At 50.8% G+C, this 115,343-nt stretch carries 97 protein-coding genes, 1 pseudogene, 1 riboswitch and 1 other annotated feature (1 of these 100 running past the window's edge); of the genes and pseudogenes, 96 read left to right on the top strand and 2 right to left on the bottom strand.

Going from position 1 to position 115,343, the window contains the following annotated elements; all coding sequences use genetic code 11:
• Positions 1 to 443: 443 nt before the first annotated feature.
• From EYB31_RS41510 to EYB31_RS11930, 15 genes and pseudogenes are all read left to right on the top strand, one after another.
• Complete coding sequence (locus EYB31_RS41510) at positions 444 to 620, top strand: DUF1877 family protein (RefSeq protein ID WP_131013551.1); 177 nt, start codon at positions 444 to 446, stop codon at positions 618 to 620.
• A gap of 187 nt (positions 621 to 807) precedes the next feature.
• Positions 808 to 1,488, top strand: coding sequence for a class I SAM-dependent methyltransferase (locus EYB31_RS11865; RefSeq protein WP_131013552.1), 681 nt, complete (start codon positions 808 to 810; stop codon positions 1,486 to 1,488).
• 167 nt (positions 1,489 to 1,655) lie between these two features.
• Complete coding sequence (locus EYB31_RS11870; RefSeq protein ID WP_131013553.1) at positions 1,656 to 2,210, top strand: histidine phosphatase family protein; 555 nt, start codon at positions 1,656 to 1,658, stop codon at positions 2,208 to 2,210.
• A gap of 84 nt (positions 2,211 to 2,294) precedes the next feature.
• Positions 2,295 to 2,489: pseudogene (locus EYB31_RS11875) on the top strand (histidine phosphatase family protein); the annotation flags it as partial.
• A 50-nt stretch (positions 2,490 to 2,539) separates the two neighbouring features.
• A complete protein-coding gene (locus tag EYB31_RS11880) occupies positions 2,540 to 3,052 on the top strand; it encodes a GNAT family N-acetyltransferase (protein WP_131013555.1) in 513 nt (170 codons plus the stop codon).
• Positions 3,049 to 3,288, top strand: coding sequence for a DUF3977 family protein (locus tag EYB31_RS11885; RefSeq protein ID WP_131013556.1), 240 nt, complete (start codon positions 3,049 to 3,051; stop codon positions 3,286 to 3,288). Before EYB31_RS11880 ends, EYB31_RS11885 begins: the two co-directional genes overlap by 4 nt.
• A gap of 43 nt (positions 3,289 to 3,331) precedes the next feature.
• Positions 3,332 to 3,958 carry an ATP-binding protein gene (locus tag EYB31_RS11890; protein ID WP_131013557.1) on the top strand — a complete coding sequence of 209 codons (627 nt, stop codon included), beginning with the start codon at positions 3,332 to 3,334 and terminating at the stop codon, positions 3,956 to 3,958.
• The gene (locus tag EYB31_RS11895) at positions 3,936 to 4,376 is read left to right on the top strand and encodes a GNAT family N-acetyltransferase (protein WP_131013558.1); all 441 of its coding nucleotides are present in this window, start codon (positions 3,936 to 3,938) and stop codon (positions 4,374 to 4,376) included. Before EYB31_RS11890 ends, EYB31_RS11895 begins: the two co-directional genes overlap by 23 nt.
• A gap of 13 nt (positions 4,377 to 4,389) precedes the next feature.
• Positions 4,390 to 4,797 carry an NUDIX hydrolase gene (locus EYB31_RS11900; protein ID WP_131013559.1) on the top strand — a complete coding sequence of 136 codons (408 nt, stop codon included), beginning with the start codon at positions 4,390 to 4,392 and terminating at the stop codon, positions 4,795 to 4,797.
• Between the two features lie 42 nt (positions 4,798 to 4,839).
• On the top strand, positions 4,840 to 5,445 hold the full coding sequence (locus EYB31_RS11905; RefSeq protein WP_338119934.1) for a GNAT family N-acetyltransferase: 606 nt from the start codon (positions 4,840 to 4,842) through the stop codon (positions 5,443 to 5,445).
• 89 nt (positions 5,446 to 5,534) lie between these two features.
• Positions 5,535 to 5,800 (top strand) — a binding site (T-box leader).
• 88 nt (positions 5,801 to 5,888) lie between these two features.
• Positions 5,889 to 6,962 (top strand): aspartate-semialdehyde dehydrogenase, encoded by a 1,074-nt coding sequence (gene asd, locus EYB31_RS11910; protein ID WP_131013560.1) that lies wholly within the window; start codon positions 5,889 to 5,891, stop codon positions 6,960 to 6,962.
• 442 nt (positions 6,963 to 7,404) lie between these two features.
• The gene (locus EYB31_RS11915; RefSeq protein WP_131013561.1) at positions 7,405 to 8,883 is read left to right on the top strand and encodes an Lsa family ABC-F type ribosomal protection protein; all 1,479 of its coding nucleotides are present in this window, start codon (positions 7,405 to 7,407) and stop codon (positions 8,881 to 8,883) included.
• 22 nt (positions 8,884 to 8,905) lie between these two features.
• Entirely contained in the window at positions 8,906 to 9,412 is a 507-nt protein-coding gene (locus tag EYB31_RS11920; RefSeq protein WP_131013562.1) for a GNAT family N-acetyltransferase, read from the top strand.
• 97 nt (positions 9,413 to 9,509) lie between these two features.
• Positions 9,510 to 9,809, top strand: a complete 300-nt coding sequence (locus EYB31_RS11925; protein WP_131013563.1) for a phasin family protein — start codon at positions 9,510 to 9,512, stop codon at positions 9,807 to 9,809.
• A gap of 30 nt (positions 9,810 to 9,839) precedes the next feature.
• Entirely contained in the window at positions 9,840 to 11,513 is a 1,674-nt protein-coding gene (locus EYB31_RS11930) for an ABC1 kinase family protein (RefSeq protein ID WP_131013564.1), read from the top strand.
• On the opposite strand, the gene EYB31_RS11935 is transcribed toward EYB31_RS11930, so the two are convergent.
• Complete coding sequence (locus EYB31_RS11935; protein ID WP_131013565.1) at positions 11,510 to 12,904, bottom strand: MFS transporter; 1,395 nt, start codon at positions 12,902 to 12,904, stop codon at positions 11,510 to 11,512. The two genes, EYB31_RS11930 and EYB31_RS11935, sit on opposite strands and share 4 nt — an antisense overlap.
• Before the next feature lie 117 nt (positions 12,905 to 13,021).
• Between EYB31_RS11935 and EYB31_RS11940 the strand changes: the two genes are divergently transcribed.
• The 7 genes from EYB31_RS11940 to EYB31_RS11970 all read left to right on the top strand — a co-directional run bounded on the left by EYB31_RS11940 (position 13,022) and on the right by EYB31_RS11970 (position 18,629).
• Complete coding sequence (locus EYB31_RS11940; protein ID WP_131013566.1) at positions 13,022 to 13,918, top strand: LysR family transcriptional regulator; 897 nt, start codon at positions 13,022 to 13,024, stop codon at positions 13,916 to 13,918.
• Between the two features lie 79 nt (positions 13,919 to 13,997).
• Positions 13,998 to 14,834 (top strand): nucleotidyltransferase domain-containing protein, encoded by an 837-nt coding sequence (locus tag EYB31_RS11945; RefSeq protein WP_131013567.1) that lies wholly within the window; start codon positions 13,998 to 14,000, stop codon positions 14,832 to 14,834.
• A 30-nt stretch (positions 14,835 to 14,864) separates the two neighbouring features.
• Positions 14,865 to 15,389 carry a GrpB family protein gene (locus EYB31_RS11950; RefSeq protein WP_131013568.1) on the top strand — a complete coding sequence of 175 codons (525 nt, stop codon included), beginning with the start codon at positions 14,865 to 14,867 and terminating at the stop codon, positions 15,387 to 15,389.
• Positions 15,390 to 15,444: 55 nt separating this feature from the next.
• A complete protein-coding gene (locus EYB31_RS11955) occupies positions 15,445 to 16,455 on the top strand; it encodes a helix-turn-helix transcriptional regulator (protein WP_131013569.1) in 1,011 nt (336 codons plus the stop codon).
• Positions 16,456 to 16,685: 230 nt separating this feature from the next.
• The gene (locus tag EYB31_RS11960) at positions 16,686 to 17,477 is read left to right on the top strand and encodes an SDR family NAD(P)-dependent oxidoreductase (protein ID WP_131013570.1); all 792 of its coding nucleotides are present in this window, start codon (positions 16,686 to 16,688) and stop codon (positions 17,475 to 17,477) included.
• A 249-nt stretch (positions 17,478 to 17,726) separates the two neighbouring features.
• Positions 17,727 to 18,110 (top strand): MarR family winged helix-turn-helix transcriptional regulator, encoded by a 384-nt coding sequence (locus EYB31_RS11965; RefSeq protein ID WP_131013571.1) that lies wholly within the window; start codon positions 17,727 to 17,729, stop codon positions 18,108 to 18,110.
• Between the two features lie 150 nt (positions 18,111 to 18,260).
• Positions 18,261 to 18,629 (top strand): VOC family protein, encoded by a 369-nt coding sequence (locus EYB31_RS11970; RefSeq protein ID WP_131013572.1) that lies wholly within the window; start codon positions 18,261 to 18,263, stop codon positions 18,627 to 18,629.
• 158 nt (positions 18,630 to 18,787) lie between these two features.
• Here the strand turns inward: EYB31_RS11970 and EYB31_RS11975 are convergent, their stop codons facing one another.
• Entirely contained in the window at positions 18,788 to 20,608 is a 1,821-nt protein-coding gene (locus EYB31_RS11975; RefSeq protein WP_165452365.1) for a cache domain-containing sensor histidine kinase, read from the bottom strand.
• A gap of 156 nt (positions 20,609 to 20,764) precedes the next feature.
• On the opposite strand from EYB31_RS11975, the gene EYB31_RS11980 reads away from it, so the two are divergent.
• The 74 genes from EYB31_RS11980 to EYB31_RS12345 form a co-directional block, all read left to right on the top strand.
• A complete protein-coding gene (locus EYB31_RS11980; RefSeq protein ID WP_131013574.1) occupies positions 20,765 to 22,150 on the top strand; it encodes a response regulator transcription factor in 1,386 nt (461 codons plus the stop codon).
• Between the two features lie 103 nt (positions 22,151 to 22,253).
• Complete coding sequence (locus EYB31_RS11985) at positions 22,254 to 23,762, top strand: ABC transporter substrate-binding protein (protein WP_131013575.1); 1,509 nt, start codon at positions 22,254 to 22,256, stop codon at positions 23,760 to 23,762.
• Positions 23,763 to 23,796: 34 nt separating this feature from the next.
• Positions 23,797 to 24,789 carry a carbohydrate ABC transporter permease gene (locus EYB31_RS11990; protein ID WP_131013576.1) on the top strand — a complete coding sequence of 331 codons (993 nt, stop codon included), beginning with the start codon at positions 23,797 to 23,799 and terminating at the stop codon, positions 24,787 to 24,789.
• Entirely contained in the window at positions 24,786 to 25,616 is an 831-nt protein-coding gene (locus EYB31_RS11995; RefSeq protein WP_131013577.1) for a carbohydrate ABC transporter permease, read from the top strand. Before EYB31_RS11990 ends, EYB31_RS11995 begins: the two co-directional genes overlap by 4 nt.
• Positions 25,617 to 25,658: 42 nt before the next feature.
• Complete coding sequence (locus tag EYB31_RS12000) at positions 25,659 to 27,137, top strand: sulfatase family protein (protein ID WP_131013578.1); 1,479 nt, start codon at positions 25,659 to 25,661, stop codon at positions 27,135 to 27,137.
• Positions 27,138 to 27,449: 312 nt separating this feature from the next.
• Positions 27,450 to 29,186 carry an alpha-helical endospore appendage domain-containing protein gene (locus tag EYB31_RS12005; protein ID WP_131013579.1) on the top strand — a complete coding sequence of 579 codons (1,737 nt, stop codon included), beginning with the start codon at positions 27,450 to 27,452 and terminating at the stop codon, positions 29,184 to 29,186.
• 277 nt (positions 29,187 to 29,463) lie between these two features.
• Positions 29,464 to 30,552: a hypothetical protein gene (locus tag EYB31_RS12010; RefSeq protein ID WP_131013580.1), complete on the top strand. Its 1,089-nt coding sequence runs from the start codon at positions 29,464 to 29,466 to the stop codon at positions 30,550 to 30,552.
• A gap of 110 nt (positions 30,553 to 30,662) precedes the next feature.
• A complete protein-coding gene (locus EYB31_RS12015) occupies positions 30,663 to 33,020 on the top strand; it encodes a helix-turn-helix domain-containing protein (protein WP_131013581.1) in 2,358 nt (785 codons plus the stop codon).
• Positions 33,021 to 33,132: 112 nt separating this feature from the next.
• Positions 33,133 to 33,855 (top strand): glycerophosphodiester phosphodiesterase, encoded by a 723-nt coding sequence (locus tag EYB31_RS12020; protein ID WP_131013582.1) that lies wholly within the window; start codon positions 33,133 to 33,135, stop codon positions 33,853 to 33,855.
• A 156-nt stretch (positions 33,856 to 34,011) separates the two neighbouring features.
• Positions 34,012 to 35,565, top strand: a complete 1,554-nt coding sequence (locus EYB31_RS12025) for a type 2 periplasmic-binding domain-containing protein (protein ID WP_131013583.1) — start codon at positions 34,012 to 34,014, stop codon at positions 35,563 to 35,565.
• A gap of 77 nt (positions 35,566 to 35,642) precedes the next feature.
• Entirely contained in the window at positions 35,643 to 36,554 is a 912-nt protein-coding gene (locus EYB31_RS12030) for an ABC transporter permease (RefSeq protein WP_240762354.1), read from the top strand.
• 13 nt (positions 36,555 to 36,567) lie between these two features.
• Positions 36,568 to 37,437 carry a carbohydrate ABC transporter permease gene (locus EYB31_RS12035; protein ID WP_131013584.1) on the top strand — a complete coding sequence of 290 codons (870 nt, stop codon included), beginning with the start codon at positions 36,568 to 36,570 and terminating at the stop codon, positions 37,435 to 37,437.
• A 16-nt stretch (positions 37,438 to 37,453) separates the two neighbouring features.
• Positions 37,454 to 38,260 carry a histidinol-phosphatase gene (locus tag EYB31_RS12040; protein WP_131013585.1) on the top strand — a complete coding sequence of 269 codons (807 nt, stop codon included), beginning with the start codon at positions 37,454 to 37,456 and terminating at the stop codon, positions 38,258 to 38,260.
• Between the two features lie 13 nt (positions 38,261 to 38,273).
• The gene (locus EYB31_RS12045; RefSeq protein WP_131013586.1) at positions 38,274 to 39,224 is read left to right on the top strand and encodes a ComEC/Rec2 family competence protein; all 951 of its coding nucleotides are present in this window, start codon (positions 38,274 to 38,276) and stop codon (positions 39,222 to 39,224) included.
• Positions 39,225 to 39,478: 254 nt separating this feature from the next.
• Positions 39,479 to 40,489 carry a zinc-dependent alcohol dehydrogenase family protein gene (locus tag EYB31_RS12050; protein ID WP_131013587.1) on the top strand — a complete coding sequence of 337 codons (1,011 nt, stop codon included), beginning with the start codon at positions 39,479 to 39,481 and terminating at the stop codon, positions 40,487 to 40,489.
• 491 nt (positions 40,490 to 40,980) lie between these two features.
• Positions 40,981 to 42,726 carry a sensor histidine kinase gene (locus EYB31_RS12055; RefSeq protein ID WP_165452366.1) on the top strand — a complete coding sequence of 582 codons (1,746 nt, stop codon included), beginning with the start codon at positions 40,981 to 40,983 and terminating at the stop codon, positions 42,724 to 42,726.
• Positions 42,727 to 42,744: 18 nt separating this feature from the next.
• Entirely contained in the window at positions 42,745 to 43,488 is a 744-nt protein-coding gene (locus EYB31_RS12060; protein ID WP_131013589.1) for a response regulator transcription factor, read from the top strand.
• 124 nt (positions 43,489 to 43,612) lie between these two features.
• Positions 43,613 to 44,740 carry an amidohydrolase family protein gene (locus EYB31_RS12065; RefSeq protein WP_165452367.1) on the top strand — a complete coding sequence of 376 codons (1,128 nt, stop codon included), beginning with the start codon at positions 43,613 to 43,615 and terminating at the stop codon, positions 44,738 to 44,740.
• Between the two features lie 3 nt (positions 44,741 to 44,743).
• Positions 44,744 to 45,118 carry a Rieske (2Fe-2S) protein gene (locus EYB31_RS12070; RefSeq protein ID WP_131013591.1) on the top strand — a complete coding sequence of 125 codons (375 nt, stop codon included), beginning with the start codon at positions 44,744 to 44,746 and terminating at the stop codon, positions 45,116 to 45,118.
• A gap of 44 nt (positions 45,119 to 45,162) precedes the next feature.
• Positions 45,163 to 46,473, top strand: a complete 1,311-nt coding sequence (locus EYB31_RS12075; RefSeq protein WP_131013592.1) for an ABC transporter substrate-binding protein — start codon at positions 45,163 to 45,165, stop codon at positions 46,471 to 46,473.
• A gap of 97 nt (positions 46,474 to 46,570) precedes the next feature.
• A complete protein-coding gene (locus tag EYB31_RS12080; RefSeq protein WP_131013593.1) occupies positions 46,571 to 47,515 on the top strand; it encodes a carbohydrate ABC transporter permease in 945 nt (314 codons plus the stop codon).
• Positions 47,505 to 48,347 carry a carbohydrate ABC transporter permease gene (locus tag EYB31_RS12085; RefSeq protein ID WP_131013594.1) on the top strand — a complete coding sequence of 281 codons (843 nt, stop codon included), beginning with the start codon at positions 47,505 to 47,507 and terminating at the stop codon, positions 48,345 to 48,347. The genes EYB31_RS12080 and EYB31_RS12085 overlap by 11 nt, the downstream gene beginning before the upstream one ends.
• 595 nt (positions 48,348 to 48,942) lie before the next feature.
• The gene (locus EYB31_RS12090; protein WP_131013595.1) at positions 48,943 to 50,712 is read left to right on the top strand and encodes a sensor histidine kinase; all 1,770 of its coding nucleotides are present in this window, start codon (positions 48,943 to 48,945) and stop codon (positions 50,710 to 50,712) included.
• On the top strand, positions 50,684 to 52,291 hold the full coding sequence (locus EYB31_RS12095; RefSeq protein ID WP_131013596.1) for a response regulator transcription factor: 1,608 nt from the start codon (positions 50,684 to 50,686) through the stop codon (positions 52,289 to 52,291). The genes EYB31_RS12090 and EYB31_RS12095 overlap by 29 nt, the downstream gene beginning before the upstream one ends.
• Positions 52,292 to 52,472: 181 nt before the next feature.
• Positions 52,473 to 54,062, top strand: a complete 1,590-nt coding sequence (locus EYB31_RS12100) for an extracellular solute-binding protein (protein ID WP_165452368.1) — start codon at positions 52,473 to 52,475, stop codon at positions 54,060 to 54,062.
• Between the two features lie 94 nt (positions 54,063 to 54,156).
• Positions 54,157 to 55,107: an ABC transporter permease gene (locus EYB31_RS12105; protein WP_131013598.1), complete on the top strand. Its 951-nt coding sequence runs from the start codon at positions 54,157 to 54,159 to the stop codon at positions 55,105 to 55,107.
• A gap of 12 nt (positions 55,108 to 55,119) precedes the next feature.
• The gene (locus EYB31_RS12110; RefSeq protein WP_131013599.1) at positions 55,120 to 56,019 is read left to right on the top strand and encodes a carbohydrate ABC transporter permease; all 900 of its coding nucleotides are present in this window, start codon (positions 55,120 to 55,122) and stop codon (positions 56,017 to 56,019) included.
• A gap of 53 nt (positions 56,020 to 56,072) precedes the next feature.
• Entirely contained in the window at positions 56,073 to 57,608 is a 1,536-nt protein-coding gene (locus EYB31_RS12115; protein ID WP_165452369.1) for a sulfatase family protein, read from the top strand.
• 252 nt (positions 57,609 to 57,860) lie between these two features.
• Entirely contained in the window at positions 57,861 to 58,766 is a 906-nt protein-coding gene (locus EYB31_RS12120; protein WP_240762356.1) for a carbohydrate ABC transporter permease, read from the top strand.
• 17 nt (positions 58,767 to 58,783) lie between these two features.
• A complete protein-coding gene (locus tag EYB31_RS12125; protein ID WP_165452370.1) occupies positions 58,784 to 59,686 on the top strand; it encodes a carbohydrate ABC transporter permease in 903 nt (300 codons plus the stop codon).
• Positions 59,687 to 59,729: 43 nt separating this feature from the next.
• The gene (locus tag EYB31_RS12130) at positions 59,730 to 61,088 is read left to right on the top strand and encodes an ABC transporter substrate-binding protein (protein ID WP_131013602.1); all 1,359 of its coding nucleotides are present in this window, start codon (positions 59,730 to 59,732) and stop codon (positions 61,086 to 61,088) included.
• Between the two features lie 21 nt (positions 61,089 to 61,109).
• The gene (locus EYB31_RS12135; RefSeq protein WP_131013603.1) at positions 61,110 to 61,871 is read left to right on the top strand and encodes a class I SAM-dependent methyltransferase; all 762 of its coding nucleotides are present in this window, start codon (positions 61,110 to 61,112) and stop codon (positions 61,869 to 61,871) included.
• A 14-nt stretch (positions 61,872 to 61,885) separates the two neighbouring features.
• On the top strand, positions 61,886 to 63,244 hold the full coding sequence (locus EYB31_RS12140) for a sulfatase family protein (RefSeq protein ID WP_131013604.1): 1,359 nt from the start codon (positions 61,886 to 61,888) through the stop codon (positions 63,242 to 63,244).
• A gap of 126 nt (positions 63,245 to 63,370) precedes the next feature.
• Positions 63,371 to 64,345 carry a helix-turn-helix domain-containing protein gene (locus EYB31_RS12145; RefSeq protein ID WP_165452371.1) on the top strand — a complete coding sequence of 325 codons (975 nt, stop codon included), beginning with the start codon at positions 63,371 to 63,373 and terminating at the stop codon, positions 64,343 to 64,345.
• A 295-nt stretch (positions 64,346 to 64,640) separates the two neighbouring features.
• Positions 64,641 to 66,506 (top strand): cache domain-containing sensor histidine kinase, encoded by a 1,866-nt coding sequence (locus EYB31_RS12150; protein WP_131013606.1) that lies wholly within the window; start codon positions 64,641 to 64,643, stop codon positions 66,504 to 66,506.
• The gene (locus EYB31_RS12155; protein ID WP_131013607.1) at positions 66,481 to 68,112 is read left to right on the top strand and encodes a response regulator; all 1,632 of its coding nucleotides are present in this window, start codon (positions 66,481 to 66,483) and stop codon (positions 68,110 to 68,112) included. Before EYB31_RS12150 ends, EYB31_RS12155 begins: the two co-directional genes overlap by 26 nt.
• Before the next feature lie 169 nt (positions 68,113 to 68,281).
• Complete coding sequence (locus tag EYB31_RS12160) at positions 68,282 to 69,595, top strand: ABC transporter substrate-binding protein (protein ID WP_131013608.1); 1,314 nt, start codon at positions 68,282 to 68,284, stop codon at positions 69,593 to 69,595.
• Positions 69,596 to 69,667: 72 nt separating this feature from the next.
• Complete coding sequence (locus EYB31_RS12165) at positions 69,668 to 70,579, top strand: carbohydrate ABC transporter permease (protein WP_131013609.1); 912 nt, start codon at positions 69,668 to 69,670, stop codon at positions 70,577 to 70,579.
• 40 nt (positions 70,580 to 70,619) lie between these two features.
• On the top strand, positions 70,620 to 71,426 hold the full coding sequence (locus EYB31_RS12170) for a carbohydrate ABC transporter permease (RefSeq protein WP_131013799.1): 807 nt from the start codon (positions 70,620 to 70,622) through the stop codon (positions 71,424 to 71,426).
• A 36-nt stretch (positions 71,427 to 71,462) separates the two neighbouring features.
• Complete coding sequence (locus tag EYB31_RS12175; protein ID WP_131013610.1) at positions 71,463 to 72,995, top strand: alpha-N-arabinofuranosidase; 1,533 nt, start codon at positions 71,463 to 71,465, stop codon at positions 72,993 to 72,995.
• Between the two features lie 20 nt (positions 72,996 to 73,015).
• Positions 73,016 to 73,279 (top strand): DUF6171 family protein, encoded by a 264-nt coding sequence (locus EYB31_RS12180; RefSeq protein ID WP_131013611.1) that lies wholly within the window; start codon positions 73,016 to 73,018, stop codon positions 73,277 to 73,279.
• 18 nt (positions 73,280 to 73,297) lie between these two features.
• Positions 73,298 to 74,830, top strand: coding sequence for an alpha-N-arabinofuranosidase (locus tag EYB31_RS12185; protein WP_131013612.1), 1,533 nt, complete (start codon positions 73,298 to 73,300; stop codon positions 74,828 to 74,830).
• Positions 74,831 to 74,877: 47 nt separating this feature from the next.
• A riboswitch (Fluoride riboswitch) is annotated at positions 74,878 to 74,936 on the top strand.
• Between the two features lie 46 nt (positions 74,937 to 74,982).
• Complete coding sequence (gene crcB, locus EYB31_RS12190; protein ID WP_131013613.1) at positions 74,983 to 75,369, top strand: fluoride efflux transporter CrcB; 387 nt, start codon at positions 74,983 to 74,985, stop codon at positions 75,367 to 75,369.
• The gene (gene crcB, locus EYB31_RS12195) at positions 75,366 to 75,722 is read left to right on the top strand and encodes a fluoride efflux transporter CrcB (protein WP_131013614.1); all 357 of its coding nucleotides are present in this window, start codon (positions 75,366 to 75,368) and stop codon (positions 75,720 to 75,722) included. Before crcB (EYB31_RS12190) ends, crcB (EYB31_RS12195) begins: the two co-directional genes overlap by 4 nt.
• Positions 75,723 to 76,082: 360 nt before the next feature.
• Positions 76,083 to 77,693 carry a sialidase family protein gene (locus tag EYB31_RS12200; protein ID WP_131013615.1) on the top strand — a complete coding sequence of 537 codons (1,611 nt, stop codon included), beginning with the start codon at positions 76,083 to 76,085 and terminating at the stop codon, positions 77,691 to 77,693.
• Positions 77,694 to 77,973: 280 nt separating this feature from the next.
• Positions 77,974 to 80,346, top strand: coding sequence for a helix-turn-helix domain-containing protein (locus EYB31_RS12205; protein WP_131013616.1), 2,373 nt, complete (start codon positions 77,974 to 77,976; stop codon positions 80,344 to 80,346).
• A gap of 171 nt (positions 80,347 to 80,517) precedes the next feature.
• Positions 80,518 to 82,074, top strand: a complete 1,557-nt coding sequence (locus EYB31_RS12210) for an extracellular solute-binding protein (protein ID WP_131013617.1) — start codon at positions 80,518 to 80,520, stop codon at positions 82,072 to 82,074.
• 120 nt (positions 82,075 to 82,194) lie between these two features.
• Positions 82,195 to 83,157 carry an ABC transporter permease gene (locus EYB31_RS12215; RefSeq protein WP_240762358.1) on the top strand — a complete coding sequence of 321 codons (963 nt, stop codon included), beginning with the start codon at positions 82,195 to 82,197 and terminating at the stop codon, positions 83,155 to 83,157.
• Between the two features lie 16 nt (positions 83,158 to 83,173).
• A complete protein-coding gene (locus tag EYB31_RS12220; RefSeq protein WP_131013618.1) occupies positions 83,174 to 84,055 on the top strand; it encodes a carbohydrate ABC transporter permease in 882 nt (293 codons plus the stop codon).
• A gap of 7 nt (positions 84,056 to 84,062) precedes the next feature.
• Positions 84,063 to 85,553, top strand: coding sequence for a sulfatase family protein (locus tag EYB31_RS12225; protein WP_131013619.1), 1,491 nt, complete (start codon positions 84,063 to 84,065; stop codon positions 85,551 to 85,553).
• A gap of 22 nt (positions 85,554 to 85,575) precedes the next feature.
• A complete protein-coding gene (locus EYB31_RS12230; protein ID WP_131013620.1) occupies positions 85,576 to 86,391 on the top strand; it encodes an HpcH/HpaI aldolase family protein in 816 nt (271 codons plus the stop codon).
• Positions 86,392 to 86,423: 32 nt separating this feature from the next.
• Entirely contained in the window at positions 86,424 to 87,554 is a 1,131-nt protein-coding gene (locus tag EYB31_RS12235) for a sialidase family protein (RefSeq protein ID WP_131013621.1), read from the top strand.
• A 217-nt stretch (positions 87,555 to 87,771) separates the two neighbouring features.
• A complete protein-coding gene (locus EYB31_RS12240; RefSeq protein WP_240762360.1) occupies positions 87,772 to 88,440 on the top strand; it encodes an ArsR/SmtB family transcription factor in 669 nt (222 codons plus the stop codon).
• Positions 88,410 to 89,564 carry a cysteine desulfurase family protein gene (locus EYB31_RS12245; protein WP_131013622.1) on the top strand — a complete coding sequence of 385 codons (1,155 nt, stop codon included), beginning with the start codon at positions 88,410 to 88,412 and terminating at the stop codon, positions 89,562 to 89,564. Before EYB31_RS12240 ends, EYB31_RS12245 begins: the two co-directional genes overlap by 31 nt.
• A gap of 213 nt (positions 89,565 to 89,777) precedes the next feature.
• The gene (locus tag EYB31_RS12250; RefSeq protein WP_131013623.1) at positions 89,778 to 91,064 is read left to right on the top strand and encodes an MFS transporter; all 1,287 of its coding nucleotides are present in this window, start codon (positions 89,778 to 89,780) and stop codon (positions 91,062 to 91,064) included.
• 181 nt (positions 91,065 to 91,245) lie between these two features.
• Positions 91,246 to 91,695 (top strand): GNAT family N-acetyltransferase, encoded by a 450-nt coding sequence (locus EYB31_RS12255; protein ID WP_131013624.1) that lies wholly within the window; start codon positions 91,246 to 91,248, stop codon positions 91,693 to 91,695.
• Positions 91,696 to 92,067: a hypothetical protein gene (locus tag EYB31_RS12260; protein ID WP_131013625.1), complete on the top strand. Its 372-nt coding sequence runs from the start codon at positions 91,696 to 91,698 to the stop codon at positions 92,065 to 92,067. It abuts the gene before it with no gap.
• 36 nt (positions 92,068 to 92,103) lie between these two features.
• The gene (locus EYB31_RS12265) at positions 92,104 to 93,630 is read left to right on the top strand and encodes an ABC transporter substrate-binding protein (protein ID WP_131013626.1); all 1,527 of its coding nucleotides are present in this window, start codon (positions 92,104 to 92,106) and stop codon (positions 93,628 to 93,630) included.
• Positions 93,631 to 93,656: 26 nt separating this feature from the next.
• Positions 93,657 to 95,132, top strand: coding sequence for a sulfatase family protein (locus tag EYB31_RS12270; protein ID WP_131013627.1), 1,476 nt, complete (start codon positions 93,657 to 93,659; stop codon positions 95,130 to 95,132).
• Positions 95,133 to 95,672: 540 nt separating this feature from the next.
• Entirely contained in the window at positions 95,673 to 96,611 is a 939-nt protein-coding gene (locus tag EYB31_RS12275; RefSeq protein WP_240762362.1) for a carbohydrate ABC transporter permease, read from the top strand.
• A gap of 15 nt (positions 96,612 to 96,626) precedes the next feature.
• Entirely contained in the window at positions 96,627 to 97,469 is an 843-nt protein-coding gene (locus EYB31_RS12280; RefSeq protein WP_131013629.1) for a carbohydrate ABC transporter permease, read from the top strand.
• Between the two features lie 16 nt (positions 97,470 to 97,485).
• Positions 97,486 to 99,300, top strand: coding sequence for a cache domain-containing sensor histidine kinase (locus tag EYB31_RS12285; protein WP_131013630.1), 1,815 nt, complete (start codon positions 97,486 to 97,488; stop codon positions 99,298 to 99,300).
• The gene (locus EYB31_RS12290; protein ID WP_131013631.1) at positions 99,293 to 100,072 is read left to right on the top strand and encodes a response regulator transcription factor; all 780 of its coding nucleotides are present in this window, start codon (positions 99,293 to 99,295) and stop codon (positions 100,070 to 100,072) included. Before EYB31_RS12285 ends, EYB31_RS12290 begins: the two co-directional genes overlap by 8 nt.
• The gene (gene hepB / locus EYB31_RS12295; protein ID WP_131013632.1) at positions 100,069 to 102,318 is read left to right on the top strand and encodes a heparin/heparin-sulfate lyase HepB; all 2,250 of its coding nucleotides are present in this window, start codon (positions 100,069 to 100,071) and stop codon (positions 102,316 to 102,318) included. Before EYB31_RS12290 ends, hepB begins: the two co-directional genes overlap by 4 nt.
• A gap of 5 nt (positions 102,319 to 102,323) precedes the next feature.
• Positions 102,324 to 103,793 (top strand): sulfatase family protein, encoded by a 1,470-nt coding sequence (locus EYB31_RS12300; RefSeq protein ID WP_131013633.1) that lies wholly within the window; start codon positions 102,324 to 102,326, stop codon positions 103,791 to 103,793.
• A gap of 50 nt (positions 103,794 to 103,843) precedes the next feature.
• Positions 103,844 to 105,643, top strand: a complete 1,800-nt coding sequence (locus EYB31_RS12305) for an ulvan lysase-like protein (RefSeq protein ID WP_165452372.1) — start codon at positions 103,844 to 103,846, stop codon at positions 105,641 to 105,643.
• 34 nt (positions 105,644 to 105,677) lie between these two features.
• Complete coding sequence (locus tag EYB31_RS12310; protein WP_131013635.1) at positions 105,678 to 106,808, top strand: glycoside hydrolase family 88 protein; 1,131 nt, start codon at positions 105,678 to 105,680, stop codon at positions 106,806 to 106,808.
• A gap of 159 nt (positions 106,809 to 106,967) precedes the next feature.
• Positions 106,968 to 109,304: a helix-turn-helix domain-containing protein gene (locus EYB31_RS12315; protein WP_131013636.1), complete on the top strand. Its 2,337-nt coding sequence runs from the start codon at positions 106,968 to 106,970 to the stop codon at positions 109,302 to 109,304.
• Positions 109,305 to 109,493: 189 nt separating this feature from the next.
• On the top strand, positions 109,494 to 110,405 hold the full coding sequence (locus EYB31_RS12320; RefSeq protein WP_240762365.1) for an ABC transporter permease: 912 nt from the start codon (positions 109,494 to 109,496) through the stop codon (positions 110,403 to 110,405).
• Between the two features lie 15 nt (positions 110,406 to 110,420).
• Positions 110,421 to 111,314: a carbohydrate ABC transporter permease gene (locus EYB31_RS12325; RefSeq protein ID WP_131013638.1), complete on the top strand. Its 894-nt coding sequence runs from the start codon at positions 110,421 to 110,423 to the stop codon at positions 111,312 to 111,314.
• A gap of 55 nt (positions 111,315 to 111,369) precedes the next feature.
• Entirely contained in the window at positions 111,370 to 113,010 is a 1,641-nt protein-coding gene (locus tag EYB31_RS12330; protein WP_131013639.1) for an extracellular solute-binding protein, read from the top strand.
• A 14-nt stretch (positions 113,011 to 113,024) separates the two neighbouring features.
• On the top strand, positions 113,025 to 114,101 hold the full coding sequence (locus EYB31_RS12335) for a Gfo/Idh/MocA family protein (protein ID WP_131013640.1): 1,077 nt from the start codon (positions 113,025 to 113,027) through the stop codon (positions 114,099 to 114,101).
• 14 nt (positions 114,102 to 114,115) lie between these two features.
• The gene (locus tag EYB31_RS12340) at positions 114,116 to 115,132 is read left to right on the top strand and encodes a Gfo/Idh/MocA family protein (protein ID WP_131013641.1); all 1,017 of its coding nucleotides are present in this window, start codon (positions 114,116 to 114,118) and stop codon (positions 115,130 to 115,132) included.
• A protein-coding gene (locus tag EYB31_RS12345; RefSeq protein ID WP_131013642.1) for a Gfo/Idh/MocA family protein crosses the window boundary here: on the top strand, positions 115,129 to 115,343 show its start. The gene runs 775 nt beyond the window's last position; 215 of the gene's 990 nt are visible here — the first part of the coding sequence; the start codon lies at positions 115,129 to 115,131; its stop codon lies off the right edge, out of view. The genes EYB31_RS12340 and EYB31_RS12345 overlap by 4 nt, the downstream gene beginning before the upstream one ends.

Raw genomic sequence — 115,343 nt, forward strand, 5'->3', positions numbered from 1 at the left:
CGCTTCAAGCAGAGCATGCAAGCCTTGCGCTCATGAAAAAATTAACCACATAGCTGTGGTTTTCATTTTGCCCGGGTGGTCAACTTTTTGATTAGCGCAGTGGTCAACTTTTTCATTGACATTCACAGGGATAACCGTATTTCACGAAGAACCAGGGATAATAAGGATTATTATTGCTATTTTAATAATTATTGGATTTATGGCTCTAGTAGTGATAGGCATCTTTATTCAGTAAGTGAACTCAAAGCAGTCAGTAGCACCAGGTAACATCATACTCAACACTTCGGTTCATGAAGGAACTCTGGTCCGCCTGGAGGTAAATCGAGGAAGGGGCGAAGCCACCCGATTGCTAATGCGACCTTATGCCTCTCAGATTCGTGAGTACAAAAGGCGTTATCAGAAATTCATGCAGTACTATAATAACCTGAAGAGAGGGAACATTTTTGGGAGTAGTAGGAGTTTTAAAGCACGTCGAAACAAGTAAATTGGAAGAATTAATTAAAAACGATGAAATTATAAATGACTACATCTACGGAGATACGGAAGAATTGGATTCACTTTATCTCGACAAGTCTTGGCACGCTGTCCATTTTATATTACATGGTGCGGCGTGGGGTTAATAAAGAATTATTGAAAGCTATTCGATGCAAGAGCTTCCAATGACACCTTATTCAAGTTTGCGGGCCCAACGGCTCTTGTCCTGCCCGAGGCCATTTCAGAGTCGCCTTAAGGTTCTCGGATTTGTAGAAGAAGTTAAAGGAAATGGCTGCAATAAAATATTATTAAAGACTTACTTGGAGGTTATTCATGGGAGTAGATTGGTACAACATGATCGCCAGAAGAAATGGCGGTTATAAAAGCAATGCCACATTTACAGTTGAGGGAATCTCGTCCGAGGACATTTTCGAAGAAGAGTTGATTAAATTACTAGCAGAAAACCGTTTTGTATTGGATGCTGGTTGTGGTCACGGTGACTTTACGTTAAAGATGGCAAGATTTGCTGAATCGATAATTGGATTTGATAATTCAATTGAAATGATCAATATTGCTGAAAGTTTACTACAAGAAAGTAAGATAAATAATGTAATGTTCAAATATGCGACTACGAAGGAACAGCTGCCTTTTTCTGACGAACAATTTGATTTAATTTATGACAGAAGAGGACCGACCTCAATTTTAAACCACAGCAGGATTCTGCGGTCGGGTGGAATCGTCTTTGGAATTCACTCAGGTGCATTAGATAAAGTGAAAGAACGTTTACATAATAATGGATTTATAAATATTGAGATTAGTGAGTATAACGAGGCAACGGTATATTTTCCTAACGAGAACGAGTTTGCAAAGTTCATATCTGGAACACCAGGGAATCCGGACTACACATTGGCTGAATATGAAGAAGAATTGAAATTGAAAATAGAAGAAAATCTTATCAACGGAAGATTAGGGATGAAAGAGTACAGATATATTTGGAAGGCTATTAAACCCTAACACGAGATCATTCGAAGAAGGCCAAGAGATGTTAACTCAGCAGACAACACCTTCATTGGCTAAGATCATCGAACCAGCCGTTGCGTAGCTTAAGCCAGTGAGAATTCACGAATTCCTGAGACATTACCTGAAACCATCGCTGCCAAGAAAGAAGTGATAAAAATTAGATGAGGACCTTTGTTTACTTTGTAAGACACGCTGAATCCCCATACATTGAAGGAATGGAAAGAAGCAGAGGCCTATCAGATAGAGGAAAGTCAGACGCGCTAAAGGTAAAATGGATTCTAGATAGCGAACACATAGATGTTTTTATTTCAAGCCCGTATGAGAGGGCTATTCAAACGATTAAGGAGTCTGCTGGTTTAAATGATATTTTGATATTGGAAGATCTGAGAGAAAGAACAATTGGTGATATTCAGAAAGTTGGTTTTAAGGAAGCCAAATTGAAAGTGTACAAAGAAAAGGAATATTCATTTCCCGACGGCGAATCAAGTGCCAAGGCACAAGAAAGAGCAGTAACACAAATAAACAATATGTTAGACGTGCATGCCGGCAAAAAAATTGTCGTTGGCACTCATGGAGATATCATGACGTTGATTATAAATTATTTTGACAATAGGTTTGATTTTGATTTTTGGGAATCAACCTCGATGCCGGACATATATAAATTAGAATTTAAAGGTCGGGAATTAATAAAAGTAGTTAGAATGTGGGCAGAGTAATTCGAAGAAACTGCCATGAGAATTTCGGGTTCGTGAATATATCAACGGTATGGGTTCATAGCAGGCTTGTCTTTGGGAGGAAGTATGCATACAAATATTTACTTTGTTAGGCACGGTGAATCTCCTAAAACAGAAGGAAATGAGCGCACGCGAGGATTGACCGAGAATGGATTTGTAGACGCTCTGCACATAGCTGAATTGTTGAAAAACGAAGGGATAGACTCGATCATTTCAGGTCCTTATCAGAGGACAATGTTTACAATCGAAGGACTGGCAAGACATTAAATAAAGAAGTAGTTGTTGAGGAAATTTTTTAAAGGAGTTTTGTTATGTATGCTCAAAGAAATCTTGAAACTAGAGATCTGGAATCCATTTGTTTAATGCCGCAATCGGAAGAAGAGTTGTTTTATATGAGTCCGAGGTTTGTTCATCCTTTAACACCGGAACAAATTTTAAATATAATAAAAGATAGATTCGAACCTACTGTCATCGTCGTTCAGAAAACGGATGAGGTGGTGGCTTATGCTAATATTTATAAAGATGACTCAGAAGAAAGTAGTTTCTGGCTTGGCAACGTTATTGTTTCTCCCAGTTATAGAGGCAAAGGCGCGGCCCAATATCTACTAGATGTAATGCTCGATAAAGCTAAGCTTAATTTAAAAATCAAGGAAATAAGATTAGCCTGTCATAACACGAATTCCAGAGGATTAGCGTTTTATTCTAAGTATGGCTTTAAACCATTTGATGTGAAAATGACGAGTACAGATGCTAAGAAGTATATAACCATACATATGATTAAAGAACTCCATCTGAGGTATGAAGAAAGTGAGCAGTTCCGTTGAAGAAATATATAGAAATTGGTATAGGCAACACTTGGCTTGTTCGAACGGAAATTGAACATGAAGATGGCACAGAACGGGAAATAAAAGGAATGATAAGACCGTTCCGGCTAAAATCGGTATATTTTAGAGTTTGGATCGGAAAGAAGGTTATGGTAATTGATCTGAGAGAAGGAATCAAACTTCAAGCCAAGAATAGGAATAAATTCAAAATAATCATTGGATTTTACGGATCTTGATGCTGAATGGTTAAGGTTATCCATCATATTGGGAGGGATGTTATTGAAACGGCTTGTCATCCTGACGGTAGGTAAAACCCATAGCGGGAAAACAACATTCGCCAAAACGTTAGAACAGCAGCTAACAAATTGTGTTGTGATTGATCAAGACAATCATGCTGATTTTATAAATGCACACTATATGTCTTTACGCCCCACACACGGGCCAAATACGCTTAAATATGCCGTCACGAATACAATTGTTGATTACGCCGTACAGAAAACGGATTTTCACCTCATACTTTGTAATTCAAATCGTGATGCGAAAAGCCGACTGAAAACGCTTGCTTATTTTCGTGAACATGGCTTCGAGAGTGTTTTGGTACATTTTGATATACCGGATGATGTTCTTCAAGAACGGGTGTCAAAAAGCCAGCGCAGCAAATCTATTTTTCGAACTGCTGCGAATTTTAACGAAGTGCTTCAGCGGCAGACGGAGGAATCTTCAAAAGGAATTATTTCCGATCCTGTGGAAGGTGAAGCGAATTACTTATTTGTAATAAAGGATTCTGGCGAAGTTCAAGCAGTCATCCAAAGTATAGTTGCTTTGAGTATGCGGGGTTATGAGTTTGGTGAGCTTCAATGCGATATGAGTAAGAGGTGCAGGGATGAACAAGCAAATAACGATTAGATGGGCGACACAAGACGATAGCGAGGACCTGATACATCTTAATGATCTGTTTAATGGCGTGCGCATGGAGTTAAATGAGGTAAAAGAAAGCTTGCGCACTTCAAGCGAACTGGTCGCTTTAGCTTTTTTAGACCATCGTGCGGTTGGTTTTGCTTGCGCTCAATATTTTAAGTCTTTTTGCTACCCCGATTTGTATGCGGAAATAACGGAAATGTATGTTAGTGAACATGCAAGAAGAAGGGGCATTGCCAGTTTATTACTGGGATTTATTGAAGAAGAATTACGTGAAAAAGGTGTTAAAAACGTGAAGCTGCTTACTGGACTCAAAAACGAGACGGCTCTGAAAACGTACGCAGCAAACGGCTATATCATACGAGATGATGCGGTCATGAAAAAGAAGTTATCCAATCATTCATAAAGGAGCAGATGACGTGGCCCCTCCCAAACATTTTGTCTCGGCAGCTGCCATTGTTCTCAATGATAAAAACGAGATTTTACTCATTAGAGGTCCCGAAAGAGGCTGGGAAATGCCGGGCGGTCAAGTTGAAGAAGGAGAATCTTTAACTCAAGCGGCGATCCGGGAAACCAAAGAGGAATCCGGAGTCGATATAGAAATCATTCGATTTTGCGGGATTTACCAAAATGTAAAGGACTCGATTTGCAATACGTTGTTTCTTGCGAAGTGGATTGGTGGAGAACCCGTTCCCACAAATGAAAGTTTGGAATCCGGATTTTTTCCAATAGGCCAAGCGCTGGACATGGTGACTTTCATGAATTTCAGAGAGCGGATCGAAACCTGTTTAAAGCCGGATCAAGTTCCGGATTTTGTTGAATTTTAGAATACACCTGCGGATGAAATCTTCTCCGGCTCTTCGATTGCTGTGAGCGATGCGGTAGGGGCACAAAGACAAAGTTACGGAAAATATGTTGAAAGCAGGACTATTAAGATGATTATTTATGATGAATCGGATATTACGATTCGTACCTTGGAAGTGAAAGATCAAGTGACGTTGGTCAAGTGGCTGAACGATCCATTGGTTTTGAGTTATTACGAAGGGCGAGATCGGGCCCATGACATAAAGATGGTTGTTGCACATTTTTATCAAGAAGAGGATCAAGCGGTGAGATGTATCGTTGAATTAAAAAACAAACCCATCGGTTATATTCAGTATTATGAACTGGATGAGCAAGCAAAACAGGAATACGGGTACGGCGACAATAACGATAAGATATATGGAACGGATCAGTTTATTGGAGAAACCCATTATTGGAATCAAGGAATTGGCAAGACGTTAATCAAAACGATGTTGCATTATTTGCGAGATGAATTAAAAGCGAACCGTGTAGTGATGGACCCGCAGCAGTGGAATATTCGGGCGATCACTTGTTATGAACGATGCGGGTTCAAGAAAATCAAGGAATTACCGAAACATGAAAAACATGAAGGTGAATTAAGAGATTGTTGGTTAATGGAATATTCAGGGTAAAATGGGCTCCAACTTTGTATTCGGAAAATGTTAGAACAAAAATATCTTTACTCTAGTTCAATTCTTTAGTATAATTTTCACCAATAATTCGAAATGCGATGAAGAGAAAAGTAAATAAATGCATTCTTCCACAGAGAGCTCCGGCCGCTGAAAAGGAGCGAAGAATGATTTATTGAAGAAAGCCTCTGAGCAGTACATCGGAACCTTCAAGGGGATGGTGTAACAGGAGCTCCTGTTACAGAGCTAGAGTATAACCATCTATTCATCAGATTAGATGACGTACTCGAAGAGGCAGGTATGGCGACATATTTGCGAATCCGGGTGGTACCACGAGCATACAAATCTCGTCCCTGAGACTTCATTGTCTTGGGGGTGAGATTTTTTTATTTGTACAAGATCGGTATTTTGGAATCGATTAGTATACCACACGAGGAGTGAGCAATATGTCAAGATTAAGAGCGGCCGTTGTAGGAGCAACGGGAATGGCCGGACAACAGTTTGTGCAAGCATTATCCAATCATCCGAATTTTGAAGTGGTCATCATGGTGACTTCCCGAACGGTGAAAAACTATAAAGAAGCTTTGTTGGAATCAAACGGATCGTCGAGGTGGACGCAAAACACGCCGGTGCCGGAAGATATGCTGGAAGTGCCGGTTGTATCTTCCAAGGAGTTCCGTCCCGACTCGGTGGATGTGATTTTTACGGCGATCGAATCCGATCTGGCCAAAGAGCTGGAGCCTTGGTTTGCCCAAACGACTCCGACGTTCTCCACGGCATCGGCATTCCGTTACTTTGACGATACTCCGCTGCTCATTACCGGGGTTAACGACGATCATATGGAATTAATCCGCAAGCAGCAGCAAGAGCGCGGCTGGAAAGGTTTTGTTCTGCCGGTTCCGAATTGTACGGTTACAGGACTGGCGATCACTCTAAAACCGCTCCACGAACGATTCGGCATTCAAAATGTACTGATGGTCTCCATGCAGTCGCTCAGCGGTGCGGGAAGAAGCCCCGGCGTCCGTTCCTTGGATATTCTGGACAACATTATTCCTTATATTCCGAATGAAGAGGGCAAGGTCAGAAAAGAGCTGTTAAAAATACTCGGCGAATATTCTCCGCAAGGCATCACCCCGGCGGAGATCAACGTGAACTGCATATGCACAAGAGCAAACGTTTTGGACGGACATACGGAATCCGTGTTTGTCGGTCTGAAGCAGCAAGCCAGTTTAGCCGAAATGAAAGAAGCCATCGAAACCTACACGCCTGCGGACAACTTCTATAAGCTCCATTCGGCTCCCGAACGGATGATTCATATTTTTGACGACCCTTACCGGCCGCAGCCTCGTTTGGACCGCGAGCTCGGAGGCGGCATGACGACAAGCATGGGCAGGCTGGAAGAAGAACCTGTGCTAGGCGGGCTCAAATATGTGCTGGTCTCCCACAACACGAAGATGGGAGCGGGAAAAGGCGCGGTTCTGCTTGCGGAATCCATGTTAGCGCGGGGTCTATTGCAATAAGCAGGTACAATCTAAGAAATTTCGGGAGCAATCAGCGACCAAACGAATGAGTTGCATTTATAAAGGCCACTGAAAAAGCGGCGGAGTGAGCGAAATCATGCTGGAGAAGCGTCAGCTTCACTTTTTTAATAGCCTCGCATTTGTGGCGCAATATCCCAATTGTTGTAATTATGAAGCGGTTATGATAAAATACCTTTACATTGACGATTGGAGCTGAAAACGATAATGTAATTTTTTCTTGCAGATGAGATGAATGAATAAAGCGGCTAAGCGGTAGGTTTCGCTTGTTTTATTCGTTATATGCAAGAAAGTTACTTTATCTTTTCGCTCAAACGGTATATCCTGGTCTGACTCTGATATGGGTTGGATTTGTTATATTTATTTGAGCTACAAGAAAGTAACTTTCTTGTAGCTTTTATATTTATACGGGAGGTTACAAGCCATGTCTTTAATTAATGTGAGCAATCTGACTTTTGCCTATGACGGCAGTTACGATAATGTTTTTGAGGATGTCAATTTTCAAATCGATACCGAATGGAAATTGGGGTTTACGGGGCGCAACGGCAGGGGGAAAACAACGTTTCTTAACTTGCTGCTCGGGAAGTACGATTACCGCGGCACTATTTCCGCCAAGGTGACCTTTGACTATTTCCCTTTTTATGTCGAAAATAAAGCACAAAATACAATCGATGTCATCAGCGACATCGTTCCCGACTACCTTCATTGGGAACTGATGCGTGAGCTCAATATGCTAAAGGTGTCTGATGACGTATTGTACCGGCCTTTCGATTCACTCTCGAATGGAGAGCAGACGAAAGTGCTGCTTGCCGCTTTATTTCTAAAGGAAAACAGCTTTTTGTTAATTGACGAACCGACCAATCACCTTGACATGAACGCCAGAAAACTGGTCGGCAAATATCTTAGCGGCAAATCGGGATTTATACTGGTATCTCACGACAGGGCGTTTCTCGATCAGTGCGTGGACCATATCCTCTCGATCAATAAAACCGATATCGAGATCCAGAAAGGCAATTTCTCCGAGTGGTGGGAAAACAAAAAACGGCAGGATCATTATGAGCTTGCCGAAAATGAAAAGCTGAAAGGCGATATTAAACGCCTGTCGGAAGCGGCCAAACGAACGAACAACTGGTCTCATGAAGTAGAAAAAACCAAAAATGGCACAAGAAATTCCGGCTCCAAGGTAGACAAAGGATATGTCGGCCATAAAGCAGCTAAAATGATGAAGCGTTCCAAATCGATCGAGCAAAGACAACATAACGCCATTGAAGAAACGTCCAAACTTCTGAAAAACATCGAAACCTCGGAAAGCCTTAAAATCGCACAGCTGGCTTATCATAAAAAGCAGCTTGTCGAGCTGGAACATGTATCAATTACGTACGGCGAAAAGAAGGTATGCGAGGATCTCAGCTTTACTATTGAGCAAGGAGACCGAATCGCGCTTGCAGGCAAAAACGGATCCGGCAAATCAAGCATCATCAAGCTGATATGCGGAGAGGATATCGGTTACACCGGGACATTCCGGAGAGGAAGCCAGCTGCAAATTTCTTATGTTTCGCAGGACACTTCGCATCTGCAGGGCAATTTAACCGATTATGCCAGAAACAACGGGATTGATGAAAGCTTGTTTAAAGCGATTTTAAGAAAACTCGATTTTTCCAGAGTTCAATTTGAAAAGGACATTTCCGCTTATAGCGGCGGGCAAAAAAAGAAAGTGCTGATCGCCAAAAGTTTAAGTGAGCAAGCGCATTTGCATGTTTGGGACGAACCGCTTAATTTTATCGATGTCATTTCGCGAATTCAAATCGAAGAGCTGCTGCTTGAATATCAGCCGACGCTGCTTTTTGTGGAGCACGATAGCGAGTTTTGCAAACATATTGCCACACAAGTTGTTGAACTTTAATGTCCATATGAGGTGAAAGAAAATGGAACTGACTTTTCGTGAAGTAAAAACAGAGGCCGACGTGTTGTCCTTGGTGCAGCTGGCATCCGAGATTTGGAACGAATATTTTACCGCCATTATCTCCAAGGAACAAATCGACTATATGCTGGCCAAGTTTCAATCGATTGAGGCTGTTACGGATCAAACCCGTAATCAAGGGTATGAGTATTACTTTATGGCCGTGAATGGCCGGAACGTAGGGTATATGGGGGTCAAACAAGAAGATGGCAAGCTTTTCTTAAGCAAATTTTATATCCAAAAAGAACATCGGGGTTTTGGTTATGCAAGCAAGGCCATGGAATTTTTGGTTCAATTGTGCGAGAAGAGAAAGTTAAGCGCGATCTGGCTTACCGTGAACCGCTACAATGACTCCACCGTCGCGGTATATGAGAAAAAAGGATTTAGGACCGTACGCACACAGGTGGCGGATATAGGAAATGGTTTTGTTATGGACGATTATGTCATGGAAAAAGCGATTGAATTGAACTAATAGATGGATGAAAAAGCATTTTTTTCCGTATCATTATAAAGAGGAGTTTGCGTGTGAAGGCACATCCATTTTGTCCTAAAAAGGAGCTGTGGAAGACATGAAAGAAACAATTGACAAGGTTGTTTCGCTTGGCTTGGGGATTGTTATGGCCGGCAAGGAGCAGATTGAAAAAACAGTCGAAGATTTGGTGACGAAAGGTGAAGTGAACCGTTCCGAATCCAAAGCGCTGACAGATGAGCTGATCAAAAAGGGCGCGGAGACGCGGGAGCAAATCGAAGCGATGGCGAGGGAGCGCGTGCATGCCATCCTAGAAAGCATGCATCTGGCTACCAAGGAGGATATCGAGCGCATCGAGCGACGGTTGGATGCTTTGGAACGCAGCAGGGAACGTGAGTAAACCTATCGAAGACGAGTGAGGAGGCGGCCCATGAGCGCAGGAAAACGAATCCGGCAGCTGCAGCGGTATCGCACGATCGCCGCGGCTTTTGCCCGCAACGGTCTGGGGTATGTTTCCGGAGAAATCGGACTGACCGAAAAACTGCAGTTTTTTCGGAGCGATGAGCGGAGAAGCGATCAGACTAAAAGCATCGGCGAGCGTATCCGTTTGCTGCTGGAGGAGCTTGGTCCGACCTTTGTCAAGCTGGGTCAGCTTGCAAGCACTCGTCCGGATCTGATCCCGGGGGCTATTTTAGCGGAGCTGGAGCGGCTTCAGGATAATGTCCCCGCATTTTCGTACCGGGAAGCGTCCGACATCATTGAGCAGGAGCTGGGCGAAACGATCGAAAGCCTCTTTCTGCAGTTTGATGAAATACCTCTTGCAGCCGCTTCGATCGGGCAAGTTTACCGCGCCGTACTGAAAGACGGCACCCCCGTTGCCGTCAAGGTGCAGCGTCCTCATATTCGCATGGTGATCGAAACCGATCTGGACATTCTGAACGATTGGGCCCGATTGGCGGAAAATGGGCTGGAATGGGCGAGCAATTACCGGCTGCGGGATATCGTGGACGAATTGGGCAAAGCGCTGCGCGCCGAACTGGACTATACGACGGAAGCGCGCAACGCCGAAAAATTCGCAGACCAGTGCAAGACGTGGAGAAATGTCCGTGTGCCCAAGGTACATTGGGATTACTGCACTAGCAAAGTGTTGACGATGGATTTTGTCGAAGGGATCAAATTGTCCGATCATGAGCAGCTTGACCGCACTGGTTTGGACCGCAAACTGCTCGCCGAACAGTTTGCCAAAACCATTTTGAACCAGGTGCTTGTCGAAGGTTTCTTTCATGGCGATCCGCATCCGGGCAATGTGCTGGCGCTTACGGACGGCAGTCTTGTGCTGCTTGATTTCGGCATGGTCGGCCGGTTGACACCGGGAATGAAAAAGCACTTTGCTTCGTTTGTGATCGCTTTGCAAAAGAAAAGCTCCAAAGGCATTATTCGCGCGATTTCCAATATGGGCATTGTACCCGATGAAACGGATATCGAATTGCTGTACGCGGATGTCGAGGAAATGCGCGAAACTTATTATAAGGTGCCGCTCCATCAAGTGAGTATCGGGCAGGCCATCCGAGATTTGTTCGCTTTAGCGCTGCGGCACCGGATTCGAATGCCGTCGGAATTGACTTTATTGGGAAAAACGCTGCTGACGATGGAGGGGGTAGTGTCCGCTCTTGATCCGACATTCAGCGTTTTTGATGTGGCCGAGCCGTTCGGGAGAAAATTGCTTCTGGAACGGTTCAGCCCGCTGGAAATGGTAAAGATGTGGATGGAGGACCTGCCTGACTATGTGGATTTGCTGAAAGAAATTCCCCTTGGCTTAAAGCAGTTGTCATCGGTCATGAGGAAAGGGCAGTTTCGGATAGAAGTTTCCGTGCCTCAGCTGGATGAACTGATGAAAAAAATGGACCGGATCACCAACCGCTTGTCATTGAGCATCGTGCTGCTCTCGCTGAGCATTATGATGGTCGGTCTGATTATCGGCTCGGCAATAAGCCATTCCCAATCCATGCTGTGGCGTATTCCTGTCATTGAGATCGGGTTTATTGCCGCGATACTGATGTTTTTGTGGCTCCTTTATTTGATTGTACGTTCCGGCCGCTTCTAGCTGCGGCCCTGCTCTTGCAACTGCCCCGATTCGCGTCTTCTCCAGCTTATCATCACCAGGCACAATGCGATAACCATGAGAACGATTCCCAGCGTTTGAAACCCCGCGGTGCTGAACTTGTCGCCCATAATGACGCTAAGCAGCAGGGAAGCGAGAATGGTTCCAAAGTATCTCGAGGTCATAAATAAACCGGATGAGACACCGATCATTTCTTTGGGCGAGCTTTTAAATAAAGCGGCCTGCATGCCGACATTATTAAACCCGCTGCCGAAACCAAACACGGCTAATGCCAGGCACAGGCCGATTAACGACGAAGCCGAGTCCATCGTCACAACCCATATCGAACCAAAAGTCAGTAGTACGGCGGATACTAGCAGCACCGGGCGGGGACCCGATTTATCAATCCATCTTCCCGCAATCGGCGACGCGATCAGTGAGCACAGACCTAAGCTTAACATGAGCATGCCGGTATGCAGCTCGCTGATATGGCGCACCATCTGCAGGTAGGAGGGAAGCCCGAAAAAAAGCGAATAAAAAAGCATATTAACAAGTATGAACTCGACATTGACCCACGTTAACGCAGGATATTTGGCAAAGGTGCGCAAAGGGATAAAAGGGGACGCCGCCTTCAGTTCATGCCTGACGAAAGCGATCAGAATGACAAGTCCGAACAGTATGGCTACGGCATGGCTTGACGAGATGTGCCCGGAAGATTTGGCTGAAAGCAGCCCGACAAGCAGGGCAATAAGTCCTGCTGCAAAAAGCAGGATCCCCGGCGCATCGATGAATCGCCACCATGTACGCAAGGACATGCCGTTTGCCGCGGCCGCCGGCGGTTCATCACGGGGAATGGTTCTATAAGCCAATATAAAGCTTGCCACTGCAAATGGAATATTGACGAGAAAGATCGCTTGCCAGTCCCACCAGTGAATCAGTATGCCGCCGACAAACGGGCCAAGAGCCGCCGCTCCCGATAAAAATATGGCCAGAACGGAAAGTGCGGTCGCTTGTTTCTCCGTAACATGGATACGTATGATGGCCATTCCGATCGCAACCATCATGCTGGTGCCGATGGATTGCATGATGCGGAACACGATAAGCCAGCCAAAACTTGGTGATAGCGGCGCCAATAACGATGCGATAAAAGCGACAACAAGTCCGGCAAGAAATATGTTCCTACGTCCGAATAAATCGCCGGCTTTTCCCATGACGGGCTGGGCAATAGCGCTTGCAATGTAAAATGCAAATATAATCCAGGATACGGCGGTATATTCGAGATTGTATACATGCTGCAAATTGGCTATTGCCACGGCAATCATCGAAGAGTTCAGCGGATTAAGCAATATGCCAAGTCCAATGGAAATCATCAGCCACCTGCTGTTAGGTTTCATATGTTTATCCCCCAAAAGTGTATTGATGACATCGTACTTGAAATCTTATATTTATTCCAACGCATTTTATGCTATGATTTTATTGATTTAAAGGAATGAATGGGGGCGCATAAGGAAATGGAACTGCTTCAGCTGCAATATTTTCTCGAAGTAGCCCGACTGGAGCATGTAACCGAAGCGGCACGAAGCTTGCACGTTACTCAATCGTCGCTTAGCAAGACGATACAGCGTCTGGAGGAGGATTTGGGAGTCCCATTGTTCGACCGGGTCGGGAGAAAACTGCGTTTAAACGAGTTCGGAAGCAGATTTCTGCGCCGGGCGGAAAGGGCGCTGTTTGAATTGGAGCAGGGGAAGCAGGAACTTTGCGATTTGTCCAGGCCGGAGCACGTCGCTCTTGAATTGGCGGTCACTACCGCAAGCGCGCTGCCCCATATCCTTCGTGAATTTCGAAAAAAACAGCCCAACATCCATTTTCATGTGCAGATGGTGAGCATGCAAGAAATGGTAACGCTGCTTCATAGGGGAGAGGTCGATTTTTGCTTGTCTTCGCCCCCTGTACAAGGAGATGACATCGAATGCCAAATCGTGTTTGTCGATCCCATCGTTCTCGCCGTTCCGGCAGGACATCGGCTGGCGGCACGAAACCGCGTGTCGCTCTCCGATCTTAAGGACGAATGGTTTGTTGGCGTGAAGTTAGGTTTCGGTGCTCGTGATTTTGTGGATGCCGCATGCCGGGCGGCTGGATTTGAACCGAGATATGTGTATGAGGGAGATGAACCTGCAAGGCTGATTCCCCTTGTCGAAGCAGAGGTAGGCATCGCTTTTGTACCAAGCACCGCAAAGGATTCACGGGAACAGGTCAAATACCTTCAACTCGAAAACCACAAATTGGTGCGTGAAATTGCTCTAATATGGCATCGAAGCCGTTACATTTCACGGGCGGCACATGAATTCCGCGAGGTTGTCATCGAATATTTCGGGGCGAAATCTAGTGAGACAAATCCGATAAAATAGTTTTATCGATGTTTTCACTTCCCGGTGCCATAGACATTGTTTACTATTAAAACAAAAAGATAACGCGAGAGTGAATAAAATGGACGCTAATCCGATTATTGCCGATATAATTAACCATCTAAAACAAATCAGCGGAGTGCGTGCGTTAGTTCTAGGCGGCTCCAGAGCCAGAGGAAACGATACACCCGAATCGGACATTGATATTGGCATTTATTACGACTCCGGCACGGGCTTGGACATATCCGGGCTTCGCCAGGCGGCCGCGGAAATGGATGACGAACATCGGGACGACCTGGTGACCGAACTTGGCGGCTGGGGACCGTGGATTAACGGCGGCGGCTGGTTGAAGGTGAGCGGAAAGCCGGTCGATCTGTTATTTCGTGACCTCGGCAAAGTGTCGAAGGTAATGGATCAATGCACCGCCGGAGAGATCACGATAGACTATCAGCCCGGGCATCCGCATGGATTTGTGAACTCGATTTATTTTGCCGAGATTGCGTTGTGCAAGGTGCTGTGGGATCCTTCGGGCATAATCGGTGAGCTGAAAACCCGAACCGTACCCTATTCGTCAGCGATGCAAAAATCGACTATCCAAACATTTTTCTGGGAGGCGGCATTTTCTCTAGACATCGGCCATAAAGGCGTCTACAAAAAAGATATATCTTATGTTGCCGGGTGCTGCTTTAGGGCGATATCCTGCTTGAATCAGGCATTGTTTGCCCTCAACGAAACGTACTGGATGAACGAAAAAGGCGCTGTCGCCATTGCCGGTTCGTTTCCCTTGGCGCCAAGCGGCTACTCGCAAAAAGTAAATAACATCTTTTCCTTGCTTACGGAAGAGCCGGACGGTTCAAGCCAAGCGCTAATGCTGCTGCGTGAGCTTATAGATGAGACCGGTCGTTTGTCGAAGTTATAGGGGGCTTATTTCGCGGAGGAGGTCGATGGGATGTATATCGTGGTAACAGATCATCGTGATCACTGGAAACAGCTGTTTAGCGAGGAGTCCCGGCGCATAAAACATATTTTCGGGAATGAGTTAATTGACATTCATCACATCGGCAGCACTGCGGTTCCAGGGCTCAAAGCCAAACCGATCATTGATATCATGCCGGTAGTCCGAAATATCGCTAAAGTCGATTCGTTTAACGATCAAATGGCAGGTCTTGGTTATGAATGTATGGGAGAGTTCGGCATGGAAGGAAGAAGGTATTTCCGCAAGGGCGGGGATCATCGTACTCATCAGGTGCACGTGTTTCAAGAGACTAATCGGGAGGATATTACCCGCCATTTGGCCGTAAGAGATTATCTCCGCATGCACCCCGATGAGGCAGATCGTTATGGGGACTTAAAAGCAAACCTCGCCAAACAGTTCCCCGAAAATGTGGAAGCTTATATGGACGGCAAAGACGCGTTTGTGAAAGAGATGGAGAAGAAGGCATTGCAATGGTACCAAACGGACCAAGAAAGTTAAATACAACAAGTGATAGCGGCACGGCTGCCGCGGCAGCTAAAGGAGATCCATCGTAATGAAATCTGACCGAATCAAAGTTCCTCCGGGATTTTGGGCGGGTCTGCAGCAGCTGGGAATTGCCCCTGACGACATAGCCCGTAAAGCGCGGCTGCCGCTCACCCTAATTACAGAATCGGCTGCCGTTACCGCATCCCAATATTTCGATATCTGGCAAGCCTATTCCGATCTCGTTGGTGATACAGCCAGCGCAATCATTAAACTTGTCACCGTTTTTGAGACGACGCAATACCCGCCGTCCGTCTTGGCGACCTATCATGCTCGTGACTATCGCGACGCTCTGAACCGAATGGCCCGGTACAAACAATTGTGTCCCCCGGAGAGCTTGCGTATAACCGAAGAGGGGGAACGCTTTACAATAGAATTGGAGTGGAGGGACTGTGAGCATTCCGGACCACCTGTGCTCGTTGGAACTACGCTGGCTTTTCTTCTTGAGCTTGGCCGCCGGGGCACAGGCCGGCCAATACCTGCACGGTCCGTGGAATTTGCTCATTCGATGGGCGATGTACAAGCTCTTGAAGCGTACTTCGGCTGTCCTATCCGGATTGGCGCAACCGCTAACCGGTTGACGCTGCACCGAAGCGATCTGGACCGCCCCTTTGTATCGTATAATAAAGAGCTGCTGGAGATTCTGACTCCCGTATTGGACCAAACATTAGATGAACATCGCAGCCGTTCAATTCCGGAGGTGGTCAAATGGATCTTGAAGCGCAGCTTATCCCGAGGCCGGCTTGATATCCGGGATGTGGCAAGTGAACTGGGCATGAGCGATCGTACCTTGCAGCGGCGACTTACCGAAGAAGGGGCCACTTTCAAGCAGCTGCTGACGCAAGCCCGGCATGAACAGGCGCGTGAATACTTGGCAAACCCCAAGCTTGAGATCAAAGAAGTGGCATTCTTAATCGGGTATGAAGACCAGAACTCGTTTTACCGCGCCTTCCGTCTTTGGGAAGGAGATACTCCGGCCCATTGGCGTTCCGAACATGTAAAGGCACATCCGCTGTCATAAAACACTGAACTTAGCTCCATCCATCACTTGGTATTCGCACTGCTCATTGTGGCTATCGTCGGTGTATTTACTTACCTTAATCTGCTGCCGGCGATTTCCGGCTTGAGGACTTGGCGGGTTAAACAAGCATTTTGGCGCTGCATGCTAGTTACCTGACGATCCGGACAAAGTAATATAATCTCTATCCGCAACTACAAAGATCTTGCAAGATCACAAAGGAGACATGTGTGATGGATATGGGATTAAGGAACAAAATAGCTTTAGTAACCGGATCGACCAAAGGGATAGGGAAAGCAATTGCCGTTGAACTTGCCAGAGAAGGCGCCAATGTGCTCATTAATGGACGAAATCATGAAGAGGTGGAACGAACCGTCCGTGAGTTGAAGTCCGAATTCCCGTCTACCTCTCCACAAAATGCCGCAGCCGATATCACGGATAAGCAGCAAAGAGAAGCCTTATTGGAGAAATATCCCCATGTCGATATTTTGATTAACAGTATGGGCATATATGAAATTATGTCATATGAGGACGTTAACGATGAAGTATGGGAAACATACTTTCGGACGAATGTGCTTGCCGCCAATGGATTATGTAAATTTTATTTGCCTAAGATGTTGAAAAATAATGACGGACGGATCGTCTTTATCGCAAGTGAAGAAGCGATGATGCCCTCAGGTCAAATGCCCCAGTACGGCATGACCAAATCCATGTTATTGTCGTTGTCCAAAAGCTTATCGAAACTAACGGCAGGAACGGAAGTCACATCGAATACGATTATGCCGGGACCAACGCTTACCGAAAAAGTATACCAAATCATTGACAGCTTGTTTCCCGGTGACATGGAATTTTCGGAAAAAGAGAAAGCATTTATGGCCGCCAACCTGCCGCAGTCCGAAATACGGCGATTTATCAGGCCTTTTGAAATAGGCCGGCTCGCCGCCTTCGTCTGCAGCCCTTATGCATCCGCCTTTAAAGGTTCTCCGATTCGTATGGACGGGGGCATGGTGCCTACGATTTTTTAATACACGCTTGTTCTGCGTATACCTGAGATCAAAGACCACAATTCGACTGTTCGTCGGGTTGTGGTTATTTTTGCTGCGTCGGTAAAATTTGCAAAAATAGTTGCAATAACATCCTATTTCGTGTATCTTGGAATTAGTTGCAATAACATCCTATCGAGAGGGGGAAGTCATCTGAACGAGCAATGGAGTCCTAAGTCCAACGGCACAGCGGAATCGCACGGTCAATACATCTCGGCTATTTATCGTCACATGCAAATACTGATCTCGGCCGAGTTAGCGCCGTATCGGATCGGAAGCGGGCAGTATATTTTCCTGATGGCAATTGCCTTCCAGCAGCCGATAACCCAGAAAGCGTTAAGCGAGAAGCTGCTTATCGACAAAACGACCACCGCCAAAGCGATTGCCAAGCTGGAAACGGAAGGATACGTGCAGCGAGAGGTCAACCCCGCCGATAACCGTTACCAACTGCTGTATTTGACGGATTCGGGACGAGAAGTGGTGCCACAGGTGCAGGAAGCGCTGGCCCGTGTGAAAAACAAAACACGTAAGGGCATAACCGATGAAGAGTATGACTTGTTCATACGCTTGTTAAAAACTGTACTCCACAATTTGACCGAGCAGGAGGAGGCATAGGGATGCACGGGAACGGAGGAGCGCAATTGACGGAACAACTGTAACTTGGGATGGGTATCCGTTTATTTGAATAGCGGGTAAGATGCTGCTAACGCCATTGAAATAGCCCGTTTTAAATATGATCAAATGACACTAAGGAGGAAATAAAAGATGAAAGCCAACCCTTTTATCGCAGTGGACAACTGCAAAGACGAAATCCAATATTATCAAGGCGTGTTTGGCGGGGAGATTACCATTTTACGCAAACAAGGGGATGCGGTGTTTAACGCGGACCTGCATGTAGATGGGGCAATCTTGAAGTTTGCCGACACGCAAGCGGCGAAGCCGGCCGCAAAAGGCGATTACGTGAGAGTGTTCGTAAGTATCGAGAAAGAAGATGAGTTCCGCAGAATTTACGGGGAACTTGCGGCCGGCGGCACGGTTCAAACGGAACCATATGAGGCTCCGTTTAACGGGCTGCTCGCTATCGTTACCGATCGTAACGGCGTATGCTGGGTGCTTTCATATTATCGTGCTTAATGCAGGGAGAGCAGGATCGGTCGCTTTACTCAAAGCTCTTCACGTTATAAGCGGCAGACGGACACGTTATTTACGTGTCCGTATTTGTCGCTTATACAATCCGTTTTCTGTTAATCCGCGAAAATTAATGTGGTTAACTACATCGTTGATGACTACCATTATGCCATATCTTCTTTCTCACGAGGCACCCGGACTTCCACCAGCGTGCCTCGTCCTTCCCGAGCGTTACGGACAATGCTCATCGAAAACCGTTCCCCATAAGCAAGCGAATAACGGCGGTACACGTTCAAAATACCGGTATGCTGCTTGAAGTACGGATCGGACGTTTCCCCGTCGGTTGCCGTAAGTTGTTCCAGGCGCTGCTGTACATCTTCCTGCAGACCGCGGCCATTGTCCGCTATCGTGTACACCCACTCATCCGCTTCCGGGCGAACGGAGATTAGCAGATGAAAATCGTCCTGCCCGGCAAGCGGACTCCAGCCGTATTTCAGCGAATTTTCCACAAAGGGCTGGATGCTCAGCTTCATGACGGGAATCGCAAGCAGCTCGGGGGCGATGTTGAACTCAGCTTGCACGTTTTTCCCATAACGGTAAGAATGGATATGCAGAAAATCCCGCGTGTACTTCAGCTCCTCTTCCAGCCGGGCGACACCCCGGTCTTTGCGCACATTATACCTCATCATACGCGAAACGCACTGCAGCATGTCGCTGACCGCATCGCCGTTGTTATGCAGGGAGTACGATTCGATCGTCTCCAGCGTGTTAAACAGGAAATGCGGATTGATCTGCGCTTGCAGCTGCAGCAGCTCTTTTTCTTTTTCGCTTAGCTTTGTTCTGATAACCTCTTGCCTTAGAATCTCCAAATCGTCCAACATCCGGTTATACGTCCGAATCAAAAATCCGATCTCATCTTGCACGGAGTGCTCAATCGGCACCGATGTTCCTCTTCCCAGCATTTGCATCCCGGTTTTAAGCCGGTATAACGGCTTCAGCACAACGCCCATAAACGGAAAAGCGACGATGAGCGCCGCCAGCAGGCTGATTACTGCAACAATGATCGTCAGCGTCTGCGCTTGTTTTACGCCTTCGTTGACTTCATCGAGATGCGATACGCCAACCAGCGTCCATTGACTGATCGTAATCGGGCTGTACATGACTTGGTATTGAGCCCCTTTGGCGCGCATCAAAAATTGGCCGGAGGCCTCGGTTTGACGTTTCAACTGCTCGCCAAGCTCGCTGAGAAGAGGGGTCGGTTCCCCGAAGTTGATCAGCTCTCCCGTACTTTTGCTGTACAGCAGCATCTGGCCGTGCTTTCCCAGCTTTGTATGATCCATCATTTGCTGCAGCCAAGCAGCGTCGATTTCGATCAGCAGCCAAGCGCTGGCGGATTGCTGACGGAGATCGGTAATCGGTCTGACGAAGGTAATGACCTGCTGCGGAGCCACTTGATAAATCGTATAATTCATCGGATGGGGAGCGATAATCGCTTCCTTATCCATTTGGAATACTTGGCTGAGCACCGGATCCTGCTGAAACGGATATTCGAATTGAACGTGAACTTTTTGCGATTCCGAATACACCTTGCCCAGCTTATCCATATAGAGCACGCCGAGGATTTCTTTCTTCGATTGAATCAGCAGCTGCAGCAAGGGCCTGAAGCTGATCGAATAGTTGGACTGGTCGGGCACGTTGCTTGGCGGAACGGAAAGGAATTTTTGAAATTCGGAATTAATGACTACAGGGGTCAGCGTCTCGTTAATACGGATAAAGTAGCTGTTGATTTCGCTTGATATATATTCGATCAGTTGGGCGGAGATGGCCGCCGTATAGTTGGTGCTGGACCTCACAATTAAATATTGCGAGAGAAAGCTGACCGTCAGCGTAGGCACCAGAGACAGCAGGATCAGCAGCGTCAGCAGCTTGCTGCGCAGAGATAAAGCGCGTAACTTGCGGGTCGCCTGTTGGAATCGTTGGAGCATTGTCGCACCGCCTTGAGGTTTTTGTTCAAAAAATGCCATCGGTCAAAAAATTATGCTCGCCAGCAACCTCACTTCTATGTTTAACTGAAGCTGAAAGAAGCCTTTGATCTTATTCGTCACCATGTAACCGATTTCCTAGCGGGAGGCTGAGACATTTTGAAAATTTGTGTAGTTGACGACGAGTTTGCGGTCAGGTCGGGTGTGATTCATAAGTTAAACGGCTTAAATAAGCCGCTGGAGGTGTTTGACGCCGAATTCGGGCTGGCTGCATTGGAGAAGATACGCGAGATTCGCCCACAGATCGTGTTTGCGGATATTTTGATGCCGGAGCTGACCGGCCTCGAACTGCTGCAGAAGCTCAAAGAAGAGCTGCCATCAATCCGAGTGTTTCTGCTGACCGGCTACAGCGAATTTGAGTATGCCCGCAAAGCGATCGAACTCGGAGCTATGGGGTATTTGCTTAAACCGGCCGACCGCAGCGAGTTGTTGAAGGCGGTTGAAAGCGTCAGGCAAGAAGGGATTATTCGGCTGGAGAGCGACTTCCGCAGATATGCGCAGCAGCTCCGGGAATGGGATGTGCATCTGGAACCGGATGAGCTGCACAAGCCGTTTGATTGGTACGATGACGCGGTTCCTAAGCGAATCCGGCTTGCGGCAGAGCCGCAGTGCTTGTCTATGGAGACGGAACGGATCGTATTATCGTTTACATACAAACTTCATATTTATGGAGCGGTGGTGCAGGCGGATTGGAAAGAGCCCGATTGCTTTATGCGGGGCGAACAATTTATAACGGCATGCCTTCAAGAGACGGAGAGATGGGAAACACGCCAGTTTTTCGGGACGCCGGACGGTGCTGGGCGAAGGGGCGGCGAAGCGCAATTAAAGCAGGCTGCCGCGAAACGGCAGGCAGTGGTGCAAGCGGTTAAGGAGCTTAACGTACCCGCAGTGGAAGCTCAGCTCGCGGATTTCTTGCAGCACATCGGACGGCTTGAGCTTAAACAGCTGCGTAAAGAGAGTGCTTATCTGATGGCGGCCCTCGAAGAAACGCTGACTGCGGGGCACGATATTGCCATTGTCGAAGAGGACAAGCTTGCCTATTGGACGTCTTGGGTGAAAGCGCACCCCAGCTGGCTGGAGCTGCGAAGCCGTATGGAGCGTTTCATAGCGGGCGGTGCGAAAGCGCTATCGGAGCTTGATTCCAGCCAGCAGCCGACCGATCTTGTCGATAAAGCGATGCAGTTCGTGAACCGCTGCAAAGGATCGGACATTAATCTGGAATCGGTGGCGTCCGCTTTGTCGGTACATTCCGTCACGTTAAGCCGGATGTTCAAGCAGCAGACGGGGGAAAATTTTGTTCGTTACGCGGTACGGCACAAAATGATGCAAGCGGAGCGATTGCTCAGAGAAAGCGAAAAAAAGGTGGGAGAAATCGCCGAGGTGACGGGGTATACGGATTACCGCTATTTCAGCCAGCTGTTCAAGCAAGCTTACGGACTGAGCCCGTCGGAATACCGCAAACGCCATGCGCGTACGGAACGTTAAAAAGTTCATACATGCCGCTAATTTATTCTCCTGTTTTCCTTACGGCCTTTTTTCTACACTTGAATTGTAAGCCATTCTATCATAAGAAGAGGGGAATTTAGTAATGAGGAAAGCGTTTTCTACGGGCATGATGACGCTGCTTGCCGCAAGTGCCGTATTATCCGGCTGCAGCGGTTCAGACGGACAGGGAGGCAGCGGTGCGGCGGATAAAACAGATAAAGCCGGCGATAAGAAGCCGGTGACGATTACGTTCTGGCATCGCTGGCCTGAATCGCAGCAGGTGTTTGAGAAGGCGATTAAGGAATTTCAGGAAAAATATCCGTACATCAAGGTGGAGCTGCCGCCGATTGCATCCTCGCAGTATTCGGCCCAGCTTCAGGCAGCCGTTGCCAGCAACGAGTTGCCTGACATCTTCGCCAACCAGAACGCCGTTCCGACCGATCAGCTGTACCAGCTGGGACTCATTCACGATTTGGACGATTTGTTCCCGCAGAAGAAAAAAGACGAGTTTTACGAGGGGACATGGACGGACGGTTTTACCACGATGGGCGGCAAAGTATATGCGCTGCCTCACTTTACTCCGCGCCGGTTTGCGCATGTGATGTACTACAACTTGGATGTGCTGAAGAGCTTCGGATTGTCGGAGAAGGATGTGCCGAAATCGTGGGATGAGCTTGTGAGCGTCGGCAAGAAGATGCGCGAGAAAGGCGGCGACGTGTATCCGCTTATTCTTGGCGTTAAAACCGATTGGCTGATGAGCGGCTTTATGGGCCAAATGGCTTCGGCGATTTATCCGGACGTGCTGCCCAATGACGGCGCTTATGTCGGGTTTAACTATAAAAAAGGCGAATACGAGCATAACTCGCCGGGTTTCGTGCAGACGCTCAAGTTTATCAAGCAGCTGCAGGATGACAAGCTGCTGCATCCCAACAGTCTTGTTATCGATTACCGCGAGGCGTCCGCATTGTTTGCAGGGGGCAAAGCCGCTTTTGTCATCGACGGGACGTTCTTGACATCCGAGCTGCAAAAAAACAATAAATTCGATCATTTTGGCGTTGCTCCGCTGCCGACCAAAGACGGCAAACCGCAATATTACGCCTTCCAAGGGGAAACGAAAGCCTCCGTTCATGTCAGCAAAAATACGAAGCATTACGAAGAAGTGAAGTTGTTCCTGCAGTTCTACATGGACCGCATCTACCAGCTGGAGATGGAAATGGGCGTGGAGGGTTCGCCGATTAAGGCCCATAATGAGAACGTGAAGGTAGACAACCCGCAGTTCATTCAAGCGCAAAAAATCCAGGATCAGATGTTTATCTTGTCGCCCCACCAATACATTCGCAACTTGGCGGCCGTCAAGGTGAATACCGAGCTGAACGGCAAGAAACCGAAGGAAACGCTCGGTAAAATACTCGAAGGTTATATGGCCGGACAAATCAAAGACCTGGAAGGGACATTAAGCAAGTTCAGCGCCGATTACAATAATGCACTTCAAGAGTCGATCAAGAAAGTGGCGGGCACCGGGGCCAAAATCAGCATCAACGATTACAAGTTCCCTAACTGGACGCCTTTCCAGCCATACACCACAAACAAATACAAAGAATTGCCCAATTGACGGGCATCGTTGACTCGCAAAGGAGTTGGAGGCATTGAGCGCTAACACAACCTTGCTGGCGGAGCGCGCGGTGGCGGGACCATCAGTCCGCAGAACCCGCATCCGTTACGCCTGGGCTTACTTGTTTATTTTGCCGCAGCTGTTGTTTTTTATTGTCTTTACGATTTATCCGATTATTATGAGTTATGTGTACGCCTTCTACGATTGGAGCGGGTTCGGCCCGCTCTCGAATTACGTCGGATTGGACAATTTGGCCAAGCTGCTGCGCGACGATCAGTTCTGGAACGCTTTTGGCAACAGCCTCATTTACATCGGCGTCAAAACCGTCATTTTAATGCCGACCACATTATTAATGGCATTAATATTGAACCAGGCGATGTTTAAAGGGAAAGTGTTTTACCGGACGATCTACTTCCTTCCGGTTGTCACGACGACATCGATTGTAGGGATCATCATGAAGTTTATTTTCGGCAACGATAAGGCGCTGGTCAACGAGCTGCTGATCGCGCTTGGCATTATTTCGGAGCCCGTGCCGTGGCTGGGCCAGCCGAATACGGCGATGATCGTGCTTATTCTCGTGGGATCGTGGAAGTTTTTCGGCATCATGATGGTGTATTGGCTTGCCGGGCTGCAGTCGCTGCCGGCCGATGTGTACGAAGCGGCTAAGGTGGACGGGGCCAGCTATTGGCAGACGCTGCGCAGCGTGACGCTGCCGCTTCTGATGCCGGTGGCTACGGTTATTTTGCTGCTGACGGTCGTCAACAGCATGCATGTGTTCGATCTGGTCAAAACGCTGACCAACGGCGGTCCATTCTTCGCCACGGAAACGGTCGATTTGTACATTTACAACTACGCCTTCAGCACAAGCGGCTTCCCGCAAATCGGGTATGCTTCCGCCGCCGGCATCGTGTTTGGCTTGACGATTTTCGTCATTACGCTGGCGCTCGGCTGGCTTGCCAAACTGTCCAAGGACGGCAAAGATGCCCGCCACGCCCAGAAGGCCAAGGGAGGAGCGGATCACGCATGAGCAAACAAACAACTACGAACGGTCTCCTTCACCTGCTGCTGATCGTCATAGGCGTCGTATGGATATATCCGTTTATATGGATGTTGTTCTCGTCGCTGAAAACGAATACGGAGTATATCAATGCAGGGTTTAAGCTGCTGCCCGAAGCGGCGCAGTGGGAAAACTACGCAAGGGCATGGCAGGTAGGACGGTTCTCGACTTATTTCTCCAACTCTGTGATCATCACTTGCTCGACGGTTGTTATTGTCATTCTGATGTGCGCTTTGACCGGATACGCGCTGGGCCGCGTTACGTTCCCCGGACGCAAATTGTTTGTGCTGATGATTACGGCGACGATGTTTATCCCGAAAGGCTATACCATCATTCCGATTTATCAGATCATTAAGGGGCTGGGCTTGCTGAACACGCTGCCGGGTATTATTTTGGCCGAATCCTCGGGAGCGCACGTGTTGTTTATCCTGCTTTATATGACCTATTTTCACAACCTGCCTAAGGAGCTGGAGGAGGCGTCGGAAATGGACGGCTGCGGATTTTTCCGCACCTTCGTGCAGGTCATGCTGCCGCTGGCCAAACCGATCATCGCCACCACGGCGATCATGCAGTTCATCTGGACGTGGAACTCGTTTTTTGTGCCGCTGATCTTCAGCATCAACAAACCCGGTCTGCGCACGCTTGCCGTCGGCATGTATTCGTTTGTGGGCGAGCATACGGTCGACTGGTCGGGGATGGCTGCCGGAGCTTCCATTTCGCTGCTTCCCGTGATCATTGTGTTTATCGTGTTCCAACGTTTTTTTATCGAAGGCATTTCCGGTTCGGTGAAAGGCTGAAGCGGATCATTCAGCATATAATCAAGGAGGAAACATATAGCCATGGCTAAACAACCGCACATTATTATATTTAATCCCGATCAATGGCGCAGCGACGTTATGGGGCATATGGGCAACCCGGCCGCCGTGACGCCGCATCTCGATCGGATGGCCGCTACCGACGGCGTCTCGTTCCGTTACGCTTTCTGCCAAAATACGGTGTGCACGCCAAGCCGTTGCTCGTTTATGAGCGGCTGGTACCCGCACGTTCGGGGTCACCGCACGATGTACCATATGATGCAGCCGGATGAGCCGGTGCTGCTGAAGACGCTGAAGGATGCGGGGTATCACGTATGGTGGGGCGGCAAAAATGACCTCGTTCCCGCGGAAAACGGGTACGAGGCGTACTGTGACGTGAAATACAAGCCGCCGGTGCAGCCGCGCCGGGAGACGAATTTGCATGCCCATGACGTATGGCGGGGCGAACCGGACGGGGATAACTATTTTTCCTTTTATGCCGGGAAGCTGGAGAAAGCGGAAGATGAGGACACGTATTACGACGGGGACTGGGCAAACGTGCTCGGGGCCATTGATCTAATACGAAACCGCCCGGCAGATCAGCCGTTGTGCATCTATTTGCCGCTGCTGTATCCGCATCCGCCTTATGGCGTGGAAGAGCCGTATTTCAGCATGATTGACCGCAGCAAGCTACCGGCGCGGTTTCCGGCTCCGGCCGGCTGGCAAGGCAAGCCAAGCCTGCTTCGCGGCATCAGCGAAAAGCAGAAGCTGCAGGGCTGGACGGAAGAGCGCTGGGACGAGCTGCGCGCTACTTATTACGGAATGTGCGCCCGTGTAGACAAGCAGTTCGGCATGCTGATGGACGCGCTTCGCGAAGCGGGAATCTACGACGATACGGCAGTATTCTTCTTCTCCGACCACGGCGATTACACGGGGGATTACGGCCTTGTGGAAAAAACGCAAAACACGTTCGAGGACTGCCTTTCGCGTGTGCCGTTTGTGATCAAGCCGCCGAAGGATGTTCCCGTGCAGCCCCGGGTCAGCGACGCGATGGTCGAGCTGATCGATTTCTCAGCGACAGTGGAGGCGCTGGCCGGCATTAAGCCTGATCACAGCCATTTTGGCCGCTCGCTGCTGCCTGTCCTAGCGGGAGAGACCGATGCGCACCGCGACGCCGTCTTCTGCGAAGGGGGAAGGCTGCATGGGGAAGAGCAGTGCATGGAACGCGAAAGCACATCGGTGGGCAACGCCTCGGGGCTGTATTGGCCGCGTATTCAATGGCAGTTGCAGGAAGGGCCGGAGCATACGAAGGCGGTCATGTGCCGGACGAAGGAATACAAATATGTGCGGCGGTTTTACGAGCAGGATGAGCTGTACGATATGGTGAATGATCCGGGTGAAACGGTCAACCGGATTGATGATCCTGCGTTATCCGAAATATTAATGGGGTTAAAGGATAGGCTGCTGACCTTTTATCAGGAGACTTGCGACGTGGTGCCGATGCGCCCGAATAAGCGGATGTAACAAAAGCGATTGTCATTCGCAAAATTCAAATAGCTTAAGTCCAGAACCCGCCGTGAAGTGAATTCCGGCCGGGTTCTTTTCTTTCTCAAGCTCGGATGGATGAGCTAAAATCCGCGGGACTGGCTGCGATGCATTAAGGAGTTGCTTAGCGCGCGAAAACTATTGGGCGCTGCTGATATATTAGGGAGCTTAGAACGAATAATTACCGCTATTAGCGGATTTTAGTTCAATCAACTTATCTCAAGTCACAAAGTATGCAAGCTTACGTATTATGAAAATAATTCAATAAATTAGTAGTTGGGGGTGATCTTTTTGAGTCAATCCAATATCCCGAATATTACCCCTGAGATCTCAATTACACGAGATGATGCTATCAACTTACTATTGTCCTCTATTGCTTTGGAGGAATTGGGATTAAGCCACATTATTAATGCCGAAGGGGAAAAAATTCAATTCGTTCTAGGCACTTTGCCGGGAGTAAGCTCGCCGGCACCGACGATCAGTGATCTATTGTTAATCAACGAGAGCGTAAGAGATACAATCCGTGACCTGACGATGAAAGAGTTTCTTCTACAGAATAAGCTTGAAAGTATTTTGACTACACCCATTTCTATTGGACCTACCGGACCTACAGGTCCTTCAGTAGGGACTACGGGCACAACGGGAGCCACGGGAGCGACAGGCGGCACAGGTGAGGCGGGAGCGGCCGGAGCCACCGGAGCCACGGGAGCGACAGGCGGCACAGGCGAAGCGGGGGTGGCCGGAGCAACCGGAGCCACGGGAGCCACGGGAGCCACGGGAGCCACGGGAGCGACAGGCGGCACAGGCGAAGCGGGAGCGGCCGGAGCCACGGGAGCCACGGGAGCGACAGGCGGCACAGGTGAGGCGGGAGCGGCTGGAGCCACGGGAGCCACGGGAGCGACAGGCGGCACAGGTGAGGCGGGAGCGGCCGGAGCCACGGGAGCCACGGGAGCGACAGGCGGCACAGGTGAAGCGGGAGCGGCCGGAGCAGCCGGAGCAGCCGGTGCAACCGGAGCTACGGGAGCGACAGGCGGCACAGGTGAGGCGGGAGCGGCCGGAGCCACGGGAGCCACGGGAGCGACAGGCGGCACAGGCGAAGCGGGAGCGGCCGGAGCCACGGGAGCCACGGGAGCGACAGGCGGCACAGGTGAAGCGGGAGCAGCCGGTGCAACCGGAGCCACGGGAGCGACAGGCGGCACAGGTGAAGCGGGAGCAGCCGGTGCAACCGGAGCCACGGGAGCGACAGGAGGCACAGGTGAAGCGGGAGCGGCCGGAGCAACCGGAGCCACGGGAGCGACAGGCGGCACAGGCGAAGCGGGAGCAGCCGGAGCCACGGGAGCGACAGGAGGCACAGGCGAAGCGGGAGTGGCCGGAGCAACCGGAGCCACGGGAGCGACAGGCGGCACGGGTGAAGCGGGAGCGGCCGGAGCCACGGGAGCCACGGGAGCGACAGGAGGCACAGGCGAAGCGGGAGCGACCGGAGCAACCGGAGCCACCGGAGCGACAGGCGGCACAGGCGAAGCGGGAGTGGCCGGAGCCACCGGAGCCACGGGAGCGACAGGCGGCACAGGCGAAGCGGGAGCGGCTGGCGCCACGGGAGCCACAGGCGCCGCAGGTGGTCTTTCTCAATACGGGTACATTTATAATTTGAGCGCTCAGACTGTAGCAATTGAGGCGCCAATTATTTTTGATTCAAATGGTGTAATTACACCTGGAATTACGCATACTCCCGGAACCTCAAGTATTCTAATTGTCAATGAAGGTGATTATGAGATCACTTACTCTGTCAGTGGAGTAGAGCCCAACCAATTTGCACTATTCTTAAACAGTGACCCGGTTACGAATTCCGTATACGGTTCTGGCGCCGGAACCCAGCAAAACATTGGGCAGGTGATACTCACCTTAGCATCCGGGGATACTCTTACTTTAAACAATCATTCTTCCGCTGCCGCAGTTACCCTTCAGACTCTAACTGGAGGCACACAAACAAACGTTAATGCCTCTGTGGTTATCAAATTATTAAATTAGTTAAACTTATCTAAGAACATGGAGCACAGGTCAGTTTTATCCAATCGAATTTCAATTATTACCCGGACACGGCCCTCTATAGGTTCGTGTCCTTTTTGCATTCTACCTTGGTAAGATTGGAGCGGCCGCAGCCGGGATTTCATGAAGGTCTGCGCGAGTTGCACGGGGTGTAAGCAAACAACGTCGTGAAGCGCCGGGCATACTAACTTTTTGACATCCCAAAAGTATTATATATTTCCCGGCGTCGGCCATGCTACATTCAAGAAGGGGGATAAGATTGCGCATATATATTGAAGCAATTCTGGCAGTATTCGTCTGCCTGGCGGCGATTGGATGCTCTGCGGGTTCATCCGGTTCGACAGCCGAGCTGCAAACGACCGGTTCGTTCACGCAAGAAAAAGTGACGGACGATAAACCGCAGCGGCCTGACAAGTATGTGCCGTTTTTCACAAGTGGCGTTCCCGGTCCAGTTATTTCGGGCCTGCAGCAGGGTGCGGTACCACAAGGATTGGCCTATTACGCAGAAAAGCAGTGGCTCGTTGTGTCGGCTTACAGAAGCGATGGTAAGCCGGGCATCCTGTCGATCATCGATGCCAAATCAGATAAGCTGCTGAAAACGTTGATCCTGTACCAGGGCGATAACACTCCCTACAAGGGCCATGCCGGGGGTCTGGCGATTAGCGATAAATATGTATGGCTGGGCGGGGAAAGCACGGTGTGGGGAATCCCGCTGGATTCAGTCATCAAAAGCGCAAATGATGCTAAGGCGGTATTTCAGGTGAAATTCCGACCGGATGCTAAGGCAACCTTTATGTCGTATTCCGGCGGAATGCTGTGGGCAGGCGATTATTATGACGTGAACGATAAGTTTATCGACAGCCATCGGAAGATAAATAGGGACAACATCACATCCCATGCATGGGCCGCTGGCTACAAGCTGGATCCGCAAACCGGACTTCCCCGGATCGAAGCCGGGCGGCAAAACGACAACATAGTTCCGGATCAAATATTGTCCCTTCCCGACAAAATCCAAGGTTTCGCGATCCATAACGGCCAAATCGCGTTAAGCCAATCCGCAGGCAGAACAAATGACAGCACCCTTTTGACATATAAAGATGAACGCAGCGGAGCTCCGCACCAGAATGTCCGATACGGCGACAAGGAGGTGCCGCTGTGGTTTCTGGACAGTGCTAACCAGCTAAATCGCGTTACAATGCCGCCGCTGTCCGAGGGACTGGCTGTTGTGAAGGATAATCTGGCTGTCGTCTTCGAATCCGGGGCGATGCAATATCGGGTATCGGCGAAATTTGTGATGGATCAAATATATTACATTAACCCAATTGGGGGACAACGTCCAGATAATTAAAAAAGCCTGTCCGCAGAGCTGAGCGCAACGGTATCGTGACCGGCCGGAGCTATGGTAGAATAATAGAGCACAAGCAACTGAGCGTCCAATACATAAAAGGGGGACTTAAGTTGAGATGGTACTCCCGGATCAGCAAACTGTATTATTTGAGGAAGTTTTTTTTAAGACTCCTGCTATATTCCGTATTTCTCGCGATCATTCCTAACATCGCTTTATCCATTATGACCGATCAGAACGTCACGACCGTTTTCCGCCAGGAATCAAGCGATAAGAACAGCGTGCTGCTGACGCAAATGAAGCATTTCATGGAAATTCTCGTGCATCAAATTCAGGACAACTGCAAACAGGTGATATTAAACCAGTCCTTTCGTAATTTCGAGAGTTTTCCAAACGGATATTATTACGAGAAATTGTCCGGTTATTTGAAGACCGAAGATTTGCCGACCAACTACTCGTACCTTCGCAACAAACAAGAGGCCGTCGCAAGCATCAATTTGTTCAAAATTTCAAATCCGTTCGTGGACACCGTTTATTACTACGACCAGGAAAAAAGCATCGTTCTGTCGTTTGGCGGCGAAACGCTGTTTCAGCAGTTCGATTTTGACTCGTTTTACGACAAGGATTGGTTCGAGCCTTTAAACAAAGGCGACTACAAAGGTTTGATTTTCCTGGATACACGTGCTGCCATGCAGGAAACCCAGAAGAAAAAAGACGTCATTACGCTGATTATCCGCTCGAACGTCACAAACGCATTTATCATCAATCTCGACGTAGCCAAGCTGCAGGAGCAGATTGTATCGAGGCTCTCCGAGCAGGATAAGCTGCTGATCGTGTCCCGGGACGGCGGCCTGATCTTTAAAACAGACGAAGAAAATACGGCCCGCGGGCTGCTGGATATGGTCGAAGGCGAACCTCGATTTTTCGATAATGAAGACATTACCCTCGTCAAGGAAAACATGCTGATCACAAGGACGTTTTCGCCGGAGCTGGGCTGGTCGTTTATCAACTTTGCGAGCATGGACCGTTTGGAGAACGGCTTGAATTACTTGAAAAATCAAATTATCCTGTCAACGGCCCTGCTGATCGGCGCAGCCCTGCTGGTTGCCATCTTATCTTCGCGCAGCTTGTATCGGCCGCTCAGGCAGGTGGTGGACACGCTGCGAGGGCAGAAACCGCGAGCGGAGGGCGGCGTGCCGCCGGAGCAGCTGAAGGACGAACTGACCGATATTAAAGATTATGTGCAGCTGACCGCTTACGAGAAGAACCAGATTATCGACAAGCTGCGGGAAAGCTTGCCTTATTACCGGGAGAAATTTATTTTATCGCTGATCAAGCCGCATACGCGTTCCGCAGAGGAGCTCGCGGCAAAGCTTGGCTACTTGGGTATCGATTTCTGGCTGGGTCCGTCGATTTGCCTTGTGTTGTCGATTGACGATTACAATGTCGTGTTGGAAGCGGAAAATCCGCAAATCGCCGACTTGTACCGGCTGAAGGCGCTGCAATTGCTGCAGGAAACCAACTGCCTCGGGGAAAACATGCTGACCGCGGAAGTCGAAGACGACAAACTTGCGATCATCATGTCGATGAAGGAGCTGCAGCTGGATCAGCTGTTTTTGCTGGCGGAGGACATCATCCAGATGCTGCAGCAGGCGATGGGCGGCTCGTTTACAATTGGCGTCGGAAGTCCTTGCAAAGACATTACAGGTTTGCCCGGTTCGTTTCATGGCGCTGCCGAGGCGCTGCAGTACCGGTTTGTGTACGGCGGCAGCCAAGTTATTTTCATCGAGGAAGTTTCGCTCAGTGTCAGCGAGGACCTGGAAGGGTTCAGCTTATTGTCAAATCAGTATATGTCTTGCATCAAGTTGGGGAAAACCGAAGAGGCCAAGCAAACGTTGGCCGCGATGGTCGACAACTTGAAGGACAAAAGAATCCATTACAACGAGGCACGTTCTTTGTTTGTCCAGCTGCTGCAATCGCTGCAGCACGGGGTTCTCGCCTTGGGCGGCAAAACCGATGCGTTGTTCGGCCCGAATCCATACCGGGAGCTGGCCGCGAAGCAGCGAGTGGAGGATTTGCTCGCATGGTTTGAAAACTTAACGGTTAAAGTGATTCAAGCCGTTTCCGAGGAACTTACGGCCAAAGGTTCCAATCATATTACGAAGCTGCTCGACATCATTGAACACGATTTAAACCAGGATTTGTCCCTTAATGCGGTCGCCGGCCGACTGTCGCTGAATCCGTCTTACGTTAGCCGGTTATTTAAGCAGTTTGTCGGAGAGACCTTCGTCGATTATGTAACGGCCAAACGGATCGAACGGGGCAAGCAGCTGCTTGAAAGCACGGAGCTGAAAATCGGCGAAATCGCTGCAAACGTCGGATACCAAAATGCCTATTATTTTATTAAATTGTTTAAAGAAGCGACCGGGATGACCCCTGGCGAATACCGCAAAAGCAGCGCGCAGAGATGACGGCATACCGGTATTAATCTTTTGACATAGCAAATCTACTATATATTTCGTCGTTCGGAGCGTGTTACATTCGGGGTCGAAAGTCACTACTACCTATGGAGGGTTATCCAAAATGAAAAAAATTAGTGGTCTCGCACACCGGGGATACCCCGGCAAAGCCCCGGAAAACACGTTATCTTCGTTCCAAGCCGCATGCGACTTGTCCTACTCCCACCTGGAGCTGGACGTGCAGTTGAGCAAGGACGGCGTGCCGGTCGTGTTCCACGACTACAAGATCGATCGCATGAGTGACGGGAAAGGCTGGGTTAAAGACTACACGCTGGAGCAATTAAAGCAGTTTCGGATCGGAGAGACCGAAACGATTCCCACACTGGAGGAGACACTGCAACAGCTGAAAGGCAAAATCGAATTCGTCATCGAACTTAAGAAAGCGGGCGAAATGTACCCGACGCTGGAAGAGGCGACGCTGGATGTCATCCGCCACACGGATACGCTCGCACAATCGCGCATCATTTCATTCGATCATTTCGCGATCGCCAAGATGAGACGGCTAGATCCGGACATTGAGCTTGGACTGCTCACCGGCAGCTGCTTACCTTATGTATTCCCTTATCTGAAGGAAATACGCTGCACGTTCCTCGGTTTTCTTGATATCTTCCTCACTCCGGCTTACGCCGAAATGATGAGGGCAAACGGCGTCGTTATATACAGCCCGGGCGTAGTCGATTCGATAGAAGCGATGCAGTTGATGACTGACAAATACCCGGATGCAGTGATCACAACCAATGAATTGGAACGATGGGCGTCCATGTATCTGAAACGATCGGAACAATAATACAATGTTGATGTCAGTTTTGTTGAACCGTAATAACCTTTTGACATTGCGAAATTACTATATCTCTTCAGAAAATGAGCATGTTATATTCGGATCGGAATGAAAGCGTTTCATTTCGAAAAAGCTGAAATGATAAAATGGGGAGGTATTATCACAATGAAACAAAAGAAACACAAAGCTCTTGCAGCGACGGCTGCGCTCTTATCGGTCGCGACGCTCGCAGCCGCTTGCTCGTCAGGATCGACGGGAGGTTCCGCCGCGGACGGCAAAGCTCCGGCAGGGGCAACAGGGACAGCGCAAGATCAAAAACCGAAGGTCGCTCCGAAAATCGCGATTTATATGAACACAAACGCGATCGCAAGAAAACCGGAAGGCAGCGAACCGAAGGCTTTGGAAGAAGTAACCAATTACGTCAAGGAGCAAACCGGCGTGGAAGCGACGGCGATCATTCCGCCGAAAGGCTCCGAGAAAGACAAGTTAAACGTGCTGCTGGCATCGGGGGAACAGTTGGATCTGTTTCAAGGAGACTGGGATCAGTACAAACAAGCGATCATTCCGCTGAACGATCTGCTCAATAAATACGGACCCGATATTAAAAAAGCGTGGGACGCGGACGCCTGGAAGCTGATGACAGACAAAGACGGGAAAATATGGGGCATTCCGCGGATCATTACGACGGCCCCGTTCCCGATCTGGGTTCGTGCGGATTGGCTGAAGAAGCTGAACCTGCCGATGCCGAAGACGCTGGACGAACTCGAAGGCGTTCTGAAAGCGTTTAAGGAGAAAGATCCTGACGGCAACGGTAAGGAAGACACAATTCCGATTCTGCTGGACGACCGCTTCCAATACGGGCTGGTCGGAGCGTTTACCGAGTTCGGCTACAGCAACTGGGTGGATCCCAAGGATGGCAAGCTGAAAATCCCCGAGCTGCAGCCGGGATATGTCGACTTTCTGGCTAAGATGGCCGATTGGTACCAGAAGGGCTACATTTACAAGGAAACGTTCGCCAAATTCGATGTGCAGCAAATGCTGAAAACAAACCGTGTCGGAGCCGTTGACATCTGGTACTCCGGGCTGACTATCAACGCCCCGTTGGTAGGGCAAACGGTGCCGGAAATGGATTACCAGTTTATTCCTGAGATCAAGGGTCCTAAAGGTTATTTACAAACGGCCTATCCGGGAACGACAACGGCCATGCTGGTCACCAAATCATCGAAAAATCCGGATGCGGTCATCAAGTTTATCAACTGGCAGTATCAGAACGTGGAAAATCATTTGACGTCTTGGTACGGCATCAAGGATAAAAATTGGAAATGGGCCGATCAGCAGAAGAAAACCGTCGAAGTGACGAATCCGAACCCGTATGCGGGCGAATTTATGGTTACCCTCGGTCTTGCCATGGAGACGAAATACGCTCCAAGCGACCCGCTGCGCGCTAAGCATACGCAGTTTTTGAACAACGAGCTGACCAAGTTCGACAAGGTCAAGATGCCGGTCGACCTCGGCATTGTGTATGACAAAGAAGCTTTGAAGGAAAAGGTGCCTAACGCCGGAGATTTGGACCGCCTGCGGAAAGAAGAGGTTATTAAGTTTATTATGGGCGCACGTCCCTTGAGCGACTATAACAAATTCGTTGACGAGCTGTACAAGGCCGGCTTAGATAAATTGATTGATTTTCAAACGGAGGAATATAAGAAGCAGAAGAAATGAGCTTGTCAAGTATGCTGCGGGCTCCTAACCGGGCCCGCAGCATGCCATCCTGCTTTTCGAACAGGAGCGTTGCACCGATGAGAGTACTTATGACTTGGAAAAAACATCAATTTTTTTATTTGCTCATGGTTCCGGGACTGGTGTATTTCTTGATTTTCCATTACATTCCGATGGCCGGCGTGGCGATCGCCTTTAAGGATGTTACGCCGTTCGACGGTCTGCAAGGAATCATTCACGGCGATTGGGTAGGTTTTGCGCAATTTAAACGATTTTTTGCCTCCTATTATTTCTGGAACGTGCTGGGGAATACGGTTATCATCAGCTTTTACAAGCTGTTTTTCGGATTTCCCGCCCCGATCTTGTTTGCTTTACTTCTAAACGAAGTGACAAGCAAATGGTTCAAGCGAAGTGTGCAAACGATCTCGTATTTGCCTCATTTTATTTCCATGGTTGTTGTGGCCGGATTGCTTACGAATCTGCTGTCGACCAACAACGGCATCTTAAATGCAATTATGCTCGCCATCGGCAAACAGCCCATCTCGTTTCTGAGCGATCCGGCTTACTTCCGTACCATCTTGGTGCTGTCCGACATATGGCAGTCTATAGGCTGGGGCAGCATCCTCTATCTCGCCGCGATGACCGGTATCGACCCGCAATTGTACGAAGCGGCCAAGATGGACGGTGCGAACCGCTTAAGGCAGGTGTGGCATATTACGCTGCCGGGCATCAGCTTTGTGATCTCGATTCTGCTTATCCTTAATGTAGGCCGGTTTCTGGAGGCCGGTTTCGAGCAAATCTTTTTGTTGTATTCGCCGGCCGTTTATCAGGTGGCGGACATCGTCGACACCTATGTGTACCGGGAAGGTTTGCTGCAAATGCAATATTCGTTTGCCGCCGCGATTGGCATGTTCAAAAATATCGTTGGCATGACGCTGATCCTGATTTCCAATTATATCGTCAAAAAAATGGATCAGCCCGGGCTGTGGTAGAAGGAGCTGGAATATGAGCATCACCGCTGAGAAAACAACAAAATGGCTGATTTATTTCATCCTTGCGATCGCAACGGTCGTTTTCCTGCTTCCGTTTGTGTCGGTTTTGGCCACTTCGCTTGTCAGTCAGCAGGAGTGGATGCGCAGAGGCGCTTTCATCTTGCTGCCGGAGAAGATCGACTGGACAGCCTACAAGATGGTGCTGTTTAAAAGCAGCTTGATCTGGGGGGCGTACAAGGTCACTTTGTTTCGAGTGGTCGTTGGCACCGCGCTGAATTTAGCCGTGACTTCGATGCTCGCCTACAGCCTCGCGCGCAGAGCGCTGCCGGGGAAAAACGCGGTTGTCACCTTCATCTTTATTACAATGATCTTTCACGGCGGATTAATCCCGACTTATCTTCTGGTCAAATACATCGGACTGCAAAATTCGCTGTGGGCGCTTATTTTGCCGTCGCTGGTCAGCGCGTGGAATACGTTTATTATGAGAAACTTTTTCTTGTCGATCCCGGTTGAACTGGAGGAATCCGCCGTAATTGACGGCGCTTCCAACGCCCGGGTATTTACGCAAATCATCATCCCGCTGTCGCTGCCTTCTTTTGCGACGATTGGGCTGTTTTATGCGGTGCACCATTGGAACGAATGGTTCCAAGCCTCGATTTATTTAAACGATACGCACAAATACCCGGTGCAGGTGTTCATGCGCAACATTTTACTGAGCGGCTCCCTTCAGGACGAGCAGATGGATATGATGGATCAGCTGCCGCCGGCGGAAACGCTGAAATCTGCCGTCATCATGATCAGCACCTTGCCTATATTAGTGCTTTACCCGTTCATTCAGAAATATTTCGTCAAAGGAACGCTTGTCGGTTCCGTCAAAGGATAATACGGAGGCTGCTGCCATGACATTTGATTTGCATACCCATCACCGGCGCTGCGGGCATGCGGCGGGCGATATTGAGGAGTACATCCGCGCCGCAGCCGACTTTGGACTGACCGCCATCGGCATCTCCGATCATTCGCCTTATTTCGCGGCATCGGAGGATCATCCCGCACCAGGGCTGGCCATGGCCGCCAGCGAGTTTCCGAGATACATCGAAGAGATCGTCCGGCTGAAAAAGAAATACGAAGACCGCATTGAAGTACTGGTCGGCGTGGAATCGGACTTTTTTCCGGAGCATGTCGGGAAATATGATCAGATCTACCGGCAGTATCCGCTTGATTACATCATCGGCTCGATTCATGTTACAAACGGCAAACATGTATCTCAGAACATGCATATTTGGTACGAACTGGACGAGGAGCAGTTGGAGCGGGAGCGGGACATTTACTTCGGACTGCTGCAGCAGGCGGCGAAAAGCGGCGTCTTTCACATTATCGGACATATGGATCTTGTGCGCCGCTACTATCGCGATTTTATGGGCACCTGCGGCGCACTCGTCGAGCAGACCGTCAAGGTGTTTGCCGAAACCGGGGTAACGATGGAGATCAATACTTCGGGCATTATGCGCAGCGAAGGCACTAACCCGTGTCTCGAGGTGCTTGAGCTGGCGCACCGCTACGGCGTACCCGTCACGTTTGGCTCCGATGCTCACAAGCCCGTGCGGGTAGGCGAACATTGGGAAGAGGTCATGCGGATGCTGAAGGAAATCGGCTACAGGGAGCTGCAGATGTTCCGGGGACGTCAGCCTGTCCGCATTCCGATCTGAAGGAGGCCGCGTGATGTCACAATCGACTGAGTACTGGGCTAATAATGAGTATGTCCGCATCGCCACCTTCGATCTGAATTCGCGAGAGAGCACACCGCTTGGGGAGCCGTCGCAGCTTCCCGCCGACAGCTTTTTGATCAGCCGTTACAGCGGCAATACTTCGTTCCACATCTTGATCGATGCAGGCAAAAAAGATCAAGCCAAGATGAGGATTATTCCCCAGTTGCTGCAGATGGGCATCGGAAAACTCGATATGGCGGTTGTCTCTCATCCGCATCAGGATCATTTCGGCGGATTTATCGATATTTTGAATTATTCGGGTATCGAAGTTGGGCAATTGATTTACGCGCCCGTCGATGAGAACGATATTGAGCGGGGGGATCTCGATCCGCTCAATTACGAGACATGGCGGGAGTTCACGGAGGTCTTGCGGCAAAGCGGGATCGCCTGCCGAAAAATCATGCGGGACGAAACCGGCGGCACGATCCGCATTGATTCGGATTTGTATTTGGACATTATTGACGTCCCGCTGTTCCGGCAGGATTCGTCGGAGCGGGTCAATATCAATAATTTGAACCTTGTGCTGAAACTTCAGTACAAGGAGTTTACCGCTTTATTTCCGGGAGATTGTGCTGTCAAGCAATCCGGCGAGATTATGGCGTCCGCGGCCGGGGACCGTATTACGGATCTGTTTATGCTCAAGGCGGCCCATCACGGAGGCACTCAATCGCTGACGCCGGAATTTATTGCTTCTTGCAACGCTCGCATCGTCATTATCCCCAGCAATTATTATATCGTGGAGCAAGCCGCCGTATTTGCGGACAATATTCGCGAGTACGGCAAAAACGGGGCAAAGCTGCTGCGAACCGATCTCTATCGGACGATTGAACTCCAGACGGATGGTTACAGCGTGAGGTGCTCGGCGGAATCACCGGACGAAACGGATTACTCCTTTTTCCCCTGATTTTCGATATGCGGAACTCGTAAGCTTTGGGCTTATGGTTCCGTTTTTTCATAGGATTCGGCGGTCCCGCGGCTTCCATGATCAATGACAGAGAACGATGTTTCGAAAAAATATTTGTTTCTCTTTGTAAATAATGATGAAATCACAGATATATCAGTGTATAATTTGATTGATTCATTATTTTTATTGCAGATCCAACGTCCGAAACAAAAGCATCGTGTTTTAAAACAAACATTTTAATGGGGGAAGCGCTTATGAAAGCAGCTGTATTGCAAGGAGTAGGTCAATTACAAGTGATGGAATGGCCGGAACGTGAGCTCGGACCGGAAGAGGTACGGATTCGGGTCAAATGTTGCGGCATATGCGGCACGGATCAGCATATTTATCATGGCCAGCCGGGTTCGGCGGCTGTCAGCACGCCCATCGTGCTCGGTCACGAATTGTCCGGCGAAGTCATGGCTTGCGGATCCGGCGTTACTGCGCTCAAGCCGGGCGATCGTGTCTCGGTTGATCCGAATATGTATTGCGGCGGCTGCGAATATTGCCAAACCGGCCGGCCTCAATTATGCGATCATTTGCAGGCTGTCGGCGTGACGCGGGACGGCGGCATGGGCGAGATTTGCATCGTGCCTGCGGCGAATTGCTACAAGCTGCCGGACAACATGAGTTACGTCGAAGGCGCGATGGTGGAGCCGCTTGGCTGCGTCGTGCACGGCTTCAAAAAGCTCGACGTGAAGCCGGTACATAAAGTGCTGCTGATTGGAGGCGGCTTCATCGGCCAGCTATTTTTGCAGCTGTTCCGCTCACGGGGGCCAGCGCAAATTACGGTCAGCGATCCGGCGGTCGAGAAACACGCGCTGCTGCGTCAGTCCGGCGCTGACGAGACGGTTGTTCCGACGCCGGAGGTAGCGGAGCAACTGCGGAATTCGGCCGACATCGTGGTCGAATGTGTCGGCCGGAAGGAGTCGATGGAGCTGGCGGTTCGGGCGGCACGCAAGGGCGGGCAGGTGCTGCTGTTCGGAGTGGCTTCGCCGCAGACGGGCATCGAGGTATCGCCTTACGAGATTTTTACAAAGGAGCTGCGCATCTACGGCTCGTTTATCAATCCGCATACGCATCCCGATGCGATAGCGCTGCTGCGAAGCGGCATCGTAGAGGTGGAGCGGCTCGTGAGCCATCGCTTCAAGCTCGATGAATTGCCGGAGGCGATGGCCCAATACGGAAAACTAGGCGTGTCCAAAGGGGTTATCGCGCACGAAGGCTAGAACGGACCGGCGTGGCTTTAGAGATCAAAGACGGTAAATTTACGGAGCGCGCCGTCCCGTCCGGCTGAGGGATGACGGCGTTGTCGCGGATGGTTGCGGGGATTGACCCGCAACCTCCTTATTAATCCCGTCAGACCGATGACGGTTCCAACGAAGTCTTCCAGAAACGCGAATCCTCCAATACAATCTCCTCTGTCAGCTTGCGAATGATGCTTGGCTCCCCCTGGCATTCAGCTCATTCGGCGATTCCTCCATATCCGCGGCATGCGGATCAGCCTTGACTTGAAGCGCTCTCCCAATCCGCATCATTTTGCGCAAGTTGAGTTCTGCGACATATACCTGCATTGTCTTCTGAAATAAAATGTAAGCGCTATCAATTTGGTTTTTTCTCGTTTAGGCGTAAATGGGCCATAAAGGATATTGACGAGCCGTGCAGAATATTACTCACATGTTACATACACGACTACCTGTCTAGTAAAGGAATGATGCATATGATTGGCAAACGTTATTTTTTACCTCTGCGAATGAAGTTCCTCATCGTATTTGTTTTGTTAATTACCGTTCCCTATTTTGTAAGCGGTGTGTTCACATACCGTAAATACTCGTCAGATGTTGACCGCAATACCCGTGATTCCACTTTGAAAATTATGGAACAGATGAACTTGAATCTGGACCGATATGTCAAAGAAATCGACCGGTTGACACAAGCCCCTCTGTATGATCAGGATGTGTTGAGGATTTTACTCCATCACAGCGGCAGTTACGATCCGAATCTGTACTTGCCTATCGAAGAATATGGCAAAATAAACTTGTTCTTATCTTCTTTTACGAGTGACCGGGTGGAAATTAAGGGGATTATGATTTTTACGAATGACGGCGGGCTCTTCAGCAGCTCATTGAATAGTATCAAATCTTATTGGCATTCGGAACAAAACGAATGGATGACCGATGTGAAGCGGTTAAGCGGCGGGCTTGTGATTTTGCCGCCGCATTCGGCTAATTATTATGTGCAGCCCCTTGAAGTCATATCGATTGCAAGGGTCATTGTTCATCCGGAGAGCCGGGTTCCCCTGGGCATTATGAAAGTCGATCTTACGATGGAAGGGTTTCAGCGTGTATTGTCTTTAGTTGATTTTACGCCAAACAGCCGTTTCTTTATATATAACCGCGACAAGGTTTTGCTTTACCCGTTTGAGTATAGTCAACATCCGGATTGGGCCTTTGAACGTGTGACTCACAGCACGCCGGATACGATCATGTCCACTGTGTATTCCAATTACAGCAAACTCACTTTGGTTGGACACATACCTCTCGCTGATTTACGCGGGGATGCGCAGGAACTAACGAACTTTACGGTCATTGTGTCCATCATTTCATTGATCGCCGCCTTCGGCATTGCTGTTCTGATCTCCAACCGTCTGGTCAAACCGATCCGTCGGCTGCAAAGCCACATGAAGCAAGTGCAGAGAGGTTCGTTTCAATCCAAAGCGGTTGTTGTCACGCATGATGAAATCGGTCAATTAACCGTTACTTTTAATACGATGGTTGATGAACTGAACCGCTTAGTAAGGGAGGTATATGAGACCCGAATCAGGGAACGCGAAGCGGAGCTTTCCGCTCTGCAGAGTCAGATCAATCCGCATTTTTTATACAATACGTTGGAATCGGTCAATATGCTGGCACTTCATAACGAACAATTGCAAATTTCTGATATCGTTTCAAGCCTGGGCAAGCTGCTTCGTTATACAGTGGAAAAACAGGAAAGGCCGGTAACTTTGAGGGACGAGCTGTTATTTGTAGATAACTATTTGCAAATACAAGCATTCCGTTTGAAAAACCGGCTGCATGCCGTCATCGACATCGAGCCGTCATTTGAGGATTGTTTGGTGCCTAAACTGATTTTACAGCCATTGATTGAAAATGTAATCGAACATGCGCTGAAAAAAGAAACCGTAACGATTAAAATAACAGCCCATTTTCAGAACGATGACCTGGTCATAAGCGTAACTGATAACGGCATTGGACTGACAAGACAGCAAATCCAAGACATTGAAATACGAATAAACAGCAGAACCGCGGCGCAGTATGGACAGCATCGTTTTGGCGAAGAGAACAAAGGGTTCGGGCTGAGAAACGTACACCAGCGTCTGAAAATTTTATACGGTGACAATTATGGATTATTTATTGACAAAGAGGTCAACGAGGGATCATCCTTTATGTTAAAACTGCCTGTATAAATTGGGAGGGGGATTGGCATGTATAAAATCATGATAGCTGAGGATGAAGACCAGATCCGAATAGGCTTAAAGAAAACAATTGAAGAGGTCATCGGCGGCTTTAAGGTTGTGGCGGAGGCGGCAAACGGGAAAGACGCGTTGGACCAATTGCATAAAACATCTCCAGACATTCTCATAACGGATATTCGGATGCCGGAAATGAACGGGATCGAGACGATCCGTAGGGTCAGAGACAATTTTCCGAGTTTATATATCATTATCGTGAGTGGTTACGGGGATTTCGAATATGCCAAGATGGCTATTAAATATCAAGTTGCGGAGTACTTATTAAAACCTGTGAATCGGGTTGAATTGGCTGAAGTTTTGCAGAGTATAAAAAGAAATTTGGATGCCGGAAATATGTCTTCGAACGAGCACGAGCTTACAGATGAAATGAAGGAAGGCCGGCACGCGATCCGCAAAGTGAAGGATATTGTGATGCAAAATATGGCGGAAGATATTTCCTTGCAAAGAGTGGCCGCCCAGGTGAATCTGACTCCTCATTATTTATCTGTATTGTTCAAAACCGTGTCAGGACAAAATTATTCCGATTTTGTTACGGATAGCCGAATGATCAAAGCAAAGCAGCTTCTGAAAGAAACCAACTTGAAGATTCATGAAATCGCCAATATGACCGGATATGTCAGCGCCAAGCACTTTATGAATGTGTTTAAGCAAAGAGTCGGTACGACTCCTTCCGATTATCGTAATCATGGATCTTAAAATCTCGCACCTTTTCACCATTCCCGGTGATTTCTGTTTCTTAAGGCAGCCCTTATACTTAATCACTGAAAGCGTTTAACAAATGGCGCTTAACCTAGATAACGTGGAAAGGGGTATCGAAATAATGCCAGAAACGGAAAAAAGTGCGAATAAAAACGGAAATGCTGCCGAGCGAAAAAACATCGGTGTGATCGATTGCGACATTCATCACAACATCCCGAATATCGAAGCGATTTTCCCTTACTTGCCGAGAAAGTACAAAGAACAAATTGAAATTTGGGGTCCGCTTCACGGTGGGTTTGGATTAAACGGCGGTCTTCACGGCCGGCGATTCGATGCGTTTCCCGGGGGCGGGAAGCAAGCCGGTTCGGATTTGGATTTTATGATAAGGCAGCATTTTGAAGAGTATGACGTCAAATTCGGTATTTTGACCGGCGAATTTGTAGGATGTACGATGGTTCCCGATCCTTATTATGCGGCTGCTTTATGTTCCGCATACAACGATTACACCATTGAGCATTGGTTGGATAAAGATCCGAGATTACGTGGTTCTATCAACATTCCTTACCACGATATTGCCGCTTCCGTGAAGGAAATCGAGCGGGTCGGTTCTCACCCGCAGATGGTTCAAGCGTATGTTCAGGGCGGAGCGATCCATCCGTACGGCCAGAGAAACTATCATCCGATCTATGAAGCTTGTGTGAAACATAACTTGCATTTCGCGATTCACGTCGGCGGAGAAGGCGCAAGCGGCAATGCATCGGCAACAGGAGCAGGCAACCCCTCGTATTATATCGAAAGACGTGCGGCACGCCCGCAAGTGTTCATGGCGCATATGGCCAGTTTTATATTTGAAGGCGTATTCGAGTTATTCCCGCAGCTGCAGGTGCTGTTCATTGAGGCAGGCGTTTTCTGGATCGCCCCTTACATGTGGCGTTTGGATCAGGATTGGCGTGCGCTTCGCCCGCAGACGCCTTGGGTGGAGAAGAAGCCAAGCGAATATTTGCAAACCAATATGTACTTCGGATCGCAGCCGCTCGAGGAAGTGCCGAATAAAGCGCTTTTTGATTTGATGATGGAGGCCACTTACGCTTCAGAACGGATGCTGTTCTGCAGTGACTACCCGCATTGGGATTTCGATTCCCCGAAGTTGACGTTTCCGAAAATGGATAAAAAGATTGCGGACAACATTTTATACAACAATGCAGCCAAGTTATATGGATTGCCGCTGCATGAATCCACGGAGGGATAAGGCATGACGCGTCATTACATCGGGACAACCGATCAATTTACCGTCGGGGAACCGAAGCTGGTTCAAATCAACGGCCGCAAAATCGGGGTTTATCGGCTAAGCGATGACCGATTCCACGCCATCTTAAATTATTGTCCGCATCAAGGAGCAGAGCTGTGCAAAGGACCAGTCACCTCATGGATCAAATCCTCGAGACCGGGCGATTTTCAGTATGAAAAAGAAGGGGAAATCGTCCGTTGTCCTTGGCATGGTTGGGAGTTCGACATTCCGAGCGGATGTATGGTTATTGACCGCAAGATACGGACATTGACTTACGACGTAACCGTTGAGAAATTTGACGTATCGATAGAGCAGGGCAAGGTTTATATCGAAATGTAACCGGTGATCTTCATCATACAAAAAGGAGAAGGGGTTAAGAACAAATGAAAAAAGTGTGGATATCGATCGCAGCCAGTGTGGTGCTCTTGTCGGTTACGGCAGGTTGTTCGTCCGGCGCTAATGTCAAATCAAGCGGTAATGAAGCGAGCGGCACCGTAGATAAAGCGAAGAAAGACATCACCCTCAAGTTGAGTATATGGGGGGATGACAACCGGAAGCGAGTGTTTGAAGATTTAGGCAAAAAGTTTACCGAGAAGCATCCCAACATCAAAGTAGAAGTGATGTTGATCCCTTACGCGGAATATCCGAAGAAAATGTCGATCATGGTAGCAAGCAGGACCGTGCCTGATGTCGCCTGGTTGTATGACGCGATTATTCCTCAGCTGCGCGATTCGGATCAGCTGTTGGATCTAGCGGATTTGTCCAAAGATGCGGCATATGATCTGAACGATATTTATGCGTCGAATATGGATATTTACCGTAAAAATGGGAAATTGTACGGCATCCCGTTCTCAGCGGGTCCTAAAGTATTGTTCTACAATAAAAAACTGTTCCAGGAAAAAGGCTTAAAAACTCCAAACGAGCTGGCCAAAGAGGGAAAATGGACATACGATGAACTGATCAAAACGGTCAAAGCTTTAACCGATCCGTCAAAAGGGATTTACGGCGTGAAATTCGGTGACGGAAGCAACTGGAAGGATGCGCTGACCGATACGATCTGGTCATTTGGCGCGGATATTTTCAATGAAGACGGATCGAAATTTTTATTAAACTCGCCGGAAGGCGAGAAAGTATTCCAAATGTATGATGACATGATGTTTAAAGATTTCATTCATCCGAAACCGGGCGACCAGCTCCCGTTTGAATCCGGTAAAATTGGCATGTATCGCGGTACCTTCAGTTATTCGGCAAGCGCGCGCAAAGCGGAGGGACTCGAATTCGATATCGCTCCGATGCCGAAGGGGCCTAAGGCAGACGCCCCGTTCTATAACGGTGTCTCCGGATACTCTGTGATGAAGGATTCGGAACATCATGCGGAAGCGATTGAATTGCTCAAGTTTTTCACGGACAAAGAAGGAATTAAAGCGCTCCAGTCGACCTTCCCGCCAACACGTAAATCGGTGCTCGAATCCGCTGAATTCGCCAATTTGAATGCGCAGCCTTCGGCAGAGGGCATTAAGCTGGCCATGTCCCAACCCATGATGGCGGGAGGGCGCATAATCCCTACTCCGACCAACTGGCAGCAGATTGATTCGAAAATGCAAAGTATGCTGGATATGCTGTACACCCGGAACGCTTCGGTTAAACAAATGTTGGATCGGATGGAAAAAGAGGTAACCCCTCTGTTGAAGTAAGCGATGTAAGATCGCAGTGTTTGAAATACGTTCTTACCGCTAAACATATCGGGTATCGATCATGGATTGGCGGTAAGAACGAAAGGCGGTAATGATAATGAGCAGATCCGATGCAGTTCAGCAATCCGGCGTCAACGGCCGGGTAATCGTAAAGAGCGGCGGACAATTAAATCGGAGAGAGAAGTGGTATGGCTACGCGTTTGTCATGCCGATGTTGATAGGCTATATCCTGTTTCTATTCGGACCTGTTGTTGCTTCGTTCGTCATGAGTTTCACTAATTGGAACTTAACAAGCGCTTTGAAGTTTGTCGGTTTGGCCAATTACCGGATGGCTTTTTTCGAAGACCCGGTATTTGTGGAAACGATATGGAACACGTTATATTTCACGTTGCTTTTTGTCCCGTTAAATATTGTGATTACTTTGTCTTTGGCTTTGTTAACTCAAAGGTCCATTCCTGGGATCGGCTTTTTTCGGACAGCCATCTTTTCTCCGGTTGTCACCTCCATTGTAGTCTGGGCGATCATTTGGAAATATATATTTCAAACCGATAACGGCTTGGTCAACGCGATATTGAAATGGTTTGGCATCACCGGTCCGGCCTGGCTGTACAATCTGGAATTGGCGATTCCGGTAGTTGTTATTGTCTCCTTGCTCAAAAGCCTAGGGATGAATATGGCGATCTTTTTGTCAGCCTTAAACGGCGTTCCGGCGATGTATTACGAAGCTGCACGAATCGATGGCGCTTCCCGCTGGCGGTCCTTTCTTCATGTGACGCTTCCTTTGATTTCCCCATCCATGTTTCTAGTCGTTATGATTACATTAATCGGTTCGATGAAAGTATTCGGGCAAATTTATATTTTGACCAAAGGCGGTCCGGGGACAAGCACACATGTGATGGTTTATTATATCTACGAGCAAGCTTTCAAATATAATGAGTTCGGATATGGTTCCGCTATATCGTTTGTACTGTTTTTTATCATCTTGCTGTTAACCTTGTTCCAATGGTACGGGAGAAAGAGGTGGGTTCATTATGAAGAGTAACTCCCGCAGCAAGCTGCTCAGCTATTTGCCGCAATATATCGTGTTGATGATCATTGCTGTAGTCAGCCTTATACCGTTTTATTGGATGGCGGTCACCTCGTTAAAAGATTATTCGCAAGTTTTTGTGACACCTCCGAAATGGATTCCGAGTCCTGTTATGTGGAGCAATTACGTGGAGCTGTTTCAGCGTTATCCGTATCACCTTTATTTTTTTAACAGCTTGTATATTGCCGTTCTGGTGACGGCAGGCACCTGTCTGGTAGCATCGTTGGCCGGATATGCCATTGCCAAAGTATCGTTTCCTTTTAAAAATGCTATTTTTCTTTTTTTGCTCAGCAGTATGATGATTCCGACCGAGTCGACGGCTATTCCGCTATTCATTTGGTTCGGAAAACTAGGAGTTATCGACACTCATTTTCCTTTGATTGTTCCGGCCATTCTCGGAGCAGGCGGCACCTTCGGCGTATTTTTAATGCGGCAGTTTTTTGTCACGATTCCGGATGAACTGAGCGAGTCAGCCAAAATGGACGGGTGTACGCCATTCCGGATATATTGGAATATTATGCTGCCTCTGGCCACCCCTGCTATTGCCACATTATCGATATTAACGTTTTTGCATAGCTGGAATGAATTTTTCGAGCCGTTAGTTTATCTCAATAGCAGCGATTTATATACGATACCGTTGGCGCTGTCGATGTTCACGGATGAGGGCGGAACCAAGGGACATCTGATCATGGCTGCTTCTATGGTAGCTACGATTCCGCTATTGGCCGTATTTTTCTCGGCACAGAAGAAGTTTATTGAAGGAATCACGATGACCGGGTTGAAATAATCATGTTGTTTGGCCGTCCGATTTGGAGGCCACTGAAAAAGTGAACGCTGTATGAGCAAATTATTCCTCCGCTCGCCAATTGTCTCCGAATTTCTTAGATTATACCCGCTCATGGCGGGTGAAATTTGGAGACAAAAGCGAACGCTGGCGCTTCTCCAGAATAATTTCGCTCACTTCGCTTCTTTTCAGAGGCCTCCCGATTTGGGCGGTTCTTTATTGTTCTTAGGTAACGGAAATCAAATTCATCCCATCCGGCTCCCGGAAAGAAGAAATAGAGCCGGCTGCGTCTTGTTGAGAAAAGATTAATGACATGTATATTTTATTACATGTCATTAATTATCTGGTTTTTTGGGGTACTTTCCGCTAGGAGTCTGTCTGACGGATTGATTCTCGTCGGACAGCCTCCTATTTGATGGTAGATAATTCCGGCCGATCGGCGCCTGATTTGCGCCGTGCGGAAAGCACGTAGCTGCATCCCGATTTTTGTGGCATAATGTTGTTACTTATGGGACATAGACGACACGGAAAACGGTTCAAGCGGCCGGCTGCAGAAAGCCGTAAACGCGCCGTCAGGCGGAAGGGGTAACGGTAGACGGTGAAAACGATACAAGGAAAAATGTTCGTCGCATTCGGCTTGACCATTCTGCTGGCGATAATTGTCATCGCTTACAGCTCGTATTACAGCTCGGCCAAAGTCATTGAGCGCAACGCGACCTCGTATATATCGGATCGGATTCAGGGGGCCAACGACAATCTGCAATCGATGGTGGAGGAAGCGGACAATGTTGCCAAATCGATCGTCATCCGCGACTTGATCCACCAAAGCTTGGTCAGCCATACCGAGGCGCCGACGCTGGAATGGTTCCAGGAAAAGAAGGCGGTGGAGGAGTTTCTCGGATCGATGGCCGCCTTCAAAAATTATGTGCGGCAAATTACCGTCATCGGTCAAGGCGATGTCGTGTTTTACACCGGTTACCGTGCGGGAAATTCCGAATTTGTCGCATCGCTGTGGCGGGACCCGCAAATCCGCGAAAACCGGCGCCATCTGCTTTTCGATCCGTCGGGGAGCGGCCGCATTATGCTTGTCCGCCCCGTGTTGTCCAGCGGAGATTTGATCGGCCTCTGCATCGTCGATTTCGACCCGAATCTAATCAGGCAGGTATACGAAATCGAGCCGTTATCGGAAACGGTGGTGTCGGTTATCGATGAAAGCGGCAGCATCATGTACGATTCCAGAACCGAACGCATCGGCAGCAGGCTGGAGGATCGGCAGCTGCTTACGCTGCTGGCGGGCGTGGATCCCGGCAAATGGAAAAGCAGCAAGGTAAGCATGGACAACCGGCCGTATTTGGCGGTATTGTCGCGCTCGGCCTACACCGGCTGGGCTACCGTGACGATGGTGCCGCTTTCCGTGTTGCTCAGCGAAGTGAAGGGCATCGGCAGCCAAATTTTGACGATGACGGTTATCGTGCTTGCGGCTGTGCTGCTCGTATCCATTTTTCTCTCCAAGCAAATAACCAAAAACATCAAGCGGCTGCACAGTGCGATGAGGCTGGTCCGCGAGGGTCATATGAATGCGCGGCCGCGCATCAAAATCGACGATGAAATCGGTCAGCTCAGCGACATGTTTGTGTCCATGATGGACCATCTTCAAGAGCTGCTGCACAAGGTCAAAACGCAGGAAAGAGAACGGCGTGAAGCCGAATACCGCGCGCTGCAGGCGCAGATCAAGCCGCATTTCTTATACAACACGCTCAATACGATCAAATATTTGGCGCGAATCCAGCATGCTCCCAACATCGAGGAAATTTCCGGTTCGCTGATCGAGCTGATGCGATTTGCCATTGACCCGCAGCGGGAAATGATTGCGGTCCGCGAAGAGCTGGAACAGGTCGACAGATATGTGCGCATCCAGCGGTATAAGTTTTTGGACCGGATCACGGTGAACGTGAAGGCGGAGGAGGAAGTGCTGGACTGCCTCATTCCGAAGCTGATTGTGCAGCCGATTGTGGAAAATGCGATGAATCACGGGCTGGGCACAACGGACCGGGAAGGCACCGTCTCGATCCGCATATACAGCGACGGGCCGTTGCAGCTCAAGCTGAGCGTAACGGACGACGGGACGGGCATGGATTCGGCAACGCTGGAGCGCATAAACAGCTGCGATCATGACAAGTCAATCGACTTGTCCCGCACAGGAGGCATTGGTCTCAGCAACATTCGCGAACGGCTGCAGCTCGCTTACGGGGAGCCCTATGGACTCAGCATTTACAGTCAGCCGGGCGTATTTACGACCGTCGAAATGACAATACCGCAAGTGAGAAGGAGGAACGGCATTGCAACTCAAGGTTATATCCGTGGATGATGAATGGCTTGTACGCAACCACTTGCGCTCCCTGATCGATTGGGAGCGGCTTGGGTTTACACTGTGCGGCGAAGCCGGCGACGGAGCCGAGGCGCTGGAGCTGATTCGCGAGCTGCAGCCGCATCTGGTTATTGCCGATATGAATATGCCCGGAATGGGCGGTGTGGAGCTCGTCCGGCACATATCCGAGATGTATCCGCAGGTTAGAATTATCGCGTTAAGCAGCTACGATTCTTACGATTACGTGCGCGGCTCGCTGCACTACGGCGCCATGGATTACTTGCTGAAGCATTCGCTGACGCCGGAAGCGCTCATCCAAGTGCTTGGCCGCGTCAAGGAGAAGATGAGCGAAGAGCTGGCCCAGATTAACGCCCGCGAACGGGAGCGGCTGAAATGGGAGGCGGCGGGTCCGGCCGTCAGCCAAAGTTACTTGAAAGAACTGCTGATCGGAGCCGGTACGCCGGAGGCACGGCGCAAATACGTCGAGTATTTTCAAGATATGCCTTATGGCCGGGACGGTCAGCAGCATGTGCTGTTTCTGATGAAGCTGATTCATTTCGATTCGCTGCCTTTGCGTATGAACGAGCAGGAGCTGACGTTGTTTATCCGCTCTGTTACTGACATGGCAATGCAAATCGTGGCCGACGCGGGCTGTGCCGTTTATTTGGAGCGCGGGTCCTTTGGCGTGTTGTTTTCGCTGGAGAACGAACGCAGTGAATACGGCATGCTGCAGCGTGTCGAAGCCAAAAAGTCGCGCTTGGAGAAATCGCTGGAACTGTACTTTAATTCGGCAGGCATTGTTCTTGGTTCTGCGATGTTTGACAGCATCGCTGCGATCTCCGTTCAATTCACCGAGCTGCGGAGCCGCTTGGACGAGTTGCAGGGTTACAAGCCGAAGGCGGAGCGCCACGGCGGGGCTCCGGCGTCATTGGTCACGCTGAACCAAGAGAAGGAACTGCTTGCTGCCGCCGAAGCGTGTGACGCCGCGGAAACGTCGCGTATTGTCAAGGAGATTGTCAAGGCGTGCGCGGCGAACGAGGCGGCTTTCCGGCGCGGCGCAGCCAGCGTCAGCGCGGAACTGATCCAGCTTGCCGTGAAAATTGCACAAAAGGCCGGTATGGATGCGGAGTGGATTTTTCAGGAAATGAAGGCCGGTCTGTCTGCGCCCAAAAACGGGCAGGAGCTGGAACGCAATCTTCAAGCGTTGTTCGCCAGGTTAATTGAGGAGCTGAGCCTGCATCAAACCTCGGCCCGTTATTCCAGATATGTGGCGCAAGCCGTGCGCATCATTCAGCAGCGCTACAGCGAAGGCATTACGTTGGAGGAAACCTCGGAAGAGCTGCATATTACACCGTCTTACTTAAGCAGGTTGTTTAAGGAGGAGACGGGAGCAACGTTCACCGAATACGTGACCGCCTACCGGATTGACCGGAGCGCACAATTGATCCGCACGCGGGCATGCTCCGTGAAGGAAATTTATCAGCTGGTCGGCTTCAACAGCTACAGCTATTTCATCAAGCTGTTCAAGGAGCATATGGGCGAAACGCCCCACGTGTACGCAAGTAAGTACGGCAAATAACTCGGCGTGTGGAGGCGGAAGAGGGGACATTTGCATCGGGAAAAGCGAAGCGGTCGGTCAATAACATTGCAAACATTTGATGTTTATTATAAAAATGTAGTACGCCGCCGCCACGTTCAACGACCTATAATAAAACTCGAGTTGCAACAACACACTACAGATTAGGGGTTGAATGATGATTATGAGACAAATGAAACCGCTAACAACGATGCTGGTAGCAGCGACGGCGTTCTCCACGCTGCTCAGCGCGTGTTCATCCGCGGACAATACGGCGGGCGGAGCCTCTTCCGCAGCCGGCGAGCAGGCCAGCTCGGTGCTGAACCCAAGCGGCTTTCCCATTGTGAAATCAGAGGTGTCCATGCGGGTGTTCGGCTGTAAGGACCCCAATCAGGCGGCTTGGAAAGATGTACTGGTATTGAAGGAATATGAGAAGAAAAGCGGCATTAAAATGATGTATGAAGAAACGCCGGCGCAGGGCTGCGACGAAAAGCGGAATTTGCTGTTTGCCTCCAACGAATTGCCGGACGTGTTCCTCCGGGCGAATCTGACCAACACGGATATTTCCAAATACGGGATGCAGGAGCAAATGCTGATTCCGCTTGAAGGGATCATCGACAAATATGCGCCGAATTTGAAAAAGCTGTTTGAGCAGTACCCCGATGCGAAGAAGTCGGTCACCGCAACGGACGGCCACATCTATTCGCTGCCGGTGTTCCGGCTCCAGGCGGCAGGCCGCGGAGATAAAGTATGGATCAATCAGGACTGGCTCAAGAAGCTGAATTTGAAAGCGCCTACGAATGTCGACGAATTGTTTACCGTTCTGCGCGCATTCCGCGACCAAGACCCGAACGGCAACGGCAAAAAGGATGAAATCCCGCTGGGCCTGCGTGATCCGGGCATGGTATTCTCCACGTTCGCCGGTTCCTTCGGACTGGACCGGCAGCTTGGCACCAACGCCAATATCGAAGGAAACAAGGTGAAGTTGTGGATTGGCGACGACAGATACAAGGAGCTGCTGATGTTCCTTAACAAGCTGTATGCGGAAAAGCTGCTGTATGCGGATTTCTACGCAGCCGATCTTCCGAAGTGGCGCAGCAATTTGTCGCAAGCGCTTTACGGCATGTTTTTCATCTACGCTTCCGATCCGTTCACCAAGGTGGAAAATCAGTTCGCCGGCATGGCGCCGATTAAAGGCCCGCACGGTGATCAGCTGCTCAGCACGGGCAGCCCGCTGGCTTCGCCGATCGGCACGTTTGCGATCACGAAAGTGAACAAAAATCCCGAAGCGGCGATCCGTTGGGTCGATTATTTCTACAGCGAAGAAGGCAGCCGCTTTTTCAATTACGGCGTAGAAGGCCAAACATACAATATGCAAAACGGCAAACCTGTGCTGGTTGACAGCATCAAAAACGATCCGCGCGGCATGATGGCGGCGCTGGGTCAAGTGAATCTCGTGCCCGGCGGCGGTTTCCCGACGATTATCGTCGACGATATCGTATTGAGCGAGAGAACCAAAGAGGTTTCCGCCGCTTCCGAAACGTTCACCTCCAAAGCGATTTACGGCGCTCCGATCTTCGGCAAGGAAGCAACCGACAAGATCGTGCCGATTAAAGCCGATATCGATAAATATGTGCAGGAGTCGGCGATCAAATTTATTCTCGGCGAAACGAGCTTCGACAAATGGGGCGAATACACAGCCACGCTGAAAAAGATGAAAGTCGACGAACTCGAACAGGCTTATCAAGCCGCCTTCGATGCGATGAGCAAATAAACTAGGTCAGCAAGCAGGCAAACGCCCCGGGCCAACAGAGAAATCAGCAGACAGACGGCCCGGGGCCGCATCGATAGGAGAGGAGTTGACCTGCATGAACACGCAGCAAGCCGCCATGCCGGCCTTGCATTCAAAGCCGAGCCGCAGGCTGTGGAAACGCATCTTATCCAAATACGAATTTTATATCATGTTGGCCATTCCGCTTATCTGGTATATCGTGTTTAAATATGTGCCGATGTACGGAATCCAGATCGCTTTCAAGGACTTTTCGGCCACCCGCGGCATTATGGGCAGCCCTTGGGCGGGTCTGCGCCACTTTCAACGATTTTTCGAGTCGTCTTATTTCTGGGAGCTGCTGTGGAATACGTTGTCGTTGAGCTTGTATTCGCTGCTGGTCGGCTTCCCGATCCCGATTTTACTGGCCCTCCTGATCTATGAGATCAACGGCAAGCGGCTGAAGAAATGGGTGCAAAACGTAACGTATATCCCGCATTTTTTGTCCCTAGTCGTGATCGTCGGTATGCTTAACGTGTTTCTTGATCCGGACACCGGCAAGGTCAACCAGCTGCTGATGCTGCTTGGCGTCGATCCGATCCCGTTTATGCGCAAGGCGGAGTGGTTTCAGACGGTATTTGTCTCTTCCGATGTTTGGCAGCACATGGGCTGGAGTTCGATTATTTATTTGGCGGCCTTAAGCGGCATCGACCCGACGCAATACGAAGCGGCCAAGATGGACGGGGCGAGCCGGTTTCAACGGCTGATGCATATCTCGCTGCCAGGCATGCTGCCGACGATTGTCATTATGTTTATTTTGCAGGTCGGGCATTTGATGGATGTCGGCTTCGAGAAAGCGCTGCTGATGCAAAACCCGGTCAACGCCAGCAAAGGCGAAATCCTTGCCACCTTTGTGTATAAAAACGGCATCCAGCAAGGCCAGTTCAGCTATACGGCGGCGGCGGGATTGTTTAATTCAGTCATCGATTTCATCCTGCTCATCCTCGTCAACGGCTGGGCGCGCAAAAAAACGGAGTCCAGCTTATGGTAGGAGGCGGCACAGATGACATCTTATGAATCCAAAGGAATCCGTTCGGGGGACGATAAGCTTTTTGACGCGATTGTGTATGTAATTGCCGGCATTGTGCTTGTGGTTGTCCTGTACCCGCTGCTGTTTATTGTGAGTGCTTCGTTCAGCGACCCCGTAAACGTCATTGAAGGCAAGATTTGGCTGCTGCCGCAAGGACTCACCATAGCGCCTTACCAACACGTGTTTGAGAACGAGGCGATCTGGAGTGGCTACGGCAACACTATCTTGTACACGCTGGCGGGAACGCTGGTCAATATCGTGCTGACCGTGCTGGCGGCTTATCCGCTGTCGCAGCGGGATTTGCCGGGACGGACCGTGATGATGGTGCTGATTACCATTACGATGTTTTTCAGCGGCGGCTTGATCCCGACTTATTTGCTGATCAAATCGATGGGTATGATCAATACCGTTTGGGCGATGATTTTGCCCGGAGCGATCTCAACTTACAATCTGATCGTAATGCGGACGTTTTTTCAAAACGGTATTCCGTACGAGCTGCAGGAATCCGCTTGGATCGACGGCGCTTCCAATTTCCGGCTGCTGCTGACAATCGTGCTGCCGCTGTCGATGCCGATTTTGGCGGTGATGGTGTTGTTTTACGGGGTAGGCCACTGGAATGCGTATTTTAATGCGATGATTTATTTGAAGGACCGGGAGCTATTCCCGCTGCAGCTCATTTTGCGCGAAATTTTAATTCTTAACCAGTCGGAAAATATGGGACTCGACGGGGCGGGAATGACCGAGCGGGTTATGATGGCGGAAAGCATCAAATATTCGGTCATCATCATCTCCAGTCTTCCGGTGCTGGTACTGTATCCTTTCGTGCAAAAATATTTCGTGCAAGGCGTTATGATCGGCTCGATCAAGGGATGACCGCGAGCCGGTCCTCTTTGTTATCCGTATCATATTCGGAAAGGGGCAACGACATGAAACAACCTAATTTATTGCTGATTCAAACCGATCAACAAACGGCGGAGACGCTGAGCTTGCATGGCAATCCCGCATTGCGCACACCGGCGCTGGAGAAGCTGGCGCAGCGCGGCGTCGTGTTCGAGCAGGCGTTCTGCAACTATCCGGCCTGCTCGCCTTCGCGTTCGTCGATGATGACCGGACGCTATTGCTCAACACTGAACCTGCACGCCAATCATATGCTGATCAATCCGGCGGAAACGTCGCTGCCGCAGGTGCTGAAGGAGCATGGCTATCAAACGGCGCTGATCGGCAAAAACCATGCATTTATGACCGATGAGAAGCAATCGTATTATCCCGGCGGTACGCCGGAGTTGTCCAGCACGCTGCATAACGTGTTTGATTATGTGAGACTTGGCGATCACGGGCATATGGTCGACGGCTACCGCGACGACCCGGGCGCAAAGGCCGCTCATGCATGGGCCGTCGAAAACTGCTGGAACAGTCCGCTGGGGCATGGCGTTAACCCGGCACCGCTGGAGAAATGCGGCACTTATTTGCTGGGGGAGACGATGGTGGATTATTTGGAGCGTGTCCGCAGCGGCGATAAGCCGTTTTTTACATGGCTGTCATTCCCGGATCCGCACACGCCGTATCAGGTGCCTGAGCCTTATGCCAGCATGATCGATCCGGCCGACGTGCCGATGCCTCCGGTGGATACGCTGGACGGCAAACCGGAACGGGTGAAGGTGGCGCATCTTATGGACGCCATGGACACCGCCGACGAAGCGCTGATTCGCAAAGTCCGCGCCATCCATTACGGCATGATCCGTTTTATCGACGATACGCTGGAGAAAATATTCGCCAAGCTGGATGAGCTGGGGCTTTCGGACAATACGGTCATCATGTTCACTTCCGACCATGGCGATTCGATGGGCGCTCACGGGATCATTCAGAAGCACAACTTTTTCTACGATTCATTTACGCATGTGCCGTTTATTATGTCGGTTCCCGGTTACGACGGCCCTCGACGGACGCCGCATCCTGTGGAACTTGTCGATGTGATGCCGACGCTGCTGGAGTTTGCCGGCGTGCCGGTGCCGCCGGGCTGCCAGGGGAGAAGCTTGGTTCCGTTTCTGCTTGGCGATCCGGCTTACGCCCCGCGTCCGTTTATTGTGATGGAAAGCGGCGAGCACGGAGAATCGCCCCGCGAGTCGGACATTGTTTTGCGCCCCGAGCATCCGTTTGACGAGCGGTATTTTGTCTGGTGCGCTTACCGTGACGCTTGGCTGGGCAAAGGCAAAGCGATTCGCACAGGGGAGTGGAAGCTGTGCGTATACGCAAACGGCGAAGGCGAGCTGTACGATTTGCGGCAGGATCCGCACGAGCTGCACAACCGGATCGACGATCCGGCATGCGCGCAGGTGCGTATCGAGCTGGAGCGCAAGCTGATGCGGTGGATGATGGAGAAGGAAGATCCTTTGCCGCTCAACACAACAGTCAAAGTTTCGATGCAATCCATGAAGGAGAAATACGGAGTCGCCGGCCAATAAACCAAGTTAGATGCCATTTACAAAATCACTTAATGAGTGCAAAATCCAAAAGAACCAGCTCTTCGCAAGGAGATTCGGTCCGGCTGCAGCCTGCAAATCAGGCTGCGGCCTTTTTGCCGTTATAACGGTCATCTGTATTTTTGAAACATTTTGCAGAGATTCGTGGTAAATACAGCCGTATAGGGCGCGTGCTACAATTGCACCTGTAAGCGCTTTATATTATTTGATTTCCGGACTAAAGGAGGGGGAAATTTGAAGAAGGGAATAGGCGCCATGACGCCGAGGAAGCGCAATCTTACTGCTTTCTATCTGTTTATCAGCCCATGGCTCATCGGTTATTTGGCGTTCACGCTGGGCCCGATTATCGCTTCGGGATGGTTAAGCCTGACGGATTACGACGGGGTCAACAGCCCGCATTTTATCGGTGCGGACAACTACAAAGAAATTGTGCATTCGGATTTATTTTGGAAATCGCTGTGGGTAACGGTGTATTACACGCTGGGTCATGTGCCGCTCAGCGTAATCGGCGCGTTATGCTTAGCGGTGCTGCTGAATCAGAAGATTCCGTGGCTGTCCTTGTGGAGGACGATTTTTTACTTGCCGGTCGTTACATCAGGTGTGGCGGTGGCGCTTTTATGGTCGTGGATTTTTCAGCCGAGCTACGGGCTTGTGAACATTTTTCTGTACGAGGTGTTTGGCGTGCAAGGGCCTGGATGGTTCTTCGACGAGCATTGGACGGTTCCCGCGTTTATCATCATGAGCTTGTGGGGCATAGGGGGGCCGATGCTGATTTATTTGGCCGGTTTGCAGGGCATTCCGACCAGTTTGTACGAGTCGGCGGAAATCGACGGCGCCAGCGCTTTCCGGCGTTTCTGGCACATCACGCTGCCGATGATTACCCCGGCGCTGTTTTTTAATACCGTGATGACGCTGATTGCTTCGTTCCAAGTGTTTACTCCCTCTTTTGTCATTACGAAGGGCGGACCGAACTATGCTTCGTATTTCTACGTGTTGTATTTATACCAAAACGCGTTCGAGAACTTCCGGATGGGTTACGCTTCCGCGCTCGCCTGGATTTTGTTTGTCGTCATCCTGGCGGTAACGATCTTCATGTTTCGCTTGCAGCGAAGATGGGTTCATTACGAATCGGTCAGATAAGGAGGGAAACATCGTTTATGTCTGCATTATCTACACAAACGACCGAACGGTCGTATGCCTCCGGACAAGTCAAGAAATTACGCGGCAGGAAGCTGCAAAGCGGGCTGCTGCGGACACTGTATATCTTGATTATGGTATGCGGCTCGATAGGTGTCCTAACCCCGATCGTATGGATGCTGTCCACGTCGCTGAAGTCCGCAGGCACCGTTATGCTCATGCCGCCGCAATGGATTCCGCATCCGCTGCAATGGCGCAATTATATCGACGCCATCGATTTTTTGGATAAAGGCATGGTGTTTGGCAATACGCTGGTTATCGTGTTGTTTTCGATTGTCGGGCAATTATTCGCCAGCACGCTGGCCGGATTCGGCTTTGCCCGCATTCATGTGCCGGGGCGGGAGTGGCTGTTTCTGCTTGTGCTCACCGGATTTATGCTTCCCGTGCAGGTGACGCTGATTCCGCAATTTGTGTTATTCAGCAAATTCGGCTGGATTGACACGTATTACCCGCTGATCGTGCCGGAGTTTATGGGCGCTCCGTTTTACATTTTTCTCGCCCGCCAGTTTTTTCTGACCATTCCGCTGGAAATGGATGAAGCGGCACGTGTCGACGGCTGCGGTTATTTCGGCATTTACACCCGGATTATTCTTCCTTTGTCCAAACCGCTGCTGGGCATTATCTCCATCCAGACGTTTATGCATGCATGGAACGATTTCTTGCGGCCGCTGATCTTTCTGCATACTTCCTCCAAATACACGGTCGCTTTAGCGCTGCAAAATTTCACGGCCGATTACGGCATGACGCCGTGGCATTTGCTGATGGCTGCGACGCTGACCGCGCTTTTGCCGTGCATTGCGCTGTTTTTCGTGGCGCAGCGTTATTTTATTCAAGGCATCGTGATTTCCGGGGTGAAGGGATAACAAAGAATCGCCCCACATTCATTTTAAAAAGGAGAGGTCACTCATGCGAAAAAAGACCATTGTTGCCGCAATGCTGACAGGCGTTATTCCGGTTGTCGCCGCCTGCTCGGCGGCAAGCTCAGGTTCGGCGGATAAGGCGTCCGCAGCCCCTGTAGAAATCAAGTGGCTGATGCGGAGCAACCCGTTTGAAAACAAATGGGAGAAGGAAGTCGTCATTCCCAAATTCGAGAAGTTGCATCCGAACATCAAAGTCAATCTGATCGTCGTTCCTTCCAATGAAGTCGATCCGAAGTTGTCGACGATGGTGGCGGCGGGCGATCCGCCGGATGTGTTCTCGATGTGGGGGGAGTCCGGCTTTAATGAATATTACAACAAAGGACTGCTGCTTGACCTGAGCTCATATATTAAACAAGATTTGAAAAAAGAAGATTTTGTCGACGGCGTATTCGACATTTACGCGGTGGACGGCAAATATTATTCCGTGCCGCAGGTGTCCAACTTTGGGATGATGATGGTGTACAACAAAGATTTGTTTAAAGCCGCCGGCTTGCCCGATCTGCCTACATCCTGGTCGGACCCGTCCTGGACGTGGGATAAGATGGTGGAATACGCCAAGAAGCTGACCAAAAACTACGGCCAAGGCGCCAACGCGCAATACGGCGTAGTGCCGCCGCTGGAAGCGCATCAGCTCGCATATCTTTGGGGAACGGACCCGTTCCTGCCGGAAAGTTACAAAACCGGCTTTGCGACCTCCTCCAAGCTGGACGATCCCGGCGTCATCGCCGCGCTGCAGGCGACAGCCGATCTCGTTCACAAGGACAAGGTCGCGCCGACCCCGGCCGAGACGAAGACGCTGCAGCAGCTTGGCGACATCTTTGCCACCGGTAAAATCGGCATGGCGTTTAAGCTGTCCACGCAGGCGTACGGCAATTTGAAAAGCGTTCCTTTCAAGTGGGGGCTGGCCCCGCTGCCGCGCATGAAGGACAATAAAACCGCGTTATACAACGGCGCCTGGTTTATCGCCCAAAAAAGCAAGCACCCCAAAGAGGCGTGGGAGCTGATCAAGTTTTTGCTGACGCCGGAAAGCGCCAAAGACATGAGTGACGTTACGGGTTTCCTCGTTCCGCTGAAGAGCACGACGGAAACGTGGCTCGACTTGTTCACGGGTCCGACCGACATGACCAAAGACCAACTGCGCGAGGCGATTACCGGATACCCGAAAAACTCCATCGAAAATGCGAACCATCTGTTCGCCAATTACCGGGAAATGAACACCACCTTGACGCAGGGGCTCGATCCGCTCTGGACGGGCACGCAGTCGGCCGCCGATACGATCAAAACGGTCAAACCGAAGGTCGACGCGGTGTTGAAGCGTACTTTTGACGCCAAGGATAAAAAATAAGGCGGGAAGGCGGAGAGGCATATGTCCGTACAACGTTTCTATGATGATCTCACCGAATATTATCATCTGATCTACGCGAATTGGGATGCTTCCCTGCGGCGGCAAGGCAAACACCTTGACGCGATTATTCGCGCTTATCTGCCGAACGGCGATCTCGATGTGCTGGACGCGGCCTGCGGGATTGGCACGCAAAGCATCGGGCTGGCCTTAAGCGGAGCGTACCGGGTGACAGCCTCCGACCTCTCGCCGGCTTCGGTGGAGCGGGCGCAGAAGGAAGCTTCTGCTAGAGGGGCGGCGGTTGCATTCAGCGCAGCGGACATGCGCCATGTGTTCGAGCATCACGGGCGGCGCGAGTTTGACGTCGTGCTTGCCTGCGACAATGCGGTGCCGCATCTGCCTGACGACGGAGCGCTTCTGCATGCTGTCGCCGAGCTGCACCGCTGTACGAAGCAGGGCGGGCTGTGCCTGATTTCCGTCAGGGATTACAGCGATTATCCGGGCTCCGGTACGCAGGTTCACCATTACGGAGTCCGAGAACAGGACGGGAAGCGGTACGTGCTGCTGCAAGTGTGGGACATGTCGGAAACGATGTACCATACGGATTTTTATGTGATTGAAGACGACCGCTTCGGCCCTCCGGTAACCCGTTTGGCCCGCGGCGTGTATTATCCCGTCACTACGGACCGGCTGGCGGCGGTGATGCAAGAAGCGGGGTTCTCCGATGTACGGAGACTAGATGAAGCGTTTTTCCAGCCGATCCTGGTTGGCGTAAAAAAAGAATAAGGAGCTGCGAATTCATGACTTCCGCATCCAGCAATCATAACAAGAGACCAAACGTCATCTGGATTTTCGGCGACCAACACCGGGGCCAAGCGCTTGGCTGTGCCGGCGACCCCAACGCGCATACGCCCAATATCGATAATTTGGCCGCCTCGGGCATGCAATTTACCCGTGCGGTATCCGGAATTCCGCTATGCTGTCCTTATCGCGGCTCGCTGCTAACCGGGCTGTATCCGCATCGGGCCGTCCGCGGGCACGAGCACCGGCTGGACCCGGAACATCGGACATTGGCGCATGTGTTTAACGAGGCCGGTTATGACACGGCTTATTTCGGGAAGTGGCATCTGGACGGCTTCCACGAACGAGAAGGCAGGGCGGCGCATCATATCATTCCCCCCGAGCGCAGGGGCGGGTTTCGCAAATGGATCGGTTACGAAAACAACAACAGCCAGTGGGATTGCTGGGTTCACGGAGGCGCAGGGGACGAGGCGTTCCATCACCGGCTGCCGGGATACGAAACCGACGAGTTGACCGGTCTGCTGCTCGATTATTTACGTGAACAAGCGGAGGCGCAAGCATCGGGCAGCGAACAGCCGTTTTTCGCCGTCCTTTCGGTGCAGCCTCCCCACGATCCGTACATCGCGCCGGCTCCGTTCCGGGATAAATACAATGCCGCCAGCATTCGTCTGCGGCCCAATGTGCCGCAGGTACCGCGGATCGAAGAGCAGGCGCGCAAGGAGCTTGCCGGTTATTATGCAATGATCGAAAACTGGGATTGGAATGTCGGACGTATCGTAAAGGCGCTGCGCGACAGCGGAACCCTGGAGAACACGCATATTCTCTTTTTTAGCGACCATGGCGATATGCACGGGTCTCACGGCCAATTCCGCAAAACGAGCCCGTGGGAGGAAGCCATTCGCGTGCCGATGATTATTAGCGGCGAGAAGCCGTTCTACGGGCGGCGTACCGGTACGACGAAAGTTCCCCTGAATCACGTCGATGTCGCGCCGACCACTCTCGGTTTATGCGGCATCGGCAAGCCGGATTGGATGCAAGGCACAGACATGTCTTCGCTGCGGCTGCCGGAGCGGCCGCAGCCCGAAATGCCGGATTCGGCTTTTCTGCAGCTTGTTGAGCCTACCCGGCATGCAAACAGCGTTGACCGTGCATGGCGGGGCGTCGTTACGACCGACGGTTGGAAGTATGTTTGTCTGGAAAACACCCCCTGGCTGATGTTTAATCTTAACGAGGACCCGTACGAGCAGGTAAATCTGGCGTTTAATTCGGTATACGCAAGCGAACGCAAGTGGCTGAACGAAAGGCTGAAATTGTGGGTGGCGGATACCGGCGACCGGTTCGAGCTTCCCGATTTTTGACCGTTTTCACCCGTGATCATGTCGCGGCTGCTGCGTCTTCAGTTATTCCATCGTCCGTCAGACATATTAAGTTTCCAGCATTCGGATGTTATAATGGGCTTTAGGCAACCTTCGGAGGCGATGAACATGCTGCAGATGGAGATGAGTAACCGCAGTTCGCTGGATCAATTGTACATCAATATTCGTTGGCTCAAAGAATGGAAGCGCTCCAGCATTGCTCATTTGGGAGGGGGAGTGTTTCAATATTCCACCTTGTGGCTGGTGCTTTCCGGCGGCGCAACACTGAAATTCGGCCAGACAGTCTGCCAGCTTGGCAAAAACGACATTATTTCGCTGCCTTCGCAGACGTATCACAAGTGGATTTGGGTAAGCAGCGATACGCCATTCCATTACTTATCGCTGGCTTGCGAGGCGAAGGTTGGCTCCTTCGATCTGGTTCGCCTCTACAGCTTTCCGCTTCATAAGACGCTTCATGATGATGCGGCTTTCGCAAAGCTTGTTGAGCTGTGGTACCGGATGTCCGCCGATTTTCATGAACTGCTCAGCCACTTCGAGCCGCATGAAATCCAGTCCAACGAATATAAAGGCCCGAAGCCAAGCGAATATCCCGTGTTCCGATTTAATACGCAGCAATCCGTACAATACTTAAAAATTCGCTCGCTCGGCAACTTATGGTTCCACTATTTGTTCGAATCGCTTCAGGATCAATTGCCGGACAGCCCGGATTTGTACGACACCCGCGTGTATGACGTCTGCGCCTACATTAATGAGCACCTGCACGAGCGGCCCACGCTGGAGCAGCTGGCCGAATTAGTGTCTCTCAGCAAGGAGCACTTGCGGTTTTTGTTCCAGAAGGAGCTCGGATTGGCCCCATTAAAATTCGCAGCCAGTATGCGGCTGCAGCGTGCGCGGGAGATGCTGCTGCTCAGCACGTATCCGATGAAAGAAATTGCGCAGCGGCTTGGCTTTCAGGATCAGCATCATTTTACAAGGTCGTTTCATCAAGCGGAAGGGTTGTCTCCATCGGCTTACAGAAGAAAATTCAAGTACAGCGTGGAAACGCCGGTCGGCAGCGTCAGCGTCGTCCGGGAGGAAATGTAGGTATGTTTCAGGAGCAAATAACCGTCAGCGCCGGAATAGGGCGTCTGGCGGTTTTCTGCTTTTGCACCGGGGAAATAGCGATTTGAGCAAAAGTTGTCGGTTGAATGCGGAATTGGTTTTTCTATATACTGGGTATGTACCTAACAAGCATATAAAGTTGCTTTTAGGCGCCAAACAGCGGACCGTCAGGCAATGTTTTGCCGGCGGTTTTTTTCATCCGCCTGATAACCACAAGGGATTGATCAGCGGCTGTCGAATTCATACGCAGAATAACCATAACGCGAGGGGGGAAATTATGGGTGCCGGCTTAAACCGTTTGATCCGCAAAATGAATATTCAAAACAGGCTTGTGATTTCATTTGCGATTCTTTCCTTAATCCCGTTAATGATCACAGGCATATTTGCTTATTACACGTCCAGCGAAGCGATGAAAACGAAAATAAGCACCTCATCCATCCAGTTAATGAATCAAGTCAGCGAAAACATTCAAAATGAGCTGACCAAGCTCGAAAATGACAGCGTGGACATTGCCTTCTCCGACTTGATCCAAAATACGCTGACCGGCTACGATTCGATGGATGAATGGACAAGGAACGATGCCGAGCTAAAAATTCAAAGCATGCTGACTAAACGGTTCTCCTTTATTCACGGTGTGACGGACGTACTCGTATTTACGCGGAATAAGGACAAAATCATTGCATACGGCGACGTGTACTTTAAATTTAATCTTACGCCCGGTTTTTTAAACGATATTTTCGTGCAAACCGAGAAAAACAACGGTGTCCCGCTCTGGACGATCGAAAGCAAAGATGAAGAAGAAAACGCCAGAACCTCAACATACCGCATCGCTAATTACGGGAAGGTCGGCATCTTGCTCACCCGCAGTTTTAAATCGTTCAGCGGGCTGCCGGCCGGTTATCTTGTGATGAGGATCGACGGAAAGCATATATTAAAAAAATTCAAGGATACGAACCTTGGACAAGGATCGGATATTTTTATACTGAACGGCGAAGGCAACGTCATCTCCAGCCAAAACCCGGAAATGCAAGCGGCCAAGCCATACCGCGACGCTTCGCTGATCGAAGAGCTGAAGAAACATAAAGAGCAGGATTTATTCTCATTTAACGGCACCGTGTCGGGCAAGCGCAATCTGATTGCTTACCATTATATTCCGAGCGCAGATTGGTACGTGGTCAGCCTCATCCCGTTTACTTATTTAAACGCCGAGTCCGTTAAGACAAGTATTTATATTTTAGTGCTGGGCGTCATTTGTTTTCTGATGGCGTTGATTTTGTCTTATTATGTATCCAAAAGCATCTCCCGGCCCTTGAAGCATTTGGTCAATTCGATGAACAATGTCAAGCTCGGCAACCTGGTAACGCAAATCAATGACAACAGCAGCGATGAGCTGGGGAAGGCCGCTACGAATTTTAACCACATGGTGAAAGAGATCAAATATTTGATCGACGAGGTGACCAAAAAGGAAAAATTGAAAAGGGTTGCAGAGCTGAAATCATTGCAGGCCCAAATCAATCCGCATTTTCTGTCCAACTCCTTAAACACGGTCAGATGGCTTGCGAACATTCAGAAGGCGGAGAGCATCTCCAGCATCATAACATCTTTAATCCAGCTGCTGCACGGATGTATGGGCAAAGGCAGCGCGCTCATCAGCGTGCGTGAGGAGATGGAGTATGTCAAAGACTACTTAAACATCATGGCTTACCGCGATTATGACAAATTCAAGGTTCATTACGAATTGGAAGAAAGTATTCTGGACTTCCACACCTTGAAGTTCATTCTTCAGCCGATTGTGGAAAACTGCTTGCTGCACGGGCTGGAGCCGATGGAAGGCCAAGGCTTGATTATCATCAAAGGCTACAGGATCGGGGACGAGCTGAAAATTGTCGTCACTGATAACGGCGTAGGCATGAATAGCGATATAGTAAGCCATGTATTGCAGAAACCGTCAACAAACAAACCGATCGGTCTTAGCGGGATTGGAATTCGCAATGTCGACGAACGCATCAAGCTGTATTTTGGAGAAAAATACGGGATTGCCATTCAAAGCATTGCCAACCTGTATACCACTGTAGAAATCACTTTACCCGCCGTGAGAGAGGAGAATCGCGAGCAATATGCTGAAGGTGCTTATAGTCGATGATCAGGCGGTTTCGCGAACGGATTTGAAAACGATGCTCGACTGGGAGAACTGCGGGTTTTATATTTACGGTGAAGCGCATAACGGTATTTATGCTATGCAACTGATGGAAAAGGAAGTTCCCGACATCGTTATTACCGACATCAATATGCCCGGGATGAACGGGCTTGGTTTGATCGAGCTGTTGGAGAGGGATTATCCGCAGGTGCGCATCGTGGTGCTGAGCGCATATGACGATTTTGAATTTGTCCGCCAGAGTATGAAACGCGGCGCGATGGATTACGTGTTAAAGCACCGGCTGAATGCTCCTCTGCTGCTGGAATTGTTAAAAGCAGCAGAGAACTCGATTCTAATGTATCGGAACGAACGCGATAAACAACATGAAATGGTGCAGGTGCTTACGATCCGCAAAAACATGCAGCGTCAGGAACTGATCAAAAAGCTGCTGGAGGGCAGCTTGCCCGATCGGGCGGACGCGCTGGGTCAAATCAGAATGTTAGATGTCGCCATGGATACGGAAAACCTGATGGTTGCGGCTGCGGAGATCGATGATTTTCCGTTTATCGAAGAAAAATTCAGTTCCAAAGAAATCGATGTGCTTGTACAAACGTTTCTGGATATTTCCTGCGAAATGTTAAGCGACTGGGACAAGTCGGTCATCTCCCCTATGGGCGGAGGCAAATTTGCGATCATTTTATCCATGGGCCGCAATCACAGCAGAATGTACATCTACAATCAGCTGTACACGTTTCTTAACCGGATCCGCTCGGAAATCAAAAAATATTTGAATATGACCGCCAGCTTTGGCGTCAGCGATGTGTGCAGGGATATCATGCAGCTTCATCAGGCCTACAACGAAGCGGCTTCCATCCTTAAGGACAAGTTTCATAAGGGCAAAAACGGGATCTATATCGAAAGCGCCGGCAGCAGTAAACATGAAGAAGGATTTTTCAGCCTTGATATTAAGGATGAGAAGGCGATTTACGCGGCATTGAAAAATCAAGATTTCGAATCCGTAAAACGCTTGATCGGCAGCGTATTTGATAAAATCTCCAGCCTGCGGCTGAGCAGCAAATCCACGCTGATGATCTGCGCGGAGTTGATTAATATCGTTAACAAAGCCTCCAAGGATGCCGGCGTCGACATGTCGAAGCTGTATACCGCAGGGGATATTCCATACCATCTGATGCAGAAATACGAGGTGCTTATGGATATGAAAACGTGGATATTGAATTTGTACGACAGGCTTATCCATATTTTGCAGCAGATGAAAATTCTTTCTTCCTACAGTGAGGTTACCCAGAGGGCTGTGGAATACATCCATCGCAATTACAACAACGACGTTTCGCTTCAGGATGCGGCAGACTACGCCGGGGTCAGCGGCTCGTACATCAGCAGGCTGTTTAAGGAGGAGTGCCGGATGGGATTCACCGAATACGTCAATCACGTGCGGGTCGAGCATGCCAAACGGCACATTGAGCAGGGCGAGCTGAAACTGAAAGAAATCGTCAGCCATGTCGGGTTCAACAACTACAATTACTTTTTTAAAGTATTTAAGGAGGTCGCGGGCATGACGCCGCTGGAATATGAGACGACCTGCCGGAAATGATCTGCAGTTCGGATAATCAAATGCAGACATAACAAAATGTTGTAGTGGAGTGCAAAATATTGGAGTTCGCTAGTGATAGCGTTTTCTTATAATAAAAAACAGGTAGCAGCGTCGTCTGTGTACAGGCTTCAGCTGCACCGCTACAATATTGCGAGGGGGAAAAGATGGTATGAAAAAAACTTCTGTTACAGCGGTGGCTTCCGTGTTTCTGCTGGCGTCCGTATTGTCAGGATGCGGCGGCGGTGCGGAACCGTCCAAAGGGGAAAGCGCTGGCGCCAAGAAGCCGGTTAAGCTGTCACTATGGACATTCCAGGATCTGCATAAAAAATATTACGAGAAAACCGCCGAACTCTGGAACAAAAACAATCCCGACCAGCCGATCGAGCTTTCTGTCGAAACTTACCCGAATGCGGACATGCATAACAAATTGTTGATTGCGCTGCAATCCGGCGTGGGCGCACCCGATATCGCCGACATCAATATCAACTTCTTTCAAAACTTCTTGAAGGGTGATATTCAGCTGGTGGAATTAAACAAAGCGATCGAACCCGAGAAGGACAAATTCATCCAGTCGAGATTCGATATTTACAGCAAAGGCGGGAAATATTACGGCATTGATTTCCACGTAGGCGCTACGGTTGTTTATTACAACAAGGATTTGATGGACAAAGCGGGCGTCAACGTCGACAACATCAAAACATGGGCTGATTATACCGAAGCGGGGAAGAAGGTCGTCGCAGCGACAGGAAAACCGATGACCGCCTTCGAAGTGACCGGACAACGGCCGTTTTGGCCGATGATCGTGCAAAGAGGCTCCGATTATTTGGATAAAAGCGGCAACGTCATTCTGGACAACGAAATCAATGTCAAAACGCTGCAAGCGATGAAAGATATGATCGTCAAGGATAAAATCGCCGTTCCCATGCCCGGGGGCAATACCGGAGCGGAGGAATTTTTCACATTTATGAATAAAGGCGGAGCGGCTTCGCTGATTATGCCGATGTGGTATATGAGCCGGTTTTTGGAATACATGCCCGATCTGAAAGGAAAAATATTGGTCCGGCCGATGCCGATATGGGAAAATGGCAACGTCAGGTCCGCAGGCATGGGAGGCACGGGCACTTCGGTAACCAAACAAAGCAAAAATCAGGATGCAGCCGTGAAGTTTCTTGCATACGCCAAGTTAAGCAAAGAGTCCAACATCCGGATTTGGCAGGAGCTGAAGTTCGATCCGATCCGCTGGGATGTGTGGAACGATGCGGAGCTGCAGAAGCCCGACCCTTATTTCAACAACGAAAAAATATTTAATGTGCTGCTTAACATGAAAGATGAGATTAAATCGCCTAATATGAGCGAGCTGAGCTCCGCTTCTCAAGACTTGGTCAATTCCAATGTGATGTTTAAATCGCTCAAGGATCAATCGCAAACTCCGGAGCAGGCATTAAAAGCTGCTGCTGACGAGCTGCGCAAACAGAAAAAGTAACATCAGGCTGACTGGAATCTGACGGTTGCGGAGATCGATTTAATGTAAGCGATTTCCGCAACTGTCATGCCGATGGAGGTGAATCAATTGACCCGCTTCAAAAGGGCGTTTTATTCGGAGCAGTTCGCTCCTTATCTGTTTGTTTCTCCGTTTCTGTTATCGTTTCTGGTCTTTTTCCTGTATCCGACGGCTTCCACAATCACCATGAGCTTCCAGGAGGTGCATGGGCTGAGCAGCACAACGTTTATCGGGCTCGACAACTATCGGAGAATGTTTGACGAGCACTTTTTTAACGCGCTGCAAACAAACACGATTTATACCATACTGTCGCTGCTGCTGTTGATTCCGGTTCCGATTCTGTTCGCCGTATTTCTGAATTCCAGGCTGACTAAAGGAAAAACGTTGTTTAAATCGGTAATCTTTATCCCGGCTTTAACGTCCGTCATCGTAGCCGGCGTCTCCTTCAGGCTGATGTTCGGGGAAGCGGATACGGCGTTGATCAATTCGTTTATCGCCAAATTCGGCATTTCCCCGCAAAATTGGATGCTGAACTACGGCACCGGCATGATGCTGATGGTTATTCTGAACACGTGGCGGGTTGCCGGCATCAATATGATTTATTATCTCGCGGGCCTGCAGAGCATTCCGGAGGAATTGTACGAATCCGCCGAGATGGACGGCGCCGGCGTACTGAAGAAGTTTTATTGGATCACGCTGCCGCTCCTTAAACCGATTATCGTTTACACGCTCACGATCGGTATTTTTGAAGGCTACCGGATGTTCGGGGAAAGCTATGTATTCTGGAACGAAGGCATGCCGGGGGACATCGGGCTTACCATCGTCAGGTTTATTTATCAGCAGGCGTTTCAGCGCAACGATTTGGGCATGGGTTCGGCGATCGGCATTACTTTGCTGCTGATCGTGCTCACCGTCAATTTGGTGCAGCTCAGAATGTTCGGTTTGTTCAAGAAGGAGGGGGACTGAAGTGAGCGTCCAGCAACGAAAGAAGCTGCTGACAATAGCGATGATCGTTTTTTTTCTGATCGTCTGTTTTATCGTGCTGTTTCCCCTCTATTACATGTTTATGGCTTCTTTCAAGAGCTCCAAGGAGCTGTTCCGCAACGGCATGGATTTTCGAATCATCCCCAGTCTGATGAGTCTGGATAATTATAAGCTGTTGTTCACGGGCAAGGGCAGCGTTTATTTGTACTGGTACCGGAACAGCTTGGGCATCACCGCGCTGCATACCGTGTTTTCGCTGTTTCTTTCCTCGCTTGTCGGTTACGGGCTAGGGGCTTATCGCTTTAAAGGGAAAAACTTCATTTTTATGCTGGTCTTGTTTGTAATGATGGTGCCGCTGGAAATTCTAATGCTGCCCCTCTACAAACTGATTGTCAAAATGGGCATCATCAATACGTATTACGGGGTCATTTTGCCGTTTGTCGTTTCGCCCATGGCGATTTTCTTCTTCCGGCAATATGTGGCGGGGCTTTCCAAAGATTTCATGGATGCAGGGAGAATTGACGGCTGCTCGGAGTTCGGCATTTTTTTCCGGATTATGGCCCCGCTCATGAAACCGGCCTTTGGGGCCATGGGCATATTGCTGGCAATGCAGAGCTGGAACAGTTTCATATGGCCGCTGATCGTGCTGCGCACCAATACGATGTTTACGATTCCGATCGGGCTTGCTTCGCTGATGTCGCCTTACGGCAACAATTACGACATGCTCATCGCGGGTGCGGTGCTGGCGATTATTCCCGTTATCGTCTTGTTCTTGTTAAATCAGAAAGCGTTTATATCAGGCTTGTCCACCGGCGGCGTCAAAGGCTAGACCATCATAAACCAATCGATTCAGGAGGCAAATGAAATGACAAACAGCATTAAATTGAACAGAGCAGCGGCAGTTCACAAAATTGACAGGAACATTTACGGGCATTTTGCCGAGCATTTGGGCCGTTGTATTTACGAGGGCATCTGGGTTGGAGAGGATTCCGCTATTCCGAATACACGAGGCATCCGCAACGATGTCGTTCAGGCGTTAAAAGACATGAAAATTCCGATTTTGCGCTGGCCGGGAGGCTGTTTTGCCGACGAATATCATTGGCAGGACGGGATCGGTTCCAAGGAATCGCGGGCCCGGATGATCAATACGCATTGGGGCGGCGTCGTGGAAAACAATCATTTCGGGACCCATGAATTTTTCGATTTATGCGATATGCTGGAGACCGAACCGTACATTTGCGGCAATGTCGGAAGCGGGACCGTTTATGAGATGCAGCAATGGGTCGAATATATGACCTTTGATGGTGAGTCGCCAATGGCCGACCTGCGCAAAGCAAACGGCAGAGAAAAGCCGTGGAATCTGACCTACTTTGGCGTAGGCAACGAGAACTGGGGCTGCGGCGGCAGGATGAGGGCGGAATATTACGCCGACCTGTACAGACAATACAGCACGTACGTCAGGGATTATGGAGACAACGCCATTTATAAAATCGCCGCCGGTCCGCGTGGCGACAATTACCATTGGACGGAAGTGCTGATGCGCGAGGCCGCCCCTTTCATGGACGGATTGGCGCTCCACTACTATACCCGATTGAGGGATCACAGCATCGTGCTGCAAAATCCCGACGGCAACCGGATCTATCTGAAAGATCCGAAGGCGGTGCGGGGGCAGGCCGTCGACTTCGACGAAAGCGAATGGTTTGGCATCATGAAGGCCGCTTATTTCACCGAAGAGCTTGTCGCGAAGCATTCGGCCGTGATGGATAAATACGACCCCGAGAAAAAAGTCGCCTTGATCATCGATGAATGGGGCACATGGTTTGACGTTGAACCCGGCACGAATCCGGGTTTCCTGTACCAGCAAAATACGATGAGAGACGCGGTTTCGGCGGCGATCAGCCTGAACATCTTCAATAACCACTGCGACCGCGTGCGTATGGCGAATATTGCGCAGACGATCAACGTGCTGCAGGCGGTGATTCTTACGGAAGGGGAAAAAATGATTCTGACCCCGACCTATCATGTGTTCGAGATGTTTAAGGTGCACCAGGATGCGATCATGCAGCCGGTGGACATTCAGTGCGGCGCCTATAAGCTGAACGGAGAAGAAGTGCCGCAATTAAGCGTGTCCGCTTCCGTAGACGCCGCGGGCAAGCTGAACATCACGGTCTGCAATACGGACCCGTCCCATGCCGCTCCGCTGCATGGCGATACGGGAGGATTTGCCGGCAAGCTGGTTACGGGGAGAATATTGGCCGCTGACGCAATGAGCAGCCATAATACATTTGAGCATCCGAACCGCGTGAAGCCGGAGCCATTTACAGGCGTACAACTGACCCAAGAAGGGTTCCAGGCGACGATCCCGCCGATGTCGGTTGTTGTGCTGACGATCGAATAACCGAGAGGAGCTTCATGGCCGTGGCTAAACAAAGTCCATGCAAAGACTGCTCGGAAACGATAGTGGTCCCGCCGGAAAAAGTTGCCGCCATGCTGCAAATGCTCATGGACTCGCGGCAGGTAGAACTCGCCGACGAGGAAACAAGCGGCAAGCGGCTTGCCCAATGCATTAGCTGCGAAGGTTATGCGCACGGAGGAACGTGCAAATATTGCGGCTGCCTTGTACAAATTCGCACCAAAATCAAGGATAGGGCGTGCCCCTATCCTTTTAACCCCAGATGGTGAGAGCGGGAGACGTAATCGATGATCGATATCGGCATTAGGCTGGATGAGCAGGTAGGGCGTATCAATCCCAACATTTACGGGCACTTTATCGAGCATTTGGGCGGGGTTGTCTACGACGGCATATGGGTGGGGGAAGACGCGGGCATTCCCCATATCAACGGCTTCAGGCAGGAGCTTGCGGAGAAGCTGAAAGCCATTAAACCGCCCGTCATCCGCTGGCCGGGCGGATGCTTTGCCGAGACGTACAACTGGAGGGACGGCATCGGACTGCGCGAGCGGCGGCCTGTCACCGTCAATTGGTGGTACATGAAGGACGGAAAGCTCGAATCGAACCATGTCGGCACCCACGAGTTTATCGAGTTTTGCCGGCTTGTGGACGCTGAGCCTTATTTTGCGGTAAACGCGACGACAACCACCGTACTGGAAGCGAGAAATTGGATCGAATACTGCAACATGCCGCAGGGGACGACCACTCTGGCACTAGAGAGAGAAAAGAATGGAAGCGCGGAGCCGTTCAATGTGAAATATTGGGGACTCGGCAACGAAAACTGGGGCGGCGGGGGCTGCATGACCCCTGAAGATTACTGCCATATATACAGAAAATACGGCATAATCAGCAAAAGCGTTGGGCCTGAGCTGCAATTTATCGCCTGTGGGCCTTACGAGGGCATTCCGGAATGGACGGAAAAGTTTTTTTACAAATATAAGGAAATGTATACGGTGGGGCGGGTTGCCCCGATGTATGGTTACTCGCTTCATTATTATGTGACAAACACCGGGCAGATGGGAACGGAGCTGGAATATACCGATGCCCAATGGTATGAAATGATGCGTGTAGGCATGGACATGGAGCCGTTTATCCAATCGCAATTTGAGATGCTTCAAGCTGCGCTTCCCGGGGCCGATGTCGGATTGATCGTCGACGAGTGGGGCGTGTGGCATCAGCTCCACGGCAGGCATCCGCTGCCGGGCCGCTATTTATTCGAACAGCCGAGTACAATGCGCGAAGCGGTATTGGCGGCGCTTTCGTTGAACATCTTCAACAATCAATGCGACAAGGTGGTGATGGCCAACATCGCCCAGCTTGTCAACTGCATTCATTCGTTGTTTCTGGCCAAAGGCGATGCCTGTGTGGCAACGACAAGTTATTATGTGTTTGATATGTTTCAAGCCCATCAGGAAGCGGTATGTCTGAAAACGGAGATCGGCGGCCAACCGATCACCTATTCGCTGGATGGCATGACGTATGACATGCCTGGCATTTCCTGCTCCGCATCGCTCAAAGACGGCAATCTGGCAATTACGCTCGCTAACATCGCGTTGGATGAAGACCAGCCGGTGAAGTTGAGTCTGTATGGCGGGGAGTATGAAGGCGAAGGGAGTATGGTCGTATTGGCGTCTTCCAACCCCAGGGACGGCAACTCCTTCGAGGAGCCGTATAAAGTGACACCGTCCGAACAGCTTCTGTGGGCGGTTGGACAGGAACTGACGGTGACGATCCCTAAGGCGTCGGTTGTATTGTTGAAGCTCCCGGTTGCAAGCAAACCATAAATATCCAAATATTGACTAGCCACATGTTCTGCTATAAAATATTTATACATGTATAAGGCGATGGAGTTCGCCTTAACCGCCGAGAGCTAATGACTCCTACCAGTTTGTTTTGTGCTGGTAGGAGTTTATTTTTTCAGGAAAGGACGCTGGAGATGGATGTCATTGCGCTGGTGATTGGAGGATTCATCGGGACGATATTGAGGTATGGGCTGGGGAACATCATACCGGCGTCGCCCGACGGATTTCCGCTTGGGATTTTGCTGATTAACCTTGCAGGATGCTTTTTCTTGGGCTGGTTTTTTACAGGGGCAACGCTGCGTTGGAGGCTCCGGCCTGAAATCAGGTTAGGCCTGGGAACCGGTGTCACCGGAGCTTTTACGACCTTCTCTACGTTTTCGGTCCAATCGGTGGATCTGATTCAGAGCGCGCATTATGTTGCGGCCGCGATCTACGTGCTGCTCAGCGTTGTGGGCGGACTCATTTTAACATTTGCCGGCAGTAAATTGGCGGCTTCGCAAAGAAAGGGGCAAACGTCATGATATGGCTCATCGGACTTGGCGGCGTTGCGGGCACGCTTTCCCGGTATTACGCAGGAAAATGGATCAGCGCCAAAACCGGTTCTCATTATCCTTGGGGAACCTGGTTCATCAACATTAGCGGTTCGTTCATTCTGGGCATCCTGTTCGCGCTTTATGCGAGGCACGAAATTCCGGATCTCGTCTGGACGGTGGCCGGAACCGGTTTTTGCGGCGGCTATACGACGTTTTCCACATTTGGTTACGAAACGATCCAGCTCGTCCAGAAGGGAGAGCGGAGAAAAGCGGTCATCTACGTGGTATCTTCCGTAGCGGTCGGGATCTTGTTTGCTTTCATCGGCATGAAGCTCGCTTGAGGTGAGCATGACGAGACGGCTGCAATTGTTGGGGCTCCGGCGAATAACATCTTTATTAAGGCCCAAGAAACGGAACGAATGTTCTGCTCTTGGGTTATTGCTGTTTGAAGACATTTGTTCAAGGCGAAAATCTGATAGGCAAAACCGAAAAAATGAGCGTGCGGCGGATATGAACCCCTCTACAATAGAGATAGACGAGGCGTGATACTTTTGATACTTATAGCCCGGATGCTGCAAAGGAGGAGGAGTGGTAAAGCAACGTTTGAAAACAGCCTAATTGAAAGCGTTTACTGAAGAAAACAATTTTGTTATTCATGCCCATGAAAGTAATTATAAAACGATGATACGGAGGAATATCCAATGCTTACCCATACGAGGAGTGTAAAACATCGCGTTTTTGAAGTTTGGCGCAGTCCCGGCCGCTTTACGAAAAACCCCGATCTCATCCGGCTGCCGTCCGGCCGGCTCATGCTTGTATATTGCGACAACGACGCTCACTGGTCGCTGGAAACGCAGATCATTACCTTGCTGGCCAGCGATGACGACGGCCAAACCTGGTTTAAACATCGTGAAATCGACCGCGCCGATTTGCGCAAAGGCGACGAACGTCTTGTCACGCCTCGGCTCAGCCAGCTAAACGACGGAAGGCTGGTTATTCTCATCGACCACGACGATTTCGGACATTTTCACGAAGACCAGCCTTCGGGCAACTGGGTATATTGGAGCGAAGATGACGGAGAGACATGGACGACGTATCGGGAAACCGGCATTTCCGGCTTTGAGCCGGACCGGATGATGGATTTGCCGGACGGCCGATTAGCTGTCGTGTCCCATGTCATGCGGGGCGATTCGCAGGAATTTGCGGTTATTTTATCCTGCTCGGACGACGGCGGCAGCACCTGGTACGAACAAGCGACGATTGCCCACGACGGGCTGCACCGCTTTTGCGAAGGCGCACTTGTAGTGCTTAACGGCGGCAAAGAATTGGCCTGCATCATGCGCGAGAATCATTCCGCGGGTATTCCTTGTTTTGCCGCATTTTCGCGGGATCACGGCGTATCTTGGACCACGCCGCAGATGATGCCGTTTTCGCTGCACCGGCCTTATGCCAAGCAGCTTGCGGACGGCCGCGTGCTGGTGACGGGACGGCAGGTGAGCGGGGGGCTGGGCACCTACGGCTGGTGCGGCGATTTCCATAAAGAGGCGGGTTCGTACGCGATTGGCGGACCACGCCGCAAGTATGCGGCGGAGCTGTCTGCGGAAGCGCTAACGATCATCAATCAGCCCGATCACGAATGCCGCTACACGCTGCTGCCCCCGGAATCGTCTAAAAGCGAAGTTGTGTTTCAAGCGGAGGTAAAGATCGAAGCGGATACGGACGAGGCGGTAGCGTATATGGCCGTATCCCGTCTTCGCGGGATCCGCGGCCCGATTGTTTTATACATCGGGCGCAATTGGATCGCCTTAACGACGCACACCGTTGATTTCCGCAAACCCGTCGATATGTCGGATTACCGTAAGCTGACGATTCATCATCGCCGTGGGCTGCTGACAGTCCAGGTCGACGGGGAAACCATTATTAATTCCTGCGTGTTCTGGGAGGCGGACCGGCTTGGCAACTTCCACGGGGGAGGCGATTTGGCTGCGCGCACCGGATTTGGACAGCTGGGCGATACCGGCAAGAGCTGCTGGCGTGAACTCAGCTACAAGGTGACCAATCCGACGCTGCCGCAAATGAACTGGCGCTGGCGGGCGGCCGACGTATTGTGGCCTGACGCGTACCAGCGGGAGAGAATGATCGAAATTCATGCCAACCATCCCGATCAAAAACCTTGGCCGGATCATGGCTATTCCTCTTGGCTGGAGCTGCCGGACGGCCGGATCATGTTTGTCGATTACACCAATCAAGGCGACGAACCGCATAAAAGCCATCTGGTCGGCGTTTATTTGCATGCTGAGGACTATGCATAACGAGCCATAACGTACCATACGGCTGCGCATGCTGGCTGTGTGTGGGCATGCCGTTTCCATAGTGGGATGGTGCGCGGAAAAGGGACTGCTTCGGGTCGAATTTACGACCGCTGAAGGGTCTCTTTTTTTGCTGCAACCGATTTGAGTTTCGAAAATATTTGGTATACTGGTAGTATGAAACAACACGATCGGATTGTAGCGGAGCGTATATTTATATATCAATCGGGGCATATGATTAGTTTCTTTTGACAACGCTTACATTTGTGAGGGGGGAAAGGGCATGTTCTCATTATTGGCTCGAAGTATTGCGGAATGGTCAGGCAAAATCAAGCGACGCAAGTTTTTGCTCCGGTTAATTTCGTCTATTTTGCTGCTGGCCGCCGTGCCGAACCTAACGTTTGGCATCATCGCCTATTTTAACGTCACCAAGACATTCGAGCATGAAACAAGCGCTGCGAACGCTAAATATTTGCAGCAAAGCATGAACGCCTTGGAGCTGGTCATTCAGCAAATCACGGAAAATTGCCAGCAGCTGGCGCTAAATCCGGCGTTTCGCAATTTCGAGGCGTTTCCGAACGGCACGTATTACGAAAGCTTAAACGGCACCCTGCCGGAGCAGGACTTGCCGGCGCTGTATTCGTATATCGACAACAAAACCACCGCCATCCAAAGCATCGAATATTTCAAGTTGTCCAACGAATTTGTCGATTCCGTCTATTATTACGACAGCAATAAAAACCTGGTGCTGATGATTAAGGACGAAAATACGTTCAAGCAATATTCGCTGGAAAGCTTTTTCGATAAACAATGGTACGGCGTATTGACAAGCGGAACGGAATCTCCGATCATTCTGGATCCGCGGATGGCCATGCAGTTCAACCATCAGAGCAAACGGGTGCTGACTTTGCTGTTCCGCACAAATCAGGACGACAACGCTTTTATTATTAATCTGGACGCCGCACTTATCTATCACCATATCATCAACCGGCTGAACGATAAGGAAAGCTTGGCTGTGTTGTCCGGCGGCGAAGCCGTCTTGTTCGCCACGGAGCAGGAGGCGTTCGCCCAAACGGTGAAAAGCGCTTTGTCGGGAAAACATTTGCAAGGCTCAAACGGATTTATCCGCTCGGAGGTGAACGGGGAACGCAATCTTGTGACTTATGTTCACTCCGACAAACTTCATTGGACATTTGTAGATATGATCAACCTGAACCAGTTGTTTGTCAGCACCGCGTATTTGCGCAAAGTGATTGTGTATTCGCTTGCGCTGCTGCTCGGTTTATCGGTGCTGCTGACGTTTATCGCTTCCAATCGGCTCTACCGGCCGATTTCGCGGATTCAGGCGCTTATGCGCGCGCAATGGGGGAGAATCGGAGAGACGTGGAAAGACGAGCTGCATTCTATCGGGGATGCGCTGCGCCAATCGTTCGACGAACGCGACCAGTTCCGCCGGCGCCTGGAAGAAAGTTTGCCTTATTATATCGAGCAGTTCAAAAATCAGCTGCTGCGCCAGCCGGCCGAAGCCAGCGGTGCGCTGCAGGAGAAATTCGCCGATTTGCACATTCCCCTTGAGGTGAGCGAGCTGGGGCTTTTGCTGCTGACGTTTGAGGAGCGTCACCCCGATGCTGCCGCCGACCCGGTCAGCGAATCCCCGTGGGAGATGGTCAGGCTGCTTCATGAATTAAAGCGCAGCTCACTTGCGAATATGCCGCATATGACTGTGGATACGGGGAACCGGCATTTGGCGATTGTCATCAATACCGGGAAAGAGGAAATGCATCGCGTCTTTGCGCTGGGAGCGGAATTGATCGAAATACTGGAGATCAACTTCGCGGCCCCGATTACCGTCGGCGTCGGACGTCACTGCCCGTCGGTCGGCGATTTGCCGAGAGCGTTCGAGGAAGCTTCGGAAGCTTTGCGGTTCCGGCTGCTGCACGGCTGCGGCCAAGTGATTTACATCGGCGATATCGGGCTTGACGGCAGCAATGCTTCGGACGAAATATTTTCCAAGAAACGGGAAGAGCGGCTTATCGGTTACGTGAAGACGGGGGACGCTGCGCGGGCCAAAGAAGTGGTCGGAGAGCTGATGGAGGCGTGGCTTGTCAACAAACACCGGCTGCATTATACGCACATTCAATTTGAGTTTTTTAAAGTAATTACCGGGGTGCTGAGTACGCTGCAGCAAAGCAGCGTCGATATGGCGCGGTTTATCCGCTCCGATCCGTACCGCGAGGTAATGAAGCTGGAATCGATGGATCAGCTCGCCGCTTGGTCCGATGGATTTCTGCAATCCGCCGCCGACTGCATCGGAGAAGAGATGAACCGCAAGGACAATCAGCACGTGTCCAAAGTGATCGGCATTCTCGAACGGGAGCACGGCTCGGATTTATCGCTGCCGCTTGTTTCCGAAATGCTCAATTTGAACCCGGCTTACGTGAGCCGGTTGTTCAAGCAGTACACGGGGAAATCGTTCACCGAATATTTGACCGAGGTGCGGATCGAGAAAAGCAAGGAACTGCTGCAGCAAACGGAATTAAAAGTAAACGAGGTGGGCAGCAAGGTCGGATATCACAATACGTATTATTTTATCAAAGTGTTTAAGGAGCATGCAGGCATGACGCCGGGGGAATACAAACGAATATTCGGGCTTTGATTTCAAAAAAAGGATCGGAATCTAATAAATAGATGACATCTCATAAGTTTATTATGCAATCTCAAATTTTTATTATCGTAAAGCGCTTTCAGCGGTGCTATGTTGGTAGCAAGGACGCGCTGGTTACGTCACTTGCCGCGTTTGGATACTTTGGCGTAAGGAGGGTTTGGTATGTTAAAAAGGAGGTCATCTTTGCTTTTGCCGGTCACTTCTTTTCTGCTTTTGTCTTCCGCCGCTTGCAGCAGCGGGGCCGGCTCCGTTCAATCGCCGCCTGCGGCCGATAGCGGAAAAGCTGCACAACCCGCCGCAGCTCCTGCGGCGGCGCCGAAAATTACGATTTATCAAAACGGGGGTTCAAATCTGGGGGCCCGTCCGGAAGGAAGTACGCCGGATGCGCTGAGCGCTATGAAGAAGCTGTACAAAGACAAGCTGAACATCGATGCGGACGCCATCGTGCCGCCGCAGGGGGCCGACGCCGCCAAGCAGAAGCTGAACCTGATGCTGGGTTCCAGCGAAAATCTGGATATTTTTCAAGGGAACTGGGACGATTACGCTTCCAAGGGAGCCATCCTGCCTTTGAACGATCTTCTGGACAAATACGGCCAGGATATCAAGAAGGCTTGGTCCGAGGATGCATGGGCCAACATGAAGGACAACAAGGGCAACATCTGGGGGATTCCCCGCGCGGTGCCAACCGTGGCTTATCCGGTGTGGGTGCGCAGCGATTGGATGAAGAAGCTGAACCAGCCGATGCCCAAGACGCTGGACGAGTTTGAAAAAGTGATGCAGGCGTTTAAGGACAACGATCCCGACGGCAACGGAAAAGCCGATACGATTCCGCTGATGACCGATTTGCTTGGCTTGCGTTATGCTTTTACCGGCGGATTTGTCGACGGCGGCTACGGGAATTGGCTTGATCCGGCGGATAACAAAATCAAACCGGTGGAGCTGGCTCCGGGTTACAAAGATTTTGTCGTGAAAATGGCCGACTGGTATCAGAAAGGTTTCATCTATAAAGAAGCGTTTGGCAAATTCGATCCGATGGAGCTGCTGAAAACGGGGCGTGTGGGCGCTTCGTCAGCCTGGTATTCGCGTGTCACCATTATGTGGCCGCAGGTCCAAAGCAATTTCCCCGGAGCCGACTACGATATCGTGCGCAATATGACAGGTCCGAAAGGGAAAATCCAGACGATCAACGCCGGCAGCACCAGCGCGGTGCTCATTACGAAAAAATCCAAAAACCCCGAAGCGGCGATGAAGTTTATCAACTACCAATACCAAGATAACCCCGCCAATGCCATCACCGCCAAATTCGGCGCAAACTGGAAGTACACCGACGCTCAGAAATTCAATGTGCAGCTGCTGGATAAAGATGTGTTATATGCCGGAGAATACGCCGTTTCGCTGGGACTCGCCACCGAGACGAAATATGTGATCGAAAGTCCGACCGGAGCCAAACATGCCAACTATTTGAACAAGGAAATCCTCCAACTCGATACCGCCAAAGAACCGATCGATCTGAACATCGTGTACAACAAAGATGAGATGACCAAAAACATTCCGAACATCAACGATTTAACCCGCCTGCGCGACGAAGAAACGGTGAAATTTATTACCGGCGCAAGACCGATCGCCGACTGGGACAAATTTATCGACCAGTTAAACAAAGCCGGACTCGACAAATGGATTGACGAATATACCCGCCAATACAAGCAGTTGAAAAAATAAGCAGCTGAAATTAAACCAAGATGATATCTGCAAGCCGGCTGGTTTCGCGCTGTACAACGCTGCGCTAGCCGCTTGCAGCTTCCGCACGCCTCTTAACGCTTAACGAACGGAGGAGGAACTTTGCCCAATTTGCCTGTCACCCCGCTTACCGCTGCGGCGCTGCCCCGGCGGCGGCGCCGATGGAGCGCGATTTGGTCGCACCGCTTTTATTTTTATTTGATTTTGCCGGGGATTCTTTATTTCTTCGTGATCGATTATTTGCCGATGTTTGGTATCATCATTGCTTTTAAAGACATTTCCCCTTTTGAGGGGGTTACCGGTATTTTGACAGCGCCTTGGGTTGGTCTGGAGCATTTCCGCAACTTCTGGAACTCTTATTTTTTCTGGAACGTGATGCGTAATACGCTGCTAATCAGCATTTACAAGCTCGTTTTCGGGTTTCCCGCTGCCATTGTGCTGGCTTTACTGCTCAACGAGATAAGGAACACGGTATTCAAGCGGCTGGTTCAGACCATTTCCTACTTGCCGCATTTTATTTCCAACGTGGTGGTAGCGGGGCTTGTAATGATGTTATTGTCCACGGATAGCGGTTTACTGAATGCGATTATTATTGCTTTCGGAGGCGAGCCGATTTTTTTCTTGGGCGAACCGGGCTATTTTCGCAGCGTGCTGGTCACTTCTCATGTATGGCAAAGCATCGGCTGGGGCAGCATCCTGTATTTGGCGGCAATGGCGAGCATTGACCCGGGATTGTATGAAGCCGCCATTATTGACGGCGCCGGCAGGTTCCGGCAGGCGCTTCATGTCACGTTGCCCGGAATTTCGCACATAATCGTGCTGCTGCTCATTTATTCAATCGGCGGTTTGCTGAACGCCGGCTTCGAGCAAATTTTGCTGTTGTATTCGCCGCCCGTCTATGACGTCTCGGACATAATCGATACTTACGTGTACCGCGAAGGTTTGACCAACATGAAATATTCGTTTGTTACGGCGGTTGGTCTGTTTAAAAATGTGCTGGCGATGATCTTGATTCTTGGAGCCAATTATATCGCCAAACGTTTTAACCATACGGGAATATGGTGAGGAGGGGGAGGACTTCATGAGCATTCGAAACCGCAGCGCCGGCGAAAAAGTATTTGATACCGCAAATGTGCTGATGCTGACATTACTGTCGCTGGCCTTCGTTATACCTTTCCTGTCCGTGCTGTCAACCTCCTTTATCAGTGCGGAAGAATCGCTGAAACGCGGCGCGTTTGTGCTGATCCCGCATCAAATCAGCTTGGACGCCTACAGCATGCTGCTTCATCGTGGGACGATTATCCTGAACGCTTACCAGATCACTTTGTTCCGCGTCATTGTCGGCACCTTGCTCAGCTTATCATTTACCGCTTCCTTGGCTTACGGCTTGGCGCGCAGAACGCTGCCCGGCCGGAATATATGGGTGCTGTTTATTTTTATTACGATGATTTTTCACGGCGGGCTGGTGCCTCAATATATGCTGTTTAATTTTCTCGGCCTGAAGAACAGCATATGGGTGCTGGTTATTCCGGGGATGATCAGCGCTTGGAATTTGTTTATTATGCGCAATTTTTTTCTCGCTTTGCCTACCGAAATTGAAGAGTCGGCCGTTGTTGACGGCGCGAAGCCGGCGCAAATTTTGTGGAAAATTGTCATTCCTTTGTCGATGCCGGCGATGGCTACGATTGGGCTGTTTTATTCCGTTTATTTCTGGAATGAATGGTTTTCGGCGTCGATTTATATCGACGATGCGCAGAAGCTGCCGATTCAAGTCATTATGCGCAATATTTTGCAGGCCGGTACGATCACCGATGAAAATATCGAATTTATCGAGCACCCGCCGCCAGCGGATACGATCAAATCGGCGATTGTAATCATCAGCACGGTGCCGATTTTGTTTGTGTATCCGTTTATACAGCGGTATTTTGTCAAAGGGGTGTTAATCGGTTCGGTGAAAGGGTGAGTTTGGCTTGAACATCTTATATCTCGATCTGGACGCCTTGCGTCCGGATCATCTGGGATGCGGCGGGTATAAACGCAATACGTCCCCGCATCTTGACCGCATCGCCCGGCAGGGTGTGATGTTTACGAACTGCTATTGCTCCGATGCGCCGTGCGCCCCTTCGCGGACGGCGTTGATGAGCGGGATGCACGGCATCCACTCCGGCGTTGTCGGCCATGGCGGCACTAATGGGGATATGCGTACGGAAGGGCGGGAGCGGCGTTTTCGCACCCGGCTTTATGCGGAAAGCCTGCCCGGTTTTTTACGTTCGCATGGTTATTATACCGCTTCGATCAGCTCGTTTGCCGAACGCCACAGCGCTTATTCTTTTTACGCGGGATTTAACGAGGTGCGCAATACCGGCAAAAACGGCATGGAATCCGCGGACGAAGTCGCTCCGGTTGTGCTCGATTGGCTGCAGGCCAATAACAAGCGGGAACGCTGGTTTTTGCACGTCAATTTTTGGGATGTTCATATGCCGGCGCGGGCGCCGGAGTCGTTTGGCAGTCCGCTTGACGGGGACGCGCTGCCCGAATGGCTTAGCGAAGAAAAGCTTAATGCACAGCTTGCGATGACAGGGCTGCAAATGCCGCAGGAAAAGGAAAGGGCATTTCGCAATTACGCAAATGGCGGCTTGTTTGGCGCTGCCGGGCAAGTGAACCCGCCTTACCCGCGCAATCCTCAGCATATTCGCACGCTGGATGATGTGAGACAAATTGTTGATGGCTACGATTGCGGTATCCGCTATATGGACGAGCAGATCGGACGTATGTTGACGGCGCTGGAAGCGATGGGGCTGATGGAGGAGACGGCGATTATCGTCAGCGCCGATCACGGCGAAAACTTGGGCGAGTTGGGCGTATACGGCGACCATATTACGGCCGATCAAGCAACGATGCATATTCCGCTGATCTTTAAATGGCCGGGCGCCCGCCAAGGCGAGACCAGGCACGGGCTGCATTTGCATCTCGATTTGCTGCCGACGCTTGCGGAGCTGCTTGGCGTCCAGCCTCCGCAGGGTGCAGAAGGAATCAGCTATGCCGGGGCGTTATTTGGCGAAGACGATCCGGGAAGGGACTACGCTGTGCTGAGCCAATGCGCCGGTACGTGCCAGCGCAGCGTGCGCTTTGGCGATTGGCTGTACATTCGTACGTATCACGACGGCTACAACCCGTTTCCGCGGGAAATGCTGTTTTACTTGGCGGAGGACCCGCATGAAGAGCGTAATGCCGCCGATTCCAGACCGGACATCGTACTTGAAGCGGTCAGGATGCTGGATTCGTGGAACGAACAGATGATGAAGACAATGCCGTACGGATATGATGCCGACCCGCTGTGGACCGTGATTCGTGAGGGAGGCCCATCCCATGCGCGCGGAGCGCTGCCCGGATTGCTGGAGCGGTTGCGTGAACGGGGGGAGACGGCACAAGCCGAGCAATTGGCGGCGAAATACCGCTAAAGTTGAAAGGACGGTGAATGAGATGGATGGAAAATCGTTAAAACAAGCGCTGCGCAGCGGGCAAACCGTATACGGTACGTTGGTTGTGTCCACATTTCCGAAATGGCCGCAGGAGATGAGGTCGCTCGGACTCGATTTTGTGTTTATCGACACGGAGCACATTGCGATCGACCGATTGGAGTTAAGCTGGATGTGCCAGACGTTCCGTTCAATGGACATCGCGCCGGTTGTCAGAATTCCCGCGCCGGATCCCTACATGGCTACGATGGCGTTGGACGGCGGGGCTGCAGGTATTGTCGCGCCATATGTGGAGACGGTGGAGCAGGTGCAGGCTTTGCGGGGAGCGGTCAAGCTGCGGCCTCTAAAGGGTGAAAAGCTGCAGCGCGTGTTGGACGGCCGGGCGCCAATGGAAGATGAGCTGCGATCTTATGTGGAAGAGCGCAACGCCGACAACGTACTGATTGTCAATATTGAAAGCGGGCCGGCCATAGAGCAATTAGATAAAATTGTGCGGGTGCCGGATTTGGACGGCGTGCTGATCGGACCACACGACTTATCCTGCAGTTTGGGCGTACCCGAACAGTATCGCCATCCGGTATTTGATAGGGCAGTACGCACCATCCTTGGTAAAGCAAGGGCCGCAGGCATTGGTGCGGGGCTGCATTATTGGGCGGGAATGGATCAGCAGATCGCCTGGGCGAAGGATGCCGGAATGAATATGATCGTGCACAAAGCCGATATTATCAGCTTTATCGAGCAGATGGGCAAGGAAATCGGCGAATTAAAGGCAGCGCTTGGCGGCAGCAGCGACCGCAATGTGAACGATATTACGATCTAATATCCATAAAATAAAGAAGGGAAGCGCATAGTATGTCAACGACATCCTGCAGCGAACCGAATCTGCTCAAAACCGACCTGTTTACCGCCGGAGAAGACGGCTATATTTTGTACCGCAACCCGTGTCTCGGCGTAAACGGCAACGGCGTCATCCACGTCTTCTGCGAAGCGCGCAAAGAAGGGCCGTCCAGCGATTGGGCGGAGTCCGCTCTGGTGATGCGGCGCAGTCTGGACAACGGAGTGACGTGGGAACCGAAGGTGACGCTCAGCCACAACCCGTCCGGTCCCACCCACAACGCGGTAGCCATACCGGACAAAGACGAACCTGCCGTGCTGCATGTGCTGTACGGCCACGATTACAATCGGGTGTTTTACATCAAAACCGCCGATGATGGAGCTAGCTTTTCCGAACCTATCGATATTACGTATGTATTCGAACGATTTCGCAGCGAATACGATTGGAAGGTGATCGCAACCGGCATCGGCCACGGCATTCAGCTGGAGCCAAGCGGCCGCTTGCTTGTTCCGGTATGGTTGTCGCTCGGCGTCTACGGCGGCCGCCACCGTCCGTCCGTCGTATCGGTGATATATAGCGACGATGGCGGATTGACCTGGAACCGCGGAGAAATATTGTCGGACTATATCGTCAATCCGAGCGAAACCCAAGCCGTCCAGCTGGCCGACGGTTCCGTGCTGCTGAACATCCGCAACGAATCGCCGCTGCGTCGCCGGGCCTACGCAATCAGCAAAGACGGCGTGCGCCGCTGGTCGGAACCGCAGTTTGACTCCGGGTTGTACGAACCGATCTGCTGCGGCAGTATTGTAAGGTATACGCTTGGTCGCCGGGACGGGAAGGACCGAATTTTGTTCTGTAACCCGGACCCGCCCGAGAAGCTGCCCGAACGCGCCGACAGCATCAAAAACCGCCATCACCTGACCGTCAAGCTGAGTTATGATGAATGTCGCACTTGGTCGGTATCCAAGGTGCTTGAGGAAGGCATTTCCGGTTATTCGGATTTGGCCGTCGGCCGGGACCAGACGATATTGTGCGCTTACAATCGCGGCACGTCAAACGGCCATCCGTTTTTTAAAAAGCATGTTTGTGTGGCACGGTTTAATCTGGAGTGGCTTACGGACGGCAGAGACCGGCTGCGCGATAATTAAGCGAATAACTAAAATGAAGCCGGGCATCTTAGGGGTCCGGCTTTTTCATTTTACAAAAAGAGGGCGGACGGGGGAGCCGTTGTGCAGGTAAAGCCAGCGCGATGGAGCATAAGCCGTAAACGTTTTTCCTTTTGTTGACAGCTTCGCTTGACGAGCAGCGCTATGTTTCAATATAATTCAATTAGTTGATTGAATAATTAAGAAAAGGTGGTCCGCTTTGAGTCAAGAGATATCGGCGAGAGATTTTAAAGACGATTTGTACCGGCAATTTGCCCGGGTCGGCAAGTGTCTGTCCAGCGATAAACGGCTGGAACTGATGCATTTATTATCCCAAGGCCCGAAGTCGGTCGAGAAGCTGGCTCAAGCGACTGACATGAGCCTTGCCAACGTTTCGCGCCATCTGCAAGTTTTGCTGGACGCCAACCTGGTGAAATTCAGCAAAAAAGGAACGTTTGTCATCTACACATTGGCGAATCCTGACATTTCCATATTTTTGACGTCGCTATGGCGTATCTGCGAATCCCAGCTTGCGGACATCACACGCATCAAGTCGGATTTTATGAACCGCTACCAAGATTTGGAGAGCCTCTCTCTTCATGAGGTGCTTCAAAAAATGGAAGAGGGCAGCATTGTGCTGCTGGATGTACGTCCGATCGATGAATTTGCTGCCGGTCATATTCCGGGAGCTATATCCGTTCCATTGAAGGATTTGGATCATTATCTTCAGAATCTTCCCAGGGATACACGAATTGCGGCGTATTGCCACGGCCCTTATTGCGTGTATGCCGCTCAGGCCGTGGAGAAAATTCAGCATGAAGGATTTGAAGCATTCCGATTGGAAGAAGGTGTGAGTGAATGGCAGGAATACAACAAACAACATCATTAAACCCGATTTATTTGGATTACAACGCGAGTACCCCGATTGCTCCTGAAGTGTTGGAAGCAATGATGCCGTATTTACAAAATCATTACGGCAATCCTTCATCGTCCCATTGGGCTGCCGCCACGCTAAAAGAGGCGATTGAATCGGCGCGTGAGCGCATCGCTTGCGCTTTGGGGGCCGCATCGCATGAAATCGTATTTACAAGCGGCGGCACGGAAGCCAACAACTACGCGCTGAAAGGCGTATATTATGCTCAGAAGCATCGCGGAAACCACATCATTACGACAACAATCGAACACCCTGCGATTTTAAATCCGTGCGCGTTTCTGGAGACGCTTGGAGCCGAGGTGACTTATGTCAAAGTGGATGCCTTGGGACGTGTTTCGCCGGAGGATATTCAGCGTGCGATCCGCAAAGAGACCATCCTGATTTCGGTCATGCACGCCAACAGTGAAGTTGGCACGCTTCAGCCTATTGAAGAGATCGCTCATATTGCCAAACGGCACGGCATATTGTTCCATACGGACGCCGCTCAGTCGGTCGGTAAAGTTCCCGTACGCGTCCATTCGTTAGGTGTCGATTTATTGTCCGTTGCGGGCCATAAATTGTATGCACCCAAAGGGATCGGCGCGCTCTACATACGACAAGGCACGGAAGTTGCTCCCATTGTGCATGGTGCGGGTCACGAATTGGGACGGCGGGCAGGCACCGAAAATGTGCCTTACATCGTTGGGCTGGGCAAAGCCGCGGAGCTGGCGGCGGAACATGCGGAGAAACAAACCGTGCGGCTGCATAAGGAAACATTAAAAGAAGGATTGTTCGCAGCATTCGGCGAACGCGTGCGTTTTAACGGCGATTTGGAGCTAAGCTTGCCCAATACGTTAAATGTCAGCTTTTTGGGCAAGCAAGGTCAGGACATCCTTAATCATTTTCCGGAAATAGCGGCGTCTACCGGTTCGGCTTGTCATGCCGGCAATACGACACTGTCCCCGGTCTTGCGTGCCATGGGATTAAGCGACTACGAAGGGTTAGGGGCCATCCGCTTTAGCTTGGGCCGCTATACAACAAACGAAGAGATTCAGACGGTACTGTCATTATTTCAAGAGCGGAGCCATCTGTTCATTTAACCGGGGACTTGCCTAGCTATTTCGTCCATGCGTATATACGCCTCCTGCTGCCGCGGCTTATGTTTGACTGCGGGAATCTTTTCAGGGGGCGTTGTACCGGCTTTTTGCTAGATCAAATGGCTGTTACCGGATTTCAATATCCCTAGTAAAATTATTCAATTGATTAGTATAATATAAAAAGGAGAGTGAGAGACACGGATGCAGCTTCATTCCATGAAGGTTGAACAGGGCAGGGGCGTTCCAGATCAAGTGAGAACTTACGCGGAGTCCCTGGAGAAGCTGCGGCAGCTCCACAAAAAAACGTTAGTTATTGTGGTTTTGTCGCAAATGTTTGGCGGCGCCGGTCTTGCAGCGGGCGTAACGGTAGGCGCTCTGCTTGCGCAGCAAATGCTCGGCACGGACAGCTTTGCCGGGGTTCCGGCGGCGCTGTTTACATTAGGATCCGCGGCTGCGGCGCTGGCGGTCGGCCGGCTCTCGCAGAAGTTCGGCCGCCGGGCCGGATTGGCGGCAGGGTTTCTAACAGGCAGCTTAGGTGCGGTAGGCATCGTTATCGCGTCCGTGCTGAATTCGCTGCCCTTGCTTTTTCTGGCTTTATTGATTTATGGAGCCGGTACGGCCACCAATTTGCAGGCACGTTATGCCGGTACGGACTTGGCGCTGCCTACGCAGCGGGCAAAAGCGATCAGCACCGCCATGGTGTTTACGACGTTTGGCGCGGTGGCCGGTCCGAATCTTGTTGATGTGATGGGGCGCGTCGCCGCCGCGATGAGTATCCCGCCGCTAGCCGGACCGTTCTTATTGGCTGCAGCCGCATATCTGCTGGCCGGACTGGTGCTGCTGTTTTTCCTGCGGCCCGATCCATTGATCGTGGCTAAAGCTGTTGCCGAAAATATGCCTATAGAAGAAAACACGGTCAATACAAGCGCTCAAACGGCAAGCATTCGCAAGTCGGGCCTATTCGTCGGCGCGTCAGTGATGGTACTCACACAAATTGTGATGGTGGCGATTATGACGATGACCCCAGTCCATATGAAGCATAACGGGCATGGGATGAGCGAGGTCGGAATCGTGATCGGAATTCATATTGCGGCGATGTATTTGCCGTCTCTTGTAACCGGTTATCTCGTTGATAAGTACGGACGCACGCCGATGTCTTATGCATCCGGCATTACGCTGCTGCTCGCCGGTATGCTTGCCGCGTGGGCTCCGCACGATTCGATGGTACTGCTTGTTTGCGCATTGGCGCTGCTTGGCTTGGGTTGGAATTTCGGTTTGATTAGCGGTACGGCAACGATTGTGGATGCGACGCCGGCGAGCGTTCGGGCCAAAACGCAAGGAACAATTGACGTGCTGATTGCATTAGCCGGTGCGTCCGGCGGAGCCATGTCCGGGATCGTAGCCGCGCAGACCAGCTACTCGACGTTGTCTCTTGCCGGCGGATTTCTGTCCTTGCTGCTGATTCCGGTTGTTATTTGGAAGCGTGAGCGCAGAAAGAATTAACTTGGTCGTACATTCCGGTGCGCTCGCTTTCATTGCGGTTAGTGTTCTCGGTAGGGTCGATCCGGCGTTTCAGCCGGTTTTATCGATATTCCTTTTCCTTTTTCACTCATTGTACTTCGTTAAGATTTAAACACATACACATCTATGTAACCATTTGTGACGAAAAAGGAGCCGATCGGATATGTTGGTAGCCCTTGTCGATAATGAGCCGCTTAGAGAGAAAATGGAGGTATTGTTGTATGACGAAATGTGGAAACCTCTAGGCATGGGCAGGGAATCGAGAAAAGCGCTCTCTATGGAAGGTGAGGAAATCGGCTTTGCTTGTGTGGAGGATGAGGAGGTTCTCGGTGCCATGGTCCTATTCCTCAACGGAACGCTGGCGGAAATTCGTTTTGCAGCGGTTTCCGCTCAAGCGCGGAATAAAGGGATCGGACGCCGTTTATGGGAAGAGGTTGCGGCTTACGTAGAGCGACATACCGGCATCGATACGGTCGAACTCCACTCCCGAAACAACGCAATTGAATTCTGGAGCCGTCTCGGATTTCAAGAAGCTTCTCCGTGGCTGGACCATAGATTATATGAACCGCATGGCATTCGCTTTAAGAAGATGAAATACGTATTGCGTTCATAAATGATTGCTGCACTAACGGCGAATTGTTGGAATTTTGCAGGCGGTCAGCGTATGGGATCAGGGATTGCCGCTTGGAACCTGGGCGTGCTCCCGCTGTATATCGTAAGATCATTCGAACACCTTCAAGAGATTGCGTCCATATCGCCAGGTATGGAAACGGCCTTGAGGGTGTTTTTGCGTTGTGTACGTAAAAAAATGCCCCCACGAAGTAAAGAGAGGCTTCTTTTTGCGTTATTTGATAACGATTACAATGAAGAAAAGCTCCTGCCGAACCTTTTGAGGCTGAGCGGCCGCATTGTGCGGAAGCTTATCGGCGAATCAGAACGGTTCAGCTCTGCTGATAAGGTATATATTCTGATTCTGCAACAATGAGGAGTATAATGAAAACTATCTGAAGGGGGAATTAGCTTGAAACGTTTTACAACGATCGCAGCAGCACTGCTTTTGACACCGGCTTTGGTTTTAACCGGATGTGGCGCATCGGGGGATAAAGGAGCTTCGCCAGCGGGCGGAGACAAGGCTCAAACCGAGGCTAAGAAGGAGATGGTCACGATTAAGGTGGCCGGCTTCAGCGATTTTTTCAAAGGCGACGATAGTCCGGGTATGAAGGTCGTCAAAGATTTTAACGACAAATACAAAGGGCAAATCAACGTCGTTGTGCAGTATATGCCTACGTCCCAATACAGTACCGCGATTCAGGCCGCGATTGCAAGCAACGATCTGCCTGACATCTTTTTGACTCCGCAAGGGATGGATTTGCGCCAGATCGTCAAAAGCGGCTGGGCTAAACCACTCGACGAATATGTGTCGAAAAACTTCAAGGACCGTTTTACAACCGGCTCGTTTGAAGACGGGGTCAACGTTTTTGAAGGTAAAACGTACAGCTGGCCGCTCGGCGGGCAAAACATGCGCTCCATGCTGTATTACAACAAAAAAGTAATGAGAGACGCGGGTCTCGATCCGAACAAACCGCCAAAAACATGGGACGAGCTGCGGCAAATGTCCAAAGTGATTGCCGATAAAGGCAAAGGCGACGTGTACGGCCTTATCTTCCCGGGCGGAGAACCGATCCCGATGGATCAGGTGGTCATGGGGCTGACGGCCAGCGCGATTCCGACCCACGGCGATCTGCCTGGCTTTAATCTGAAAACAGGCAAATATGTGTTTGATTCCAAAGAATGGACCGATGCGGTCAAACTGCTGCAAGCGATGAAAAAAGACGGATCGATTTTGCCTTCCTCTTATTCGTTGAAAGCTCCGGAAGCGACAGTGCTGTTCGGGGAAAACAAAGCGGCGTTTTTCATTGACGCCCGTTACCGGATGTGGCAGGTTAAACGCGACGTGCCAAACGCAGAGTTTGACATGTCCCCGGTTCCGCAGCAGGATGGCAAAGAGCCTTTCTACGGGTATACATTAGCCAGCCGTGCCGGATATATGATTTCTTCCAACTCCAAGCATCCGGAAGTAGCCGGTAAATTTATCGACGAAGCATTTGCGTCGAAAGAGTTTTTCAAGAGCACGCTGCAAAGCGGTGTCAGCATGACGCCAATCGATGAATTAAACAAGGACAAGTCGCTGTATCCGTATCCGGAGTTTAACACGTTCTACAACTTGCATATGACGGAGATGAGACTGGGTCCGAGCACAACAAAGCGGAATCCGAATACGGCAAACGTGATCGCCGAATTGGGGGAAATGCGCCAATCGAAAATCAAACCGATCTTCGGCGACCTGCTGATTACGCTGCTGATGGAAGATAAGGGCAATGTGGACTCGGTGCTGAAGGACTACAACAGCAAATTAAATGCGGGATTGCAGGCGGCGATCGATAAAGTGAATAAATCCGGCGCCGAAGTCAGCTTGAACGATTTTACATTCCCGAACTGGGATCCGGCCAAAGATTACACGGACGATATGTATAAAGCGCTCAAATAGTTCGTTAGGGGAGGAGGAATGATTCGATGAACGTGTTAGTTATTATGTCCGACGAGCATTCCCACAATGTCATGGGCTGCTCCGGCCATCCGATCGTACGGACCCCCGTATTGGACCGTCTGGCCGAAGAAGGAACGTTATTTACGAACGCTTATACCAACTGTCCGGTATGCACGCCGGCACGGGCCAGCTTTTTTACGGGCCGTTATGTTCACGAGCTCGGAACGTGGGATAACGCAACTCCCTATGACGGCAAAATCAAAGGGATGTCCCAGCATTTGGCCCAACACGGACAAACGATGCACAGTATCGGCAAGCTGGACCTGCATCCGGACGGGCAATACGACGGTCTGGATGCAAGCCGGGCCGGGCACCGCAGCCGTATTGACCTCGGGGCGTTTTTCCGGGAAACGGGCGAGCCGAAACCATTGGTTGAGGAAAGATACCGGCGGATCGGCATCCGCGACGGGCAAAGCAATGATGGGCGTGTGCTGGATGAAACGGTGCAGTGGTTAAAGCAGCGTGCTGCCAATCAGCAGCAGGACGCTGAGCAGCCTTGGTTTTTATACGTCGGTTTCTCGCATCCGCATTTTCCGTTTTATGTAAAACAAGAATATTGGGAATACTACGAAAAACTTGTGCAGGATGTGCCGGAATTTCTAAACAGGCCGTTTACCGAGTTAAACGAACCGCTGCAAGCGATGAGGCATTATTTCAGGTCCGACGTGGTGGACGAGGAAACGATCCGGCGTATGCATATCGGGTATTATGCGCTTGTCAACGAGTTGGACGACAACATCGGAACGATTATTCGCACCTTGCAGGAGGAAGGGCTGTACGACGATACGCTGATCATTTATACCAGCGATCACGGCGAACAGCTTGGACGGCATGGGCTGTGGTTCAAGTGCAGCATGTACGAGGAAACCTCCAATGTCCCGCTGATCGTCAAAGGTCCGCGTGTGGCGCATAGCGGCATAATCGAGCAGCCGGTTTCACTTGTCGATATTTTCCCGACCGTATGCGATGGACTTGAGGTGCCGGTTCCGCAAGATGTGCCGGGCAGATCGCTGCTGCAGCTGACGGGCGGAGAACAAGATGAAACGCGCAATGATTTTGCGTTCAGTGAATACCACGGTCACGGCATGCCTGTCGGCATGTATATGATCCGCTGGCAGCGATGGAAATACGTTCATTTTACCGGCGGAGTCGAACCGCAGTTGTTCGACTTGGAGCAGGACCCGGCTGAGATGCACAATCTCGCGGCAGATCCGGATATGCCGCCGTCGCTGCAGGAAGTGCTAAAGCAATGTTACAGCAGGCTGATCAGCGTATGCGATCCGGAAGCGGTGGAAGAGCGGGCCAAGGCGTTTCAAGCGAAAACAAAACAGGAGCTGGGCATCGAGTCCTTTAGTGTCGGCGACCCCGCGTCCAGCGGTTATGTGGACATGAAGTTCAAAGTCCCGCATCCCGAATACAGTCTTACGCAGAAACAGTCATAACTCATCCGGAACTCGTTTATGCAGTCTCGCACTGGAGCCATGATAGCTTAATCCAAAATAATATAACATCAAGAGGACAGCCGCTTTTGCTAGGGCTGTCCTTCTTTAGCTTCGTTTTTGATAGCAGGGGAAAGAGTATTCGTCATGTTGCCAGGCACATAGCGGAACTAAGAATTGGCATTGTCACTGGGCACATAGCTGAACAAAGGGCTGGGTACGGGATGGAGAAGCGGCAGCGTCCGCTTTTAAATTCAAGGCCCGACCGCTCCTATCTAATCATAGGGCCATGAATTTAATTGGCGGTCGGAATCCCGTACCCAGCCCCTCAAGTGCGTCGCAGTAGCTCATAAGCACGTACCTAGCCCTCCTAGCCTTCCCAGCGCGCAACAGTAACTAATGGTAACTCATGGCACAGTCTCTTCCCGCTCCATAACCATTCATGTAAAAGTAAAAAATTTACCCCTTTAGGTAAAGAGCGACTGCCTTAATGAAAGGACTGATAGCGATTACAATAAGAATATGACCAGGAGGGATGCACATATGGAACCAAACAAAAGGGGAGTCGGAAAAATAAGCAGAAACCGCAAAAAAAAGCTGCTGTTTTGTTATTTGTTTATTTTGCCGCAGCTGGCGCTTTTTCTTGCCTTTACCATTTATCCGATCATCATGAGTTATGTGTACAGCTTTTTTAATTGGAACGGGTACGGTTCACTGCAGGAATTTGTCGGCTTCGCCAACTACATGGAGACGATCGCCGATCCGTTTTTTTGGAACGCCTTCAAAAACAGCTTTCTTTTTATGTTTTTTGTTGTACTGATTCAAGTGCCGCTGGCGCTGCTCATTGCGATTTTGCTCAACTCCAAGTGGCTGAAAGGGGCGACCTTCTACCGGACGATTTACTTTTTGCCGGTGGTGACGACAACAGCCGTAATCGGGCTGGTGATGCGGTTTATTTTCGGCGTATACAAAGGGCTTGTCAATGAACTGCTGATTACGGCGGGCATTATCGACAAACCGATCGATTGGCTCGGCTCTTTGGATACGGCGATGCTGGTCATCATTATGGTAGGCATCTGGAAAACATTTGGCATGAAAATGGTCTATTGGCTTGCTGCCCTGCAATCTTTGCCCAAAGAGCTGTTCGAAGCGGCCAAAGTCGACGGCGCAAATATGTGGCAAACGTTCCGTTTCGTGATGCTGCCGCTCCTGCTGCCTGTAGGCAGCGTGATCGTGCTGTTGTCTTCGGTAAACGCACTTCACGTATTTGACTTGGTGAAGTCGATGACCAACGGGGGGCCGGCTTTTCACACCGATATGGTCGATTTGTACATCTACCGGTACGCCTTTGAAGGCGGCGGCATGCCAAGAGCCGGTTTTGCGTCAGCAGCGGGTGTTGTGTACGGCTTCGCGATTTTGCTCGTATCGTTAATTCTCGGGCTTATCGTGAAAAAAACCGGAGGCAAACAAGCGTCGCACTAAAAAGGGGGTTATGACATGAGTTTATCCAGACAAACAAAAGCGGCGCTGCGTTGGTGCGTTCATCTCGTGCTGATCGGCGTTGGCATCATCTGGGTGTATCCGTTTGTATGGATGATTACATCTTCATTAAAAACAAATGCGGAATACATCTCCAAAGGGTATAAATTTCTGCCGGACAAATTTCAATTTGCGAATTACGTCCGGGCATGGGAAACCGCCAAATTTTCCACGTATTTTGTCAACACGGTGATCGTTTCGGTATTTGTGGTGGCCATCGTGGTCGCCGTATGCGCGATGACCGGATATGTGTTAGGCCGCTACCGGTTTCCGGGCAGGATATTGTTTATGTCGGTCATAACTGCTACGATGTTTATGCCTAAAGGATATACGATTATCCCGATTTATTTTTTGATTAATTTATTAGGGCTTAACAATACGTTGGCCGGTGTCATTTTGGCGGAAGTCGGCGGCGCTCACGTGCTGTTCATTCTGCTGTTCACTGCGCATTTCAGCGGCATCCCGAAAGAGCTGGAAGAAGCGTCGGAAATCGACGGCAGCGGATTTTTTCGCACTTTCGTGCAAATTATGCTGCCGCTGTCCAAGCCGATTTTGGCGACAACATGTATATTGCAATTTATGTGGGCATGGAATTCGTTCTTATTGCCGCTTATATTTACTTTAAGCAAGCCGGAGCTGCGGACGCTGGGCGTCGGCATGTACCAGTTCGTAGGGGAGTTCAGCGTGGACTGGACGGGCATGGCCGCGGCGGCCAGCATCTCCTTGCTGCCGATTATCGCCATATTTATCGCCTTTCAGCGGTATTTCGTGGAAGGAGTCGCCGGCTCTGTGAAAGGTTAAACGTTGGGGGAAATGTATGAGAAAAACGTACGGCATGTTAACCGCTTTTTTCCGCAACATGAACATGAAAAACAAGCTGTTGATCGTCTTTTTCCTGATCGGGCTTTTGCCGGTGCTGTTTTTTGCGCTTATTTTTTACCGTCAGTCGACGATGGCGTTTGAAGAAGAGCTGAGCAAATACACCGTGGAAATTGCCAAGCAGGTGGGAGGACGGCTTGATTCGTTTGTGCAGGAAATGGAAAGAGTGGGCAACATCGTACGTTTTGATCCGGATGTGCAAACGATTTTGCACAACGCCGCTGACCCTTCAGACCCGGAAACGGTATATTCAATCCGCTCCGCGCGCAATTTATTTGATAACATCGGGAATTTTCGCAGTTATTTAAAAGGAATTTATCTTGTCGCCGATTCCGGGCTGCTCGTGTACAACAGCCCCGGCGATGTGGCCAAGCTGAACTTCCCGTTTGCACAAGACGAATGGTTCAAGCGAATCAAAGAGCAGCAGCAGTTTCGTCTGAATCCTGTCCATCCGCAAAATTACGTCAAAGGGGAGCCGGTTGTGACGTTCTCGTCGCGCCTGCTTGATAACCGCGAGTTTCGCTCCAAAGGCACGCTGCTGTTCGATTTCTCGCCGACGATCATTCGCGAGATGAGTGATACGATTCAGCTGGGAGATACGGGTTATGTATTTATGATGACCGAAGACGGACAACCTGTCATCCCGATGGAAAACACGCTGTCTTGGCTGAAAGAAAACAACCGTCTGCAGCTGTTCAAAAACCGCACGTCGGGTCACTTCCAGATGGATATTGACGGCAGGAAGATGCTGGTCGGCTTTTATACCTCATCTCAAACAGGGTGGAAAATCGTTGGTGTCGTGCCGTTCAACGAGCTGGCAACGGAAATGCAGCGCATCCGTCTGGGCATCGTATTTCTCGGCTTGGCGGCGCTAATTGTCATTTTTATTTTGTCGACGGCGCTCAGCCGGATGATTACCAGACCACTGAAGGTGCTGGAGCAAAACATGAAAGTTGTGGAACGGGGCAACTTTGACGTGGCACTTGCCTTGAACAGCCGCGACGAGATCGGCCGGCTCAGCAATTCGTTTAACCGCATGGTCGCAGAGCTCGACCGGATGAAAAATGAAGTGTACATGTCGGAGGTGCGCGAATACCGCCATCAGCTGCTGCGCAAAGATTCGGAAATGAAAGCGCTGCAGGCGCAAATCAATCCGCATTTTTTGTACAACACGTTAAATGTGATCGTTTGTATTGCCGAGGTTTACGATGTGGACGATATCGTGTCGGTCAGCCAAGCGTTATCGCATATGTTCAAATACAGCATCAGCGGTTCGTCCGTCACCACGCTGGAAGAAGAAATCGAACATCTGAACGCTTATTTGAGCATCGTGCAGATCCGTTTTCCCGATAAGTTCGAAGTGCGGGTCCAGGTTGATCCCGAGCTGCTGCAAGTTCAAGTATTAAAGCTGATCTGCCAGCCGATTGTGGAAAATAGCGTGACACACGCTTTTTATGGCAAAGAGGGCATCGGGCGTATCGACGTTACAGTGAGACGGGAGAAGGGCAATATCGTCTTTCGGTTTGAAGATAATGGAGTGGGCATGGACGAGCATCGGCTGCGCAACATTCAAGAACAGCTTCAGCGGAAAGAACTTAACTTTCACGAGCAAAACGATCATATCGGCTTAGTTAATGTACGGTCGAGATTACAGATGATATACGGGGACGGCTTCAGCATGAATGTACGGAGCGCAATAAACGAAGGCACATGCGTGGAAATTACGATAGCGGGAGGGGTCGGGATTGTATAACACGCTCATCGTGGACGACGAGTTTTGGATGCTGGAAGGGTTAAAAAAGGTGATCAGGCGGGATTGTCCGGATTACACGGTGACTGCCGTAGCCAAAGACGGCAAACAAGCGATCGCTTGTTTGGAGAAGGAAAAAATCGACATCGTCATCACGGACATTTTAATGCCGGGTATGGACGGCTTGCAGCTGCTGCAGGAAATCCGGCGGCGGGGCTGGAAGCTGCCCGTGCTGATCGTATCCGCGCACAGCGAATTCGATTACGCCAAACAGGCTATTCATTACGGAGCTTTTGATTACTTATTAAAACCGCTGAACCGGACGCAAATTGTATCCACGCTGGAACGGGCGAAGACGGTGATGGCGCCTTCCGCCAAAGGGCGCGAGGACGTGCTGAATACGGTGCCGGTCGCGCAGGCGCCGGGCAAAGAGCTGGTCGAAAGGATCCGGCAGTCGGTGCAGGAATCGTTTATGGAAAATTTGTCGATCGCCGATTATTCCGAGCGGATGGGGTTTAACGCTTCGTATTTAAGCCGGTTGTTCAAGCAGGAGACGGGGAAAGGGTTCGTTCAGTATGTGACCGAACAGCGGATGGAAGCGGCGATCTCGATGATTAAGGACGGCAAGCTCAGCATGACCGATATCGCTAAACAGATCGGGTATGCAGATTATAAGCATTTCCGTAAAGTGTTCAAACAATACACCGGAACATCCCCTAAGTTTTACCAAAATGGCGAGGGAGAAGCGGACGATGAGGAGGAAAGAGGAGAATGAGCTTATGGGCCAAACCTGCCGTTACACCGCCGGCGGAAAGACCGCGGCTGCTGATGCGAGCCGGCGATAAGCCGATGCTCAAGATGAGAATAGAGCACCCGGATATGCGGAAATTAGCGGGTCGCCTGCATTATTTTGCGAGCTTCCCGCTCGATAAGCTCCAGGCGTGGGATGCACCTGACGCCGCTTTTGTACTTGAAGCAAACGCCTTGTTGTATGCGCTTAACGATGACGAGGAGGCGGGACGCAAAGCCAAAGCTTTGGCCATGACCGCAGTGACCCGCAAATTCAACAGCAATTATCAAGATATTTCCCGTGAGATCGGCAGGCTGATGCTGGCGGGTGCCGTTGTATACGATTGGTGTTACGAACTGTTCGACGAGCAGGAACGAAGCCATATGATTGCTCACTTCAAAAGATTGGCCGGACTGCTTGAATGCGGTTATCCGCCGGATCATGAAGGCGCTTTTGTCGGGCATACAAGCGAATGGATGCTGATGCGCGATCTGATCGGAACCGGCATCGCCATATATGAAGAAGACCCGGAGATGTACGATTTGGCCGCAGGCCGTTTTTTTGCCGAGTTTGTGCCGGCACGCAACTTTTTTTATCCGTCCGGCTGGCATCATCAGGGGGACAATTACGGCAGCTTCCGTTACCAATGCGAGTTATTTGCGACCTTGCTGTTTGCCAAAATGGGGCATGATGGCGTGTTTGACCCGTCTCAGGAAAAAGTTGGCTACCAATGGCTGTATTCGCGGCGCCCCGACGGCAAGCTGCTGCGGGACGGGGATACGGATAACCCGCTGTATGAGGAAAACCGTTATATCAAGCTGTTTCCACTGGTGTACCTGATGGCCGGAAATTATTACAATAACGGATATTTTCTGGATCAGCAGCTGAGAGAACACCCGGATATGCCGGACTTTTATGTGTTTCACGCTTTCCTGTTTCACGATCCCGCGCTGCAGCGCAAACCGCTGCGCGAGCTTCCGCTGACCCGTTATTTTGCCGAGCCTGCCGGGATTATGGTAGCACGCACGGGCTGGGACGAGGGCATCGACAAACAATCGTCCACGGTTGTGGCGGAAATGAAAATTGGCATGTACCAATACAATAACCACCAGCATCTGGATGCCGGTTCGTTCCAAATTTACTACAAAGGATATTTGGCGATCGACTCCGGCATTTATAAAGGTTCGTCGGGCAAATACCATTCGCCGCACAACAAATATTATTTCAAACGCACAATTGCCCACAACGCCATGCTGGTACATGACCCTGACGAGCTGAAGCGCCATCCGTTTATCACCGATGGCGGCTTGATGTGGCCCAATGTCAACGACGGCGGGCAGCGCTGGCCGAACAACGGCAGGCCGGCCAAACATTTGGAGCAGCTGCTCGGCGGCGAATTTCAGCGGGGAAAAGTGCTGGCGCACGCTTACGGGCCGGACGAGGCGGCTCCCGCTTTCTCCTATCTGAAAGGAGATATTACGGCCGCTTATTCGCAGAAAGTGAGCAAACATACCCGTTCTTTTGTCTTTTTAAACTTGCAAAAGCAAGGAGTTCCGGCAGTGCTTATCGTTTACGACGATATCGTATCCGTCCAACCCGAGTTTGTCAAAACGTGGCTGCTGCACAGCATCGAAGAACCCGCCGTTGCGGGGAGGAGAACGGTCATCGCGCGGACGGAAGACGGTTACGGCGGCGAGCTTGCCGTCGATACGCTGCTGCCGGAGCAAGCGGTGATCGGCAAGGTCGGCGGACCGGGCCAGGAATTTGCCGTGGGCGGCACCAATTACGCCAACGATGCGGCGGGCTTTGTGGAGCAAGGATCATGGCGCATTGAAGTTCGGCCCGAGCAGGCGAGCCGGGAAGACCGTTTTTTGCACGCGATCCAAATCAAGGACCATGACGGGAGCGAAGCGCCGGCTGCGGTGAGGGTCGACTGCGGGAATATGACCGGCGTTTATGTCCAGGATTGGGTGGTTATGTTCAGCTGCAGCGGCGGCTTGATCGGCGGCACTGTACATATGGAGGTGCCGGATTCCGCAGGGCCGCTGAATATGCTCGTTACCGACCTGCAGGACGGTGTGTGGCAGGTGAATCAGGAACAGGAACTGCCGAGTTCGGATACGGAGCAGCTAAACGGGACGTTGATACAAACAAACAACGGCACTTTGCATCTGCAAGGAGTGAACGGCGGTATCCGATTGACGAGAATGGGAGAAAACCAAGGAGCGTGAGGTTTATGACGGACAAGGGCAATCAGCGCAAACCCAATGTAGTAATTATTATGGCGGATCAGCTGCGCTTTGATGTCGTGGGTGAAACCTACACCCCGAATATACACCGGCTGCAACAGGAAAGTGTTGTGTTTGACCGCGCGTATTGCGCTTCGCCGCTTTGTGTGCCGGCGAGAGGCAGCTTTTTTAGCGGAACGTACCCGAATGTAAACGGCTCGTTGATTAATCCGTGGGAACCGCTGGACGCCGAGTTCGGCAAAGTCCGTCCGGGTACAGCCAATCTGTACGAGCTGATGGAAAAGGAATGGGACAGCTGGCATACCGGCAAGCAGCATTTTCATATGGACGGTATTCGGGAGAACACCCCGCACACGCATTGGCACACGCTTGAAGGCAACTACGACGCATTTCTGAAGGAGCATGGCAAACGGCATCCCGGAGGGCCGGCGTTCAAAGGCGCAGTGCCGGAGATGGCATTTGGGCAAGTGACCCGCCGCAAGCGGTATTCCGTTCCGAAAACCGGCTGTTTTGAGGAAGGTTTCGACTATTTCTACGACGGATATATTACACGCACGACCATCGACGCGATCCGAGCGCGCGACCGCAGCAAACCGCTGCTTGTTAACGCGATGTTTGTCGCGCCGCATCCGCCGCTTGACATTCCCGAGCCGTGGTATTCGATGTACCGGGATGCCGAGCTTCCCGCCAATGTCGGCGTATGGGCCAAAAGCCAGTCGCCGCTGCAGATGTACAATTTGCCGGGAGTGATCGGCGGAAGATACAGTCGAGAAGATTGGCAGCGCATTTGGCCCGTCTATTTGGGGCTGGTCACCTTGCTGGATCACTGCGTCGGGCAAATTGTCGCCGAGCTGAAAAACGAAGGGCTTTACGACGACACACTGCTGCTGTTTACGAGCGATCACGGAGAGATGCTGGGCTCGCATTGTCTGTACCAAAAAATGTGCATGTACGAGGAATCGGTCAGAACACCGCTGATGTTCAAATTCCCGGCAAGCTCGGGCATCGTTCCGAAACGGATCGAGGAACCGGTTAGCGCTGTCGATGTGCTGCCGACATTATGCGATTATTTGGACGTAGCAACGGGAGACCATGCTTTTTCCGGCGTTTCTTTGATGAACGTGATGGAGCAGGAGGCATCCCCGCAGCGGCAGCGCGATTTGTTTATTCAATATGACGGCAACGGCGCACGCAGCAACTTCCAACGATGTATTGTGCGCGGAGAATACAAGCTGATTGCCGATCTGTTTAAAGACGAGTTGTTTCTGGAGTTGTACGATGTCGTCGGCGATCCGCAGGAGCAGATCAACCTGGCGTTTGACGAAGCACAGCGCGAACGGGTGGAAGCGATGTTGTCCGCACTTCGCCGCCATATGGCCGGCACCCATGACATGCTGAGTTTGCCGCCGGATGCGTACGAACAATTTAAACGGATGTACGAGGTTTTTCATCAGTAGTTTCGGCGTGTTTCGGAATGCGGCAAATCCGTAATTTCATAGGGAGGGACATGGCGTTGGATAATAAGCTGTTTTCGCTTGTGCAGCATTTCTGCGATACGCTGATTGCTCATCAGGAGCTGGCGGAGCCATCGTGGCGCGGGGGCATCCGCTGTCCGGAATGCCGGACGATTCACGGACGGTGTGGTGACGCGATTTTTCCTTTGTATTACATGTACACGATGACCGGAAAGTCCAAATATGCGACCTCTGCCCGGCTGCTCGCCGATTACATGCGCGTCCTGCAGCAGCCTGACGGCTCCTGGCTTAACGAATCCGCCGGCGAATGGAAAGGAACGACGGTATTCCAACTGCTGTCGTTATGCCACGCCTACGACCTTTTGCTGAAAAAAGGCGAACAGCAGGAAGCGGAGACGCTGCTGGATATGATCGAACCTGCGGCGCGCTGGGTATCGCGTGTATTCGGAAACGGCGGCAAAACAAACGTCAACTATTACATCACTTCGGCGCTCGTACTGCTGTGGGCCAGCCGGATTGTCGATGACTCACATTATGCGGCGCAGGCCGGGGAGCTGATCAAGCGGTACGGGCTTGGCCAATTGACGGCCGACGGTTTCCTGCTGGGTGAAAAGACGGCCCAGCGTCCGTTCAGCCGTATCACCGGCACGGTGGACATCGGTTACAACCTCGATATGAGCCTTGGCGCGATGGCGGAATATGCACTGATGACCGGGGATGCCGAGCTGAAACAGCGGACCGTGCATGCGCTGCGCAAACATCTGGAGATGATGTATCCGGACGGCTCGATCGACAATTCGTTTGGCAGCCGCAATTACAAATGGACGTTATTCGGCAGCAAGACGGCACACGGATGCCAGATGGCGTTTCTGATGTTATGCGGCGAAGATCCGGCTTTTTACAAAGCCGCCGAATTAAACGCGGACTATTTGCAAAAAAGCATGAAAGCAGGCCGGGGCATGCCGGGTTACGGCCCTCATTATAAGGAGCTGTTTGCCCAAGGGTGCATCCACTCCGTGTTCAACCGGGCCGACGCGTTGGCCGCAGCGCTGGTCTACGGGCAAACTCCGGCGCAGCAGGATGCAGTTATTCCGTCACAGCGCGTTTTTGGCGTAAAGGAGCATGCAACAATCGGCGTTTATCACATGAGGTCGCACGATTGGATGGGCACCGTCTCTTGTTATCACGTATACCACGCTCCGGCCGGGGGCACGATCAGCTACTTATGGCACGCCAAAGCCGGTCCGGTGCAGCTCGGCAGCGCAACGAAATACGAGAGATATGAGCCGTACAACATGCCGGCTTATCCCGCCGCCAGCGAACAGCTGATTACACCAAGAATCGAAGCTGTGAGGCAAGGGATGACCTGCAGCAATTTGTACGAATACGACGCTGCCGCCTCCATCTGTGCGAATACCGCTCAACCAGAACTTGAAGCCAGCGGCAGGCTGAAATATGAAGCGGACGGAGCCCGCTACGATTGCGGCATATCGTACCGCATTCGTTACCTGTTCCACGAGTCGTTTGTTGAAAAAAGGTACGACGTGAACGTACTTATGTCTTGCGAACAGCTCGCGATTACGGAGCCGATTGTGTCGGGAGCAAATCCGGTTGTATCGGTCGAAGGCGAAACCATCGGCATTCCTGCCGGGGAAGCCGGCGTCATCAGCGTATCCGGCAGCGGAGCCGGGTTTGAATTGGACGGGGAATCGCTGACGAAAACGGCGGTTTCCGTGTTTCCGTCGGTGATCGCCGTTCCGCTTCGGTGGCGTACAGGCCCGCTGCCGCCGGGTGCCTATTCGTTTCGGGTGACGATTCGCTTGGAAAGCTAATAACGTATATCGCAAAAAGGGAGCATAACAAACCATGAATACGACAGAACCATGGATTGAAGAAGCGTGGAGCCGTGTCATCGGCAAAATCGGACTGACCGGTCCGCGGATCGGTTCCGGTTTTCCGCATGCGTCTATAAACGGCCGTTACGACAGCACGGATCCGGGTAAATGGACGTGCGGTTTTTGGCCGGGACTGCTTTGGCTGCTGTACCGGGACAACGGCGATGCAAACTTAAGGCAGTGGGCGGAAGAATGCGAAACAAAACTGGATGCGGCGATCGAAGATTTTGAAATGCTGCACCATGACGTAGGGTTTATTTGGTGTCTGAGCGCGGTCGCCAATTACAAGCTGACCGGCAGCGAGCCGTCGAGAAAACGCGCTTTAAAGGTTGCCAATTGGCTGGCCGGCCGTTTTAATATCCAAGGCCGGTTTATCCGCGCCTGGAACAGCAAAGATTGGCGGGATATCGAAGACAACTCGGGATGGGTGATTATCGACTGTATCATGAACCTTAGCCTTCTGTTTTGGGCCTCCGAAACGACGGGCGATCCGAGATTCCGGCACATTGCCGAAGCTCACGCCGATACGGTGCTGCGCGAATTTATGAGACCGGACGGGTCGGTGCATCATATCGTCGTTTTTGATTCCGAGACCGGCGAACGCTTGCATGCGCTCGGCGGGCAAGGGTATAGCCCGGACTCCGCTTGGGCCCGCGGCCTCGCTTGGGCGATCTACGGCCTGGCGATTTGTTACGCCTACACGAAAAAAGAAAAATATGTGCACGGCAGCCAACGGGCGGCTCATTTCTTCCTGGCCCATCTGCCCGAGGACCTGGTGCCGCCATGGGACTTCCGGGTTCCTGCGGCGGCGGATACGCCCCGCGATTCGTCCGCTGCCGCCGCAGCGGCCAGCGGCCTGCTGCTGCTGAGTGAGCTGCTTCCCGGCACGCAAGGGGACACGTACCGCATATCCGCTAAACGCATGTTGCGTTCGATGACCGATGCGTATACGGTGTGGGACTTGCGGGATGAAGCGATCGTCAAACATGCGACGGGCTCTTTTCCTACAGGAAAAAACATCGATGTGCCGCTGATTTACGGCGACTATTTTTACGTCGAGGCGCTTGCCAAGCTCCGCGGGCACACGGCGATGTTTTGGTAACGGATGTAAGCGACTATAGCTCTCATTGGTAAGTTCTTCAAGGGTTGGACATAGAGGCATTTTCCTGGCAAAGGAGAATGCCTTTTTGAATCGACAGGATTTCCCGTCTTTTTGTCGAAAGTAGTGTATGAAATCCTCGAAAATGGCGGTGAACGACGCATGAAGCTACTTGCATCCATGCATCCGGGCAAAAAACGTTCTGTGCGGTTTTATAAATACTTTTTATCGTATGTCATCTTGCCGATGACCATGTTATCTATTGTCGGCACCGTCGTTTACAGCAATTTCATCTCTACTTTGCAGCACGAAGTGGAAGCTTCGACGGTGAGCAGCCTGTCGCAAATTCGCGATATTACCGATACGCGTATAAATGAGATGGAGAAAATATCGGTGCAAATCGCAGCCAATCCCGACCTCACCCGCTTTAAAGTGTCCGAAGACGGCTATTCGTCGTATAAAGCGATTGGCGAGCTCGGCAAATACCGTTCGAGCAACTCGCTAATATACGATATGGCGCTGGTTTATCCATCGCAGGATATCACCCGTTTGTACGCGGCGAGCGGCGTGTTTGACTATGACTCATTTTTCGAAAGTGTGTATCAATACGAGACGTGGAGCCAGGCGCAATTTTTCGAGATGCTGAATACGCTTACGATGCCGATGATGAGGCCCGCGGAGACGGTTACGATCAACGGCCTTGCCTCCAAAAAACTCGTCACTTATATATGTCCGCTGCCGATGAATCAGGGCAAGCCGTATGGGGCTGTGCTGTTTTTGATTGAAGAATCCAATATGAGGGCGTATATGGACAGCGTTGTGGGCAAACATGCCGGTTATGTGTATATATTGGACAAAAATAATAAGCCGCTTGTGTCCGCAGGATTCGGAGCGGGAGACCAGGTCTCGGCTGAAGGGTTGTTTTCCGTGATCGGAGCCGAACCGCTGCCGGAGCAAATTAACCAGTTGAAGAGCCGTTACGGCAATTATTCCGTGATCAAGCTTTTTTCCGAATACAATATGTGGCAATACGTCGCAGTTATCCCTACGGAAAAGCTGCTGGGTAAAGTGCTGGCAAGCCGCAGCGTGTTTAACTACACCGTGCTGCTGCTGGTTGTGGTTGGTGTGGCCGTTTCGTTTGTGCTGGCCAACAGCAGCTACCGCTCCTTGCGCAATATCGTACAAAGAATCATTGACCGGAAAGCGGTGCGGGAAACGGCGGACAATATGGATGAAATAGCTTATTTGTCCCATGCGTTTGACAAGGTGATCGCGGAAAAAGAAGGATTGATGCATCAGCTCGGGAGCAAAAGCGAATTGATGAAGGAGCGCCTGCTGATCTCGCTGCTGAAAGGCAAGCAGGATGTTCATCGCCATATGCCGGATATGCTGAGCCTCTCAGGGCTTGTTTTCGAGCGCTCGTCATTTGCCGTGCTGCTGTTCTGGATTGACGACTTCCAGCGTTTTTGCGCGGAGAACAGCGCGTCCATGCAAAACTTGTTTAAGTTCAGCATTATCAATATCGCCGAAGAATTGTCCGGAGAAGTGGGCAGCGGTTACGGCGTCGACCTGATCGACGAACGCGGCGTCGCTTTAGTGCTGAACTTTAACGCGGATAGCCGCAACCGTGCGATGATTACGGAGCTGGCGGATAAGATCAAACAATTTTACAAGATGAACTACAAATTTTCGCTAACGGTCGGTATCGGCCAGATTGTAGACAACTTGGCTTCGCTGGGCCTGTCTTATGAGCAAGCCAATAAAGCGACCGTCTATAGATTTATTCTCGGCGGCGACCATATTATCTTTTATGAAGATATAACCGCAGAGCGGCGTTATAACGATTATTACCCGTTCGAGCTTGAAGATACGCTGATGAAGTCGCTGAGGCAAGGCAAAGCGGAGGAAGCTCAAGAGGCCGTTTCCCGCATTTTTGCGACGATTTCCGATCGTTCCTTATCGCCCGAATCCGCCAAATACGTCTGCTCCGGCATCATTCACAAAATGATCGGCACGATGGATGAACTGAATTACAAATTAAGCGATTATTTGCGCGGGCATCTGGAAACGGTGCTTGGCCAAGATTTTGAAACGCTGGCGATGGCCGAGGCGGTGCTTGGCGAGACTAGCAGGCAAATATGCGAATACGTTGCCGAACATAAGGAAAGCAAAAATTTCGCCTTAAGCGATAAAATTATCGCTTATATCAAAGAGCGTTATTTCGATAATGGGTTGTCGCAGGAATCGATCGCCGGCGAGTTCGGCTTGTCGCCGTCTTATGTTTCCCGTTATGTGAAGGATCAAACCGGGGAAACGCTGAAGCAGCACATCGACACGCTGCGGATGGACGAAGCGAAGCGGCTGCTCGCCCATAGCGAGCTGACGGTACGGCAAATTGTCGAACAGGTTGGTTACGTGGACGAAACGAATTTTATCCGCAAGTTTAAAAAACAAGAGGGGATCACCCCCATCCAATACCGCAAAACATTCCATGCATAGCTGTCTCAAGGCCGAAAATCCCGCCATTTTCGGCCTTTTGTAATAAAATGCAGATGTTCCGTACGGATTGCAGATGGACGAATTGCCGCCCGCCGGGCTATAGTCAGAGGCACCGGGGCACTGAAGCCGCAGCGCGCGGCCGGCGCTTCCATCATTCAATCCAGAGATCGCATGAAAGGGGGGACATTGATGACGAAACCTGCATGGCTCAAAGTGCTTCATCGCAACTGGGATTTATATGTGCTGATTTTGCCGGTCGTGCTGTATTTCATCGTGTTTCATTACATTCCGATGTACGGCGTGCAAATCGCGTTTAAAGATTTTATCGCGACCAAAGGCATTTCCGGCAGCCCATGGGTCGGTTTTAAGCACTTCACACGTTTTTTCGATTCTTATTACGCCTGGAGGTTAATCCGCAATACGCTGGGTCTCAGCTTGTACCAGCTGGCCGTGACGTTTCCGGTGCCGATTATATTGGCGCTGCTGATCAACGAAGTGAGGGGTACACGGTTTAAAAGAGTTTTGCAAACGGTTACTTATGCTCCGCATTTCTTGTCTACGGTTGTTCTTGTCGGGTTGATTCTGACCTTCTTGAACCCGAAAAACGGCATGATCAACCTCTTGATCGTCGCTTTCGGCGGAGAACCGGTTTATTTCATGACCGAGGAAGGCTGGTTTAAGTCGATTTATGTGCTTTCCGACGTATGGCAGAATACCGGTTGGGCATCGATTATTTATTTGGCCGCACTTGCAGGCATCGACCCGCAGCTCTATGAGGCGGCGGTGGTGGATGGAGCGGGCAGAATGAAGCGGATGCTGCATATTACGATTCCGTGTCTTGTACCTACGGCGACTATTTTGCTCATCTTGAATTTTGGTCATGTTATGAGCATCGGCTTTGAGAAGGTGTATCTGATGCAGAACAACTTGAATCTGGAAACCTCCGAAGTCATCTCCACTTACGTGTACAAAAACGGTCTGGTCGGGGCGCAATACAGCTTTACGGCCGCAATCGGCCTGTTTAACTCGGCGGTCAATTTTGCGATGCTGCTTGTCGTCAACAGCATTTCCAGACGGGTCAGTCAAACCAGCTTATGGTAAAAGGGGGGAAACCGCATGAATTTGGGCGCCAGGGAGAATTTTGGAGACCGCATGTTTAACGCTGTCAATCTGGTCGTCTTGTCGGCCATTCTGGTTGCTGTGCTGTATCCGCTGATTTATGTCATCAGTGCTTCCGTCAGCGATCCCATGCTGGTGCTGCAGGGGAAAGTATGGCTTTGGCCGAGAGACTTGACGTTTGAAGCGTACAAGCGGGTATTTCAAAATCCGGATATTCTGATCGGCTACCGGAACACGATTTTGTATACGGTGATCGGCACCTGCATCAATATCGCGATGACGATCGCCGGCGCTTATCCGCTTTCCCGCAAAGATTTTATCGGGCGCAACGTCCTGATGGCGCTGATTACGTTTACGATGTTTTTCAGCGGAGGCATTATTCCGACTTATTTGGTCGTCAAAAACCTCGGCCTCGTGAATACGTTCTGGGCGATGATTTTGCCGAATGCGTTGTCGGTGTTTAATTTAATCATTATGCGCACGTTTTTTCAAAATACGATTCCGGTCGAACTGCAGGAATCTGCCTTTATGGACGGAGCCTCGAATATCCGCATATTACGCAGCGTCGTGCTGCCGTTATCCATGCCGATCATTGCGGTGTTGATCTTGTATTATGCGGTAAGCCATTGGAACTCGTTTTTTAATGCGCTGATTTATTTGTCGGGCCGGCAGATGTATCCGCTGCAGTTATTCCTGCGGGAGCTGCTCATTCAAAATCAGATGGAGCAGATGTTGTCCGGGGATTCCGAATCGATGATCCAGCAAATGATGATCGCCGAAGGTTTGAAATATGCGATCATTGTCGTGTCGAGTTTGCCGGTGCTGATCATGTATCCTTTCTTGCAAAAATATTTCGAGAAAGGCATGATGATCGGAGCGATTAAAGGGTAACATTGTAATTTCCATCGTAATTTCAGTATTTTCAAATAAAGCTTGGGAGGTTTGAATGATGAAAAGTAAAAAATGGGTAGCGATGGTATCGGCCGCCGCCTTATCGGCGGGAGCTTTGGCAGGGTGTTCGTCTGGGGAGCCGGCAAAGCAAGGCGCCGACAATACGCCGGCAGGGGCTGCGGCGCCGCAGCCGCCGATCAATATGACCGGATTTCCGATCGCCAAAGAGCCGATCACGATCAAGATGATGGGGGCTAAAGGTCCGCTGCACGGCGAATGGAAGGACATGCTGGTGTTTAAGGAATACGAAAAGATGACCGGCATCAAGGTGGAGTTTGAAACGGTGCCGCAAAACGGGTTTGTGGAAAAAAGAAACGTCAAGATGGCGGGAGGCGATCTTCCCGATGCGTTCTATCGGGCGCAATTTACGCCGGCCGACGAAGTCAACTACGGTTCGCAGGGCATTCTGATTCCACTTAACGGGCTGATCGACAAATACGCGCCGAATTTGAAGGCGGTTATGGAGAAGTACCCGGAAGTTCGGCAGAGCATTACCGCGCCGGACGGCAATATTTACACATTACCGCAGCTCAATGACCAGTTGGCGCCACGTTTGTCGCGCAAAATTTTTATTAACAAGAAATGGCTCGACAAGCTGGGTTTACCGGTGCCGGCAACAACGGAAGAATATTACAACACCTTAAAAGCGTTTCGCGACAACGATATGACCGGAAGCGGCAAAAAAGATGCGCTGCCTTGGTCCGGGGACAAAACGTTTGATATTTTATCGAACATCAGAGGGTCATGGGGGCTTGGCACAACCGGGGCTACCGGCGATTCGTTTATCGATAAGGGACCGGACGGCAAGCTGCGCTTTTTTGCCATAGATCCTAAGTATAAGGAACTGCTGGAATATTTGAACAAGCTGTATAAGGAAGGTTTGATCGATAAGGACGTGTTTACCCAGGAGGTGCCGCAATTCAGCGCGAAATTGACACAGGGCATCACCGGTTCCTTCTCGGCCAGCAACGTCAACCAGGCAGGCGCCAAATATATGGACGATTATGTGCCGCTGCCGGCATTGAAAGGACCGTACGGCGACCAACTGTTCTCGACGGTTGTGCCGTTCACGCAGACGCAAGGGACATTTGCGATTACGAACAAAAACAAATATCCGGAAGCGACGATGCGTTGGGTCGATTACTTCTATGGGGATGAAGGCGTGAAGTTTCTGCGCATGGGCATGGAAGGCGTCACTTACGAGAAAACGCCGGACGGCAGCGATATTCAATACAAAGAGGAAATTCGCGCCAATCCGAAGCTTTCGCTGGACCAGGCGGCGGCGCAATTCTCACCGTGGCCGGGAGGCGGCATTCCGCAATTCGTGCAGATGAAATATGACAAGACCGGCAATACGCTGCCTTCGTCGCTGGAATCGGCGAAAGTGCTTGGGCCGTATGTGCCGAAAGAAATTTGGCCGAAGTTCCTGTTTACGAAAGACGAGCAAGACCAGCTTAATTCGCTGAACAACGACATCAACACTTATGTTCAAGAGCAGCAAATCAAGTTTGTGACCGGCGCCGTGCCGTTCAGCAACTGGGATCAATATGTCGCTTCCATCAAGAAGATGGGTGTCGATAAAATGCTGACCATTTACGGGGCGGCATACGACCGGTACGTCAAAGCGAAAAAGTGAGGTGAAAGCGCATCATGACGAACAAATTAAAAATCGGCATTATCGGCTGCGGCGGAATTGCCATGAACAAACATTTGCCTACCTTATCCAAACATAACGCCGTTGAACTTGCCGCTTTCTGCGACGTGTTCACCGGCAATGCGCAAAGAGCGGCCGATCAGTACGGTGCGGACGGCAGCGCTGTCTATAGCGATTACCGCGAGCTGCTGGCCGATCCGGCGATCGATGTTGTGCATGTGTGCACGGCGAACGACACGCATGCCGAGGTATCCATCGCTGCGCTGCGCGCGGGCAAACATGTGATGTGCGAGAAGCCGATGGCAAAGACGGCTGCGGAGGCGGCGCTTATGCTGGAGGTTGCTGAACAAACCGGGAAAAAGCTGACGATCGGCTACAATAACCGGTTTCGCGCCGACAGCCAGCAGCTGTATAAAATTTGCCAAAACGGCAGCTTGGGAGACATTTATTTCGCCAAAGCCCATGCGGTCCGCCGCAGAGGCGTTCCCGCCCGCGGAGTGTTTCTGGATAAAGACAAGCAAGGCGGCGGGCCGTTGATCGATATCGGCACCCATGCGCTCGATTTGACCTTGTGGCTGATGAATAATTACAAGCCGCGTATGGTTGTCGGAACGGCGTACCATCTGCTATCGCAAATGGAGGAAACAGCCCAGAACGGGGGATGGGACCCGGGCAGCTTTACGGTGGAGGATTCCGCTTTCGCTATGATCGTTATGGAAAATGGCGCGACCGTCATCGTGGAATCGAGTTGGGCGTTAAATATTCGCCAGGAAGGCGCTGCCAAGGTGACGCTGTGCGGCAGCAAAGGCGGAGCCGATATGTGGGACGGCTTGTGGATCAACGGCGAAAGCGACGGCAGGCTGTTCGACCAGCAAATCCATCTGGATGGCGCCAATGTGCCTGCCAGCGCGGTCCGCGCCAAGGCGATCGAATTGGAGATGAAGCTGTGGATCGACAGCATTTTGCAGGATAAAGACCCGGCGGTTACGGCGCAGCAGGCGCTGGTCGTATCGCAAATTTTGGAGGCTATCTACGAGTCGGCAGAGACCGGCAAGGCCGTTTATTTTAACTGAAAGGGGAGGACAAGATGAAAGCCGCTTTAGTAGGCGGAGGCCATGCGGGCCTTCAATATGCGCAAAGCTTAAGCCGGCTGCGCCATGTCGAAGTGGCGGGAATATGCGGCATGACGGACGAAGGGGCGGTTCAGCGGGAAGGGGAACGCCCCTCCCCGCTGCTTCCGGCAATTCCGGCATTTTCGACGTATGAAGAAATGATGGAGTTCACCGACCCGGATCTTGTCTGTGTGTGCGTGCCGGCGGATCGGCAGCGGGACATCGTGCTGAAATCGATTGAACGGGGCAAACATGTGGTTTGCGAAGCACCGTTTGGCTTTGATGTGGCGCAGCTGAGGCAAGCGGTTCAAGCGGCTGAAGCCAAGGGTGTACATTTGTTCGCGGGTGTTGCGGAGCGGTTTGCGCCGCATATGCAGGACATCAAAAGCAAGTTGGACAAAGGTGCGATCGGCAGCGCGGGAGTTGTGCATATCCAACGCTCCGGTCCTTATCCGGTCGGCGCTCGGCAAGGGGGCGCCGGCTCGGCGGCGGACCGGCATGGCGTTCTCGGTCAATGGCTGATCGGGGATATGTTTTTGCTGCGTTGGATGCTGGGTGAGGTAAACACGGTGTTCGCGCTGAACACGCAAGCCCCTGGTGTGGATTATGCGCTTGTGACTTTGCGTTTTGCCAGCGGGGCTATCGCCAATTTGGCCGGTTATTGGGGAGACGAGGAGGGCAGCCGGTACCGGATCGAGCTGGCCGGCAACGGCGGCGTAGTGCGGTATGACAGCAAGAATACCGCGAGTTTTGAATTAAAACAACGCGGAGACGGAACGAGCACAAATCGTACGACTAGCGATAGCCCGTCGGTGCGCAGCCCGTATGACGGGCAGCTTGCCGACGTATTGCGCTGTATCGCAGCGGGAGCCGGCACCAAGCCACTAGTCGCTGCGGAGGATGTGGCGAAAGTGCTGGAGCTTGCCGAAGCGGCGTTTCAGTCCGCTGTCACCGGGGAGCCGGTGCAGCTGCAAGGAGGTGCGCAGCAATGAACAAGCTGAAGGTTGGGATGATCGGTTTTGCCCATACGCATGCGGAAGCGTTTCTGAAAGCGCTGGAGCGCAATACGCATGCGGAAATCGTCGGTATCTCCGACGAAAACCGCAGCTACACGGAGCCATTTGATCAAAAGTACGCTTATTATGCAGATTACAACGAATTGCTGGCTGCGGACATCGCAGCGGTATTCGTCTGCTCGGAAAA

It is taken from the genome of Paenibacillus thalictri (assembly GCF_004307995.1).
Taxonomy (GTDB): Bacteria; Bacillota; Bacilli; order Paenibacillales; family NBRC-103111; genus Paenibacillus_AF; species Paenibacillus_AF thalictri.

Coding starts and splice junctions, on each gene's coding strand:
- EYB31_RS11865 (WP_131013552.1), top strand. CDS start 808: ATGGGAGTAGATTGGTACAACATGATCGCCAGAAGAAATGGCGGTTAT.
- EYB31_RS11870 (WP_131013553.1), top strand. CDS start 1,656: ATGAGGACCTTTGTTTACTTTGTAAGACACGCTGAATCCCCATACATT.
- EYB31_RS11880 (WP_131013555.1), top strand. CDS start 2,540: ATGTATGCTCAAAGAAATCTTGAAACTAGAGATCTGGAATCCATTTGT.
- EYB31_RS11895 (WP_131013558.1), top strand. CDS start 3,936: ATGAACAAGCAAATAACGATTAGATGGGCGACACAAGACGATAGCGAG.
- asd (WP_131013560.1), top strand. CDS start 5,889: ATGTCAAGATTAAGAGCGGCCGTTGTAGGAGCAACGGGAATGGCCGGA.
- EYB31_RS11915 (WP_131013561.1), top strand. CDS start 7,405: ATGTCTTTAATTAATGTGAGCAATCTGACTTTTGCCTATGACGGCAGT.
- EYB31_RS11920 (WP_131013562.1), top strand. CDS start 8,906: ATGGAACTGACTTTTCGTGAAGTAAAAACAGAGGCCGACGTGTTGTCC.
- EYB31_RS11925 (WP_131013563.1), top strand. CDS start 9,510: ATGAAAGAAACAATTGACAAGGTTGTTTCGCTTGGCTTGGGGATTGTT.
- EYB31_RS11930 (WP_131013564.1), top strand. CDS start 9,840: ATGAGCGCAGGAAAACGAATCCGGCAGCTGCAGCGGTATCGCACGATC.
- EYB31_RS11935 (WP_131013565.1), bottom strand. CDS start 12,904: ATGAAACCTAACAGCAGGTGGCTGATGATTTCCATTGGACTTGGCATA.
- EYB31_RS11940 (WP_131013566.1), top strand. CDS start 13,022: ATGGAACTGCTTCAGCTGCAATATTTTCTCGAAGTAGCCCGACTGGAG.
- EYB31_RS11945 (WP_131013567.1), top strand. CDS start 13,998: ATGGACGCTAATCCGATTATTGCCGATATAATTAACCATCTAAAACAA.
- EYB31_RS11950 (WP_131013568.1), top strand. CDS start 14,865: ATGTATATCGTGGTAACAGATCATCGTGATCACTGGAAACAGCTGTTT.
- EYB31_RS11955 (WP_131013569.1), top strand. CDS start 15,445: ATGAAATCTGACCGAATCAAAGTTCCTCCGGGATTTTGGGCGGGTCTG.
- EYB31_RS11960 (WP_131013570.1), top strand. CDS start 16,686: ATGGATATGGGATTAAGGAACAAAATAGCTTTAGTAACCGGATCGACC.
- EYB31_RS11965 (WP_131013571.1), top strand. CDS start 17,727: ATGCAAATACTGATCTCGGCCGAGTTAGCGCCGTATCGGATCGGAAGC.
- EYB31_RS11970 (WP_131013572.1), top strand. CDS start 18,261: ATGAAAGCCAACCCTTTTATCGCAGTGGACAACTGCAAAGACGAAATC.
- EYB31_RS11975 (WP_165452365.1), bottom strand. CDS start 20,608: ATGCTCCAACGATTCCAACAGGCGACCCGCAAGTTACGCGCTTTATCT.
- EYB31_RS11985 (WP_131013575.1), top strand. CDS start 22,254: ATGAGGAAAGCGTTTTCTACGGGCATGATGACGCTGCTTGCCGCAAGT.
- EYB31_RS11995 (WP_131013577.1), top strand. CDS start 24,786: ATGAGCAAACAAACAACTACGAACGGTCTCCTTCACCTGCTGCTGATC.
- EYB31_RS12000 (WP_131013578.1), top strand. CDS start 25,659: ATGGCTAAACAACCGCACATTATTATATTTAATCCCGATCAATGGCGC.
- EYB31_RS12020 (WP_131013582.1), top strand. CDS start 33,133: ATGAAAAAAATTAGTGGTCTCGCACACCGGGGATACCCCGGCAAAGCC.
- EYB31_RS12025 (WP_131013583.1), top strand. CDS start 34,012: ATGAAACAAAAGAAACACAAAGCTCTTGCAGCGACGGCTGCGCTCTTA.
- EYB31_RS12030 (WP_240762354.1), top strand. CDS start 35,643: ATGAGAGTACTTATGACTTGGAAAAAACATCAATTTTTTTATTTGCTC.
- EYB31_RS12035 (WP_131013584.1), top strand. CDS start 36,568: ATGAGCATCACCGCTGAGAAAACAACAAAATGGCTGATTTATTTCATC.
- EYB31_RS12040 (WP_131013585.1), top strand. CDS start 37,454: ATGACATTTGATTTGCATACCCATCACCGGCGCTGCGGGCATGCGGCG.
- EYB31_RS12045 (WP_131013586.1), top strand. CDS start 38,274: ATGTCACAATCGACTGAGTACTGGGCTAATAATGAGTATGTCCGCATC.
- EYB31_RS12050 (WP_131013587.1), top strand. CDS start 39,479: ATGAAAGCAGCTGTATTGCAAGGAGTAGGTCAATTACAAGTGATGGAA.
- EYB31_RS12055 (WP_165452366.1), top strand. CDS start 40,981: ATGATTGGCAAACGTTATTTTTTACCTCTGCGAATGAAGTTCCTCATC.
- EYB31_RS12060 (WP_131013589.1), top strand. CDS start 42,745: ATGTATAAAATCATGATAGCTGAGGATGAAGACCAGATCCGAATAGGC.
- EYB31_RS12065 (WP_165452367.1), top strand. CDS start 43,613: ATGCCAGAAACGGAAAAAAGTGCGAATAAAAACGGAAATGCTGCCGAG.
- EYB31_RS12070 (WP_131013591.1), top strand. CDS start 44,744: ATGACGCGTCATTACATCGGGACAACCGATCAATTTACCGTCGGGGAA.
- EYB31_RS12075 (WP_131013592.1), top strand. CDS start 45,163: ATGAAAAAAGTGTGGATATCGATCGCAGCCAGTGTGGTGCTCTTGTCG.
- EYB31_RS12080 (WP_131013593.1), top strand. CDS start 46,571: ATGAGCAGATCCGATGCAGTTCAGCAATCCGGCGTCAACGGCCGGGTA.
- EYB31_RS12085 (WP_131013594.1), top strand. CDS start 47,505: ATGAAGAGTAACTCCCGCAGCAAGCTGCTCAGCTATTTGCCGCAATAT.
- EYB31_RS12100 (WP_165452368.1), top strand. CDS start 52,473: ATGAGACAAATGAAACCGCTAACAACGATGCTGGTAGCAGCGACGGCG.
- EYB31_RS12105 (WP_131013598.1), top strand. CDS start 54,157: ATGAACACGCAGCAAGCCGCCATGCCGGCCTTGCATTCAAAGCCGAGC.
- EYB31_RS12110 (WP_131013599.1), top strand. CDS start 55,120: ATGACATCTTATGAATCCAAAGGAATCCGTTCGGGGGACGATAAGCTT.
- EYB31_RS12115 (WP_165452369.1), top strand. CDS start 56,073: ATGAAACAACCTAATTTATTGCTGATTCAAACCGATCAACAAACGGCG.
- EYB31_RS12125 (WP_165452370.1), top strand. CDS start 58,784: ATGTCTGCATTATCTACACAAACGACCGAACGGTCGTATGCCTCCGGA.
- EYB31_RS12130 (WP_131013602.1), top strand. CDS start 59,730: ATGCGAAAAAAGACCATTGTTGCCGCAATGCTGACAGGCGTTATTCCG.
- EYB31_RS12135 (WP_131013603.1), top strand. CDS start 61,110: ATGTCCGTACAACGTTTCTATGATGATCTCACCGAATATTATCATCTG.
- EYB31_RS12140 (WP_131013604.1), top strand. CDS start 61,886: ATGACTTCCGCATCCAGCAATCATAACAAGAGACCAAACGTCATCTGG.
- EYB31_RS12145 (WP_165452371.1), top strand. CDS start 63,371: ATGCTGCAGATGGAGATGAGTAACCGCAGTTCGCTGGATCAATTGTAC.
- EYB31_RS12150 (WP_131013606.1), top strand. CDS start 64,641: ATGGGTGCCGGCTTAAACCGTTTGATCCGCAAAATGAATATTCAAAAC.
- EYB31_RS12155 (WP_131013607.1), top strand. CDS start 66,481: ATGCTGAAGGTGCTTATAGTCGATGATCAGGCGGTTTCGCGAACGGAT.
- EYB31_RS12160 (WP_131013608.1), top strand. CDS start 68,282: ATGAAAAAAACTTCTGTTACAGCGGTGGCTTCCGTGTTTCTGCTGGCG.
- EYB31_RS12165 (WP_131013609.1), top strand. CDS start 69,668: ATGGAGGTGAATCAATTGACCCGCTTCAAAAGGGCGTTTTATTCGGAG.
- EYB31_RS12170 (WP_131013799.1), top strand. CDS start 70,620: ATGATCGTTTTTTTTCTGATCGTCTGTTTTATCGTGCTGTTTCCCCTC.
- EYB31_RS12175 (WP_131013610.1), top strand. CDS start 71,463: ATGACAAACAGCATTAAATTGAACAGAGCAGCGGCAGTTCACAAAATT.
- EYB31_RS12185 (WP_131013612.1), top strand. CDS start 73,298: ATGATCGATATCGGCATTAGGCTGGATGAGCAGGTAGGGCGTATCAAT.
- crcB (WP_131013613.1), top strand. CDS start 74,983: ATGGATGTCATTGCGCTGGTGATTGGAGGATTCATCGGGACGATATTG.
- crcB (WP_131013614.1), top strand. CDS start 75,366: ATGATATGGCTCATCGGACTTGGCGGCGTTGCGGGCACGCTTTCCCGG.
- EYB31_RS12200 (WP_131013615.1), top strand. CDS start 76,083: ATGCTTACCCATACGAGGAGTGTAAAACATCGCGTTTTTGAAGTTTGG.
- EYB31_RS12205 (WP_131013616.1), top strand. CDS start 77,974: ATGTTCTCATTATTGGCTCGAAGTATTGCGGAATGGTCAGGCAAAATC.
- EYB31_RS12210 (WP_131013617.1), top strand. CDS start 80,518: ATGTTAAAAAGGAGGTCATCTTTGCTTTTGCCGGTCACTTCTTTTCTG.
- EYB31_RS12220 (WP_131013618.1), top strand. CDS start 83,174: ATGAGCATTCGAAACCGCAGCGCCGGCGAAAAAGTATTTGATACCGCA.
- EYB31_RS12230 (WP_131013620.1), top strand. CDS start 85,576: ATGGATGGAAAATCGTTAAAACAAGCGCTGCGCAGCGGGCAAACCGTA.
- EYB31_RS12235 (WP_131013621.1), top strand. CDS start 86,424: ATGTCAACGACATCCTGCAGCGAACCGAATCTGCTCAAAACCGACCTG.
- EYB31_RS12245 (WP_131013622.1), top strand. CDS start 88,410: ATGGCAGGAATACAACAAACAACATCATTAAACCCGATTTATTTGGAT.
- EYB31_RS12250 (WP_131013623.1), top strand. CDS start 89,778: ATGAAGGTTGAACAGGGCAGGGGCGTTCCAGATCAAGTGAGAACTTAC.
- EYB31_RS12255 (WP_131013624.1), top strand. CDS start 91,246: ATGTTGGTAGCCCTTGTCGATAATGAGCCGCTTAGAGAGAAAATGGAG.
- EYB31_RS12260 (WP_131013625.1), top strand. CDS start 91,696: ATGATTGCTGCACTAACGGCGAATTGTTGGAATTTTGCAGGCGGTCAG.
- EYB31_RS12270 (WP_131013627.1), top strand. CDS start 93,657: ATGAACGTGTTAGTTATTATGTCCGACGAGCATTCCCACAATGTCATG.
- EYB31_RS12275 (WP_240762362.1), top strand. CDS start 95,673: ATGGAACCAAACAAAAGGGGAGTCGGAAAAATAAGCAGAAACCGCAAA.
- EYB31_RS12280 (WP_131013629.1), top strand. CDS start 96,627: ATGAGTTTATCCAGACAAACAAAAGCGGCGCTGCGTTGGTGCGTTCAT.
- EYB31_RS12285 (WP_131013630.1), top strand. CDS start 97,486: ATGAGAAAAACGTACGGCATGTTAACCGCTTTTTTCCGCAACATGAAC.
- hepB (WP_131013632.1), top strand. CDS start 100,069: ATGAGCTTATGGGCCAAACCTGCCGTTACACCGCCGGCGGAAAGACCG.
- EYB31_RS12300 (WP_131013633.1), top strand. CDS start 102,324: ATGACGGACAAGGGCAATCAGCGCAAACCCAATGTAGTAATTATTATG.
- EYB31_RS12305 (WP_165452372.1), top strand. CDS start 103,844: ATGGCGTTGGATAATAAGCTGTTTTCGCTTGTGCAGCATTTCTGCGAT.
- EYB31_RS12310 (WP_131013635.1), top strand. CDS start 105,678: ATGAATACGACAGAACCATGGATTGAAGAAGCGTGGAGCCGTGTCATC.
- EYB31_RS12315 (WP_131013636.1), top strand. CDS start 106,968: ATGAAGCTACTTGCATCCATGCATCCGGGCAAAAAACGTTCTGTGCGG.
- EYB31_RS12320 (WP_240762365.1), top strand. CDS start 109,494: ATGACGAAACCTGCATGGCTCAAAGTGCTTCATCGCAACTGGGATTTA.
- EYB31_RS12325 (WP_131013638.1), top strand. CDS start 110,421: ATGAATTTGGGCGCCAGGGAGAATTTTGGAGACCGCATGTTTAACGCT.
- EYB31_RS12330 (WP_131013639.1), top strand. CDS start 111,370: ATGATGAAAAGTAAAAAATGGGTAGCGATGGTATCGGCCGCCGCCTTA.
- EYB31_RS12335 (WP_131013640.1), top strand. CDS start 113,025: ATGACGAACAAATTAAAAATCGGCATTATCGGCTGCGGCGGAATTGCC.
- EYB31_RS12340 (WP_131013641.1), top strand. CDS start 114,116: ATGAAAGCCGCTTTAGTAGGCGGAGGCCATGCGGGCCTTCAATATGCG.